The sequence below is a fragment of the Cytobacillus gottheilii genome, assembly GCF_001636345.1.
Lineage (GTDB): Bacteria > Bacillota > Bacilli > Bacillales > Cytobacillaceae > Cytobacillus > Cytobacillus gottheilii.
The window spans coordinates 2,467,371-2,582,713 of sequence record NZ_KV440945.1 but is presented as its reverse complement, the minus strand read 5'-3'; the positions used below and the strand labels follow the sequence as shown (position 1 = coordinate 2,582,713).

Below are 115,343 nucleotides of genomic sequence, written 5' to 3'. Positions count from 1 at the left end.
AGAGTTTGAGGAAATTCAGCGGTTCCTGCAAATGGTTCCGAGTCAGGTCAATGAAGAAGAGAGCCTCTACCAAATGCCTGTTTCGAAAGGGTTGCAGGTACTTGAAACGGATGAGAACGGACAGCTCTTTACAATGGAAGAGTCACTAAAAGGCTTTTTAGAAAAGCTGCAAAATCCTAATGAGGCCACATATCCTGTTCCTGATCAGTTAAAATCTATTTTAAGAGACTATCAAAAAGTTGGCTATTACTGGATGAAAACGCTGGCGGCTTACGGATTTGGCGGCATATTGGCGGATGATATGGGACTCGGGAAAACGCTGCAGAGCATTGCTTTTATTCTATCTGAATTAGATGCAGTGCGCGAACAGAGGAAACCGATCTTAATTATCTGTCCAGCATCCGTTACTTATAATTGGCTGCATGAGCTTATGAATTTTGCGCCAGAAATAGAGGCTGCTGTCATAGATGGTGAACAAAAAGAACGGGAAGCGATGATAAGCCGATTTTCAGAATTAGATGTTATGATTACTTCATATCCGCTGCTTTTAAAAGATAGTCGGAATTATGAGTCGTTATCTTTTCATACGGTTTTCTTTGACGAAGCACAAGCTTTTAAAAATCCAACAACCCAGACAGCCAAAGCAGTTAAAAAGATTCAGGCTGATCGCCGCATTGCTTTAACAGGAACACCAGTTGAAAATGCATTAGAAGAGCTGTGGTCGATTTTTCATGTTGTATTCCCGGAATTATTCGGCGGTATAAAAGAATACAGTCATTTAACCCGGGAGAAAATCTCCAAAAGAATTCGGCCATTTTTGCTGCGCAGACTAAAAAAAGATGTGCTTTTGGAGCTGCCTGAGAAGATAGAAATGATCGATTCATCCGAACTGCTTCCAGATCAGAAAAAGCTCTATGCTGCATACTTGGCAAAGCTTCGTCATGATACGCTCAAGCATCTGGATAAACAGACACTGAGGAAAAATCGCATCAAAATCCTCGCTGGCATCACCAGGCTGCGGCAGATTTGCTGTCATCCCGGCTTGTTTGTGGACGGATACAAGGGCGGCTCCGCTAAACTGGAGCAATTGATCCAAATCCTTCAAGAAGCACAGCATGCCGGCAGAAGGATACTGATTTTTTCTCAATTTACGAAAATGCTTGCCATAATTGGACAGGAAGCTGCAAAGTTGGGGATGGATTTTTTCTATTTGGATGGACAAACACCTTCTTCCGAAAGGGTAGAACTATGCACGCGTTTTAATGAGGGGGAACGCGATCTCTTTCTGATTTCGTTAAAAGCTGGTGGAACAGGTCTTAATTTAACAGGTGCAGATACTGTTATCCTATATGATTTATGGTGGAATCCAGCTGTTGAAGAACAAGCAGCAGACCGCGCCCATAGAATGGGGCAAAAACACCATGTGCAAGTGATAAAACTAATTTCAAGAGGCACCGTAGAGGAAAAAATTAATCTTCTTCAGGAGAAAAAGCGCGACTTAATAGATGAAGTATTAACATTTGATGCCAGTTTAACGGAAGAGGATATTGTAGAGCTATTACAATAGAGGACATGCTGCCTGGGGGTGTTTTTTAATAATTCCTGGGCAAGCCGTTTATCTTCATATATCTGTCAGCATATTTAGTGTTCATTACAATCTTTAAAAACACTTACTAAGCTAGCAAAAAAAGGAGGAGTAACAATGAATGCAACAGAAGGAATGATTGATGTAACAGGCGGTAAAGTATGGTATCAGAAGCATGTGGGAGAGGGGACCGGAACACCGGTCATTATTCTGCATGGCGGACCGGGTTCGTCTCATTACTCTATGCAGGATCTGAAAATACTCGCTAAGGACCGTCCAGTGATTTTTTATGATCAGCTTGGCTGCGGAAAATCCGAGCGGCCAAACGACAAATCACTTTGGCATATAGATCGTTTTGTAGAAGAGCTTGGGCAAGTCCGTGAAGCCCTAAAGTTAGATGAAGTACATATTCTTGGACACTCTTGGGGAACAACTCTTGCGGCAGCCTATTTATTAACAAAGCCAGCTGGCGTAAAAAGTGTGATTTTTTCAAGTCCATGCTTAAGTGCCCCTTTATGGGCAGAGGATCAGGAACGAAACCGCCAGCTTTTGCCGGAAGATGTCCAAGCTATCTTAAAAGAATGTGAAGCAAACGGAACAACCGATTCAGAAGCATATAAAGAGGCAACAGCTGAATTTAATAAAATGTTTGTCTGCAGATTGGATCCAATGCCTGCGTTTTTAAAGGAAGGCGCAAAATACAGAAGTCCTGAAGTATACAATATGATGTGGGGTCCTTCTGAGTTTCATGTAACTGGAAACTTAAAAAGCTTCGATTGTACACAGCAGCTGAAAGAAATCGAAATTCCATCTTTATATACATGCGGCCGCTATGATGAGGCAACACCACAGTCAACACAATCCTTTAGTGAGCTAACTCCTAATTCGGCATTTCATGTTTTCGAAAAAAGTGCCCATATGCCGTATATTGAAGAGCCTGAACAGTATGTAAATGTTATTTCTAATTTTCTTAACCAAAACGATTGAGTCACATATCGATGAGAAAAAATGTACTTGTAGCGAGTGTAGCAATATTTAATGAACAAGAAGAAGTTCTAATTATAAGAGAAGAAAAGAAGGGCTGGAATTTTCCATCCGGCCGTTTAGAAGATGGGGAAGATATTATTGCAGCAGCCACCCGAGAAGTGAGAGAAGAAACGGGACTGCAAGTATCGATTACAGGTACTACAGGTGTATATCAATTCATAAGTGATTCAAACGATCCTGTTATTCTTTTTCAATTTATTGCTTCACATAGCGGAGAGTCACTAAGAATGACAGAGGAAGATATAGTAGAAGCAAAGTGGATACGACTCTCAGATCTTATCCAAACAGAAGAAAGAATGCTGCGAAACGCTGCAAATATGAAGCGTATTGCGAAAAATTTGCTCAAAAATCCGCTATTTAACCTCTCTTTTTTTCATGAAGAGTAAAAAGCAAAAGGGACTGTACCCATCATTGGATACAGTCCCTATTAAAAAGGAGGAAAAGGGTATTGCTTGTCCTAGCTACATTTATAGAATAAAGGATAAATATGACGAGAGTATGAACAAAGAGTGTCAAACATCATAATTCCGTTAAACGATTTTATGACATTCCACCTTTCCGATTGAAAAATAGAATGGAGAAGGAAACGGCGGCCATTTTCCTTCTTTTAGTTTTGTAAAAGTAATACCTGCCCAATTTCTGCGTTCGTTTACTCCTGTGAAAAATATGTACAGAGTATTGCGGTCATGTTCGTTTTCACCATAATAGGCGCAGGGGGCGGCAATTCCGTGTTTATACCACTCTTCTCCAGCTTCACACTCAATCAGCTCATATGGATGAGATGACCAGTTGTTTCGGTCTCCATTTGGCTTCTTTCCTTCCAGCAGCCATAACCCTTGCGGAGGAAATGGCGTTCTTCCATATAAATTGGTGCTGCGGCATACCGTCATTTCAAAAGCTGAGGACGGTGTCTGATGAACAGAGGCATCATAATAGTTTTCATCCTCGTTAAATAGAGAGATAGGCTCAGACCAATCTTCTAAGCCGTTTTGACTTTCAATATATTGAATGGTATAGCGGGGTTCTCCGGTTTTTCCCGTTTCCTGAACAGTTGTCACATACCACATTCTCCATAAACCATTATAATAACGAACTTTTGGTTCAAGCACATTTGGACTGGCGGCAGTACCAGTTATTATTGGCTGCGGATAACGGACCCAGTTGTCCTCTTTCTTTTCGATGACACCAATTGAATATGGAGCTTGATTATCAAGGACTTTTTTTGAAGCCCTCCCAGTATAATAAACTCTCTCTACTCTGCCGCCTTTTTCATCGAATCCGCTTACAAAGCAAGGGGTATGATAGCCAAAATAATCCCAGCTGCCCTTAGCGGAATTAGCAATTAAAGGTTTTGCTTTCGTAGGATTATCTTTATCCGTCATGATTTTCCACTCATTACAATCAAGCCCTTCACCAGCAGGAAGGTAGGCAGAAAAAATATTATTTTTAAAATTAGACTGGAAACCGCCAAAAAACATCCACCATTGGTTTTGGATTTTTGTAACATGGGGGTCGCCAATCCCAAAAATGTTATGAATGGGTCCATACCGTTCTGTCTGATCAAATAGCTTCACAGGGTGTTTAAGTGTGAAATTCATGACTGGGAGTTCACATCTCCTTTTTCAACGAGCTTCTGGAAGCCATAATTGATAAAAGAATAGGCAAATGCTGTATAAAATAGATGCTTAGATTTAAATTTCTTAAGCTTATAGGCTCCAACTTTTTGGAAGAAGATGTTCAGTGGAAAAGCAAATATTAAATCCATTACTAAGTTTATAAGTGTATAGAGGAAAAATCTGCCGTTCGTAAAATGAAAGATCCACATATTGACGGCAAAGAAAGGGCCAAAAATAAAGGAAAGGGCATTAAAAATAGTATATTTAACCCCGCCTTGCGTCTTCCACCATTTATATCCAATAGCCATCATTGTTTCTGCCAATAAAACGCATGCCGAAAATAATGTAACCGTTAAGTATTTGCGAAATGAGGATTTGGGGAGAAATATAATGCTAAACCAAGATATAAGCACAATTGAAATTCTAAAAATTAGTGTCAATGGATCATCACCTCATATTTAAGCATTATGGAAAATGCAAAGTATTGTATTAACTTCCTTTTAGGATGGTTTAAAGTAGAAAAATTATACAACTGAGGTGATTCTAAAAATAAAAAAAGCCATCAGTTTGATATGGGACAAAACCAGACTGATGGCATAGTACTTATTGATTTTTTCTAAGAAAATGATCGCATAATATCCCTTCACGAATCGATTGATCAATAGGCATAAAATAAGGCGCTTGAATTTCCTCCATAAGAGCCAGGATAATCATAATCCCTGGAATAATGATATCTTTTCTTTTTTTAGAGAGCCCTTTTATTTTCCCACGATCTTGAACAGGGATGGAGGCAATCTCCATGAGAACACGATTAACTTCTGCATAGCTCATTACAGGCTGTTCAATCTTCTTAGTTGCTTGATGAACACGTCCTACGTTTCGCGCCGTTCCCCCAATTCCAATAATAGGAGCATTTTGATGGGTTAGCCAAGGATGCTTTTTAAACGTTTCAATTAAAAAGGAATGAATCTTTTCTAAATGAGCCACTGTCAATTCCTGATCACAAGGAAAGCGCCGATCCAAGGAGACTGCACCAAATGGGAAACTCACATATTCAATTAATTCTCGATCTTTAAATAGGGTAATCTCTGTGCTGCCTCCGCCAATATCGATCGTAAAGCCATCGTCTAAATCAATTGCATTCACAACACTGACATAGCCGTAATAGGCTTCTTCATATTCACTTAAGAGTCGGAACGGGCAATCTATATGTAATTTCATAGCATTTAAAATGGCTTCTTTATTTGAAGCCTGCCTAATGACAGCAGTAGCAAATCCCGTGACCTCTATTTCAGGGTAGGAGGTTAAGATTTCGTTAAATTGATTAAGGGTGGAAAGTAAGATTTGTATTCCTTCTTCTTTTAAATTGCCATCATCCTGAATATAATTGATCAGTCTTGCCGATACTTTTTCATTTTTGATTTCTGTGTAATTGTTGGTATTATCAATCTGATAAATGACCAGCCGAACCGAGTTGGAGCCAATATCTATAATACCGATCAGTCTTTCCTTCAATTCCTGTACACTTCCTTTGCTGGTTGTAGATCCTTTTATAAAGAAATCAGATAAATTTAATAGTAATCTATCGTAAAAAAAATGTAAATGCTATAATGACTTTGAAGACATTATAGTAAAAATATTAACGAAAATTTAACAATTCCTATTGTTTTGATTTACAAAACATTGGTAAAGTTTAAAGGATTTAAATGATTGAAGGAGTTGGAATGTAGTGGATTCAACAAAGAATGAAGCAGTGAACTTGGATGATCCTTCACTTTATAATAACAGAGAGCTAAGCTGGTTGGATTTTAATTACCGTGTTCTGGAAGAGTCACTGGATCCTCGCAATGCCTTGCTCGATCGCTATAAGTTTTTAGCTATTTTCAGTTCAAACCTTGATGAATTTTTCATGGTGCGAGTTGCAGGCTTGCTGGATCAGGTGAAAGCAGATTTCAATAAACCAGAGAACAAGGCGGGACTAACACCGAAAGAACAGCTGACAGCGATACATAAACGCACGCATGATCTTGTCAGAAAACAGGACTATGCTTTTTTACATGAATTATCCCCTTTACTTGAAAAAGAGAATGTGAAGTTTTTATCAATGGATGAGGCTTCTAAGGAGTTTTATTCGTTTTTAGAGAACTTCTTTGATGAAGAAGTGTTTCCTGTACTAACACCTATGGCAATAGATGCATACCGGCCATTTCCTATGCTTTTAAATAAATCCTTGAACCTTGCAGTTGTCGTAGAAGATAAATCAGCCGAAAGCAAGAAACTATTTCCCTTTGACGGCAATCTAGTACTCGTACAAGTCCCTGCAGTGATCAATCGATTTATTGAACTTCCTAAAAAGAATAATGTAAGACAGTTTATTTTATTAGAAGACGTCATCACTTTATTTACTCATAAACTGTTTGCCGGTTATCAGGTGAAGTCTGTAACTCCTTTCCGAATTACCCGTAATGCGGACTTAAATATCCATGAAGATGAAGCGGAAGATTTACTTCAGGAAATTGAAGAAGAATTAAAAAACCGCAAATGGGGAGCAGCTGTACGTTTGGAAATTAAGAAAGGCTGTTTTGATCAGCAGGTAATGGACTATTTACTATCTGAGCTGGAGATTCATACTGATGATATCTATACACTTGAAGCACCTCTTGATATGACGTTTCTGTTTGGTTTCTACCGGACAATTGAAGCAACACATGAACATCTGCGCTCGCAATCATTCATACCTCAGCCACCGATCGACCTTGAAGGCGACGGGGACATTTTTACAAAAATACGGCAAAACGACGTGCTTCTTCATCACCCTTACGAATCGTTTGAGCCAGTAATTGATTTTGTATCACAGGCAGCGGATTGTAAATCTGTTCTTGCAATCAAGCAAACTCTTTATCGAGTTAGCGGAGACTCTCCTATTATAAATAGTTTAAAGCGTGCTGCTGCTAATGGAAAACAAGTAACCGTTCTTGTTGAGTTAAAGGCGAGATTTGATGAAGAGAATAATGTTCAGTGGGCTAAAGAATTGGAAAGAGCAGGCTGCCATGTGATTTATGGACTGAATCATTTAAAAACACATAGTAAAATTACGCTTGTTGTCAGACGTGAAAAAGGAAGAATACAGCGTTATGTCCACTTAGGAACAGGCAATTATAACGATTCCACGGCTAAACTTTATACAGACATGGGCCTTTTAACATATAACGAAAAAATTGGCATAGATGCAACTAACTTTTTTAACTATCTCAGCGGTTATATGGACAAGCCCGATTATCATTACTTATCTGTTGCGCCGTTTGCGATCCGGGATACGTTTATAGAGCTGATTGATCAGGAAATTGCCTTTCATAAAGAGCATGGAAACGGAAAAATCGCTCTTAAGATGAATTCATTAACAGATAAGATTATTATTATGAAACTATATGAAGCTTCAATTGCTGGCATAAAAATTGATCTGATTATTCGAGGGATCTGCTGTTTGCGTCCTGGAATTACAGGGATCAGTGAAAATATAACAGTGCGCAGTATTGTTGGCACATTCTTGGAGCATACAAGAATCTATTGTTTCCATCATAATGGTGAAAACAAGGTTTTCTTGTCATCCGCAGACTTAATGACCAGAAATATGGAAAATCGAGTAGAAATCCTATTCCCGATTCTAAATATCGAATTGAAGAAACGAATCGACGAAACAATGAACATAATGCTTAGTGACAACTGCAAAGCGCGTGAACAAGCACCAGATGGATCTTATCATTATGTTAAAAAACAGCCAGGCGAAAGAGATATCAACAGCCAGCTCCTATTATGCGAAAAAGCTGCAACCAAAGTAATCCGCGAAAAGAAATACGAAGACCCGGTTGCACAGTTTAAGCTATTATTTTCAAAACGGAAGAACTAAGTAGAGAAACACCTCCAGGCTGGGGGTGTTTTTTTGTGCTATAAATTAATTTTAAGAAAATTTTAACTATTATGGTGATTTTTATATTATAATCTTAGCAATATATGAAAGGGGGAGTAATTGTGAGTGCCTGTTTTATTTGCAATAAACATGCTGGTGACTTGCCAGCTTCAAATCTTAAAATCTATGAAGATGAATATGTATATGCTGGGCATATTGATCGAGATGGACAGCCAAACTACCTTGGTCACATCATGATTGATTTAAAAAGACATGCAGCATCTCTAGCTGATATGACAATGGAAGAAGCCAGATCTTTTGGAATGATGATGACTAAATTGAGTAAGGCACTAAAAGATAGTGAGCAGGCTGAACATATTTATGCTTATGTAATGGGTGATGCAGTCCCGCATTTGCATATGCACCTTGTACCAAGATATCCTGGTACACCGAAGGAACATTGGGGTCCAAACGCCGTTTACGATTGGAATGCTGCTCCCATGGGAGAAGAAAATGAAGTTTACAATTTATGTGCCCGGATAAAACAGCACTTGGAAAATTATAATGAGTGATTTTGAAAATTTTATATGGATTGGAAGTCAGGAGACTTTTATTGATGCTCCGAATATACAACGATTTCATTCTATATCAGTGGGAAGATTCGGCGGTAATTCCAGTGCTGGTCAAAATAAGAATGAAGATGGATGTTTAATATGGTGTAATGAAAAAGAGGATTGGGAGTTTATGATCCTTTTGGATGCTCATCATACATCAGAAAGTGCCCAGTTGATTTTAGAGGTTTTTCAAAAAGAGCAAATTCAGATAAAGGACGTGTTATCTGAACCAATTCAAGATGCTTTTAAAAAGCTGGAAAAAAGGATTTTGCAATTGTTTCAATCTGAAGAGTTTTTAGCCTCTTGCCGAAAGGTTACAGGTGAAACAGCATGTTTGATCGTGTTCCGCAAAGGACAATATTTATGGTGGTTTTCCGTAGGTGACTGTGTATTATATCTGTTTCATGAAGAGTTAGCTGCCTTAGGTCAGTTGGAAGTTAATCAAAGACAATTTTATGAATGGATTGGACGAGTGAACACATTTGAACAGCAAGTCCCCTGCTACAGCAGAGGTGTCCGAGAGTTAAGAGAGGGAGAAAACCGGATATTCTTAACAACGGACGGCTTGCTGGAATGTCCTAATAAACCTTACTCAAACCCTACAAACATTTATAATTCTTTTCTCAATTCGGATAATGATAAAACGAATATAATGTCAATGTTAGAGGTCATTCAAAATAACGGTGTTAAAGATAGTACAACCATTATTTCATGGAATGTACATAATTCTATGGAAGCTGTAAGACCAAGCGAATAGGCACGTTAAATCAAGAAAGGATCATTATAAAATGAGAGCCGAAGAAGAAATGATGAACCTTATAACTGGTTACGCCATGAACGATAACCGTATCCGAGCAGTGTATATGAATGGTTCACGGACAAATCCCAATGCCCCAAAAGATCTCTTTCAGGATTTTGATATTGTTTATGTCGTGACAGAAACAGCGAGTTTTATACGTGATGAATCGTGGATCCTTCATTTTGGTGACTGATGATTCAGGAACCGGATAAAAATGATCAGGCATGCGGTGAACGGACAGATTTTGATACCTCCTATAGTTATTTAATGCTTTTTACAGATGGAAACCGAATCGACCTTCATATTGAAACAGAAGAAAGTATGAAAGAAAGATTTGTGTCTGAAAAATTAACATTGCCACTATTAGATAAAGATCAAATTTTACCAGCAATTGATCCGCCTTCAGATGTGGATTAGCACGTATGTAAACCGACAGAGGCTATGTATGCAGGCTGCTGTAATAATTTCTGGTGGTGTCTGCAAAACGTAGCAAAAGGGATCTGGCGTGATGAGCTGCCATATGCAAAGCAAATGTTCGAACAGGTCATAAGACAGGAATTAGATAAAATGGTTTCTTGGCGAATTGGCAGCGAACATAATTATAAGGTGTCGACAGGCAAAATGGGCAAATACTTCAAAATATATCTGCCAGCCTCTTATTGGGAACTTTATAAAGAAACATACTGTGACTCTGATAATTATTCATTTTGGGAATCTATTTTTAAGACATGTAAACTCTTTCATATGCTAGCACAAGATCTAGCTGATCATTTATCATTTACATACCTCATCGACGAAGAGCATAATATGATAAAGTATCTTTGTGCAGTAAGAAATTTACCTAAGGATGCCCAGAAGATATTCTAATCAAACTAAATTTTAATGAACCAGCAAGGATACAGGATGTATCCTTGTTTTTTTATATTGTGAAACATCGTGTGAAACAAGAAACTTCGAGTTTATTCGAGGTATTTCGGGGCGTCACTGTGACACATTAAAAAATTTAGTACTAAAGCATTAAATCTCTTCATATCTTATTTCTAGTAGTACAAGGATATAATGATTCCTTGTATTTTTTGTGTGAAACATTTTGTGAAACAAGAAAATCCGGGGCGTCACTGTGACGGTCCGAACGGCCCGAACGGCCCAAACCAAAAAATCCAAATAAATCTGAAAACGATAAGAATCACGAGAAATTTGAAGAAAATGGTATAAAAGGGTAATAATTTGGCGGAATTTCCTTTTTGTGTTCTTTTTATAATAGTTATATATTCTATATAACGAACAAAAAGGATGATGAGTGATCGTGATTAAGAATGGAAAATCGTTCAAATGCGTATTTTTATCTTTATTACTAATTTTGCTATCATGTTTTGAACAATCAGTTAAAGCAGATTCTGTTTCAGATTCAGATCTGCATGTTGTAATTGTGTATTCATCTGAAACAGGAAAGGTCACAGAAAACATCAAGCTCCTAGATATGCTGATCGGCCATTTTTCTCCTAATATGACATTTTTACCTAGCAGTGAGATTGAAGAAGCAGATCTTCAAGATGCAGACGTTCTTTTTTACTACGGAGAAGTGGTAGAAGTTCTGCCAGCTAAAGTCGGATCATTATTTGATTCTTTTACAAAAACTAAGGTCGCATTAGGCTATAATGTGGAGTATTTGGGAGATGATTATGATTTTATCCAGTTCGGTGACAATGTATTAATTAATGAATTAGTGCTGGTGGAAGGAAATAAGAAAAACGAGCTTGGGGATCGGCTTATTTTTCAAATGAAAGACTTAAAAGAAGCCGAGGTGCTAGTTAAAGGGGCAGGAAACGGAAAAGAGTATCCACTTTTTATAAAAAAGAATGAGCTTTACTATCATGCTTCCTATCAGATTGATTCCTTGTTTTCCACCTATTTAGGCGAGGTTTTTCATGAAGTGTTTAAAGCTGATCATCCAGAAGGACATCCTGCTTATCTTCGACTGGAAGATATCCATCCATTAACCGATCATACCATCATGAAGGAAATTGCCGATATATTCATAGAAAAAGAGATACCCTATATTATTTCTGTCATTCCGATTTATCGTAATCCAGAAACAGGTGATGAGTATCATTTCGGAGACTTTCCAAAGCTATTAGAAGTGCTGAAATATATGCAGGAAAATGGAGGGCGAATTATTCTGCATGGATACACACATCAATACAAAGCTGATGAGACAGGAGAGGGATTTGAATTTTGGGATGTGGATGCCAACATGCCAATAACGGTGCCTCCTGATGAAACGCCCGAAAAAAAACAAAGAAGTGACTTTCAGACAGAAGATGAATATTTAGCGTTTTTAGCGAAGCAAAAGGCATTTGAAGTTGACTATATTAAAACGAAAGTGACAAAGGGAATTCAGGATTTAGTCAGTTATGGGCTCATCCCATATGCCTTTGAAGCACCACATTATACGATGAGCCAAAGCGGATATGAAATCCTGTCTGAACACTTCTCGACCTATATAGGTCAGCTGCAGCTGGGAGATCGTGATTGGCAGATCATGGCACCAGCACCATACGCTACGAGTCCGACCTTTTTACATGGGATGAATCTTCTGCCTGAAACAATCGGCTATGTTGAGCCTGATAATCCTCATGCAATTGATGAAATGATGAAAAAGGCAGAGGAGATGACCGTGGTCAGAGATGGTTATATTGCTGGATTTTATCATCCGTATTTAGGGGTGGAAAAATTTAAAGAGCTGATCGGCCGGATGGAGCAGATTCCTAATTTGCAATGGATTGATCTGCAGCAAACAAGCAATGTGGTCCAAGTTGATAACATTACTGTAACTGCTGAAGAAACAGAGGAACTGAGTGTAAACGTAGAATATTTTGAGCTATTAAAAGACTCACCAGAGTTTTATAATCCAAAAGTGAAATCAACCGCTGACAATACAATGTGGTTATTTGCACTAAGTGCCGGCGGGATGGTTGTTCTGTTTGTGCTCTATGCAGTCATTATTAAGATACGGCGCATGCGGACCGAAAAGGGGAAATATTATGGTTAATTTTCTTTTTTATCTCAGCCTGTTTCTGATCTGGTTTATGCTTGTTTATCATATGTTTCTGATGCAAGGCGGATATATGCATTTCTTAAGATATCAGAAAAAAGCAGATTTATGGGAAAAACGGATGGCATATTACCCAAAGGTAAGTATTATCATTCCTGCCCATAATGAAGAAGTGGTGATTGAGAATACGATTGAGGCAATGATTCGTCTTAAATATCCGCGCAAGAGATTAGAGCTTATTATTGTGAATGACAACTCGACTGACAATACAGGCTCAATTATTAATAAGTATGCAAGAGCCTATTCCTTTATTAAAGCCATTCATACAAAGCCGCCCTATGCAGGCAGAGGTAAATCTGGTGCCTTAAATTCAGGGCTTGTGGCGGCAACCGGTGAATATATCGTTGTTTATGATGCTGATAATCAGCCGGAAGAGGATGCCGTTTATTATCTTGCACAAGCGTTGCAAAACGATCAAAAGGCTGGAGCAGTTGTTGGCAAATTTCGAGTTCTCAATGCAAATAAAAATATGCTGACATCCTTTATAAATATTGAGACCATTACGTTTCAGTGGCTCGCTCAGGCTGGAAGATGGTTTTGGTTTAAACTGACAACCATTCCTGGCACTAATTTTGCTATTCGGAGATCTATTTTAGAAGAATTAGGGGGATGGGATGAGCGAGCCTTGTCGGAAGATACAGAATTGAGTATTCGTGTTTACAACCTTGGCTATCATATTCGCTTTTTTCCAGCAGCAATTACGTGGGAACAGGAACCAGAAACCTTTAAGGTATGGTGGAAGCAGAGGACAAGGTGGGCAAGAGGCAACCAATATGTTATTTTGAAATTCCTAATTCAGTTTTTCCAGCTGAAAAACAAAAAAGTCTATCTCGATCTCTTTTATTTTCTCTTTACCTATATGCTGTTTCTAGCAGGAGTACTCGTTTCAAATTTATTGTTTGTGCTCAATCTATTTATGGATTTAGATATTTCAGCAGGCGGGATATCCTTAGTCTTACTAGTTCTGGCTTTCCTTTTGTATATGACTGAGATTATGCTGGCATTGAGTATTGAAAAAGAGCAAGCCACCTTTAAAAATATGCTAGCCGTCATCCTTATGTATTTCACTTATTCGCAAATCTGGCTTGCACTTGTTGTTTATTCTCTATATTTAGAAGCGAAAAGAGTGCTGCTAAAGCAGGATGTCGTTTGGTATAAAACGCAGCGGTATAAACAAACCTCATAAGGATTTGCACTTAAATATTTCTCGGGAAAGCGCAGGATTAGACGTTTTTCGGCTTTATCTGATGAAAAATATTGAAATAAAAAATGCAAGGCTACACAGCGGCAGCCTTGCATTTTTTCTATTATATGGCCAAGAATTTGGCGTGAAACATTTCTGTGAAACAAGATTTTCCGGGGCGTCACTGTGACGCATACAAAACCAGCGCCAAACTAATTCCGCCCATAATTGCAGAAGATACAAGGCCAACGAGGAGCGGACGCAGCCCAGCGGCTTTAATTTTTTTGATATCGGTGCCTAGTCCGACACTGGCCATGACCATGATAATGATAAATTTGGCCATGCTGCTCGTTTGATCTGTCCAGCTTTCAGGCAGTGAGATGAAGGAGTTTAGGGCAGCTGCTCCCGCAAAAAATAAAATAAAAACAGGAAACGATTTTTTTATTGCTGTCCATTTGGTTTCGGCACCGTCAATTTGTGCCGATTTCATTGAAATTAAAAATGATAAACCAATAGCTGCAGGAACAAGCAGCAATGTGCGCATCAGCTTTACAACAACAGAGGTATCACCTGCTTCATTGCTAAAGCTGTATCCAGCAGCAACGACAGAAGATGTATCATGAATCGCTGCTCCAGCCCAAACACCGAATTCATGATGGGACATGTTCAGCATGTTTCCAATTAAGGGATAAATAAAAACGGCCAGCACATTAAATGCAAAAATGGTATTTACCGCATATAATGTTTCTTCTTCTTTTGCTTTAATGATGGAACTGGATGTGACGATTGCTGTCGCTCCGCAAATTCCTGTTCCAAGACCAATTAATAGGGGAATATTGCCATGCAATCCTGCAAGCCTGCTAATGAAAAAGGTAAGGAAAACACCTGAAATGACGGCAATGATAACAATAACAAGGGCATCAACACCAACACTGGCAATTTCGGCGAAACTAAAGCTGAAGCCGAGGAGTATAATGGCCAGCTTCAGCAGTTTTTTTAACGTATAGCCAACCCCAGGTCCCAAAAAGCTGGGAACACCAAAAAATTGTCTGATCATAAAACCAATTAAAATACTAAAAATAGCTCCGCCAACAACTGGAAACATGCTGCCTAAATAGTTTGCCAGAAGAGCAATCAAAAGAACAAATAAAATACCAGGAAAAAATGTTTTCATCCATCCATAAAATTTAGCAACCATTCGATGTACCTCACTTCCAAAAATAAATCTAAGTAACAGTTTATCTTTTATTATAGAAAAAAACAGCCAAATCGCTGTTTTTTCTTTTGATTAATTGAATTTCCACTATGAAGATTGAATTATCTAAAAAACACAGCTACAATGATAGTGGAAAACAATGGTTGCGGCTAAGATTCTAGATTTTAAATCAAATAGTGAGGAGTGATTCCGATGGAACAGCAAACGGACATTTACCGCGCAGCAAAAGAAGGAACACTAGAGCGCGCTTTTTCTGATATGATCGCCGTTTTGCCAGGTGTAATCACACTTGAGCAAATGAAGGAGCGAATATTTGCATTAAACAGTGATGAACTAAACTGTCATATTGTACATGAAGACGAAGCGGGAATGATGATTGAATTACAGTACGGAGACATCATTCTTCCCTATGAAATTGAAGTAAACCAAGCACCAGAAGGCATCGAATATAAAGATTTTTTTCGTCAAGGCACGTTATTAGAAGAATCAGTTTATGAAGAAGCCAAAAATGGGACAGAAGTTTTTATCCGTACTCTTTTTCAAGGTGATGCACTAATTGCATATTATAACCAGCTGGAATTTATTTGGCGGGTAGCTCCAGATTTATTATTTGTATTAGATCATAGTGCAGCCATGAAGGTTATTACAAAAGAATATATTTCCTATTATGTGGGGAACGACTTGCTGCCAGATATACAAGATTTATATATTATTCATTCGATCTATGAAGATGGAGGCGAAGAAAGGGATTCACAGTACTGGTTCCACACACATGGCCTTCTTCGAACGGGTCTTACGGAAGTGGAACTGATTATTCCTAGCAGACTATCTTCTTATTATGGGATTCCTGACCTTTTTAGCACGTTTGTTCATAATTGTTTTGAGCATGGCTATGTGCCGTTAAATGAGCCAGCGATTATTGCACATAGCCAAGAAGGGGACATACGAGTGATTGCTGTACCCTGGGAAGAAGCTCTTTCGTACGTCGGAAAAAAAACGAAGGTTACAAACTTAAAAGACATCGAAAATGAAGAAATTCGATTACAGCCGCTGGATGCATCATTCGAATTTTTAGGTAATATGGACGATCGGGATGATATACACCAGCAGCCATCCTGCTTATTATTTCAATACGACGGAAATGATGACAGTATAGTCTGCTTTGATGTCGAATTTACATTAAATGAAGGTTTAATGTTTTTCAAAACGACAAGCGAAACGGAACGAATGGCATACAACGCCAAACAAAGCTTTGGTTATTTTGCTAATATTCGTGATACATATGGAGATGAAGATGAGTTTCAATTTCTAGTAAAAATCGGTATTCCATATGCAGAGGAAGAACATGAACATATGTGGTTTGAAGTTACACACATAACTGATCAAGAAGTATCAGGCATCTTATTGAATGAACCTTATTTTTTGCCTGATATGAAAAAAGACCATGAATATACACTGAATTTTAATCAATTAACAGATTGGGTCATATACAGAGAAGAAGATATGATTAATCCAACTAATTTATATCAATTTCTTAAATAATTTTATTCTATGAAAGGTGGCGTTTCCAATGACAGTACAAAACAAAGAGGTTCTAACCGTTTAAAGAAGCGGGAAATGATCTCATTTCTCGCTGACAAAAAGTGAGGAGAAATGCAGATGTTAACGTTAAAAGGAAAATACAATGAAGCAATTTGCTATACAGACATGGTGGATGACGCCACGATCGGGCAAATTATTACTCTATGTAACCAGGAATTTGCGAAGGAAAGCACCATTCGCATAATGCCTGATACGCATTCCGGAATAGGGAGCGTTATTGGAACAACCATGACGGTGTCCAATAAGGTTGTGCCTAGCCTAGTTGGCGTTGATATTGGCTGTGGTTTATATGTAGCTAAAATAAAAAAAGGCCGCATCAAAATGAATTTTGAAAAACTGGATCAATTGATCCGTGCAAGAATTCCGAGCGGGCATCAAACATTTGATCAGCCGCAAGCAGCCTTTGACCTAAGTGGTGTACATGCGTCCATTCATCAGGGGTGGGCACAGAGAAGCCTTGGCACACTTGGGGGAGGCAACCATTTTATCGAAATAAATGAAGGAAAAAACGCCATTTATCTTGTCATTCATAGCGGCAGCAGAATCTTAGGCAAAGAGATCGCCGAATATCACCAAGAGACAGCATATCAAAAACTATCTGATGAAAGAAAAGAGTTAAAAATTCAGATGAAAGATCTGAAAGAGCATGGTGATTTAGAAGCTGCTGAGCAAACAGAAGGCTTGCGTAATGACCGCAAAATTCCTTACGAGTTATCCTATGTACAGGGTGAGGACCTTCAGCATTATTTACACGATATGAATATTGCCCAAAACTTTGCAGCTGCCAACCGTGCGCAGATGGCAAATACCATTCTAAAAGGAATGAAATGGCATAAGGACATAATCGAAACTTTTGATTGTCCGCATAATTATATTGATTTGAATGAAATGATTCTGCGTAAAGGTGCTGCTTCTGCAAAAAGTAAGCAGCAGCTCATCATTCCACTAAATATGAGAGACGGCAGTATTTTAGCTGTCGGCAAAGGAAATGCCGCATGGAATTTTTCTGCTCCACATGGGGCTGGCAGAATGCTGAGCCGCTCAAAAGCAAAGGCGCAAATTAGTTTAGAGAGCTTTCAGAAATCAATGAAGAATGTATGGACTACATCTGTTTCAAAGAAGACATTGGATGAGGCACCTCAAGCCTATAAACCAGCAAAAGAAATTGAAAAAAGCATAGCTGATACGGCGGAAATCGTTGAAGTGATAAAACCCCTATATAATTTCAAAGGGTAGTGAATAAACTTTACATTAAAAGATAAAGCTAAAAATAGCTCTAACACGTTTACAAGTGTTAGAGCTATTTTTGTAGGTTTTAATGATAAGTGTCTTTACACCTGTATATTCTGATGTATAATGTAATAGGATTCATAAAAATAGGGGTGATCAAATGAAGTCGAGAGAATTAAAATGGGCATTAGCCGTCCTTGCCATTGTTTTATTAGGCTATTTGCTTCCTTTTACTGTATTAACAAACGTGGAAGCGTGGTACGGAAGCTTCTTATTATGGACCGTTTTAGCAGTTATTATTATTATGATTAATTACATATTATCAAAGAATTGGGGTGAGTAGCTTGAGTACAAACTTAGTGTGGTGGACGATCGCTATTTATATTATCGTATCTTTATTTATTGCATATTTATCACGGAGCGGCAAACAAACAAATATGACCAGCTATTTTCTAGGTGACCGCAAGCTGAACGGTTTTGTCTCGGCGTTAAGCTATAGTGCGACAACCTATAGTGCTTTTATGCTTGTTGGTTTGGCAGGTCTTACATATACGGGCGGCGTTGGAGCATACGGTTTTGAAATTATTTATTTTATGGGTGTATCATTAGTCGCTTTTTTTGGACCGCGATTTTGGCTCGTTGGAAAGAAATATGGATATGTCACTCCATCAGAGATGCTGGGAGATCGGTATAAAAGTAAAAAAGTAGCTTTTGTGGTCTCATTATTTAGTTGTTTATTTTTAATTCCATATAGTGCAGTCCAGCTTGCAGGAGTGGGGTATTTATTGCAGGGAATGACCAACAATGCCATTCCGTTCACAACCGGGGTTATTATTGCAACTGTGCTGGCAATCGTCTTTTCTTATATTGCAGGTATTCGTTCTGTTGCCTGGACAGATTCCCTGCAGGCCTTAATGATGATTATTACATCAACGGTGGTTGTATTGCTAATCATCCACGGCTTAGGCGGAGTAGGAGAATTCTTTGATACATTAAAAGCAAATGAGCCGCAGGCATTATCGGTTCCCGGTAATGGCTACTTCAGCTTCTTAACGTTTTTAGGATTGACCGTGCCTTGGTTTTTCTTTAGCCTGTCAAATCCGCAGGTCAGCCAAAGACTCTTTATGCCTGCCTCATTAAAAAGCTTAAGAACAATGCTAATGGGTTTTTTAATCTTCGGATTTATTTATACGATGGTGTCTGTTGTATGGGGCTTTTCTGCATCTGTTATGTTTCCGGATTTGGCAAATGCCGATTTGGCGACACCAAGAATACTTTCATCTGAATTAGTTCCGCCGATTTTAGGTGCGATCGTTATGGTTGGAATCATGGCTGCAGCGATTTCTACCATTGATTCCATTTTATTAACGTTATCCTCCCTTTTTGCCAGAGATGTCTATGGGAATATCAAGAAAAACAGTGATGACCGGCAGCAGTTATTAGTTGGGAAAATCGTGATCCCTGTGATTGCCATATTAGCGTATTTATTTGCACAGTCAAATGTTAGCTTAATTGCGGTCTTATCAGTTGCATCCTCTGCAGGCCTGCTGGTTGCCGTACCAGCGATTATCGGTGCATTCTTCTGGAAAAGAGGAACAGCTGCTGGGGTATTAACGAGTGTTACGGTGAGTGGAATAATTGTCATACTGTTTGAATTATTTAAAATCAAGCCATTGGGACTAGCATCAGGATTATGGGGCATTTCAATATCGACTGTTCTCTTTATAGCTGTCAGCTTGATCACCAAAGCACCAAAAGAAAAAGCAGATGAGTTCTTAACCTACTTAAAAACAGAATTGAAACGAAATAAAATTGTGTAATATCTTTTATCATTATGCCGCTTATTCAATTAGCGGCTTTTTTTATTTTTTAAACATTCTTGGAAAGATAGGGAAATCACGGTAAAATTTAATTTATAAGAGGAATTTGAAAGGAGGATGTTTATGAAAAGATTAACCAAAAAGATGGTTGTCATTTCGTTTGATTGTCTGGCTGCTGACGATTTCAGTCAATTTTCGGATCTGCCTAATTTCAAAAGAGTGCTAGAAAAAGGTTCATATGCAGAGAATGTTGAATCATTCTATCCGTCTGTAACATATCCTTGTCATACTACGATCGTGACGGGAAGGTTTCCAGCACGGCACGGTATAATGAATAATACGCTGATGCAGCCTGGCTGGATTTCGCCAGACTGGCATTGGTACCGAAAAGATATTAATGGGACAACCTTGTACGATGAAGCATACAAAGCGAACTTAAGCACTGCTGCTCTTCTTTGGCCTGTGACAGGAAGAGCGAAGAATATTCAATATAATTTACCCGAGATTTTTCCGAATCGTCCGTGGCAGAATCAAGTGCTTGTTTCGCTATTTAGCGGCAGTCCTCTCTATCAATTGGAGCTGAATAACCGTTTTGGTCATATTCGAAACGGATTAAATCAGCCAGAATTAGATGATTTTGTGCTGGAATCAGCTGTGTTTACTTTAAAAGAAAAAAAACCGGACATCATGCTCATTCATTTTACAGATTTAGATACACAGCGGCATGTTCATGGAGTACATTCAAAAGAAGCTGAAGCTGCCATTGAACGGCATGACCGCAGACTTGGCGCTCTATTGGATGCGATCAAAGAGTCCGGAGCAGAAGAAGAGACGACTATTATACTGCTCGGGGATCATAGTGCGATCGATGTAAATAGAAAAATACATCTAAATGTGCTTCTTCGTGAACATAACTTAATAGAAGTTGACAGCAAAGGGCGAATCGCAAATTGGAAAGCCTATTGTCACAGTTGTGATGGGTCTGCGTATATTTATTTGAGAGATGATCACGATCATAAAACAGCAAGCATAGTAAAAAAGATATTAGAAGAACAGCAGGAAGGTATTGAGTTTATTTTAACTGGAGAAGAAGCTGGAGAAAGAGGGGCTGATCCTCGCTGTACTTTTATGCTTGAAGCGCAAAAGGGATATTATTTTGCCGAAAGCATTAATGGTGATCATATTGAAGAAGTAACAGCAGAGAATTTACAAGATCATCCGAAGAATATGCTGGCATGTCATGGTTTTTCACCATCAAAACCAAATTATACGACCTTTTTCTTAGCAGCAGGAAAAGGAATCCTACCAAATCAGAGAATTCCATATATGCATCTCACTGACATTGGTCCCACTTTAGCACAGCTGCTTGGGTTGGACTTAGGTGATACAGATGGACAGGTTATAGATGCCCTGCTGACAGACTAAAAGCAAGTTTTTTATATTTTAATAAAATTTAAGAAACCTTTTCACATAATATTCGTATGTAAGAAGAGAGAATGATAGAAAAGGTGATAATATTGACAGCAGAAATACATAATCCGACGAATAAACTTTCGCCAGAAGCGAAGAAGGTGTGGAGAATCACAGGCCTAATAGAAGATGTAATTGGACTAGTGGTTATAGCAGTATTGCTTTTTTTAGATCATTATTTTAATTGGGTCGATTGGCTGGGCTGGATATTTATTGGATTGGCAGTTCTTACAATCCCTTCGGTGATTTGGACATTTGTTCGGCCGCATTTATTATATAAATCGTGGCGATATGATGCGGACGAAGAATTTCTTCATTTGAAATTTGGGACGATTACAGAGAAGCATGAGCTGATTCCTATGACGAAGATACAGGCTGTGACAACAAATAAAGGTCCAATCATGAAGAAGTTTGGGTTAATGACCATTTCAGTGGAAACGATGGGATCTTCTCATAGCATTCCTTGCCTGAAGGAAGAGGTAGCATTGCAATTAAGGAATGAAATCGCCCAATATGCGAAACTGAAGGAAGTGGAATAATGTCTCCTAAAAGATATCATCCGCTCATTATGGTTTTGGAATTATTTGGGCTCGTAAAAAGCTTTGGTTTTATAGCTATATATTTATTTGTTATTCGGTTTGGTTCAGATTCCGGGTTTACATATTATGCGAGAATTGGATTTGTTTTAGTATTGGCCCTAAGTATGGTATCCATTTTTCTTAAATGGCGAACAAACAAATATGAAATAGAGGATGAGTCCTTTCATTTGTACTCGGGAATTTTTACCAAATCTAAACAAACGATTCCATTTTCACGTATTCAAAACGTCAACCGCCGGACCTCATTTATTCATAAACTTCTTAGTATGACTTCATTGCAGTTCGAAACAAGCATGTCGGGAAATGACGCTTCCATTGAATTTAAAATGGTTACAAAAGAAGAGGCAGAGATGCTCGAGGAAATGGTGAAAAAGCAGCCATTAAATTCTGATGAACTAAGTTTAGCAAAAGACAATGAAGAATTGCCTGAAACAAAAGCAGAAGACAACCGTATTGTACATTTTACACCAACAAGGAAAGACTTAATACGTGCTTCATTTACATCTTTAAGTTTTCTTTTGCTGATCCCGGTAGTAGGTTCTTTGTTTTCTAACTTTAATGATGTGTTTTCAATTGAAGAAGAAGCACAGGGGCTGCTGTCTGCACTGCCGCAGACATGGTGGTTCTATGCCTTGGCTGCAGCCATCATTATAATTGCATCAGTTCTTTTTGGTGTTGTCAGGACTTTTTTGAAATATGGAAATTATGTTATAGCATCAGATGATAATCGTATTTATATTTCTAAAGGTGTACTGGATGAGACGGCCTTTTCAATATCCAAAAATAGAGTGCAGGCAATTGAAATAATCCAAACTCCTCTAAAAAGGATTTTAGGCTTGGCAGAGGTGAAGCTGACAAGTGCTGGCGGTGTTGGGATTGGGGAAGAAAATTTAGAAATTAATTCGTTATATCCATTTCTTCCCGTACAGCGCGCTTATGAAATAATTGAAGAATTGCTGCCTGCATATAGCGTGACAAATGATATGAAAAAGCTCCCACGAAGATCTTTTTGGATTAGACTCTTAAGGCCAAGCTGGATATGGATCATAGCAACAATCACGCTTTTTATTTTCAAACCAGAGCCATTCGACATAGAAATTGCTTGGTGGCTGATTTCAATTCTGTTATTATTGATCACGGTCATATTTAGAGTTTTGGATTATATAAATAGTCAATATGTGATCAATGAACATTTTATCCAAATGAAATCAGGAAGCTTAAGTACTACTTTATTTGTAACAAAACGAGATAAGATCATAGAAGTAAATGTTACGAGAGGGATTTTGCAGAGACAATTTGGGCTGGCTACGATTGGAACAGTCAATCGCTCTAAACCAGTACATCATTCTGGTATAGATGACATCCCGGATGAATTAGCTGCACTATTTGTGAGCTGGTATCGAGAAAGAAAACAAGAGATTACGATTAAATAAAATGAAAGCTGACTCTAACTTAGTGAGTCAGCTTTTGTGATTCTAACAATTCCCATTGCCTTCTTTCCAGCCTTTCTTTTGCATAATTATCGCTGCAATGGCGATTAGTAAGACAAACAGGAGGCTTACATACAGTCCTGGCCTTATGCTTTTTTCCAGCAATGTTCCGCTCACCGCTAATAAAATGAGCAGAATACCCATCCACGATAACAATTTTCCCCAAATTTTCAGCTCCAGATTTTTAAATGCAGAAATAATAATAAAAGCCCAGTTAAAAAGAATTAAAATTCCTGCTGCGGTTGTAATGTATTCGTATATTTTCCCAGGGAGCAATAGTGCAGTAATAATGGAAGCCGTGAGACCAATCGTAGCCAACCCAAGAGAAGGAAGAGGCAGGTCCTTCATTTTCTTTATCTTCTTCGAAAAGAAAGCTGGTGCATCTCCGCCTTGAGCCATTGTTACAAGCAGGGAAGTGACGCCAAAAAGCGAGGCAGTCATGGTTGAAAATCCTGCAATAATAATGGCAGCATTAAACACATGAGGGAAGAAGGCCAAATCGTAATCTTTTAAAGCAGTAACAAATGGACTTTCCTTTTCATGAAAATCTCCATGAGCTGCCATATATACAGCAAGTCCTAATGAAATAACATAAATGATGACAAGCAATAAAAGCATAATAATGCCGGCTTTTGGGGCATCCTCTTTTTTCTTTAATCTCATAGCCATTAAGCCGATGACTTCAATCCCGCCATAGGCATAAAATGCGTAAATTAACGAAGTCCAAAAGCCTTTATAGCCTTCAGGAAACAGTTCACCCATACCGTTTGGGAAACCAGGGTGTTTCACATCTCCGCCAATCCAGCCAAAAAGCGCTGCAAAGGCGATAATGATAAACATGATGATGGCGGCTGTTTTAATGATCGCAAAGAGATTTTCAGCTTTATCAAAACCTTTGTTTCCTGTTAGTACAACAATAATAGATAAACATGCATAACCAATGGCGAAAAGCCAAAGCGGCACATTTGGAAACCAAAAGCGCGAAAGGATGGATAATGCGGTTAACTGGCTTCCCATAATTAAAATATTTGAACTCCAGTAGTTCCAGCCACAGCTAAATCCAGCCCAGCGGCCATATGCTTGATCGGCATAATAACAAAAAGAGCCGTCATGCGGATCTTTTGCCGTCATTTTTGCTAATATGTTATATACGATGTATGTACCAAAAGCCGCTAATATAAATGAAAAAACAATAGAAGGGCCGGTAATCTTAATACCAATGGCTGAACCGAGAAAAAATCCTGTGCCAATCGTACACCCTACTCCAATGAGAGAAAGCTGCCACCAGCTCAAATCGCCTTTTTCACTGCTTTTTCCACTGCTTCCACTGCCAGGAACAAAAAAATCCATAGGTATCACTCCTCATCTCACCGTTATCATGCGGAGGAGAAGTGAATCTTATACGATTATAAAAAGGTAAAGATTGTCTAACCCATTCTTAGGTAAAGAATAGCAGCAGAATTGCCTGGTAGCCAAAGTAAAGACCAAAGCCTATCAGAGAAATGCCAGAGAAAATGGAAATGAGCGCTAATGTTTTTCCTGATAACGTTTTTCTAAAGCCGCTAGCAATCATCAAAATAAATAAATCCCAGATAATTAGGCCGATAAATATGGCAATGCTGTATAAAGCTAAGTGTACATGATCAAATTCTGTAACAGTCTTAGCCAGAACTGAACCATAAATACCCAGCCAGAACAGAATGGTCAGAGGATTGGAAATGGAAATGAAAAATCCGGAAAGAAAGGATTTGATCTTTGTATCATCATTGGTTCTTTTCGGAGAAATAATTTTGCCCGCTCCCATGATTGTTTCAATGCCTGTATAAACTAAAACGAAAAAGCCGAACGACCAGAGAAAAGCTTTAACAAATGGAAATTCTAAAAAATGAACAAGCCCCATAAAAACAGCAAACATATATACTACATCTGCAGTCATGGCACCGAGACCAACTAGCCAGCCATGAAAAAAGCCCTTTTTGATTCCTTTATCCAACACAGCGGCATTCACAGGGCCAATCGGAGCAGCAAGCGAGAGCCCTAATAGGATATAGCTAAAAAAAACAATCATTGTAAGATCAACTCCCTAAAAAGTAAATGAAAGAATAAAGACATCACAAATGAACATACTAAGGCTTACAAATTATGTATAGAGGTGAGCAATATGTCAGTGTATGTGTACCAAACATTCGAAATCAAACAAGGTAAATTTAAAGAAGCGGTTGAAAATTTGCAGGAAATGAAGAAATTTAGATCTGAGAATTATGAACATAAAGTAGAAATTCTCACGCCCATTACTGGCAAAGATCATACATATTCACTTTTAACTACTTATGATGGACTTGCTGAGTTGGAACTGCAAAATAAAAAGATGTTCGCTGATGAAGAATATCAAAAACTCGTTGAAGCTTTCTTTCTGGAAAATATTGAGCAGGGCAGTATGCAAACGGTGATGTACCGTTCAATAAGTGAGTGATATTAGGAGAATAGAGCCACAATTCCTTGGAAGCCAAAATACAGACCAAACCCAATAAGAGATAATCCTGAAGCGATCCCGATAAAACGCAGACTATTCTTGGTTAAAAACCGCCTTAAACCTGTTGTTAAGCCAGCAACAAGCACGTCCCATAGCATGAGGCCGAGGAAGATCATTGAACTGTAGACGATTAATGAACCGGTACCGTTCACTTGCACCGTTTTGGCGAGTACAGAGCCATAAATACCAAGCCAGAACAAAATAGTTAAGGGACTTGTAATGGACATAATAAAACCAGTTAGAAAACATTTAAATAATGATTCTGTTCCTCTCGATTCAGATAGTGTGATTTTACTGGAACTGATCATTCCTTCAACACCCGAATAAATTAGAATAAAGCCTCCAAACAGCCATAAAAAAATTTGGACTAGCGGAACTTGAATAAACTGCACCATACCGAGATAAACAATGAGCATGTAGACGCCGTCTGCAATCATGGAGCCTGCGCCAACTGCCCAGGCATGCCAAAATCCGTTTTTTATGCCTTTGTCTAATCGTGCAGAGTTCACAGGACCAATGGGAGCTGCAAGTGTAAAGCCGAGTATGATATAACTGAGTAAAATGGTTAAACTCATGTGATCACCACCTAATTAAATTGCCTTTTTAATCATCTATTACTAAAAAGTACTAGCTTTAAATATATGTAAGCATTCATGGCAGTATGTATTCTTGTCCATAAAAAAACAGTGAGCATAATGCTGCTCACTGTTTTTAATCTTATTTACCTAATTGGAAGCCTAACCTCAATTGTCGATCCTTCATTGAGCTTACTGTGTATTTGCATGCTTCCGAGATGATCTTCTATTATTTTTTTGCTGACCATAAGCCCTAATCCAGTTCCATTCTCTTTTGTAGTAAAGAAGGGCTGACCCAGTTTTTTAAGAATTGATTCAGGAATTCCTTTTCCTTCATCTATAAAGGACAAAAGAATTTCATTTGTCCTTTGTTCAACTTTAACTGTTAATACTCCGCCAGAATCCATCGCTTCTATCCCATTTTTAATAAAATTGATGCAAATCTGTTTGATTTGGTTAACATCACACTTTACATAAATCTCATCGTTGGTGCAAATCGTTTTAATTTGAACACTATTCATATTAGCTTGTGCATCAAGCAAAGTAATAACATCCTTAATGAGGGCAATTAAGTTATTTGATTTGAAATCGGTTGACTGCGGCTTTGCCAAAATCAGCAGTTCACTTAGTATTAGCTCAATTCTTTCAATTTCTGATGCCATCACAGAATAATAGGTCCTCACATTTTTTCCATCTGCATTTAAGAGCTGGAGGAAGCCTTTAATTGCGGTGACCGGATTACGAATTTCATGAGCAATCCCTGCAGCAAGCTCACCTGCAATCGAGAGCTTGTCTGACTGCAGAAGAAGATCTTGAGCTTGATATCTTTCGGTTTGGTCTCTAAGTATAACCACCCAGGCAAAGATCTGATCATCTTCATCTCGAAAGGGAAAACAGGTTTGCAGAACTTTAATAGATTTGCCGTCCTTAGTTTGTCGCGTGCATTCCACTTTATAAATAGAACCAGCTTCCTTAATGTTCTGAATGTTCTGGTCTTTTTGATCTCTTTTTTCTTTACTGAACGCAGTAGCAACCGGCAGCTCATAAACATTTAAACCTAAAATTTCATCTGCACTCCAGCCAAACGTTTCTTCAAAAATATGATTGATATAAAGGACTTTTTCATTTTGGCCAACAATCATTACAGAGTCTAGGTTTTGTTTCATAAATGCCTGCAGCTGCTCATTTTTTGCGTACAGTTGTCTTTCTACCTTTTTATCCCGCAAATCTTGATCAGACAATGAAGGAAAGATTGCATCATTTCCTCTGTAAAGATAGGAACGTACTAAAGCATCGTCCGTCATAAAATATTCGTGCCATTCCATTATTTTATTTTGCATAGAAGCTGACAGGCTGTTTCCATCGTAGGCGCATACGGATATAATTCCATGTTTATTAATTTCACGATCGGCGTTCTCTTCAAAATCCATGAGAACTTGCGATATATTTTCTACTTTTGGCCACTCAACATGTGCCCAAGTCCGTACAGATATATTCTGTTTCACTAATGGAACTAAAACTCTATTAAAGTTTTGAACAATTCTATCTATATGAAAATGATCGTTTGCTAAATAATAATCATAATTATTATAAAAATGAACTTTTCCCAGTTCATCTTCGCTTAGTATTCCTGTTAGCTTTTTCTGTATTTTTTTTGTAAGAATATCGTTTTCAATTATAATGACATGATGATTATTGGAAAGCCCGGTCATAATATAACTGTATGCATTATTTACATATTTTTCTTCAGATTGATACGTATAAAGAATGTGAGCTTTGTTTTTTATCTCTATTTCTTCAATTAAGAATGCTGTCTTCATGTCCACTGAACTACACCTCTCGATAGTGATCCAACCATTTATACTAGTATTATACAATATTATGAACAATTTGAATGAATCTCTTATTTATTTGTAAAACAAAAGTCCTGTTTGCTTGACATGTATTAAGGGAAGGAGTAAATTTATCTCATACATTTCAGAACTGTTCTGAATGGAACTGTTCATAAGGGTGATAAAAATGAAAAATCATTCAAGCCAAAGGGTTACGGACATCCTTAAGTCGGTTGAACGCGTTAATCGCGGGTTAAGAAAGTTATTTCAAAAAACGGCTGCCGACTTAGAGCTCACTGCTCCGCAATTGATGTTATTAACCATCATTGCTTCTAAGAAAGAAATAACACAAAAACAGCTCGGAATTGAAACCCAGTTTCCCAAGAGTACGCTCAGTCAGTCAATCGATGCACTTGTACAAAGAGAACTGCTTGAACGCTATCCAGTGGAAGGAAACCGCCGTGAAATGCAGCTTGTTTTGAGTGAAGAAGGCAAATCTGTAATGGATTCAATTCATGAGCAAAAAGGAAGCTACTATACTGTTTTAAAAGAAGCTGTTGATGGACTTTCAGAACAGCAGGCAAATCTGCTGCTGAATTCTCTTTCTCAAATCGCCTTATTTTTAGAAAAAGAAATGAAGGAATAAAGGAGTTAATACAGTATGTTAAAGCTAACCAAGCAGTTATCAGCATATAAATGGATGATTTTATCTGTTTTTGCTCTTATTTTTATACAAGTTTTATCTGATTTATATTTGCCCACATTAATGGCGGATATCATTGACAATGGTGTTGTTGTTGGGGATACAGGTGTTATTTGGCGAATCGGGGGATTAATGCTCGCCGTTTCAGCGCTTGGTGCACTGGCATCTGTAGGTGCAAGCTATTATGCATCTAAGTCTGCAATGGGCTTTGGCCGTGATTTGCGCCGTAAAGTTTTCAAGCATGTAGACGAATTTTCCATGCAGGATTTTGATTCGGTCGGCACCGCTTCTTTAATTACGCGTACAACCAATGACATTACGCAGATCCAGCAGGTAGTGATTATGATGCTTCGTATGGTTGTCAGTGCACCGATTATGTTTGTCGGCGGTTTGATCATGGCGGTATCAAAAGATGCAAAACTTTCGCTGATTATTCTTGTGACCATGCCGATTCTTGCAGTCTCCATCTATTTTATTATGAAAAAAGCATTGCCATTATTTAAGCTTGTTCAAGATAAATTAGATCGATTAAACCTTGTCATGCGTGAAAATCTAACCGGTATCCGCGTAATTCGTGCCTTTAACCGTGAAAAACAGGAAAAGACCCGCCTGCAAAAAGCAAATAGAGATCTAACAGATGTTTCAATAAAAGTAAACCGGATCATGGCGTTTTTAATGCCGGTTTTAATGCTGATTATGAATTTAACGGTTGTCGCTGTCATTTGGTTTGGCGGCATTCGGATTGATAATGGCGGCATGCAGGTCGGAGACTTAATGGCGTTTATTCAATATATCACACAAATGATGTTTGCTCTCATCATGGCATCGATGATGTTTATTATGATTCCAAGAGCATCTGTTTCGGCTCAGCGTGTAAATGAAGTTCTGGAAATGAAGCCAACGTTTGTGGATCAGGGATCAACACATGCGGACCAAGACAAAGGGACGTTATCATTTGAGGATGTTACCTTTCATTATCCAGGGGCAGAGGAACCGGCTCTATCGCATATCAGCTTTAAAGCGAACCCTGGTGAAGTGACAGCCATCATCGGAGGCACCGGCGCAGGGAAATCAACACTGGTCAATTTAATACCGAGGTTTTATGACATTACTTCAGGTGTAATCCGAATTAATGGCGTTGATGTGCGTAATGCTTCACAGGAAAGTGTTCGTTCTAAAATTGGACTTGTTCCGCAGAAGGCATTGTTATTTACAGGCAGCATTTCAGAGAACATCAAATATGGAAAAGAAGATGCATCAGAAGATGAAGTCGAACATGCCGCAAAGGTTGCTCAGGCGCATGAATTCATCAGCAAAATGGAACAAGGATACAATACCATGCTTGCTCAGGGCGGCTCAAATCTTTCAGGCGGCCAAAAGCAGCGCCTATCCATTGCCCGGGCATTAGTAAGAAAACCGGATGTGTATATATTTGATGATAGTTTTTCTGCTTTGGATTATAAGACAGATAAAAATCTTCGTGCAGCTTTAAAGGAAGAAACAAAAGATGCAACGGTTATTCTTGTTGCACAGCGGATCAGTACCGTGGTGGATGCAGACCGGATCATTGTTTTAGACAAAGGGAAAATGGCCGGCATCGGAACACATAAACAGTTAATGGAAGAAAATGAAGTGTATCGTGAAATTGTGAAGTCACAATCCTCAGAGGAGGAAACAGCATGAGCTCAGAAAATACCACTCAGCGAGGATCAGGAAGAAAACATCCAAATCCAAACATGATAGCTGGCGGCCAAAAAGTAAAAGACTTTAAAGGTACCTTGTTCAGACTGTTATCGTATTTAAAACCGCAGCGAAAACAGCTTCTGATTGTTTTTATAGCTGCGATTTTAAGTACGGTCTTTATGATTGTCGGACCGAAAATCATGGGGAATGCGATAACGGAGCTATTTGAAGGAATTTACGGCAAATTATCCGGCGTCCCTGGTGCAGCTGTTAATTTTGGCGCAATCGGTCAAATGCTCCTGCTACTTGCCGGTCTTTATGTTATTAGCTCGTTATTTACATTTGTTCAGCAGTACGTCATGTCCAGTGTTGCACAATTAACGGTGTATCGTCTGCGCGAGGACATTAATGAAAAGCTTGAAAAACTTCCTCTGCAGTATTTTGACAGCAGACCAAAGGGAGAAATATTGAGCAGAGTGACCAATGATATTGATACGATTGGAAGCACGCTGCAGCAAAGTGTGACGCAATTTATTACATCGATTGTTACGATTGTTGGAATCATTATCATGATGCTAACCATCAGTCCTTTGCTTACGCTGATCTCCATCGTTAGCTTGCCATTATCGATGTTTGTGATTACACCATTTTTGAAAAAGTCACAAGCGCACTTTGCAGCGCAACAGCGCACACTCGGTGAGCTCAATGGCCATATCGAAGAAACCTATACAGGACATCAAATCGTCAAAGCATTTGGCCGTGAAGAAAAAGCACTGAATCATTTTGATGAGGTCAACGAATCACTTTATAAAGCAGGCTATAAAGCACAATTTATTTCCGGCATTATGATGCCGATGATGATGTTTATCGGAAATTTAAGTTATGTCGTCATCAGTGTAGTGGGCGGAATTTTAGTTATTAATCGCTCGATATCAATCGGTGATATTCAAGCATTTATCACTTATTCAAAGCAGTTCACTCAGCCTGTCACCCAAACAGCTAATATTGCCAATATCGTTCAGGCTACTGTTGCAGCAGTTGAACGTGTATTTGAAGTGCTGGATGAAGAAGAAGAAAATGTTACAGAGAACAAAATGGACAAAATCCAAAATGGTGCTGTTTCATTTGAACATGTTGACTTTGGCTACGGAGAAGAATTGCTGATTCAAGATATGAATATAGAGGTTGCACCAGGACAGACAGTTGCCATTGTTGGACCTACAGGTGCGGGGAAAACAACCCTAATCAATCTTCTCATGCGTTTTTACGAGTTAAAAGGCGGAAAAATTATGATTGATCATCAAGATATTTCCAAAGTGAACAGAGGCAATCTTCGGCAGAATTTCGGCATGGTTCTTCAGGATACATGGTTATTTAATGGAACGATACGCGATAATATTGCTTACGGAAAAAATGGAGATATAACTGAAGAAGAAATTGTAAAAGCAGCGGTCGCTGCAAGAGCAGATCACTTTATCCGTACACTGCCAGATGGATATGATACTGTGTTAAATGAAGAGGTTTCGAATATCTCACAAGGACAAAAGCAGCTATTAACGATTGCTCGGGCCATTCTTGCCGACCCAGCCATTATGATTTTAGATGAAGCGACATCAAGTGTAGATACACGAACAGAGCGTCTGATTCAACAGGCAATGAACAACTTGATGGAAGGGCGAACAAGCTTTGTCATTGCCCACCGTTTATCTACGATTCAGGATGCAGACCTTATTCTCGTCATGAAAGATGGTCAAGTGATTGAGCAGGGAAATCATCATGAACTGTTAGAGCAAAATGGATTTTATGCTGACCTATACTATAGTCAGTTTTCAAGTGCAGAAGCAGGATGAGCAGGAGAGATGCTCTCCTGCTTTTTTTATATTCAGAAAGGAAATTTGTATCTCCACTAAAGTTTTTTTAAGCGTTAGACTTTATAAATTCCACTAATAGCGTTAAGTTTGATTATAATAGAAAAAAAGAAAATGAATGTAAAAGAGGGAAATACAATGAACGCTTTAATTTTAGTAAGAGATGCATTTGTTGCAGCCTATCCAGAATTAATTGAAGAAACAGAAAAGTTGTGCGCAAATGTAACGGTGATGAAAACCGACGATGGAGTAAGGAAGGAAGAGTTGCTTAAAGAAGCAGCGACTGCTGATATAATTGTAGTGGCTGTTGTGAAAATTGATCGTGATGTTATTGATGCAGCAACAAATCTAAAATATATCATTAAGTTTGGAGCCGGCTATGACAATATTGACGTAGCTTATGCTGAAGAAAAAGGGATTATCGTAAGTAATGCACCTGGTCAAAATGCAGAGTCTGCTGCAGATCTTGCTTTTGGTTTGATGCTTGCCAGTTCAAGAAGCATTCCGCAAAAGGATGCAGAAGTGAAATCGAGAGTTTGGAACAACTCGCTTGGAAATGAAGTACATAACAAAAAACTGGGGATTGTCGGTTTTGGATCCATTGGGCAGGCTATTGCCAAGCGTGCGAATGGGTTTTCAATGGAAGTGATGGCTTACGGGAATTATCAGAACGAAGAAGCAGCTGCTCTATTGAATGTGCGTTTTACTGATTTGGATACTTTATTAACTGAATCTGATTATGTGATCTTATCAACCTCATTAACTAGTAAAAATAAACATTTTATCAACCGAGATACTTTAAGGAAAATGAAATCCAGTGCCTTTTTGATCAATATCTCGCGTGGCGGACGATTCATGAAGGAGATTTAGTAGAAGCGCTGAAAAATGGCGGCATTCGGGGTGCAGCTTTAGATGTATTCGAAGTAGAGCCCCCGCAAAATGAGCTTTCCATGCTGCCTAACGTCATTGCAACCCCTCATATTGGCGGTGCAACCTACGAAGCAATCGTTAACATCAGCACAATTACGATTGACAATATTCAGCGTTTTATTGAAGAGGAAGAACTTCTTTTTGTCGTTCATTAAGTTATTCGTTTTGTGGAGGTCGATGCTCGTGTGAAAATGGGGATACTGATTACTGTTCTGCTATTTACAGCTGGAGGATTCATCTTTTCTAATTTAATGACACCTGCTCCGGGCAGCAGTTCTGGCAATGGAAATCCTGCTATTCTCTTTGTTCTATTGCTGCCGTTTATATTATTCTATCTGATTGTGTTTTGGAGAGGGATCTTTCGAGTGCTCCCTTTTAAGAAGAAATGGATAATTGCTGTCGCTGGTAGCGCCTATTGCGCAAGTGCGGTTATGTATCAGCGCTGGTCTTTTGTACGGTATGTTGATGAGATGAGACAGGGATATAAAGAGCAGTTTGGCTATGTTGATGAAGAGTATATCCAAGATATCGCAGTGTTTTTATCTATTCATGTGAATAACCAGTATTTTAATATTAATACCTTTATTGCATTTGTGGTTTTAACGATTGTGATAGGGGTGTTGGTTCCTTTTAGAGGAAAAACGGAGGGGTATTGAGGTAATGGGGTAATTTGAATCTAGTGATTTTGTTTGGATAGGGTAGGGAATTGGATGATGTATTTACGTTAAATACAGGGGCAAGATTGCCCCTGTATTAAGTTAACAACCTAACCTTGAGTCATTTACGTATTTCGGTCGTTAACCCAGGGTTTTAATGACCCAACTTAGTTTAATTCAAGCTATTCGGTCGTTAATCCAAGGTTTAAACAACCCAATTCAGACTAATTCAAGTTCTTCGGTTGTTAACCCAAGGTTTTAACAACTCAACTCAGACCAATCCAAGCACTTCGATCGTTAACGCAAGGTTTTAACGAGCCACCTCATACAGATCCGTGCCCTTCGGTCGTTAATCCGCAAACTCCCCAATCAAGCAGAATAAAACTCCAGATCCATCGCATATTCAACTGCAGCCATTGCATGCAGATATGTGGTATCCAAAAGAGGAAGGCTGCTGTGTTCCTGCTTTATGAGCAACGGTATTTCGGTGCAGCCCAAGATAACGCCTTGAGCTCCTTCTGCTTCCAATTTTGAAATTAATTCCTGGTACTTCACTCGAGAATCTTCTAAAAATCTGCCTTGGCAAAGCTCATCAAAAATCACGCTGTGTACCATTTGGCGATCAGCCTCATTTGGAATGATCGTTTCGATTCCGTGTTTGGAGAGGATGTCCTTGTAAAAAGGCTGTTCCATAGTAAATGCCGTTCCAAGCAGAGCTACCTTTTTTAAATTTTGCTGTTTTATGGCATGAGCTGTTGATTCTGCTATATGAATGAGGGGAACAGAAACAGCCTCTTGAACTTCCTTCGCCATTTTATGCATCGTATTCGTGCAAATGACGATGACTTCTGCACCAGCTTGTTCTAGCTTGACTGCCGCTTCCACCATACTTTCTGTTGCTTCCTTCCATTTTCCAGTTCTTTGCATATCTGCAATCTCTTCAAAATTGAAAGAGTGAATTAGACATTTTGCTGAATGCAAACCGCCGAGTTTATTTTTCACCGCTGTATTGATAATACGGTAGTATTCACTTGTTGATTCCCAGCTTAAGCCGCCAATTAACCCGATTGTTTTCATATTTAAACGCTCCTCTATTTTTTTCATCATCGTATCATGTTAATCTGGTATTATAATAGATCCAGAAAACGGTTAATTTTATAGTACCAGTTTAAAGGAGCATCAGTATGATACTAAAAGACTTGAATCGGCAAAGCAGCGTCACATTAACACAGCAGTTATATGAGCAAATTAGATCCCTTATTTTAAATGATGAGCTCCACGAGGGAGAACGCATTTTTTCAACACGAGAGGTTGCAGGCAGTTTGCATATTTCACGTAATATTGTTATTGAAGCATATGACCGCCTATTGTCAGAAGGGTATCTGGAAGTAATCCCAAAAAGCGGTACCTTTGTTGCAAAAGGGGCGTCCATTAAAGCTGCTAAAAAAGGAGGAAGCATAACGCCGCAAGGAATTATGTTTGAAAAACAGCCAACTTTTATTGATTTTAAAGGGGGCAACCCTGCAATTGACCATTTTCCAAGAAAGAAATGGGCTCAATTAACAAAAGATGTTTGTCTGGATGCTCCATCCTCCATATTTGGCTATGGAGATCCTTGTGGTGTTTTGTCCTTAAGAAAGGTGTTAGTCAACTATTTAAGTAGAGCCCGCGGTGTAATCTGTGATCACTCTCAAATCGTTATCACATCTGGTGCAACTCAGGCATTAAAGCTCATCACAGAGCTGCTAGTGAAAAAGGATGATTTTATTGCGGTGGAGGACCCCGTTACAGATGAAATGAGAAATATTTTTACAAATGCGGACGCCTCTATATATCCAGTAGCAGCCGATCATGAAGGAATTCAGCCGGCATTATTGCCTGAAAAGCGGCCAAGTTTTACATTTGTCATTCCCTCACACCAGTTCCCGCTAGGCGGAACATTAACGATTCAAAGAAGAGTTCAACTGCTAGAGTATGCCCGGAAAATGGACAGCTATATAGTCGAAGATGATTATGATAGTGAGTTTACCTATGAAGGTGGTTCTGTTCCATCCATACAGGGACTTGATCCAGACTCAGTTATTTATGTAGGAACTTTCAGCAAAATTTTATCACCTGCATTACGGATCGGATATGTGGTCCTGCCGAAGCCTCTAATTGAACCTTTTTACAGTTTAAAATGGTACTCTGACCGGCACACGTCCTCCATTGAACAATATGCACTCGCACGCTTTATTGATGAAGGGCATCTTGACAAACATGTACGGAAAATGAAAAAAATCTATATAGAACGAAGAAAGGTTCTGACAGATGCGCTGCATCAAGCCTTTCCATCTGTCCATGTCATTGGAAAAGCAGCAGGAATGCATGTCGTCGCTCAATTTCCAGGCATCACTTTTACGAAAGAATTATGTGAAAAGCTGATGGGTGAAGGCATTAAAATTTACCCTGTTGAACACTTTGCCCTGAACAAAGGCAGTCATGGAGATAAAATTGTCTTAGGCTATGGAGGAATAACAGTGGAAGAGCTGAAAAAAGGCGTAGAAATTTTAAAAAGGAATATTTAGGAATAGTAAGAAAAATCACACAAAAAATCATCAATAAAAAGGTACAATGGAAGGAGAGTTATAAGAGGAGGAGAAGACCGATGGCCAGACCGCAAAATAAAGAAGACCTAATCCAGGCGAGCAATGATCATTTCGCTGAACTATTTCAACGTATTCAGTCAATCCCAGAACCACTGAGAACAAACGAATTCGAATTTCCAGGATTAAATCGTTCGATTCGAGATCTGATCTGCCATCTGCATGAATGGCATTTGTTCTTAGAAAATTGGTATACAACCGGAATGAATGGGGAAAAACCCGCTATGCCCGCAGAAGGATATACATGGAGAAACACACCCGATTTGAACCGATCCATTCAGGAAAAATATTCGAGAACCGAATTATCTGTCGGGATCGACTTAGTAAAAGAAAGTCATGAACGAATGATGAAGCTCATTGAATCTCATACAAATGAAGAGCTTTTCACAAAGAAGTATTACAAATGGACAGGCACAAGCTCACTCGGAGCCTATTTTGTTGCGAACACCTCCAGTCACTATGCTTGGGCCAATAAAATCATTAAAAAATATGAAAATCATTTGAAAAGGAATAAAATTGGTTAAAAGAATTAGCGAAATTCCTGTTAATTAAAAGAATAAATCAGATAGTAAGATAGAAAGGTAGAGAGTACTTCCCGAAATGCCGGTCATCAAGAGAGTTGGGGAAGGAGACAGGCAGAGTACTTCCTGAAATGCCGGTCATCAAGAGAGTTGGGGAAGGAGAGAGGCAGAGTACTTCCCGAAATGCCGGTCATCGATAGAGTTGGGGAAGGAGAACGGGGAAGTACTTCCCGAAATGCCGGTCATCAAGAGAGTTGGGGAAGGAGAGAGGCAGAGTACTTCCTGAAATGACGGTCATCAAGAGAGTTGCGGAAGGAGAACGGGGAAGTACTTCCCGAAATGCCGGCCATCGATAGAGTTGGGGAAGGAGACAGGCAGAGTACTTCCTGAAATACCGGTCTTCAAAAGAGTTGGGGAAGGAGACAGGCAGAGTACTTCCCGAAATGCCGCCCATCAATAGAGTTGGGGAAGGAGAGAGGCAGAGTACTTCCCGAAATGCCGGTCATCAATAGAGTTGGAGAAGGAGAACGCCGAAGTAAATCCCGAAATACCGGTAATCAATAGAGTTGGGGAAGGAGAACGCCGAAGTAAATCCCGAAATACCGGTAATCAATAGAGTTGGGGAAGGAGAAACACAGAAACACACTATTTTCTAGTAAAGCCATTCATATGAAAATATGTGAATAATACAAGATCCATGCGACATAGGCATGAAATAAAGACACCGTTTCCCTTTAATGCAGGTTGCCTGCACTTTTCTGTATGAAAGGAGCTGGAGTGTTGAGGCGAAGGATGGATCATCGTATTCTTGTGGCTGTCTGCTTTGTTATTTTTGTCCTTTTAATCGTAAACGTAATCATGAACACAAAGGTGTATTTTGTATATAGTACTGGATTAGGAACAATTCTGCTGATGTGCACCTTGATTGCCGGTGTGATCTTATTAATCATACGAAGTATAAGATAATAATATTATGTAAACAAAAAGCGAAGAGCCCAAAAAACGAAAAGCTGTATTATTCACTTTACGCTATATAGCTCTTTGCTTTTACCCAGTTATTGTGCCAATGTTACCCCATTTAAAACATAATCCCAAATATCCTTATTTGTTGGCTCATTTGGTACCTCAACCACACAAACATGCTGCAGTCCCCAATCAACTTCTCTAATTTCAGTCAGTCCATTTACAGGGTAGAGGAGGAGGATTCTGAAATCGCCCGTCACAAAATCCTTTAATACTTTTTCAAGCTGTGCTGCTCCTTCATAATCACCAAACCAACGCACAAGCAGAATTCGATTTCCTGTATGAATTTTATGAAGATATCGTTCTACCCGTCTTTCTTTTTTTTCTTTAAAAGAATCATAGCCAAGTGTCCAGTCATTTTGGTCGTTGACAGGGAAATCATGAACAGATAAGACGTCATAAATTTCATCTTTTAGAAAGTAAGACTTCCTGAATTGATCTACACCATCTTCCATGTATCCGCCAACCTCATCCATTAACTTCATGTTGCTATGCTCCATAAATCCCCGGAAACGATGCTCAAATAACTTGCTTACATTTAAAAGCGAACTGGAAACACTCCAATCCAACGGCCCTGAAAATGATCTTAAACCTAGCCGCTTTAATTCCATAGCTGGATTACAAGCATTTCCAATACTCACAATAACATCATAAGTACCCTTTATATCCTGTAGCTTCATCCATCTCATCCTTTGTCGTCATTAATACTATAGTAAACGCTCGAAATCAATGGATGGTTTGGACAAACTGGAAAAAATAATTATTGATTTATAGCAATCTTTATTCGAGGTCGTGTTGATCTAAACCATTGCAAACAGAGAATGAAGATGATGAATACATCAATAATATCCCCGCCATAATACATCACCATGCCGCCGGTTTCTGCCTGATCAGCAGGCACTCCATTCGGCGGATTGGCATAAATGAACTTGGATAAAATACCATGACCAGCTAAGGCAGCAACAAAAATAATTGCCCGGAATATAAATGACGTTCGATGGAAAATCGGATCGATATAGATCATGGAAATGGTAAATAAATAGCCTGCTGCAAATACGTGAAAATGGATGATTAGATGCAAAAGAGTACTCTGGTGCATTAAGGAGTATAGATTGGTAGTGTATAGAATCCATAATCCTCCAACATTAAGAAGGGAGGCAATAACCGGATTCGTAAGCATCTGTGATGGCCAGCTTTTTAGCAGTTTTGAAAATTTCCTTGCCTGTGGTACGTTGAGTGTGCGCAATATCAATGTCATCGGCGCCGCTAATGCCATGAGTAAAGGCGCTAACATCCCTAATAATAAATGTCCAAACATGTGAGCTGTAAAATCGGTATGTGCCCGAATGGCTAAAGGACCTGCTACTGAAACGACAGCAAAAAGAACTCCTAAAATCCAGCAAACAGTACGATAAATGGGCCATTTTTTGTGCTTTTTGTTTGAAACCGCAACAGCAAGGATATACATCACCAAAACCACCACAAACGGCAATGCCAAGAGCAGCTGAGGTAATACTAAAACTGTATGTTCAATGTGAGCTGGATCTGAGTGATGAATGTGATTAAGAATGTTCATGTGAAACATCCTTACTATATCGTTGTCTGTTTCTCGTTCGAACAGCAAAAATTATACCAATTAAGATCAGTATAATTGCTATTATGTTCCAAATCAGATCATAAATAATGACATTTTCTACATAACGAATCTGGTGCAATCGCATTAATTTATGCTGTATGATTCCATCATATAACTGAAATCCACCGGCACCAATTAATACTCCTGCCCACCACCTCATAATCCATAACCCGTTCCTCCGCCGAAGATCAGCGAACATAAACAAGCTCCCAATGGTCGCGAACCAGCTAAACGCATGAAAAAAACCGTCTGAAATCAGGCCGATATCGGTTGTAGCCTTATCATAAAAATGATGCCAGCGCAGCAGCTGATGAAAAACGGTCTCATCAATAAAAGCGGCTAGTCCGATTCCAAATAGAATGCCAGACCAAAGATTTCGCTTTGCATAAGTAAATCGTTCTTTATTTTCGTTTTTAACCATCTTCTTCTCCTTAAAAATGTTTTGTTTAAATAAGTTAAGTGTTGCCTTCATATAGAACAGATAAACAAATGTTTATTTAAGTGTGAAAAAAGAAGGGAAAGGAGCGAAAGTGTAAGGTTCTCTGAAATATCTTCCTGTTATTCCCTTAATTTAAGAAGGATGTGTTATCCTTGATAAAAAGCTTTATTTTCCTGCATACAGCCAAGAGTCTAGAACTTAATTATTTGAATATTCCAATATAAAGTGATTAGGAGGAAAATAATGGAGAGATTTGATTTCAGTTTCAAAATAAATATGTAAGATGGTGGTTTATTATCGTGCTGCCACTTATCATTTTATCCGCCATTTTAATCTATATTTTACCAAATGAGCATAATTGGATGACTTCATTTCTTACACCAATTGGCGTCATTCTCTTTTTTGTATGGGTATGGTTTGATAAAAGGAAAAATAATAAAAGTCAATCACACTAAGGAAAGTGTGAGGCAGGGACCCCTTTTAGACTACTTTTTTGGATGATCAATTTCCAAATGAGCACAGTTGAGTCATGCTATATTGTTCGTGAACTTGAAAGAATGATATTTTTCTATATTAAATCTGTAGGTGGGCTGAAGAATGTTTTCAGATAATCAATTACGGGACCTGATAGCAGGTAAAATAATCGGAGACATTTTTCCTTATGTTACAAAAGATGAGAAGGAAATTAAGGAACATATAAGAAGATTATATTATCGAATCAAACGAATTCATCATGTAGAATGTGAAGCTGAGTGGGATCATTTTGGCAGCGGGTATGCATCGTTTGTTGAGTTTTTCTGTTACAGCAAAGATGAAGTTAAAACTATTCATGAAAGCAATGGTATTCGCGAGGAAGAAGTTAAGGGAATTATTATCGATATCAGCACCCTGGCACCAGTCGCCATAATGGGGGAAGATGTTCGATATAGAAACATCAGTACCGAGACAAATGAAAGGGTTGGCTGGAGCTGTGGAACTCTCCTTGATGGTCTTAATTCCTTTTCTGTGAACGAAGAATATCAATCGTTCGGCGCCCAATTAAAACAGGCACTAATAGAATATGATTATGAGATTTTACATGCCAGAGAGATGAAAAGATTTCTTCCTTTTCAAGCGAAAATTCCTACCATTTATCGTAATCGCGGGAATTATTTCGTCATGGATGCTATTTTTTATTGGGAGGATTAAGCTGTCATTTTTATACAATCAGTTGACATACAACCTTTAACAAAGTATTCTTACTATATAAATTGCAGCCCTTTTAAAGGAGATTATTTTATGAGTGTGAATGTTCTTAACTAACCGTTAACTGGATACGGCCTTGAATGCGTAAAAAAACAGGAGGATGCCTGTTTATTCAGTATGCGCTTTTTCAAGGAAGTTAAGAACACACTTCATAGCATAGAGAACGGGTAACGAAGCTATGGCGTGTTTGCTGTAGTTTTTTTGTGTGCATTTTTTGGAGGAATGTAGCATTTCTATCTCTTTCTGATGCATAAGATTACCGCAAACATTGCCAGATAAATTACCCCACATCATGCCGTCATGAACTTGTTGTTCATGGCGGCTTTTTTTATCTTTAGGGCTGCAATCAACACTTAAGGAGGAACAAAAATTGAATCAGCAAACATTTGATGTATTAGGATATAAAGAAATTCTTAAAGAGATCGCTTCATATGCGAAAACTACACTTGGGAAAAATACAGTCCGTGCAACTGTGCCAATGCACCATAAACGGCAAATTGAACAGCAGCTTCGTGAGGTGGAAGAAGGGGTCAGGATTTTGAATATTTCCAGCTCTGTTCCGATTCATACACTCGATGAAATGCAGCTTTATTTGGAACAGGCAAAGAAAGGTTTGTATATAAGAGCCGATCAGTTTACCTTTATTCTTTCGTTTTTACAGCATTGCACGAAGCTTAAACAGTTTATGAAGGATAAAGAATATGCCGCTCCTCATGTGAGTTTGTATGCGATGTCGATTCCAGAAGTGAAAGAATTGGAAGACGAAATACAGAGGGTGATTCGCCACTCGCAGGTGGATGATTATGCTTCAGGTGATTTGGCCTATTTGCGGAGGCAGCTAGCTATTCTGAAGGAAAAAATCAAGGATAAGGCACACCAGCTTGTTAAATCGAAGCGATTTGCGAACATGCTGCAGGATACCTTGATTGCAGAAAGAAATGGGAGGCTCGCGCTTTCGGTTAAAAGAGAATATCGCTCCAAAGTTCAAGGGCAGGTGCTGGATACATCAGCTTCAGGTGCTACTTTATTTATTGAGCCAGCTGAACTGGGCAGCATCCAATCAGAAATCGAACTTTTAGCCATCGCTGAAGAGCAGGAAACAGAACGAATTCTATATGAGCTGACCGAAAAATTGCTTTCCTATGAGCAGACAATACGAATGGCGATTGAAACGATGCACCATTATGATGTGTTATTTGCTAAAGCACAATATAGCCGCAAAATGAAATGTGCAGCACCGATTTTAACAGAAGACTTCACCATTGATCTTAAAGAAGCGCGTCACCCCATGCTTGGTGAAAAAGCCGTGTCCTTGTCGCTAACCTTTGGTGAAAAACATCATGCATTAGTCATTACAGGGCCAAATACTGGCGGTAAGACGGTAACATTGAAAACAATCGGTCTTTTAACTCTGATGGCACAAAGCGGTCTGCCAATCCCAGCAAATGAAGGAAGCAGGATCAGCATGTTTCAGCATATTTTCGTCGATATCGGCGACGGGCAGAGCATTGAGCAGAATCTAAGTACATTTAGTTCACGATTGGTTAACATTATTGAGATTTTACAAAATACAAATGATCGTTCACTTGTACTCCTTGACGAATTAGGTTCTGGTACAGATCCAGGTGAAGGCATGGCTCTGGCAATCGTGATTCTAGAGCAGCTCTACAAAAAAGGAGCAACCTTACTTGCAACGACACATTATAGTGAGATGAAGGAGTTTGCGGATGCTTCTGAAGGTTTTATAAATGCCACGATGGAGTTTGATCTTGAAACATTGCAGCCGACGTACCGCCTTTTATTGGGACAGAGCGGAAGAAGTCAGGCATTTCAAATCGCCAACAAGCTTGGACTCCATCCGCAGCTGATTGAAAAAGCACACCTTTTAACATACAAACAATCTCACAGTTATACCAATGATCAAAACTTAAAAGAAGCTCAATATGAAAAACAGATTGTCATCAATAAATATGCCCGGCAAACGTCTGAGTCACCTAAACCCCAAAAAGCACAAGTTCCAGCTTTTAAAATGGGTGATAATGTGAAACTAACAGAAACCGATGAACTCGGCATCATCTATAAGGGTCCAGATGCTGGGGGGCAGTATATTGTCCAGGTGCAAAAAGAAAAGCGTTCCATTAACCAGAAAAGGCTAAAGCTATATATAAGAGCTGAGGAGCTGTATCCTGAAGATTATGATTTTGATATTATTTTCAAATCAAAGGAGTACCGCAAAGTCAGCCATCAGCAGAAGAAAAAGCATGTGGAGGATGTGTGGCTGAAGGGGGAGGAATAAAAGCAAAAAAGTCTTGAAGTGCAGTCTATTACTAACGTCTGTTGATCCTTCGTGACGGCATCGGAAATTTTAAGCGGAAGAATTCCGGTTATTGTCCATTTAGAGGCAAAAAAGGCAAAAATAAGCGGAGAATTTCCGGTTATCAGCTGAATTTATAGCAAAATCTTAAGATTTAACACTAATAGTCGGAAAAAATCCTCTTATTTTGAAGGAAATAGTGTCATTTCCCAGAATAAAAGGAATTTTTCCGTTTATTTTTAGAATTAAGGGAGATCCATTTGCGCAATTACATTCTCAATTTAATTCTAAGACTTCATAATTGACCCAATAAGAACGCACAGGTATGAAAACAATATTCTAAATGTTACAATAAAAGCAGATAAGGAGGGAGAAGCGTTGAATCATAAAAAACGAAATCTTCTGATCGCCATTATCGGCAGTATCACCATTTTTACAGTAGCTGGAATACTGTTTACTAAAATTTATCAAAACCATCTAACAAATGAAGCCATTATTGAAGATTGTTTTGAGAACTTTGATGAGGTAGGAGAGGTTGTCTTAGAAAAAGATGGTTTCTTGTCTCAGGTTACATGTGAAAAAGGTGAAGATTGAAGACCTCTGTCAGAAGGTCTTTTTTTTGTTCATAATGATCTAATTTTGCTAAAGAGTTCACAATGTTTGAAATCTCAACTATAAAAAAGTAGTATGATGAATGTAGGGAGATTGTCCCTTTTAACTTCTAAGAATTTTTACATCATGATTAAGCTAAAAACCATTAGGAGGCTTATCAATGAGTAAGAGACTAGAAGGAAAAGTAACAGTAATTACTGGCGCTGCATCTGGATTCGGGAAAGCGATGGCTGAAGAGTTCAGCAAGGAAGGTGCAAGAATTCTTGCCGTTGACGTGAGTGATAAGGTAGAAGAGTTAAAAAGTACCGTTAGCGGGGAGCTTCATACGTTTAAAGCAGATGTAAGTGATCTAGAACAAGTGAATGCTATTTTTGAAGAATGCAAGAGAGTGTTTGGCCGCTTGGATGTTCTCTGCAATAATGCAGGAATCACGGGGCAAACGGAAACACCGCTCCATGAATATCCGCTTGATCAGTGGGACAAGGTGTTTGGCGTAAATGTGAGAGGTGCGTTTTTGGTCATGCAGGAAGGGATCAAAATGATGCTTGATAATGGAGGCGGCTCAATCGTCAATACAGGATCCATCGGCGGTTATCGTGTGACAAAAGGGTCTGGTGCTTATATCGTCTCTAAAGGGGCAATGGTCATGCTGACAAAGCAGGCTGCAATCGAGTATGTAGACAAAGGGATCCGCGTTAACTCTGTAAATCCAGGAATCTTTAATACTCCATTGTTAGATGGCTTATCTGAAGATATCATTGATTTCCTAAGCAACCAGGTGCCAATTGGCAGGCTGGGGGAACCAGAAGAGATGGCGAAGCTTGCGCTGTTCCTTGCATCCGATGAATCTTCTTATATTACAGGTCAAGACCATATTATCGATGGCGGCCGCTGGGCACTATAAAACTAAAATAACAAGGATGTTCCTCATACAGGAGCATCCTTTTCTTGTATACACGGGTAACAGTATGGCAGCTATTTCTGATTTAATAGAATCCTCTGTAATACTGTGGATAATAGTGCTGCTGATATGGCTGCTGGTGCATTTGTGCATGTGAGGTATGAGCAGGCTTCTGCACTGTTTCACGCTGGTTACAATGCTTAGGAGGACCAATAATGGTTGATTCCTTAATGGGAGCTACTGTGTTTTTCCATTGATTTTCATCTAAACAATAGGTGTGTGCCATAATATGAGCTGGTGTAAGTCTTAATAAATCAGATCCTAACACAAATTCAGGTGTCGGAGCGTCAAAAATGGCCAAGAGATGGGTATTGGCTGCTTCTGCTACTTCATAATGCCACCAGCCTTGCGGGACATTGGCGACTTTTCCAGGGGTAATTCTATAATTCTGAATTTGTTTTGAAAAAGGGTTCAGCATTGAAACGATCGCAGATCCAGAAATGCAATAAACGAGTTCGGCTGCGTTTTGATGAATATGAGGCTCAATGACGTTGTTTGGACTTAAGAAAATATCAAGTAAAGACATATTCTCCAATGTATTAAGCTGAGCTGTACCTAACACATTAATGTAATTGTTCCGATCCTTCGTAAACAGCCTGCTTTTATTCATATCAAAACTAAAATTTGTATTAGGAGACGTATAATCCATATTGCACCTGTCTTTCTTTCCCTATTTTTCGTGTTTAATGTATGAGCAAAGACGACTTTCTGTGCAAGTACCCAAATTTACGGTAAAATAAATGTAAAAATATTATGTCAATTGGAGGATATATGATGCATTTTTTAACGAGAGAAAATCATTTAATCTATGAATTTAATAAACAGAATACTCCTGTATTAACGGTAAAATCAGGAGAAACAGTAACGATTGAAACATATGATTGTTTTGAAGATCAAATCACCTCAGAGGATACACCCATCTCTGAACTGGATTGGGACCGCATCAATCCGGCAACTGGACCTATTTTTGTTGAAGGAGCACAGCCGGGAGATATGCTGAAGGTAAAGATCGACAAATTAGAAATCAGCAGCCAGGGAGTTATGCTGACAGGTCCAGATTTAGGAGTACTTGGACATCGGTTAGAAAAAATGGAAGCGAAAATTCTTCCCATTAAAGATAATCATGTGCAATTTGATGAAGTTCAAATTCCTTTAAATAAGATGATTGGCGTGATCGGCGTGGCTCCTGCTGAAGGTGGAGTGAACTGCGGAACACCTGGTGCTCACGGCGGCAATATGGATAATAAAATGATCACTGAGGGAGCGACTCTTTACTTTCCTGTGTTTACAGAAGGAGCATTATTCGCACTTGGAGATTTTCATGCGGCAATGGGAGATGGAGAGGTGAGCGTATCCGGAATTGAAGTCGCTGGTAAAGCAACCGTTACGTTAGAGGTTGTCAAAAATGCCAAATTCTCATTTCCTCTTTTAGAAAATGAAGATGTTTTTTCATTAATCGTATCAGCTAAAACGCTGGATGAAGCTGCAAAGCTCGGAACCGAAATGATGGCTGATGTCATTTCCTCACAATCTGGAAAAAGCATGAGTGAAACGGTTATGCTGTTAAGTGCAGCTGCACAAGTTGAGGTTTGTCAAATCGTTGATCCATTAATGACCATACGCATAAATGTGCCCAAATGGCTAGTGGAACAATTGAAAATCAGTTTGATTGATCATAATAATATTATGTAAACTAATGTTGTGGTTCGAATCAAGAATTCTTGCTTAAAACTGCAACATACTTTTAGTAAGGCAGTGAACGTAAAATGAATGTTTTGTGACAGATTATAAACAATTAAGAAACATAGAGAAGAAACCGCAGGAGAAGTAAGGGATATATCCAATATACTATACAAAAGCTTAGAGATTAAGGGGTCAGGATAATGGACGGTATATTCGGGAATCAATATGAGACATATCCTTTTATAGCTTATTCGGCATCACATATTTTTATGGTGATTTTTTTAGTAATTGGCATAGTAGCGTTATATTTTTTTCGTGCAAAATTGAGAGAGTTTGATAAAGGAATCAGGCTTTCTTTCTTTGTCATATTATTTACACTTGAAGCAGGTTATCATTTTTGGCTGTATTCGACAAATCAGTGGGAAAGCTCGATTGCCCTGCCGCTTCAGCTTTGTTCAATCAGTCTGATGCTTTGTTTAATTTTACATCTCACGAAATCTAAGATGATGTTTCAATTTGTCTATTTTCTTGGTGTAGCGGGAGCCTTAATGGCTGTATTAACGCCTGAACTGTTTTTAGGCTTTCCCCACTTTCGTTATTTTCAATTTTTCATCACCCATATATTTATTATCTTAACAAGCTTTTACTTTATCTTTGTTTTAAAATATAAGCCTACGGTAAAAGGCTTAGTACGTTCTTTTATCTTTTTAAATATTTGTGCAGCTCTCGCCTACTATGCGAACAAATTGACAGGCGGGAATTATATGTTTTTATCCTATAAGCCATCTAACGGATCCTTACTTGATTACTTTGGTCCATATCCGTGGTATATTCTAGTTTTAGAAGCAGCAGCATTCATATTCTTCGCTGTCATCCTGCTTCCTTTTTATGCATTACAACAAAAAGCGAGGGATAACTCATGAATAAGCTGGGAATCGATGCTGGTGCCACTTTTATTAAATTGGCCTATGAAGAGCATGGAAATTTTCATTATAAAAGATATCCTATTGAGGAAGCAGATTCTCTTTTTAACTGGATCAAGATGGTGTCTCCTCATGCAGATGTTGTTCTGACAGGGGGAGGAGCCGGTGGGCTTAAAAGGAACTATTTCCCGGATGCTGAAGTAATTGATGAGTTTTCTGCTGCAGCAGCAGGGGTAAAAATACTGCATCAAATACCGGAACCTTTTCTTTTGATTAGCATAGGCACAGGGACTTCTATTTTGCATGTAGAAAAAGGGACAGCCGAACGTGTTTCAGGTACGGCAATGGGTGGAGGAACCTTCCTTGGGCTAGGAAAGTTATTAACTGGGAAAACCGTTTATAAAGATCTTGTAGATCTTGCAGTTAAAGGGGATCGTAAAAAAGCTGACCTTTTAGTCAGTGATGTTTATGATGGACAGGATCAGGCACCGCTTTTAGGTGAGTTGTCTGCCAGTAATTTTGCAAAGGCATTTAACGATGAAATAAATGAAAGTGCTAAAATGGCAGCACTTGTTAATATGATCGCTGAAACGATCTATTTGCTTGTTATTGCTGGTTCAGCGCAGCAGAAGCTTCCCATGGCGTTTATTGGAGCCGGTGCTTCTAATCCTGCATTACGGAAACAGCTTGAAATGTATGCAGAAATGTTCGATTTTAAAAGTATATTCATTGAAAATGGAGAATACAGCGGTGCTGTTGGAGCGTTGTATTTTTAAATTTTACATATTGGTAAGCGGGTGGCAGCATTGAAGAGATTTTTTACAATTGGAATGGCAGGACATATTGATCATGGAAAAACAACGTTAACAAAAGCATTAACAAATGTGGACACGGACCGGCTAAAAGAAGAGAAAGAGAGACAAATTTCGATTGAGCTTGGATTTGCTCCTTTATATGAGGACGATGACCTGCAAATTTCTGTAATTGATGTTCCAGGTCATGAGCGTTTTATCCGGCAAATGATAGCCGGTGTAGCGGGCATTGATCTTGTTGTGCTCGTTGTTGCAGCAGATGAAGGCGTGATGCCGCAGACAAGAGAGCATCTTGAAATACTTGGTTTCCTTGGTATTAAGCAGGGGATTGTTGCGATTACGAAAATGGATCGCGTTGAGGAAGAGTTTATAGAGCTTGTACAGGATGATATTAGAGAAGAGCTGGTTGGAACTGTCTTTGAAGGTGCGCCTTTCATGTTAACGGATAGTCTCTCCTTAAAAGGTATTACAGAACTGAAAGAAAAGATTATTTGTACACTGAAAGATCACGACACACGTGATGTAAAAGGTGAATTTCGTCTTCCGATTGATCAGGTGTTTTCTGTTAAAGGGCAGGGAACCGTAGTACGAGGGACTGTTTATGAAGGAGCAGTAGAGGAAGGACGATCACTTACCATCTTGCCAAAGGGCTTAGAAGTACGCGCCCGCCAGCTTCAGGTTCATCATAAGCAAGCATCAGCAGCATTTGCTGGTCAGAGGGTGGCGATTAATCTGGCTGGAGCTGCAAAAGAAGAGATACAGCGCGGAGATGTTCTTGTTTCTTCAGAGCATTTTGCAGTGACACGCACGATTGATGTGAGTATGAAGGTTGTTGAAGATTTGGAGTATATGGTGAAACAGCGGATGCCAATTAAATGTCATATTGGCACTGCAGAAGTGATGGGCAGGATTGTCTTTTTTGATCGAAATGATCTAACAGAGGATCGTGAGGAGATTCTTTGTCAGCTTCGACTTGATGAAGAGATTGTGGCCAAAAGAGGAGATCGCTTTATTTTAAGAAGACCAAGTCCTCAAGAGACAATAGGGGGCGGATGGGTGATTGACCCTAATGGCCGTAAATATCGATTTGGTCTTGGCACCATTGAGGAACTGGATAGGAAAAAGATCGGCACACCAGAAGAGCGGATTATTGATGTATTAACAGAAGAGAAATGTTTGTCTGTGGGAGAGCTGGTTCTGAAAACTTCCTTAGATGAAGAAACGATAAAAGAAATACTGCAAAACGAGCCTTTTGTCCAGGTAAATAAAAGTGATTACACATTGAAAAAACTGCAGCTTTTCATTGAGGAAGAAGTCTATGATCAACTTAACGATTTTCATCAGGAGCATCCTTTAAAGCAAGGATTAAAAAAGGCAGAACTGCTGCAGTCATTTCAGAATCACTATCCGAAATCATTGGTTGAATTTGTTATAAATAAAGGGGAAGAAACAGGGGTTTTTATTCGCAATGGCCAGTTTATCCGTCATCAGCATTTTAATCCTCATGTGCCATCCAATTGGCAGAAGAGGACAGAGAACATGCTGCTGTCACTGCAAAAGGATGAATTGCAGGTTGCTTATTTTACTGACTATTACAATACTGCAGGATTGCCGGAACATTTGCAGGGAGACTTAAAGAAGTTCCTCCAGGATACAGGAGAAATTGTTCCATTGGATGATGTTTTTTACTTGCATGGAATTCACTTCAGAAATGCAGTTGAAAAGCTTAAACAACAAACAGCCGATGTGTTTGATGTTGGAGAGGCGAAAGAAATCCTGGGACTTTCCCGGAAATATATGATTCCTTTTTTAGAAAGACTAGATTCTTTAGGAATGACTTATCGGGAAGAAAATAAACGAGTCTGGAAGACGTAAGACTGAGCTGGGGAATATGTCTCCAGCTTTTTCTTTGTTGCTTAATTCCTATTTTTATCAAGGTTGTTCGGTCTGGATCTTCTTTTTTTATAAATTACATGCACAACGTTTATAAGTACGAGCAGCAATGAACCTGACAAGGCACCAAGTATATAGGCTAGGCTAGGACTAACGATTGAGCTTCCAATGATACTGCCGATCAGTACCATTAGCGCTGCTTGACTCATTCTCCATTGTGAAGTTTTCTTCTCCATTTTATGTGCTCCCTTCCTGTAATCCTTTCTATGTTAGTTAATCTTGATCTGTAAAGATCTTTAATGCTCCTACCAGGATGACGACTGGAAATATTACGTAAACGAATCTTAAAACGGGTATCTCTAAAATAGCACTAATAAATAAGAAAGGAAGACCAATCATTGTGGTCACTGATAAAAATCTCGTATAGCGAATCGCTGAATCTGATACTTCTGGATCTTCTTGATACATCCACCGTTTACCAACTAACATGCTTTCTTCAGGCTCCAAATACATCCAAATTAGAAAGCCGTATACTGGAATCGATATGACAACGGTGAAAAAAATGGTTGTAAACATAATATCCTCCTTCAATGAGATCTGTTCAATATCCTTATCTTACTTTACGTTTTACGAAATAAAAGGTTTCTAATTGTCTGAAAATGTTATTAAGATATTCAAGTTTATCCGGGTTTTTCTATTTCAAACAATATATTTTACAACTAATACCGTTTATTAGATGATATAAGAAAGAATAAAACAACTATGCACCAAATTAAAAAAATCTTTTTCCTGCCTTTATGGGGAAACTAGTATTTCAGCACACTGTTATCATCTTGGAAAAATTTATATATAAGAAGGTTTTTTTAACATAATCATCTTTTTACATTCATTTAAGAAAAGAGGAGAGGCATGAAGTTAAGTGTTTTGGATCAGTCAGTACTAAGCAGCGGCAATACCGCACAAGAAACATTGCAAAATACAACAGCATTAGCACAACTGACAGAACAGCTGGGGTTTGTGCGATTTTGGGTAGCGGAGCATCATAATTCAGACGGGATTGCAGGTACTTCACCTGAAATTCTGATTGCTCACCTTGCCGCACATACAAAAAAGATCAAGATAGGTTCTGGAGGAGTTTTACTGCCTCAATATAGTGCATTTAAAGTAGCAGAGAATTTTAAGGTTCTTGAGTCCTTATATCCGGGACGCATCGACCTGGGGATCGGCCGTTCACCCGGCGGAAATGCAGAAACGAGGCTCGCATTAACGGATGGTATACGAAAAAGCTTGAATGAATTTCCACGTCAAGTGAGGGATCTGCAGTATTATTTGCAGAAGCAGCAAAAGTTAAATAGTGAAGAAGTACTAGCATACCCACTTACCAAAACAGTGCCTGATCTGTGGCTGCTTGGTATTACCCATCGAGGAGCAAGACTCGCAGCAGAATATGGAACAGCCTTTACATTTGGTCATTTTATTTCACCAGTAAATGGAAAACGAGCCACAGAGTATTATTACAAACATTTTCAGCCATCCCCGCTTCTGGACAAACCTCAGGCAAACATATGTATTTTCGTTATTTGTGCCAATACCCAAGAGGAAGCTGAAGAAATGGCATTAAGTCAGGACATGTGGCTGTTATCGATTGCAAAAGGAGAAAGCACGAAAATTTTAAGTCCAGAAGAAGCAAGAAAAAAAGTGCTTACAGCTGAAGATTATTCGATCATAAAAGAAAACAGAAAACGAATGGTTATCGGGACAAAAGACAGGGTCCGACAACAACTCTTACGGCTTAGCGAACTGTATCAGACAGAAGAATTCATGATTATTTGCAATGTTTATTCCTTTGAAGACAAAGTGAAAAGCTACGAACTAACAGCAGAATTGTTTTAACAAAGCTGTTTTTGAGAGATGAAAATTCAATTACTTCTTTCATTGCGCTGCAACTCTCGCTTTTCGAGCGGAGGAAGCTGCGCCTATTCAGCAAGCCTTTGGGACTCACTCTTTCCTCTACTTCCCTCAAGAGTCGAGTGTACTCCGCTCCATCAAACCCGTTTTAAGATTAGGATCGATTTGATGTTTATTAGAATTAGCCAGGACAATTATTTACCAAAAGTTTCATGCGGAAATATTTCATAAATAATCATCCATTTGTCATTTGATTTTCCTCTGGTATTTTGTTTTATAGGTCTATTTACTTATCTATAATGGTATTTAGTAGATTAGTTAGATAAATATAGTTATTTATTCTATTTTTGCTAATCTAACCACATTTTTCTCATAGAGTTCAAGCTTGATTTTGAAATACCATAAAGCTAAGAAATAGGACTCTAGGAGGAAGCAGCATGAAGAAACATCTTTTAACCATGGCAGCAACAGCAGGTTTTGTGTTCGCTGGACTTAGCGGACAAGTTAGTGCAAGTGAAAATAACTATCAAGTTTCTGCAGGTGATACTCTTTGGAAGATTTCTGTTTCACAGCAAGTATCTGTGCAAAATTTAATTGCCTGGAATCAATTATCAAATGCAACTATTTATCCAGGACAAACTTTATCTTTGGTTGATCCAAATAGTCAGCAGAATATCGCTACAGAGTATACCGTAAAATCTGGAGACAGTCTTTGGTCCACTGCATCTAAGAATGGTCTAACTGTTCAGCAATTAATGAGTTATAACCAATTAACTTCTAATACTATTTATGTTGGTCAAAAATTAAAGCTTTCTGGCACATCATCCAGCCCAATTATAAATGCCGAGGGAACTACCTATACGGTCAAGTCAGGGGATACATTATGGAATGTTGCTACTCGTCATGGGATCACAGTTACTGCCCTTAAAGCAATGAACAATATGACAGCAGATACGATCTATGTCGGTCAAGTTCTGAATATTAAATCTTCTCCAGAAAGCACAGATGTTTCAAAAGTTTCACAAATCATTACAGAAGCAAAAAAACATATTGGTGTTCCATATGTTTGGGGAGGCACTTCACCTGCAGGATTTGACTGCAGCGGATTTATTCATTATTCCTTCTTAAAAGCTGGTGTAACTATTCCAAGAACGGTTGAAACCATTTGGGCTGCGGCAAAGACGGTAGCAGCCCCAAAGGCAGGGGATTTAGTTTTCTTTGAAACGTATAAAAAAGGTCCATCACATGCTGGGATTTATCTGGGCAATAACGAATTTATCCATGCAGGATCTTCAACAGGTGTAACGATCAGCAGCATGAATTCAACTTATTGGAAGCCGCGTTACTTGGGAGCTAAGACTCCATTTTAATGAAAAGAACTAGTTTAATAGCAATTTGAACATCCTTCATCATATTGACAAGCATTTTTGTTGGTTTGCTGCCGTGAAATCATAGTTTTCGATTTGGAGAGTTACTTTAAAGGATTTAAAGTTATTTTTTATGAGGAAATTGTAGAAGGAAATGTATTGAAAAAAGGATAGAGTTATTATAGGTGAATGATCATCTATCCTTTTTTCAGCTTTGTACATGGCATTTAAGTAAAGATACGCGAAAATTTATTTCCTCCATCTGCTTTTCCAGCAAACGGCTTCTAATATAAACTGTTTATCCTGATCACTTAATAACCTCCAGCTGCCAGCTCTAATTTTCATGAATATCATCCTTTCATGAGTAATGGATTGCTTGTACCAGTATAATACCTCCATTTAAAACGGCTGAAACAACAAAAATATCTGCATTTTCTGACTGTTTTCTTACTGAAATGTCGAATGGTGAACCAGTAACAGTAAAACAAAAACCTAAGACCCTCAAATGGTCTTAGGTTTTTGCAATCTGCTATATTATTATTTCTTATCTTTAAAAGCTTCCTTCGCGTCGCCCCAGGTTTCTTGAAGCTTTCCTTTTGCTTTATCCATGTTGCCCTCAGCTTCTTTTTTCTCATTGCCTGTTGCTTTACCGTATACACGTTTTAGTTCGCCTTTAAGTTGATCTTTATTGCCTTCCTGTTGATGATTATTCATGTCGAATACCTCCTAATAAGTTGTCTATTATTCTATTCCCATATCATTTCGTATTTAAACAGAACCTTTCTATACTTATGTGCGTCTATTGTTTGGTACAATTTAATTCAGCGATGATGACTTAGGAGGAATAACGAGTTTTGAAGATAGCAAAAACGTTTAGATTATTAGTGGTGCTGCTAATTTTATTTACTGTTGGCTTATTAATCTATCAATATAGTACCGTGCCGAAAGAGGATGTACCGCTTCCTGATGGTCTGCATCCAACTGTATCCTTAAAAAAAGATGAATTGGTGAGCTTAGCAGCAGATAAAGGTATTCAAGTTGTGATTACAGCAGATTTTCGAAGCTATGAAGAGCAGAATCGCCTTTATGAGCAAGGACGCTCAACATCAGGAAATATTGTTACAAATGCAAAGGGCGGTGAATCCTACCATAATTATGGATTGGCCATTGATTTCGCTCTTATGACAATAGATGGGCAAGTGGTTTGGGATATGGAGTATGATGGAAATGGCAACGGAACTCCAGATTGGGATGAGGTTGTATCCATTGCTAAGGATTTAGGTTTTTCCTGGGGCGGAGATTGGCGGAATTTCAAAGACTATCCTCATTTTCAGATGAACTTCGGATTGTCGATTTCTGAATTGCAGCGAGGGAATAGACCGCCAGAATAATTCAATTAAGAAAGGAGAGAGCGTATGATTTTAGGTGCTTATTTATTATTATTAGCTGCTATTGTATCTGAAGTGTTTGGTTCATCTATGCTAAAGTTATCAGAAGGCTTTAAACGTATTGGTCCTGTTGCAGGTGTCATTGGAGGATACGGAATTGCCTTTTATTTACTTTCACTTACATTGCAGTCCCTCCCGTTAGGACTGGTATATGCAACTTGGAGTGGTCTGGGAACGATTTTAACGGTGTTAATTGGTGTGCTTTTCTTTAAGGATCGTTTAAACAAAAAAGCAATAATGGGTATTGTCCTTCTTGTCGCAGGACTCGTGCTTATGAATGTATCAAAATAGGAGATGAAACGTATGAAGGGAATGTATTATTTAGCAGGTTCTATTATTTTTGAAGCTTTTGGAACGACGATGCTAAAGCTGTCTGATGGTTTTACCAACCTTCTGCCATCAATTGGTGTGGCAGCTGGGTTTCTTTTGGCGTTTCTGCTTTTAAGCTACGCCTTGAAGACAATGAGTTTATCTGTGGCTTATGCGACCTGGTCTGGTGTAGGAACAGCTTTAAGTGTCGTCATTGGCATTTTGCTGTTTGATGAAGGCATTAGTGTTATTAAAGCAGCAGGTGTTTGCCTAGTGATCGGAGGAATCGCCCTCTTAAATACAGCAACACAGGCTCAGCCGGCAGGAAAAGAAGTGGAATAAGACAACCGAGTTTGCTCATAATGTTAAGAAAAATGGCAAAGGATGCTGCAGAAAAAATGTTTAAAAATAGCAATGTACTATTTGTAGTAGTACCCTTTTCTGAAGTTAAACGCTTTCTGATTTTGGAAATGGGTGTGGGTACTGGAGTTTACTATGCCTTTGAAGCTGTTTTTTCAAGCATTCTTGTGAGTATGACTGGCACAATGGCCATTACGGAGGGTTTAAAAAGGGGAATTCCTTTTATGAGAAAAAAGTGTTATCAACTTCATTATAGGAAATTCTCACGTCAATGGGGGAATGTCTTTTGAAATCCATTAGTTTAAGCATGATTGTGAGAAATGAGGAAGCAGTTATTGAACGCTGTTTGCAATCTGTGTGTGACCTTGTTGATGAGATTATTATTGTTGATACTGGATCAACCGATCAGACTAAATCGATTTGTTCTAAGTATACAGATCAAATTTTTGATTTCAAATGGGTTGATGATTTTGCGGCGGCTAGGAATTATGCATTTGCTCATGCAAACTGTGATTATATCTTATGGCTCGATGCCGATGATGTTGTCAGAGAAGAAGATCAGCAGCGTTTTCAAAAGCTTCGTCAAACATTAAATACTGAAATTGATGCTGTATCTATGATCTATCACCTTGCCTTTGATTCAGAAAATCATCCAACCTCCAGTTTAAGACGGTATCGGCTTGTAAAGAGGGAAAAGGGCTTTAAGTGGGTGGGGGCAGTACATGAATATTTAGCCGTAAACGGGAATTTGTATGACAGTGAAATAGCTATTTGTCATTTGCCGCTATCTCATGATGCAGATCGAAATATAAGAATTTATGAAAGAATGCTAGATGAAAAGATTAATTTTACACCAAGGGATTTATTTTATTATGCAAATGAACTGGTTGACCATGGTCAGGCTGAAAAAGCGATTGAGTATTATCTGCAGTTCTTATTGACGAAAAATGGCTGGCTGGAGGATAATCTCCGTGCATGTCATAAGCTCGCAGATTGTTTTCATCAATTAGGGAAAACAGAGGAAGCAATTGGGGCCGTATTACATGCGCTCACCTATACATCACCTCGTCCGGAGACATGCTGCAGACTTGGCTTTTCTTTTATGGAAAAAGGAGATTTTCAATCGGCTGCTTATTGGTATGAACAAGCTTTAGCAAATATAGATGATCCTAGTGCTCCTTTTTATAACCCTTCCTTTTCTACATGGCTGCCGCTGCTGCAGCTGGCGGTTTGCTATGACAAGCTTGGTGATACTGAAAAAGCAAATGAATATAACGACCGCGGCTTAACCTTTCGTCCCAATGATGAACGGCTGCTCGCAAATCAGCGTTATTTCAAAGAACTCCTTCAGCCTAAAGAGGTGTGAGTGAAATGAAGAAAGTGTTATTGGCCAGTCCTGTTTGTCAAAAGCCCCAAATTCTGAATGAGTTTTTACAGTCTCTAAAAGAGTTAAATATGGTTGATATACAGTCTTTTTTTCTGTTTGTGGACGACAATCATAACATTGAATCCTCTCAAATTCTTCGTGAATTTTCTACTGAAAATAAACATAGCATGATTTATAAATCCAGTGGCGCAAGCGAGGCATTTATTTGTGATGAAATCACACATTATTGGCAGGATCATCATATATGGAAGGTTGCAGGATTTAAAAATATGATGATTAAAAGTGCAATTGAAAATAATTTTGATTATCTATTTCTGATTGACTCTGACCTAGTCCTCCATCCTCAGACTATTCAACAATTACTATCATCAAATAAAGATATTATTTCAGAAGTTTTTTGGACGAAATGGAAACCTCATTTACCCGAAATGCCTCAAGTATGGCTAAGAGATGAGTATGAATTGACCAAAATACAGGCAAAATTTTTGACTGAGAACGAAAAAAAGATTCAGGAACATCGATTTATTTCACAATTGCATCAGCCAGGCATATATGAAGTGGGCGGTTTAGGTGCATGCACGTTAATTAGTCGAGATGCACTGCTAAAAGGTGCTTCCTTTGCGGAAATTTCAAACCTATCTTATTGGGGAGAAGACCGTCATTTTTGCATTCGAGCAGCAGCCCTTGGTATTCCGTTGTTCGTTGATACTCATTTTCCAGCCTATCACATTTACAGAGAAGAAGATTTACAAGGAGTGGCAAGCTTTAAGAAAGCAAAAATGAAATTAATGAATGAGAAAAAAGAGGATTTGATCTTTACCTCTCGCTTCTTTAAAGAGAATGATAATAGCAGCGAAACCTTTGTGTTTAAATTGCCCGATAATTGGTGGAGCCGTTACTATGAATATGAATGGGCGACTCAGTTTATAAATGATCATGATGTTTGTTTGGATGCCGCTTGTGGCATTGAGCATCCATTAAAATTTTACATGAGTGAGAATTGCAAAGAAACATATGCGTGTGATATCGATGATCGGGTTTTAAATCATGATTTAATGATGCAAGAAATGCAAAGAGTATATGGTGAGGATCCCGGACTTGAAGCGATCCATTTTGATAAGATTCATTTTCAGCATGCAAATCTGATTCATCTTCCGTATGAGCAGAAAAAGTTTGATAAGATCTTTTGTATTTCAGTACTGGAGCATCTGCCTAAAGGCGATATTGCCAGAGCACTCAAAGAATTTAACACTACTTTAAAAGATGATGGACTTATTATTTTAACTTTTGATTTCCCAACGATAGAACTTGATTATTTAATGACTTGTATCAAGGAAGCAGGATTAGCTTTTGCCGGAGAGGTTGATACAAATTTATATGAATATAGTTTGCATACCACAGATTGGGGCGGATTATGCTGTTTCCGGGCGGTGTTGCGGAAAGAAAAGTCCATTGCAAGATTTCAGTACAAAGACTGGTGGGAAGCTAATTATGCAGAAGGCGGAACATCAGGTTTAGGATCATATGGGGAACTTGCAGAGTTTAAGGCAGATGTGGTGAACACTTTTATTGAGGAGCATGAGATTCAAAGTGTTATAGAATTTGGCTGTGGAGATGGAAATCAGCTGCAATATATGAATTATCCAGTATACCAAGGGTTTGATATTTCAGAATCAGCGGTTCATATGTGCAAAGAAAAATTTAAAGATGATGAAACAAAGAGTTTTATCCATTATAATCCCGAATTTTTTGATGCTAGGTCTGTTAGTGCCGACCTCGTTGTATGTTTGGACGTATTGTATCATATCATCGATGAAGAAGACTTTCAGCGGACGATAACACATATATTTAACTGCTCTAATTCTTATGTGATCCTCTATACGAGAATTACCAATGAAATTGAGGATGAAATTGCACCTACTATTAAAGACCGGGATATTCTTAAACGCCTTGAAGCGTTTGAAGCATTTACCGTAATTGGGGTAATAAAACAAAAGTATCCCAGTCTTTCATCGGCAGATTTTATTTTATTAGAAAAGAAATGTATGGATTAGTAACTACAAAAAAACAGGACACTGCCTTAGCAGTGACTGTTTTTTTATTCTCAATTTTTCTGGATTATTTCCCATTTAAAAAAACAATAAAATCTCTAACCAAGAAGTCAATTGAAATCAGTCGCTATGCCTATAGCAAATCATAAAAACAAGCATATTTTAATAATTAAGCGGACAAGAGTAGAAAACAAGTAAAAATGACAGATATGCAAGGAGTGAAAAGATTTGAAAATCATGACCATCTTAGGGACGAGACCGGAAATCATTCGTTTAAGTCTCATCATTAAAAAGCTTGATGTGCTTGCGGATCAGCATGTTCTTGTCCATACAGGTCAGAACTTCACAGAAAACTTAAGTGATGTCTTCTTTAAAGAATTGGGTATCCGTAAGCCAGATTATGTTTTCTTGAAGAATCAGCATTCTTTAGGCAATCAACTGGCTGTCATATATGAAAAGTTAGAAGAGGTTCTGATTGCCGAAAAGCCGGATAAGATTTTAGTGCTAGGCGATACGAACAGCGGTCTTAGCGCAATTCTGGCTGAAAGGATGGGGATTCCTGTTTACCATATGGAAGCTGGAAACCGATGCTTTGATCTCGAAGTACCGGAGGAAAAAAACCGCAGAGTAATTGATGCAATTTCATCTATTAATCTTCCATATACACCGCAAAGCAAGGAAAACTTAGTGCGTGAAGGTTTTCCGCGCCACAAAATTTATGTGACGGGAAATCCAATTTTTGAAGTGCTGAAATCTTACGAAAGTGTAATTGATTCTAGTGAAATTTTACAAGACCTTGGACTTGAGAAAAGTGACTATTTTCTCGTTACTACACATCGAGCTGAAAATGTAGATGATAAACATCGGTTATTTGAGATTTTAGAGAGCTTAAATATGATTGCTGAAGCATATCAAAAAAGAGTAATTTGCAGTATTCACCCTCGGACAAGATCTAAACTGGAAACACAGGAACACTTTAAACTTCACCATCTTGTTGAATTCCATGAGCCATTTGGATTCTTTGACTTTGTGAAGCTTGAAAAGAATGCCTATTGTGTCTTAACAGATAGCGGCACAGTACAAGAAGAGTGCTGCTTATTTCATGTGCCGGCAGTAACGGTGCGCAAGACAACAGAAAGGCCGGAAACGATTGCATGCGGAAGCAATATGCTATCTGGTCTGGAAGCATCGCAAATATTCAATTGTGTAAAAGTCATGACAAGTCAAAGTAAAACCTGGAGTTTTCCAGATGGATATAGTGATCGGAATGTATCAGATAAAGTAATTAAAATATTGCTAGGAGGATTCGACCGTGTACAAAGATAAAGTTATTTTAGTTACTGGAGGTACTGGCTCGTGGGGCTATGAGCTTGTTTCCCAGCTATTAACCTATGATCCCAAGGAAATTAGAATACTATCCAGAAATGAATCCAATCAATTTACAATGAAGCAGGAGTTTAATCATCATCCAAAACTTCATTTTATTATTGGGGATATAAAAGAGAAGGATTCTCTGATTTATGCCTGCCAGGGTGTGGAATATGTTTTTCATTTAGCAGCATTAAAGCATGTACCTGTCTGTGAAGATCAGCCGATGGAAGCATTGAAAACGAATGTGATTGGCACTCAAAATGTGATCGATGCTGCCATAGCCTGTCATGTGAAAAATGTCGTATATATATCAACTGACAAGGCATCAAATCCATCAAACTTTTATGGTCTATCAAAAGCGATGGGTGAGAAGCTGATCATTCATGCTAATACGTTGAATACGGAAACAAAGTTTGTTTGTATTCGCGGCGGAAATGTTTTAGGAACAAATGGAAGTGTAATTCATGTGTTTAAAAGACAAATTCAAGAGCAGAAAAAAATTGGGATCACCGATATGAAAATGACCCGTTTTTTCTTAACGGTTCAAGAAGCGATTCAGCTTGTGTTTAAAGCTGTTTCAGAAAGTGTTGGCGGCGAGATCTTTGTTATGAAAATGCCAGCATGTAAGATTATTGATCTTGCAGAAATCTTAATTGAGAAAAGCGGAGAGGACGTTGATATTGAAATTTTAGGTGTCCGTCCCGGTGAGAAAATTCATGAGCTGCTATTATCAGAATATGAAAGTACGATGACAGTTGTTTATGATGAAGAATATTTCGTCATTCTGCCTTCTATTTATATTGAAGGAGTCAAAGATCGCTACAAAACCTTCAGCAAGGTTAATCTTGAAGAATACAATTCTGGCACAACCTTAATGACGAAAGCTGAAATTAAGCAGATGCTTGAGGAAGGCGGGTTTATTGAATGAAGCTGTTAGTTTTTGGCGGAACAGGAATGGCTGGCCATATGATCATCCGCTATTTCCAGCAGCAACCAAAATATGAAGTATATTATACGACAAGAGATCAGACAGATTCTAAAGGAATATATGTGGATGTAACAGACTCAACGAGTGTCGAGAAAGTAATTGAGACGGTGAAACCTGATATTAGCATTAATTGTATTGGGATTCTCAATGCACATGCAGAACGGGAAACAAAGCTTGCTTTCCAGGTAAACAGCCTTTTGCCCCACCAGCTTGCCAAACTCATGGAAAGAAGTAATGGCAAACTGATTCATATCAGTACGGATTGCGTCTTTTCAGGCAGTAAAGGAGATTACACTGAAACAGATCCGACCGATGGAACATCCATCTACGCTCAATCCAAGCAGCTTGGAGAAGTGTTCAGTGACAGGCATTTAACGATCCGCACTTCTATTATTGGTCCAGAATTAAAAGAGGATGGCATTGGACTATTCCTCTGGTTTATGAAACAGCAGGGAACCATCAAAGGCTTTGAGAAGGTAATGTGGAATGGCGTTACCACACTTGAACTGGCCAAAGCCATTCATTATATGATTGAAAACAATGTCTCCGGACTCTATCATCTAGCTTCATCACATAAAATATCTAAACATGAACTCTTGACGATGATTCAGGAAATCTACCAAAAAACAGATGTAACGATTATACCGGATCAAAAAATGATTCAAGACCGATCCATTCGGAATACTAGAACAGATGTTGGTTATCAGATACAGGGGTACCGTGAGATGCTGGAAGAGATGAGAGGGTTTTAGGGGACAGGTTCCTTGACCCAAAATGGGTTTAAGAGACTTTGGCATATTGAGTCAATTCGAATGATTAGGATATGATCCATTCCTAATCATTCGTTTTTTGTTTTTAATCATAATTGTAAGTACCCGTGATTCCACGAAATATAGAGGAAAGGGAGAGAGCCTCAATGAGCGGCCAGTAAAAAAATAGTACTAGCTCTGTGATCCAGAGAAAGAGAAGGCTTGGAATGAAATGGAAACGCCTTATTTAATTGCTTAAGTATTACGATTTAAACGAGAAACTAGACACAAAAACTTAAATGTTTGGAGACAGTGAGTAAGCGAGTGATATCTTGCTGAGACAAAAACCTTCCTATAAACATGGATAAAGTGAAAAATTAATGAGCTTAACTATGTCGATCCATTTTTATTTGAAGGTTTTGAAACTTTAATTAACCAGTGTACAAACTCATATAAAACAACGAATAGCAAGACCGAAATAAAATTAAACGAGAATTGAGGACCTGCGCCTTTTAAAAGATCGAGGATAACAAATGCAGGCAACATTAAAACAAACAGGAGAATAGGACGTTTCCACATGTTCAAGCTCCTTTCAAGAGTAAAGATAATTCTGACAAATAATGTTATCATAATTAATTAGAAAATAGAATACTGAACCAGGAAATTGAGGAGTGAAGTATGTGGATCGAACGAAGATTAGGGTTTATTTCAAATTATATGCAGATGTTTTTTCAATAGAAACAGTCACAGAAAGGTTAGGGATAACTCTAACAAGCATCATCAAACAGAAACGATTAATGAGTTGAAAAGAGACCTTTGGATTAGAATGCAGATTTGCCATCTTGATCGAAATGAATGCTGGGTATACACCTGGTTTCCATTTGGATATTCCAGTTATTGAATTTGCCAATACAGTCGGGGCGGATTTTGACATTGGTTTATACGCCAATCCTTACCTGGATGAGTGTAATGGATAAATTTATACGGTATAAATGAGCTTTAAGTACTTATTAGCGTTATAGAGTGGTGTTCTAGCGTTTTATGTTCCGAAAAAAAGAAAACCGCCCTTAGCTGGACGGTTATTATTGTTAGAGGAATTATTCGTCACTTAATAAGAATGCTTGGAACTAACTCAAGGTAACTCCTTCAAAAAGCTCTGCCCAATGAGTATCATTTCCATCCCAAATCTCGTCATTAGGCATTTCGGCCACTGTGACATTTGGGATATTCCAAAACTGTTCGCTCATGGTTTGCACTGGTTTATGATTGACAACTAACAATTCAAAATCTCCGCTGCATTTCTGCGCAAGGATTTGCTGAAGAGCTTCAATTTCCTCTCTATTTCCTTCTGTTCGAATAAATAAGATTCGCTTGCTCGTTTTCAGCTTGTTGTTGAAACGAGCGATGCGGCGATCGTATTTTTCTTTCACTAGATCGTACCCGCCCAGCTGTTGCAGGGAGTTTAGATCAGTTTTAAAATCATGGTTAAAGCCAATATCATAATAGGAATCCCAAACATAAAGATCAGTAGAGGACAGGTATTTTACGGGCTGTAAATGCTGGAAATTTAAAAAATTCTTAAAATCATTGGCGATTAAAGAGTTGATGTTGGACAAGTTTGGCGACCCAACCCAATCAAGCACACCTGAAAAAGGCCGCAGCTGAAACTTGCGAAGCTGCATACTGGCAAGACAGAGATGACCTAAGCTAAATGTTGCATCATATTTGCCTTTTATTTGTTGAAAACGCATACGTAATCACCTTCTTTCCTGTGGAAATAAATTAAAATCATTCAATTTGCATAGACCTGTACGCTGCTTTTAATCCTGCTTTCATATTCACCTCTGGTTGCCATCCTAGTACGTGAATGGTCTGCTCATTGTTTAAACAGCTATGCTCAATATCGCCTGGGCGGCTATTTGTATAGATCAATTTTGCCTCTTCCGGATGGAGCTCTGTTAAAATGCCCGCAACCTCTTGAATGGATGTTGGTTTACCAGTGCTGACATGAAGGGTTTGTCCATTCCCGTTCACAACAGCCGCCAAATTGGCACTAACTACATCCTTTACAAAAATGAAATCTCTTGTTTGCTTTCCATTTCCATGAAGTGTTAAAGGCTGTCTATTTTTTAACTTATTTAAAAAAACAGCCACAACTCCGCCTTCTCCTTTTGGCGTTTGGCGCGGGCCGTAAACATTACCGTAACGCAGAATTGTAGTGGGTAATTGATAGAGTTCATGATAAATACGAATGTAATTTTCAGCAGCAAGCTTTGAAAGCCCATAGTAAGAAATAGGCAAGGCAGGATCTTCAATCGAAATCTTATCCTTGTCCAAATTGCCATAAACAGCAGATGTTGAGGAAAAAATTATTTTGCAGCCGCCAGCTTCACGGCAGGCTTCAAGCATATTGATTGTTCCAATAATATTGACTTCAGCATCATGCTGCGGGTTCTTAATTGAACGTGACACATCCGCTTGGGCTGCAAGGTGGAAAAGAACGGCAGGCTTTTCTTTTACAATAAGCTCCTTAGCTGAGGAACTGCAAATATCCAGATGATGAAATAGAGCACCGTCTGGAATGTATTTTCGATATCCTGAAGATAAATTATCAATTATATGGACTTCATAATCTAGCTTTAACAGTTCTTCTGCCAGCTGAGATCCAATAAAACCTGCACCACCTGTTACAAAAGCTTTCTTCAAATCAATCAGTCTCCCTCTTTTTTTCCAGTATATGTTTGCTCTCCTATACTGGAGTGGGAGAGAGACCTAGTAATGGGAAAAACAGGCTGCCTAAAAAATGAATATCTAGATATTCAAATTAGCTGTAATCGCTTCTGCATAAAGACCAAGCAAATCCTCTGCTTCAGCTTCAGGATCCCAATGCTGATAGGCCCAGTCACGTGCACGGACTCCCACATTATTTCTGTAGTCATCATGCTCTAATAGATAAGCGATATGTTCACATAATGCTTCTGCATTTGCTGGCGGCACCAATACTCCGGTCATGCCATGCTCCATCATTTCCGGCACACCGCCAACTTCGCTCGCGATGACCGCTGTTCCGCTTATTTGTGCCTCAATGATCGAAAGCGGCTGATTATCAAGAAGTGTAGGATGTATTAATAAATCTGCCTGTGACAAGAGGGAAGGTATATCCGATCTGTTTCCGATAAACTGAATGACATCATTTAAATTCATAGTGGATACTAGCTGTTTGTATTCTTCGCTCTGTGGTCCATCACCGGCTATCCAGCAAATCCAATCGTTTCGTATGGTATTTAATTTATTTAGTGATTCTATTAGATAAGGAACACCTTTGAAATCATTTAGCCTTCCGCTATATAAAATTAACTTTTTATCGGCTGGTTTACTTAATTGAGACGGGATTGCCTGCATTTCTATAAATTTTTGAATATCATAACCATAATGCCGTTTGGTTACTTGATTGACATCTACCCCGTATTCATTACAAAGTTTTGAAATCATCCATTGATTAGCAAGAATTGTTTTATAAGCAGCTGATGCCCCATTATGTTCTAACTGGTTAAGATATTGACTGGCAAGAATAGATACCCGATCCTGTTTGCCGTGATAGAAACTTTTTTTGATTTCATCGGCAACACAGCCATGTAAAGTAGCGATGTGGGCAGTACCCACAGGTTTGATTTGGCCAAATACATATGATGAAAGGACATCCTGGGTATGAATTAAATCATATTGTTCAAGATCCATTTGGCTCATTGCTTTTTTATAAAAATCAATTTGATTTTCATAAAATGCAACGATTGGATCGATATAATGATGGACGGGTTTTGGGATAAAACTCATTTGCGATTTTTTAATCTCTTTACCACTTGAAATAAAGCAAATGTGATTTGCTTTTTTGCCATATCCTCCAATTTCAACCTCATGACCCCTGTGTTCAAGCTTCTTTTTTAATTGATTCATATAATTCCAAACACCGCCCAGATGAGGAATTTCCCAGAAAGTAGCTAATAAAATCTTCAAGTTAATCACTCCTTTTAAAATTTATAATATGGTATGTTTTCTTTCGGCAGGAATGTCGGCTATGTAGCTTATAAAATAGAAGGAGCAAGCAAATATAGCTTACTCCTATATAACTATGGTTTAGTTTGAATATGCTGCAGCACTAAATGATTCAGGTCCTACTCTTGTCGGTGCAATTGCCACTCCGCCAGGGATGCTAATATATGCCTGGTAAACTAAGAAATTATCTGGTGCAGGCGGGTTAAAATCTGCTCCGCTTAATGAGATAACAGTTCTGGAAGCAACACCTAAACCAGCAACAGCCAGAGTTGGTGCAGCAGAGTACACAAGTGTACTTACTCCACCTGAAACGCGATAAATTTGTATTGTAATTGGCTGCAGTAAAGATAGTAAGGATGTTACTGTTGCCGTAAAAGCAAATTCCACACGAATGGGTCCTGCTGCTCCAGTTGTGTTTAATCCAAGTGAACCAAAAAGTGCTGGGGTTGTTGTAACTGGAATGGAAATAGAGTCACTAAAGCTAGCATTTTGTGAGGTTTGCGCATCTAAAAAAGTTCCCATTTCTATTCACCTCCTTTTGTACATGCTTTATCCTATGTTTAAAAAATCAAATGGTTTGGACAAGTGTAATATGCTATATTGCTTTTCAATTCCTTGCCGGTCAGCCCTCAACAAACAGAGGAAGATACATATTCTATTAAAAAATGTCATGAAAGGATATGTAGTATGCATAAGGAGCGAGGAATGACGAAAAGGGGAAAGGAAACCATCCTCATAACAGGAGGAAATGGGTTTACTGGGAGACATGCCTGTCGTTACTTTGCCGGCCAGGGATTTCACGTTGTTAGTGTGGCGAGAAGTGTAAGTGACGAAAATCATGAGATTCAGAGAGAAATTTGTGAGTTAACGAATGCAGAAGAGACGAGTAAATTAATTCAGAGAATTAAACCAGCGTATGTCTTGCATTTGGCTGGCCAGAGCAATGCTGGGGAATCATGGAGTCAGCCTGTTACCTATATGGAATCAAACGTGATGGCAACTTTATTTTTATTAGAAGCAATTCGTAAGCATTCGCCAAGCTGTAAGGTCGTAATAACGGGATCCATCTTGCAATATCCTATAAAAGAAGAAAGCCTGCCCCCGCATCCGTATAGCTTAAGTAAGACGCTGCAGGTTTTTGCTTCAAAATCATGGGCAAATTATTATGATTTGAATATTGTCATCGCAAAGCCGACCAATTTAATTGGACCAGGACCTTCTACAGGAGTTTGTTCCATACTTGCCAAGCGTGTTGCTGAATTTGAAAAAACAGGAAATAATGAGATTTTAACAAATATGGACCTGCAGGCCAAGCGGATATTTTTAGATGTAAGGGATGCTGTTCGGGCTTACCATCAGTTATTCATAATTGGAGGTCAGGGACGTGAATACGACGTTTCCTTTGGTACAGAAGCGTCAGTAGGTGAGGTTGCATTTATTTTATCTTCAATGTCTAATGTGGATTTTTATGTTCCTGATGAAAAGCAGGCAATAAAATTTCCATTGCAATTAATGAGTGGCAGTAAGGAACTTAATTGTACAAGCAGCATAACTTTAGAACAGTCACTTGCAGATACATTGGATTATTTCCGAAATTTATAGAAGGACTAAACCGTTGTCCCTTACAAAAAAACAACTATAGCATATGATCTATTATTAAAAAGGGATAAACGAAGATCACTTATATAGAGGAAGGAGAAGCAGATGGGACCAAAGGTGTCTATAATTATTCCATTTTACAATTGCTCATATATTGATCAAGCTATTCATAGTGCATTGAACCAAACTTATCAACATGTTGAAATTATTGTCGTAGATGATGGTTCAACTCAACATGTAGAAAAAATCATTCCATTTCTGGATCGTATTCGTTATTTTAGAAAAGAAAATGGCGGAACAGCAACAGCTTTAAACCATGGAATTGCCGAAGCTAGTGGAAGCTATGTAGCTTGGCTAAGCTCTGATGATTATTATCTCCCTGAAAAAATAGAGAAACAACTATCGTTTATGCTGGAACGAAATGCAAAAGCGAGCTTCACCAATTATGATTGTGTCGATGAAAATAATCAGGTGTTAACACAGTTTACGGGAATGAGCTTCCATAATACAAAACAAGTGGCTGAATCATATCTTAAATACAATACGATTAATGGATGTACAGTTCTTATAAATCGGAACGAGCTTATTACATTTGGAAGCTTTAATCCAGCTTTCCGATACACACATGATTACGAAATGTGGATCAAAATGCTCGCATACGGAGTCGATTTTCATTATCTGGATGAAAACTTAACAAAGTTCAGGCAGCATGAAGAATCTGGAACAGTTAAACATCAAGATCAGATGCGTGCAGAAATGCAGGTCATCGAACAAACATACCGCCCTATATTGTTGAATAGATTAAAAGATTTGTAGGTAAATCAGAGACAAACTTTTTATTCAAACGCTTGTATTGGTTTATATGTATATTGCAATCCTGTTTGCAGTCCAATTCATAACGGATTTGGGCTGCATTTTTTTATGTTATATTAGGGCTTCGTCTAATGACTTGAAGAAAGTGTTGTGTTGGTGCTGCTGGAAGTAGGGATGTGTGCCGATAAGCAGGTAGGTGGTTATTTGTAAAAAACTATATCTTATTCCATATTAGAATTATATATTTTTATATTTTCTTACTGAGTAAGGCAACTTTAGGTATATGGGGTAGGAATCAGAGTGAAATAAGCGGAGAAATTACTCTTAATCTATAAAAAATGGCTAAATAAGTAAATATAAGGGGAAAAATTCCGGTTATCACCTCTGTAAATAGCAAATTTTCAGGCTTATATTAAAATAAGCGTAAAAGCTCTGCTTATTTTGATGAAAATTCGGGTGATTTCACGAAATAAAAGGAATTACTCCCTTTAATTTTTAATCGGCTATATAATTTCTTAACTAATTATCTGCTTCTAAAAGTGTGCCAGGCTAAAAACGTAATAGTCACATAAAAATACAAATAAAAAGCAGACATTATGATGTCTGCTTCAACCTTACTCTCCAGTAAAAGATTAAACCTTAAGTCCAAGTGATGATAGCATTTGGCAGAAGTTTTCTGCATAAATCTTTCTGTTAAAGTTTTCTTTCACAAATTCAAAGCCATTCATGCGAATGCTGTCACGTAAAACGGTATTACTCATTAAATCTTTTGCTTCCCTTACAGCCTCAGCAATATTTCCGATTGTATAGTATTTGCCGGTAACATTGTGAAAAATGGATGTTCTGACCCCATCAGAATCAGTTGTAAGAACAGGACAGCAGCAGCTCAATGCTTCTAGCGGAGAAAATGGCGCTCCTTCTACTTTAGAAGTCATACAATAAAATCCTCCAGAATCACCAATCCTTGAAAAATGCTCCTTCATTTCTTGATTTGGTACATTTTCATAGATATGAAGTACTTCTTCTAGATGAAGACGCTTGACCATTTTTTCAAAAGCTCTTCGCTCATCAGGTGTGCTTAGAGATGGATCTTCATACATATTTACCTGAAGACTATTACCAATCAACCGATGAAGCTGAGAGGCAATTAATAAGAACTCACGCCAGTTTTTGTTGTCTTCGATTCTGCCAATCCAGGCGATGATGGGACCAGTACTCACTTGCCCAGGAACATACGAAAAATGCTCCGTATCAAAGCAATTATTAAAACTGAATTGTGGAATTTCAGGAAATATCTCATTCATCAAATCAACAATATGCGGAGTTTTGGGGTTTAGTAGTGCATCGCAATATTGACGGACATCGTCCTGATAACGCAAGAAAAATTCCCTAGCTCTTGTCTTTGGTCCATAACCTTGAATTTCAATAATTTTTTTGCCTTTAAAACCGAGTGAATCTAATCGCTGTAATGCTGTGAAATCAGAAACAATTACCGCTGCATCGTAATTTCCATTATCTAAGATTTTTTTGATTTCGTTGTTGTCGTCTGTGATATATACAGGTGCACCGTGGTCGTTTAAGTAGTGTCTTTTGTTTGTATAATATAGAAATTCGGCTTGTATGCCCCGTTCCTTCAATGCAACACTTCTTTGTCTGTTTAATGTATCAATTCCGCCGCTCGGCACATAAAACATAAATAAAACCTTCACAATAACCCTCCTACTCATTCACTTCTCCTTTATAAGTATGCAAAACGCTTAATTTTGTTTGGACAAATATACTCACTTTTGCAACATGCCATCATATGATAAAGCACGAACAATAAGAAAAGGGAGAAGGACATATGCCAGAGATTTCAGTGATTGTCCCGTTTTACAATTGTGCTTATATTCAATATGCGCTAGACTCACTTATCCATCAGACTGAACGTGACTTTGAAATCATTCTGATCGATGACGGTTCCACTGCCTATCAAGAACTGCTGGAGCCTTATGATAGACATATACGCTATATCAGAAAGGAGAATGGAGGAACAGCTACAGCATTAAACACAGGAATTCAGCATGCAACCGGAAAATATTTTACATGGCTGAGCTCAGATGATTTATACGCGCCAACAAAGCTTTCCAAACAAAAAGAATTCATGGAAAATAAGCAGGCTGATATTTGTTATACGTCAGCAGGTTTGATTGGTGAAACGCACACCATACAAAAGGATCTTTTTCAAAAACAATTTACAAATGAAAGGCAATTTCTAAAAGAATTAAGTCAGCGCTGCATCATTCATGGAAATGCAGTGATGATGGATATGGATGTCTTTTCAAAGATTGGCGTATTTAACGAGCAGTTCCGCTATACACATGACTATGAAATGTGGCTAAGAGCAGCACTTCAATATCCTTTTTATCAAGTGAACGAAGTCCTTGTTTACTACAGAATACATGAAAAGATGGGAACAAATCAGCATAAAGAAGAGATTATTCAAGAGTTAAAAAAGCTTCGTTGGGAGTATAAGGGGAAGTATCGGATGAAATTAAGAAGCATCTCAAAAGGATCAGATATACCAAAAGACCGTTCTGAACATTAATCAATCTTCAAAACGGTCATTTTTTCCTTACAGAATCATTTCAGATTGCACATAATGATACAGCAGTTTCGCTGTGTTTTCGATTGACTTTTCGTGTGTACGTTCAAAAGCATGTGAAGAATCAATTCCAGGACCTATAAGGCCGTGTACAATATCATGTCCTGATCGGATAGCTGCTGATGCATCTGATCCGTAAAAAGGATAGATATCTAGCTTATAACCAATGTTATGCTCCTGTGCAAGCTTAACCAGGTTTTTGCGAAGCTCGTAATGATATGGTCCGCTTGCATCTTTCACACAGATGGAGACCGTGTATTCATCAGTTGATTGGCCATCACCCATCGCACCCATATCCACAGCAAGGTATTCAGCTGTTTCTGGTGTAATGTTTGAGTTGCCTCCATATCCAATTTCTTCATTATTAGAGATGAGAAAATGAGTTGTGTATGGAAGTTCAATCTTTTCAGTTTGAATGTGTTTAATAAGCTGAAGCAAAATCGCCACACTTGCCTTATCATCAAGGTGTCTAGATTTAATATAGCCAGATGATGTCGTTTGCACGCGAGGATCAAACGAAACAAAATCCCCAACTTCAATTCCTAAAGCACGGACTTGATCAGCATTATGTACTTCCTCGTCAATTCGGACTTCCATATTATCCTGATTTCTTTCTGCTTTTCCCGCATCTTTATATACATGCACAGACGTTTGGTGCATAAGGATTGTTCCGGTATATTTTTTGCCTGAAGAAGTCTCTATTTCGCAATATTCACCTTCAATGGAGTTGTAGCGAAACCCGCCGATCAGATCTAGCTTTAAACGGCCGCTTGGCTTAATTTCCTTTACAATTGCACCAAGAGTATCAACATGCGCTGTCAGCATGCGATGGTTTTGATCATCTCTGCCAGGAAGCGTTGCAATTAAACCGCCTTTGCGATTTCTTTTGGTTTCAACCTTCAGCTCTTGTAAAAATTTTCCAACAAAGCCTATAACCTCATTTGTATTACCTGATGGACTTGGGATGGATACTAAGTCTACTAAAGTAGAAAGGGTATCTTTTACATTTGGATATGTCATAACAAATCTCCTCTCAAAAACATTATACACTTCATTATAAAGGAGAAAGGTGAAACTTGAAATGGTTAGGGACTCTAAGTATTTTAATTAATAAAAAAACAGTCATTATTACCCGTTAATTCATTAAACAGCAAATAGAACACAAAAAAAGAGCCAGTTCCCCAGCTCTTCTGTCTATAACTATTTGTTGATTAATGCTTTTACAGCAAGATATAGTAATGCGATGGAGAATACAATAATCGCAATTCCGCCTACGATTCCAAAAAATTGCGCAATCCCTGCCGTGATGACTGCTGAAGTTGGAAGATTGGTTAATGCAAAGCCAGCTAGAATTGCTGCCAAATACAAAAGGGCCAATTGATACATATGATCGCCTCCTTCCCCTATACCATATATATGTTAAGAAGATAGAAGACGATTGGACACGAGCCCGCATATGTGTGATGACCTCAAATTTAACAATTATCTTTTTACATCCTGCCACTTTTGAAGCAGATGTTCAAATCTTGGATAAAAGAATTGAACAACAAACCCTAATGTTAAGGTAACAACAATGGTACCGACCCCGATGGCACCTTTAAATAAAATCGCTAAAAGCAGCGCAAAGCTTTCACTTAAAATACGTGAATTGCGAAGATTAAAACCAAACCTTGATTGAATGGCTACCATTATAGTATCCATTGGACTTGCTGGGAACTTCGCCTGTAAGTATATGGATACACCAATTCCTGTCACGATGATTCCTGCAACAAGCACAAACCATTTTAAAAGAGTGGTTGCTGGAAGCAGATGTTCAAAGGCAATCAAAAGCCAAAAATCAATCATCATTCCGATTACTAAAATGGATAAGGCTGCAAGAATCTCAGGTTTTTTCTTCATTAAAAAGGCATTCAAAAAAATCAAGACTATTCCATTTATAAATACACAAGTACCTACAGTGATCTTAAAAAGATTCGACTGGCCGACAGCTAGAGCGTCCCATGGAGAAGCACCAAACTGAGATTTAATGATGAGTGAAACGCCCATTGTTAATAGTACTAGACCGATTACATAAAAAATAAAGCGAACTTTCATTTATGCTTAATCCCCTTGTCAGTGTTTTGTAGTGTAAGCGTTTATATTACCATCATTTCTGCTCGACTGCGATTTTTTTAAATAGTATAGGATATCTGACAAATCAAGATGACATCAGCTATAAGCCTCAATATGCAGCTGTGCTGCATGACCGATAGAATAATCTCTTATCACTACTTCTCTTAGCAGCTGAACTTCAGTAAATTCTTCGTTCCTAAGATCTATTAAGCTTTGAATTAATAAGTCTTTTCCATTTGCCTGTACAGCAAAATGATCCCCAAAATGAGCCATTTTAGCTTCTTCCCAGTTCTCAACTTTAACAGCACCAAAAAACCCTTTATTTCCTGCTGCAATCACTTTTTTTTCACAAAGCAATGCCTCTAAAGCTGTACGGCCAGTACCGATTATACAATCGCTCATGCCATAGTATGCCCGTAAGTTGGTCTGACTTCCAATTGTTCTAATAAAAGTTTCTTTTCTATTGAGATTATACTGCCTTGCCGCATCATTTAATTGATGAATTTTTTTTCCTTCACCAGCAATGACTAACTGCAGATCTGGCATTGTTGTATTTTTTAATTGATTGACAGCTTGAATAAGCTGCAGGCAAATATCAGCCTTAATCCACTCCAGGCGACTTGCATAAAAAATGACAAAATGATCCAGCGGGATTTCATGTACAGACTTAAATGATTCTGAATAATCCGGGAAGAATTCAGTTTCATCAATTCCATTGAGGATTAAGAGCAATTTTTCTGGATATTGACTTATTAGCTGTGAGTAAACATACGGACTAACTGCAATTAGTTTCTCCGAATAGCCTGCAATATGTTTCAATTCATGATCGTGAGAATACAAACCATGCACAGTATAAAGAAATCGGATATTAAGTGCAGCTGATATCCGAGCCGCAATCATACCTGAATAGACTTGGTGAGCATGTACCATCGTAATCCCTTCTGCTTGAATAATATCTTTAAGTTTCTGTTCTGTTTTGTGTTTCTGTCCAGCAGTCGGAGTAAAGGTAGCAGGAAAGTCTATTGGATAAAATGGAATGGCATATTGTTGCAGTGCAGACAGTTTTGATCCTTCCCGGCCAGCGATAATGATGTGATAACCTCTTGCCTGTAAAGCTTTCGAGAGACTTATTACATGAGTAATCGTTCCATTTGCGCCAAGATGGTCGACTACCATTAATATTTTTTCCATTATATATCACCTCTTACAACAGTATTATTCATAAACAGGGATAAAGTAGACTTGTTAATTTATCTTGTAGTGAATATGTGTAAAAAAGGCGAATTACACAGGAGACTCGTCCATTCTTTTTTTACAATCCTTCATACACTGATATAGACAAAAGAAGAAGGGAGTGCATTATATAATGCGAATTGATTTAGAAGATATCACTGCAATTCCTAGCCGTTTTGGTTTGGGATTTGTGACAGAGTTATTAAATTCTATGTTAGGAGTGAATCCTGGCAAAAAACACCATCATGATCATAAGAAGCCAGGGCACTGTGAAAATGGGGGAGGTCGACCAGGACCAGTATTCCCGCCAGCACCTATTTTGCCGCCTACACCTCGTCCAGGAATTGATGATGAGTTAGAAGAATTATTAGGCAGACAAGTTCAAGTCAATACAAATGGTGGTCAAGTTGGTGGAATTTTAGCCGTTGTACGCCGTGATTATCTTGTTTTAAACAATGGTACAGATTTTCTATTAGTGCCAACTGATAATATGCAAGGTGTCGTAACAATCGATTAAGGAGGGGTAAGAATGTTTAGCGCAAGTTTCATTGAACAGTTATCACGTTATGTGGGCAGAGAAGTTGAAATTGTTACTGGAGAATATGGTTACTACGAAGGAATTCTAGTTGAGATTGTTTCAGACGATTTTGTTAGAGTATCTGAAGTAGTACCTGGCTACGAGACTGCTGCTGCAACTCGCCAATCTATTATACCGGTAGATGCAATTGCTTATATCCGCGTTTCTTCATTACCAGTATAATGAATGGAAAAAAATAATTTATGTAAGAGATCCTTTAAATACCTCGCTTCTTAGAAGTGGGGTATTTATTTTGATTGAACTTCCCGGTAGTAATCTTATAAGCTTGTATAAAAAAAGCAGAATCTGGTTTATATCAATGACAGGTAAAAAAAGAATTTACAAAATAATCTTCGAAGATTCTCTTTTACGATTCATTATGATATATTATGTTCATATTTCTTTCGAACAGGGAAGTATCTGTATAAGAAACGTTATTCCATTTAAGCTTGCCGGTCCGGCAAGTTTCTTTATTGCTTATTTGTTGTTTGAATTTGAGAAATGGGGGAATAGAACCAAGTGATTTAGGCATCTCCCTATTACTCAGTAGACTTGAGGAGAATCATATGAAAACATATCTTAAACAGGGAAGCATATTCTTTTTCTTTACAATCGCAGTCTTACTTTGGCTGAAGACTTATGCGGCATACTTAATTGAATTCCGGCTTGGTATTGAAAATGGATTGCAGCAATTTTTGCTCTTTTTAAATCCATTAAGTTCGAGTTTATTTTTCTTAGGAATAGCCCTGTTTTTTAAAGGGAAAATACAACAAGTACTTCTAGTTGTCATTCAATTGTTAATGTCCATCCTGCTGTATGCTAATGTAGTATATTATCGCTTTTTTGATGATTTTATTACCATACCGGTTATTATGCAGACTAAAACAAATGCCGGCCAGCTTGGAAATAGTGCGTTTTCGTTAATGGCCCCGTATGATATTTTCTATTTTGCAGATACGATTTTATTAATTTTGTTTTTAGTAAAAAAGTGGTACAAACCATCTCAGGTTTCCAACAGAAAACCTGCACTGATTATCATGTCAGCAGCCATTGCTCTTTTTATGCTTAACTTAGGTTTAGCGGAAAAGGATCGGCCTGATCTTTTAACAAGATCATTTGACCGCAATTATTTAGTAAAGTATTTAGGCACTTATAATTATTCCATTTATGATGTTGTGCAAAATGTAAAATCAGCTGGCCAGCGCGCTATGGCAGATACGAATGATATTACAGAAATTGAAAACTATATTAAGGCCAATAAAGCCGCACCTAATCCTGAATATTTCGGTGCTGCCGAAGGGAAAAATGTCATCTATATTTCAATGGAATCGCTGCAGACCTTCCTTATTGATTATGAATTAAATGGGGAGGAAGTGACTCCATTTCTAAATTCTCTTGCAGATTCCGGGGAAGCGTTTTATTTTAATTATGTTTATAACCAGACTGGTCAAGGGAAAACCTCTGATGCTGAGTTTATAATGGATAATGCTCTTTACCCAATGGCTCAGGGAGCTGTTTATGTAAATAAAGCTCAAAATACGTTTCAATCGTCACCAGCAATATTGAAAGCAAACGGATATACGTCAGCGGTATTTCACGGGAATTATAAAACGTTCTGGAACCGTAATGAAATGTATAAAAGTATGGGCATTGATCGCTTTTATGATGCTGAATATTATAGTATGAATGAAGAAGATACCAAAAATTACGGACTGAAAGATAAACCATTCTTTAAAGAGTCAATGGCAATGCTAGAAGAACTCCCACAGCCGTTTTATACAAGATTTATTACCTTATCCAATCATTTTCCATTTGAAATGGATGAAGGGGACACTGATTTTCCCGCTGCAGAGACGGATGATAAGATTGTCAATCAGTACTTCCAATCTGCACATTATATGGATGCCGCATTAGAACAATTCTTTCAAGACTTAAAATCATCCGGATTATATGATGATACAGTTGTAGTATTATATGGCGATCATTACGGGATTTCTGAAAACCATAATGAGGCGATGGCTGAAATCATTGGAAAAGAAGTGACTCCGTTTGAGTATGCCCAGCTGCAGAGAGTACCGGTTTTCATCCATGTTCCTGGTGTGGAAGGTGGTGTGATTCAATCGTATGGCGGACAGCTCGATATTCGTTCAACCGTTCTTCACCTTTTAGGAATCAGCACAAAGGAATACTTAGACTTTGGTTCTGATTTATTATCGGAGGAGCATAATGAAATCATTCCATTGCGGAACGGAGATTTTGTCTCTCCAGACGTCACGATGATTGGTGAAAAAATGTATGATAGCCAAACAGGTGAGCTTGTCGAAGACCCAGATGTTTATGCCCATTTGGCTGCAAAAGCGCGCAAAGAGCTTGAAATGTCGGACCAGCTGCTGTATAAAGATCTACTGCGCTTTTATAAACCTGCAGGCTTTGAAGCCATCAATAGGGAAGACTATCAGTATGTAAAAGATGAGGATTAGAAAAGTTAAAAACAGGGTATCAACCGAAGAAGGAATAGATTGTCCGAATGGATCAAGGAGGAAGCAAAGATGAGTGAATGCAATGTTGATCATAGTGTTGAGGATGTAAAAGGGAAACTTCATCAGCAAAAACAGCATCTTCCAGAAGGCATGACGGAAAGACTTCTGCAATTTATGGAACAAGATCATACACAGGAAATTTTAAATGAAATCTTTCACCTTTTGAAAAAATATGATTTGGCTGATGAAAAGGAAAAAACAGCTAGAAACAAACGATTCCAAATTTTATTGGCTAATTTGTAACCACAGCAAAGCTGTGGTTTTTTTTATAATAATCCAAAGAAATCAGTTACATATAAGCTAACACATAACATGATAATAAGAAGAATTTGGCTGATTGTACTGATATATTGCCTTGGATGATGTGCATGCTTCTTCTCCATAACTGCTCTTGCTGTCTCGGTGGTTAATACTAATAAGAATAAGATGGTCCATGGTTCTATGTACCAAAGGCGATCATCAAAGCCTCTCATACTATTAATGATAAAACCTAAAATCATGCCCGCAATACCCAATCCGCGAATGGACCAGTCAATTTTTCTATGTGTTTCATTAACATAGGCAGCGCTTCTAAATAAGTTTCGCTTTTCGAGTTTGAACCATTTCCTCATAATTATTTCTATTAAAATCATGAATATCAAAAAGGCTGCCACAAGTAGTACTGTCTTTAACAGGAAAATGCCATCTAATCCGTACATGTAAGATCTCCTTTTTAAATGGTTTTTACAGTTATAGTACATTTTTACCTTATTATACCACCATTGGAATATGGCGTGTTAAATAAAAGGTAAATATTCATCACACAATGATAAGTTCCGATTAAAAATATATGAAGATGTTTCTTTTTGTGATAAGATGATTTAGGTGTGATACAGCAACAAAGAAAACGTTTTCAGAAAAACTGAGATTTATTCGTTTGCCAAGCTATTTATTACGATAAGTAAACATCTATATTTCATTCATTGCTATGCAGAATAACTGTTGAACATAAAACTTCAAAGGAAAATATATTATGATAAGCGTTTACAAAATGGTGCGGTACAGTTGAGGAGGGTTTTACATGAAATACAGATCAGCGTTTGATATAATCGGTCCGGTCATGATCGGTCCTTCCAGTTCTCATACAGCCGGAGCAGCAAGAATTGGCCGAGTGGCGCGGACTTTATTTGCTAGGCAGCCTAAAAAAGCAGAAATCCTTCTTTACGGCTCTTTTGCAAAAACCTATAAGGGGCATGGTACTGATGTGGCGATTGTTGGCGGAATTTTAGATTTTGATACATTTGATGAACGGATCCCCACGTCGCTTCAACTAGCAGAGGAAGCAGGGATGGAGGTCACTTTTTCCGTTGAAGAAGCTGTCCCAGAACATCCAAACACGGTACGGATTAAATTGTCTGATGATGAAAAGGATTTAGAGCTAGTTGGGATTTCAATTGGCGGAGGTACCATTGAAATTACGGAGCTGAATAGCTTCCAGCTTAAGCTATCTGGTGAACATCCAGCGATCTTAGTTGTGCACAACGACCAGTTTGGCGTTATTTCATCGGTTACTCATATTTTAGCTCAACACGAAATTAATATTGGGCATATGGAAGTTTCCCGTAAAGAAAAAGGCAAAATGGCTTTAATGGTTATAGAAGTCGATCAAAAAATCGCTCAGGATTTAATAGAGGATATCGAAAAGCTTCATCATGTGACACAGGTTATTCGAATGGTTGAATAGATGCAACATGCGGTCATAAAGGAGGAATTACATCATGTTATTTAAAAACGTAGCCGAGCTGGTTGAACTTGCTGAAAAAGAAGGGGTTAAAACAGCTGAAATAATGATCCGTCAGGAGATTGAAGTAACAGGTCTTTCAAGAGAGGACATTATCGCTAAAATGGATCGAAATTTAACGGTAATGGAGCAAGCGGTCGAGAGAGGGCTAAATGGTGTCACGTCAGTTTCCGGTTTAACAGGCGGAGACGCTGTGCTGCTGCAAAAATATATTAAATCAGGAAAAGCATTATCAGGGCATACGCTTTTAGACGCGGTCAGCAAAGCGGTTGCAACGAACGAAGTAAATGCGGCAATGGGCACAATCTGCGCTACACCGACTGCAGGCTCAGCAGGCGTTGTTCCAGGTACTCTTTTTGCTGTGAAAGAAGTGTTGAACCCTACACGAATGGAAATGATTGAGTACTTATTTACTTCCGCTGCCTTCGGTTTTGTTGTAGCTAATAATGCTTCGATTTCCGGTGCTGCTGGAGGATGTCAGGCTGAAGTTGGCTCAGCAAGCGGAATGGCTGCAGCCTCAATCGTTGAAATGGCTGGCGGCTCTCCAAAGCAAGCAGCCGAAGCAATGGCGATCACGTTAAAAAATATGCTCGGACTTGTATGTGATCCTGTTGCAGGCTTAGTTGAAGTTCCATGTGTTAAACGGAATGCAATGGGTGCATCCAATGCCATGACTGCTGCTGATATGGCATTAGCAGGCATTACTAGCCGTATCCCTTGTGATGAAGTGATTGGTGCCATGTTCCTCATTGGCCAATCCATGCCATCCGCTCTGAGAGAAACGGCAGAAGGCGGGCTGGCTGCAACGCCGACTGGCAAACGGCTGGAAGCTGAGATATTTGGAAAAAAACAATAAACCTTTAAAGTTCTCCTAATGAATGGAGAACTTTTTTTATTAAAACTATTTGAAAAAGATGTTAATAATGGTATGTTATTCAAAACAAAAAATGATTTGAGGGGAAATAATTGTATGATTACTTATCCAATGTTTCATAATCAGGCACAAATTGCGGTTACAGCACCCTCCTCAGGTGTACCTAAACCAATGCATCATTTGCTTCACAAATCAATCCAAAAGATGCAGGAAAAGGGTTATTATGTTCAAACGGGTGAAACTGTCTGGACACAAGAAAATGCCAAATCAGCTTCTGCAAAAAAACGGGCAGAAGAACTTAATCAGATGCTGAGCGATCCATCCATTCAGCTTATCTTTCCACCTTGGGGCGGGGAGCTTTTATTAGAAGTGATTGAACTTATTGATTATGAAAAGATCTCTCCTAAATGGATTCTTGGTTATTCTGATATAAGTTTGCTTTTGTTTGTCGTTACGGTAAAAACGGGGATCGCAACAGCACATGGCACCAATTTAATTGATTTAAGAGGGACTTCTACAGATGAAGTAACAGGTAAATGGGAAGAAGTACTTTTAACGAAAAAAGGAGAGCGGATTGATCAATTCTCCTCCCTTCATTATCAGAAAAGCTGGATGCATGATAATCCAAGTCCAGTAGTCTTTCATTTAACAGAAAAAACAGAATGGAAAACTGTTGACGATGAAAAAGAGTTTACATTGAAAGGAAGAATGCTAGGAGGCTGTATTGACGTAATTAGACATGTCATCGGCACTCCATATGGAGATATTAGACATTTCCAAAATCACTATTTACAAGATGAGAGTATTCTTTGGTACTTTGAAAACTGTGAAATGAATACCGTTGATTTAAGAAGAACATTTATCCAAATGAAGCTCGCAGGCTGGTTCAAAAATGCTTCAGGGATTGTTTTTGGTCGAAGCAGTGCGAATGAGACTGTAGACGGCTATACAATTGCAGACTTTTATAAGGACTTAAAAGAAGATGTTCAACTCCCAATCATCTATGATATAGATTGCGGACATGTTCCGCCACAGATGACTTTTGTTAACGGAGCAAGTGCAGAAATTACTTTGCAAAATGGAGAAGGGGAGTTATCTCAAGCTTTATTATAAACTTTTTATAGCTTTTCATATTCTTAACAGGGTTTCTTATGTTCAACGTAAATCCTTACATTTTTTTCTCATTATTATCATTTGTATCTGTTTTAAAGCAATAGTAGAAAAGCACACACCATACGATAAATAATAGGCCAACAATGCTTACGATAAAGTAGATCGTATTAATAATATGCTCATAAATCCAGCTCCACATTTAAGACACTCCGCTCATTGAAAAAGATAATGCTATTATCTCCAATGAGCGGAAAACTATCCTGTTTACTTCCAGTTTCCTGCATTGTTGACTAACTGTATAAATTGAGCTATCTCTAACTGATCTTGTTGTTGTTTACCGCGCACCCGGACTGTCAAATTGCCGCTGCTCTGTTCCTGAGCGCCTATAATCAGCATATATGGCACTTTTTCCAATGAGGCTTTGCGGATCTTCAAGCCCATTTTTTCTGAGCGGTTATCAAATTCTGCCCTTATGCCATTTTTCTTTAGAAGGTCATATATATATTTGGCATAAGGGAGATGAGCATCTGCAACATTTAATACTTTTACCTGTACAGGTGCAAGCCAAGCCGGAAAAGCACCATCATAATGCTCCACTAAAATACCGAGAAACCGTTCAAGTGAACCGTATATGGCGCGGTGAATGATAATCGGCCGATGCATTTTTTGATCATGGCCAATATACTGGCAATCAAACACTTCACCCATTTGAAAATCCAGCTGGACTGTTCCACATTGCCAGCTTCTGCCGCGGTTATCTAAAATATGAAAATCAATTTTCGGACCATAAAAGGCACCGTCGCCTTCATTATGAGCAAATGGAACACCATTTTGATGCAGAACATTTTTTAGAGCAGTCTCCGCATCATTCCAGCTTTCAAGTGAACCCATGTACTCATCTGGCCGTGTAGAAAGCTCAATTTTATAATCAAAGCCAAATCTCTTATAAAAGATTTCAATCATTATTAACACTTTGCGAATTTCATCTTCAATTTGATCCTCTCTTACAAATAAATGGGCATCATCTTGTGTAAATGAACGGACCCGCAGCAAGCCGTTTAAGCTCCCGGATCGCTCATGGCGATGAACAAGTCCGAGTTCGGCAAAGCGGATCGGCAGTTCTTTATAGCTGCGAAGTTTATGATTGAAGATTTTTATTGCTCCAGGGCAGTTCATTGGCTTTAACGCATAGCGTTGGTCATCTACTTCAGCGAAATACATATTTTCGTGATAGTGCTGCCAATGCCCGGAACGTTCCCATATTTGCTGCTTCATCAAAAGTGGTGTTTTAATTTCCTCATAGCCTCGAATTTCATGTTCTTCTCGCCAAAACCTTTCTAACTCATTGCGAATGGCCATTCCTTTTGGCAAATAGAATGGCATTCCAGGAGCTTCTTCATCGGTCATAAATAATTCAAGCATACTTCCTAATTTTTGATGATTTTCTTTTTCCATTTTGCTAGCCTCCATCTTTTATAATATAAAAAAGACCATACTCTCCTCTGCACAAGGGACGAGTATGGTCGTGGTTCCACCCAATTTTCACAGCAGAAAAGCTGTGCTTCATTTCATAACGGTTTCCCGGTTATGGTTTCATTTTTAAAAAATTCCCCATAACAGCTCAGCAGGCGGTAAATTCAATCCTTTTCTTCGAAGCTTCCAGCCAAGACTTCGTTCTCTTGTAAAGAAATGATCGATTGAATTCATGTCCTCATCAACGCATTTATATATAAATTTTTAATGCATATAAAAAGACCGTACTCTCCCTCCTAAAAGGGACGAGTACGGTCGTGGTTCCACCCAAATTCCACAGCAAAAGCGGCTGTGCTTCATTTCATAACGGTTACCCGGTTATGGTTTCACTATAATCTTGATTCCCCATAACAGCTCAGGAGGCGGTAAATCTTCTGTATTTTCTCGAGGCTTCCAGCCATTGACCTCGTTCTCTGTTTAAGAAAATTGAAAAAGATTCATGTCCTCATCAACGCTTTAATTATTGATTTTTTTTGTATTATATGATGAAGAGGAAAACTTTGTCAACAGTAGTTTTATGAAAACATTTATGTTTAAGATTAGTATATGATCATTAGATTAAGTCATTTAGGAAGGTGTAAAAATGGAAATCAAACAACTGGCCGTCAATGATGCGGCACCAATGGATTTACTGCTTCTTGCAGATCCATCAAAGGAAATGATTTTATCTTACTTGCGAAGAGGAATTTGCTATATAGCGAAATGGGAGCATGAAACAGTCGGTGTATATGTGCTGCTCGAAACGCGTCCGAATACGGCTGAAATTGTTAATATTGCCGTGGCTACAGCACATCAGGGGAAAGGAATAGGGAAAACGTTAATTTTACATGCTATAAGATTGGCAAAAAATCTTGGTTATCATACTTTAGAAATTGGCACAGGCAATTCAAGTATTCATCAGGTGGCACTCTATCAAAAGTGTGGATTTAGATTAAATTATATCGAGCATAATTATTTTAGTAAGCATTATAAAGAAAAGATTATGGAGAACGGTATTCACTGTGTTGATATGATTCGATTGACAATGGAACTTAATGAAATATCGTAATATATACCTTTAATGAAATATCATCCAAAGTAGGTTTTATTTTTTAAAAAGTATATTTTGGTTTATAATTTATGCCTTTCTTTTTGAGACGAATAGCATTTAAATTGTAAAGGGCCAATACGGCTCTTTTTTTCGTTTACCCCAAAAGCGGAGAGCTTGCACAAGTACTATTTACCAAAGTGTTACGTTTGGGTTAATATGGAAGAGGATAAGCGAGAGGATGTGTGATGAGTTGAAGACGATTATTCTATCAATTGTTTTTTCATTTGTTATTCATTTCATTTATATAATTGGTAATTTAATAGCGGGATATATCAAAACAAAATATTACAAACCAGATATTGAGAAACTGTGGAACAATCCTCAACCAATCCCCAATGAAGTAGCTTTCGGCGGAGCAGTTTCACCCTTCTTCTATGTATTTACCTTTATCGCGGCAGCATTTGTTTGCGGCTTAATAATCTTTTCTTACAATAAATTGTTGAGTTAAACAACTGGGAATGTTTTATGGTGTACCTTTCTGCTCGCTGCTATTTTTTTAGATTTTTATATATTCAAGTATCTATTTTTACATAAACGAAAATATAATAGTAGAAAGATTGGGGGGAAGATTTATGAACTTTAAATTTGATGAAGCCATTGAGATATTAGAAAGAACACCAAATATGTTAAGTGCTTTTTTAACTGGAATAAGCGCTCAATGGACGAATAGTAACGAAGGTCAAGACACATGGAGTGTAAAAGAAGTCATTCTTCATTTGATTGAAGGTGAGCAATCCAATTGGATTCCGCGGCTGCAGTTTATTATCAAGGAAGGAGATAAAAAGGCATTTCCGGCATTTGACCGCTTTGCTCATTTACACAACAAAAGCACTACAGTAGAACAAGCATTAATCTTTCTTAAAAGGCTGAGACAAGAAAATATAAAAATCTTAAAAGAACTGATTTCTTCTGAAGAACTGCTTGAACAAACAGGCTACCACCCTGCCTTCGGAACAGTAAAAGTACGTGAGCTTATTTCAACCTGGGCAGTTCATGATTTAACTCATATTACGCAAATAGCTAGAATTATGGCTGAAAGATATCGATTAGATGTAGGTCCATGGATCGAATACTTAGGCGTTTTAAATACGGATAAATAAAGGAGATGCTTATGAAAATTAGAAAAGCAGTCATAGACGATGCCCCGGCAATCGCCAGAGTTCATGTAGATAGCTGGCGTGAAACATATAGCGGAATTGTACCGAAAGCCTACCTGGAAGCTCTCTCTTATGAAAACAGAGAAAAGTTGTGGATTAATATGATTCCGAATACTGCAGTTTATGTTGCACAAAACGAGCTTGGGGAAATCGTTGGATTTGCTAACTGCGGAAACGAAAGGACAGGCAAGTATAAAGGATATCCTGGAGAAATATATACACTATATTTATTAAAAAAAGAACATGGAAAAGGAATTGGAAAGTCTCTATTTCAACACTGTACAAATGCATTGAGCCAAAAGGGCATAAATTCTTTCCTGCTTTTTGTTTTAGCCGATAATCCTACAGTAACCTTTTACGAAAAACTCGGTGGAGAGGAGTTGGATCGCGTAAACATAGAAATAGGAGGAGAAACTCTAGAAGAAATCGCATTTGGTTTTGATTTAATTAAGACAACAGACAAGTAAGTTATAAATCTAGTAGTATAAATCCTATTTCTATTGTTCAGAATTCTTAGATTACATAGTATAATACTCATATTGAACATATGAAAGCAGGTGCACCATGTTAAGAATCGGAATTATTGGAGTTGGAGCAATTGGAGAAAGGCTGCTAAATACATTTTTGCAGCATGAAGAGGTGGAAATAGCGGGTTTATGTGATCAAAACCAAGAAAGATTAAACTTGTTTAAAAGTCAGCTTCCAGATGTGTCAACATATACAGATTACAGAGAATTACTGAAGGATGATAAGATCACTCTTATTTATTTGGCTGTCCCGCCTAAGTATCACCACCAAATTGCGTTGGACATTATCAGTACAGGCAAGCACTTACTATGTGAAAAACCGCTTGCGAATTCGCTTGCTGAAGCAGAGGAAATGACCAGCGCTGCGAAGAAGGCAGGGATTGTACATGCAATCAATTTTCCAATGGTGTATAGCAATGTTTTTCATCTATATAAAGAAAAAATACAGAGTGGTTCAATAGGTGAATTGAAAAAAGTAGAAGTTAATTTTCAATTTACTGAATGGCCGCGTCAATGGCAGCAAAATGATTGGATAGCAGGCAGGGAACAAGGTGGCTTTATCCGTGAAGTTGCGCCCCATTACATACAAATGCTGCAGTATATCCTTGGCGACCTGCAGGTGACTGCCAGTTTCGCGGATTATCCTGAGGACCCGGCAAAATGTGAGACAGGCTTTATCAGCAGACTGGAAACAGCAAATGGGATACCTGTCCTTTTCAACGGCATTAGCGGGATTGGTCAAAAAGAACATTTATCATGCAAAGCATATGGAGAAAAAGGAACGATTGACATAGTCAATTGGAGCATCCTTTCAGAAAGCAAGAAGGATACAAATAGTGAAGTCCTGGATGTTAGTCGTGAAAAACAATTTGACCTTGTTCATGAATTGATAAATGGAACAAAAGGTGAAATTTCACTGTTAGTTGATTTTGATGAAGGAGTAAAAGTTCAAAGAGTATTAGAGGATTTACTGCATCAATAAATGAGCTGTGACATAAGTATTTAACACACCAATAAAACCGAATGGTTAGGAAGTCATCTTTCTAATCATTCGGTTTTTTTATTATGATTATAAAATATATTTTATTAACATGAGTGAAATGGAGCGGAGGATCCTCGACTCCAGTGGGCAATAGAGGAAAGGGTGAGACCCCGCAGCAGCTTTGCTGCGAGGAGGCTCAGCTTCCTCCCCACGGAAAGCGAGGGTCCGCAGCGCAATGGAACGGACTTGTTTAATTACACAAATCAAAATATTGAATATTCGTGTTTTAGAAAGATTAATTTCATTTTGTCCCAGCCTCGTTTTTTTATGTCTTTTCATTTTTACTATTAAACTTGAGTTTTCTTAACCATGAGATTATCTGTTTTTTATAATCTGAACCTGTTTCATTTTAAGAATTATAGGTTAATGATTCAAATACATAGCATTTTTGTCATATTTGTTGAAATAAAACGACCATGTATGTATAATTCTTCTCATAACTGTCTCGTGATGGTTAGGTGCGGTTTTTATAAAAAAGTATAATAATAGGAGCAGCGTTATAAAATGTATAACGTTATAGATACATAAATACGAGAACTTTAAGGAGGTGTGCCATTTGGGAAATCCTTGCTGAGAATAGGCCAAGTAGCAAAACTAAGCGGTTTAACAACAAGAACGATAGACTATTATACACAGAATAACTTATTGCCAGTGGAGCGTTCGAGTTCAAACTACCGCTTATATCCTGAAGAAGCACTTGTAACTCTTGAAAAAATCAAAAAGCTGAAAAAAGAGAAGATGTCCTTAGATCAAATAAAAAAGCTTATACAATCAGATCAGCAAACGAATCTGATCATTAAAGAAGTGGAAGATAAAATTCTTTCACTTAATGAAAAAATACATCTGCTTGAGGAATCACTTGATCAGCTTCCTGATAAAGAGAGAGAACAAGTTTGCTTAAATCTAAAGGAGCAAATGAAAAGAACATTAATGAAATTATCAGCGATTTACTAATATGGAGGTGAATCCCTCATACGAGGGAAATAATTGGACATAATTACCATTACAAACTTAATTCTACTTGTTATTTTAATTGCAGCGACAGCTTTTTTCGTTGCATCAGAATTTGCAGTCGTAAAAATTCGCATGTCGCGCATTGACCAGTTAATTGCTGAAGGAAATAAGAAAGCAATTATGGCAAAAAAAGTTGCAAGTGATCTTGATTATTACTTGTCAGCATGTCAATTAGGTATTACAGTTACTGCTTTAGGATTAGGGGCATTAGGAAAGCCGGCCGTTGAAAGCTTACTGTACCCAGTCTTTGATTGGATCAATTTAACCGAGCCTGCTTCTTCTGTTGCTTCCTATGCTATCGCTTTCTTGCTTGTTACCTTCTTGCATGTTGTTGTGGGGGAAATGGCACCTAAAACACTTGCCATTCAATTTGCCGAAAAAATGACGATGCTTCTTGCAGCACCGCTATATTGGTTCGGCAAGATCATGTACCCATTTATTTGGTCTCTGAATGGCACATCAAGATTATTATTAAAAGGTTTTGGCGTCCAGCCTGCTGGTCATGACCAGGCATATTCAGAAGATGAACTTAAGATTGTAATGGCCCAAAGCTTCCAGGGCGGAGAAATAGATGAAACTGAATTAGAGTACATGGAAAATGTTTTTGCTTTTGATGAGCGTATTGCTAAAGACATTATGGTGCCACGTATAGAACTAATCACACTCGATAAAGATATGACACAGCAAGAAATTGTGGCGGTTTTGGATGAACATAATTACACACGTTACCCTGTTATCGAGGGTGGCGATAAAGATAACATTATTGGTGTAGTCAACGTCAAAAAGATGTTAACGCTTATTGCAGCTGGTAAATCAATTAATATTGAAGATTTTGTTCGAGATCTGCCTTTTATTCCTGAAGCAGCAAGAATACAGGATGCATTATTAAAAATGCAAAAGGAACAAGTTCATATGGCTATTATCATTGATGAATATGGCGGAACTTCTGGTGTGATCACAATGGAGGATGTCCTAGAGGAAATCGTCGGTGAAATTCGTGATGAATTTGATGCAGATGAAGATGAAGAAATCGTTCAAAGTGGTGATAATCAGTACATGATCAATGGCCGTACGCTGCTTGTTGATCTTGAAGATCAATTTGGCTTGAAATTTGAAGAGAGTGATGATATTGCGACAATAGGAGGGTGGCTGCAGCATCAAAAGGTTGATCTGCTTGAATCTGGAGATACTTTTACACATGCTGAAAACACTTGGACTATCATTGAAATGGATCACTTTCAAGTGAAAGTAGTCATGCTCGAAACTTCAACTAATTAACCATAGCAATAAACGTAAACAACTTGGAGGTGAATCCCTCAGGGAGAGGGAAATAATTGGACGGATTAATAATGTTAAATTTATTTTTAGTGGCCGTATTTATCGGACTGACTGCCTTTTTCGTAGGAGCTGAATTTGCGATCCTTAAGGTTAGGATGTCCAGAATTGACCAGCTCATTGCTGAAGGGAATAAGAAAGCAGTTTTGGCAAAAAAAGTGGCACATGAGCTTGATTATTACTTATCTGCCTGTCAGCTTGGTATAACCATTACTGCACTTGTTCTTGGGGCTTTAGGTGAGCCGACCGTTGAAAGAATGCTTCATCCAGTGTTTGAGCACTTTGAAATATCAGAACCATTATCAACCTTTCTTTCTTACGCAATCTCTTTAGCTATTGTTACTTTTTTACATGTGGTTTTAGGAGAGCTGGCACCTAAAACCCTGGCTATTCAGTACGCAGAGAGAATGACACTTCTGCTTGCACCAGGATTATATTGGTTCGGAAGAATAACTAACCCATTCATTAAAGCATTAAATGGTTCAGCTACCTGGCTTCTTCGTTTGTTTGGTGTAAAGCCAGCTGGCCATGAAACGATCCATTCAGAGGAAGAATTAAGGCTAATTGTGACACAAAGCTATGAAAGCGGCGAGATTAACCAGACAGAACTGTCTTACTTGGAGAATATCTTTGCTTTTGATACACGAGCACTTTCAGACATCATGATACCAAAAGAGAAAATTGTGATGTTAAAAAAAGACATGGCTTTTACAGAAATGATCGAAGTTTTGGAAGCGAATGATTACACACGATATCCTGTTAAAGCAAATGATAAAATCATTGGCTTTATTCATACAAAAGAAATGATGACAAGCATTGCTGCTGGAAGAAATGGGGCCATTGAAGATTTTATTCATGACATTCCCCGATTCCTAGAGAGTATTTCATTAAAAGAAGTGCTCCTTAAAATGCAGCAGAACCACGTTCATATAGGCCTAGTCATCTCTGGAAAAGGTGAAACAACAGGTCTTGTTACCATGGAAGATATCTTAGAAGAAATTGTTGGAGAAATTAAAGACGAATATAATGGTGAGTAAAGGAAATGGTCATTCTTATGGATGACCTTTTTTCATTTGTTATGTTAAAGTTAGGGTAAAGGGGGTAAGGATCATGCACCTAAAGTTGTACTTGGCAACACTGTTTGAAATTCTTATTTTCATTCTTATTGGTTTTACTGGTGCCCATTATGGACTTAGGATGCTTTATGAGTTACTGGGAATAGAATATATAGGGAATATTGGAATCATCTCGTTTGCTTTAGCTTTTTTCCTGTTATGTTCATTTACCATCGTCCGTGTGTTACTTTTTAAAAGAAAAACTATCCTCTTAAATGAAAGAATGCATTCAATTACCTTTTGGTTGATTTATATTTTGTCTGTTAGTTCACTCATCTTACCCTTTATTTCTAGATCAATATAGGAAGTGATAATAATTCAGCAAAAAATTAAACTTGTTATCCTCATAACAGCCTCTATCGCTATGCTTATATTGCCACTTATTACGCCAATCTACTATTTGCCATTCTATTATCTTTTAGCTGTCTCCCTGCTGCCTCTATCCATTTATCGCGTAATGAGAGATGAACATTTTGAACAGAAATTTCTGCGCAGATGGAAAAAAGCAAGAGAAAAAGGGTATTGGATAAATGTGCTTATAGAAGGTGCTCGATCGATACTTCTATTAATAGCAGTGGCTATATTCACAACAGTGTTTGTTTATGGATTGACACCTGTAAGTTTATTTAAACAAGATTCTGGAGAAATAAATATTGCTTTCCTACTGTTCTTTATTATATTTTTGCTTTTATTTTATTTTATTGCCGGACTTATTCAGTATTATGAAAATGAAACAAGATATAATAAAGCAAATGAGTCAGAAGGTAAGAAATAGAATTAGTGAATAAGAATGGTTTTTGTAACACTAAAAGAAATCATAGGAAGGATAGAGGAGGCAAGCAAAAAAATGACTATTATTGATATTACAAGAACCCTGAAAAACGGAATGCCTGTTTGGCCAGGTGATACGCCTTTTTCATATGAACTCAGCTCTACAAAGGCTGAAAATGGTTCAGCGAATGTTGGCAGAGTTGTCATGAGCACGCATACTGGCACACATGTAGATGCGCCTTTTCATTTTGATGAAAAAGGGAAGAGAATTGAAGAGTTAGATTTATCCTTATACATAGGGAAAGCTCTTGTCATTGAGATAGTGAAAAAAGAATTTATAACCGTGGAGGATCTCCAAAAACATGACCTGCAAGGGTATGAGAGGCTGCTTATTAAAACTGGATCATGGCCGGATCCAGCCACATTCCCTGAAACCTATACATGTATAGCTCCTGAAGCGGCGAGCTATCTTGCCGTTTCAGGTGTCCGGCTAATCGGAGTAGAGTCTCCATCGGTTGATCCGCTTAACAGCAAGGAAATGCTTGCTCATCATGCATTAAATAATAAAGGCATTCACATTTTAGAATCAATTGATTTACATGAGGCTGAGCCAGGGGAGTATGAATTAATTGCGATGCCCCTCAAAGTAGAGAAGGCAGATGGAAGTCCAGTAAGAGCTGTACTTAGAAAAGAATAAAAAAGCGCCTGTTCATTTGAACAGGCGCTTTTAAATATGTAACGTTGAATACAAATCAACAATATGGTATGATAATAAACGGACTAAAGAATAAGTGGTTTCATTCATAAATATCTAATTATACTTTACTACAAAAACAAATGAATGTCAACCATCTTGCTTTAAAATTTTCATATTAGGAGCGGTAGCATGAGCGAAGAATTGAAAAAGAAGCAGGAAGAACAGCAAAGAGTCAATCTCGTAGTGAAGGAAATTAAGGAGAAAATAAAGCAGCAAGCAGGTTTAACAGATGTAATCGGTTCAGAGGCAAAGTATTTAAAGGAAACATTCTGGGAGGATGTTACTGTAAACTTAGATGAACCCGATGATGTTATTGAAACCTTTACAAGTATGAAGCAGCAGGCTGAACTTTTAGCTGAGCGTGAACGAAGCAAAGGCATTATTGATCAGCAATTAAACACATTACTGCGATTAGAAGATTCACCTTATTTTGCACGAATCGATTTTCATGAAGATGGTGAGAGTTCTCCTGAGCCGATCTATATCGGAATTGCATCCCTTATGGATCAAAATAATGAAGATTTTTTAATTTATGATTGGCGTGCACCGATTTCAAGCATGTATTATGATTTTTCACCAGGTGAAGCCGAATATAAAACACCATCTGGCATCATTCATGGCGAGATGACATTAAAGAGGCAATTTATGATTAAAAACGGTCTCATATCTGCTATGTTTGATACAGGTCTGACCATTGGTGACCAAATGCTTCAAGAAGTTCTTGGCAGCCAGGCAAATGCAAAAATGAAGAGCATTGTTGCGACTATACAAAAAGAACAAAATGCCTTAATTCGCAATGAAAAAAATCAAATCCTTGTAGTACAAGGAGCTGCCGGCAGCGGAAAAACCTCAGCAGCTTTGCAGAGAGCCGCATTTTTACTATATCGCCACCGTGATACATTGCAGGCAAGCAATATCTTGTTTTTATCACCTAACCCTTTGTTTAACAGCTATGTTGCAAGTGTTTTGCCTGAACTTGGAGAAGAAAACACGGAGCAAATGACTTATCAGGAATATTTAAAAAGGCGTTTATCGGGGAGTTTTGATATTGAAGATCCATTCAACCAGCTGGAAGAGCTTTTGATTTCTGCAGATTCACACGATCTTACACTAAGGCTGGAAGAAATTCAGTATAAGTCGCAAATAGCTTTTAAATCCTTTGTTGATGAATTTATCGCATCCTTATCCAGCAAAGGGCTTATCTTCAATGACTTGGTATTCCTGGGACGCAAGCTGATTGATGCCGAAGATATATACCAGCAGTTTTACCAATATGATCATTCGCTGCCGATACCAAATCGAATTCAGCTTTTACAGGAGTGGCTTTTAAAGGAAATTCGTCAATTGGAGAAAAAAGAACGTAAAGCTTCATGGGTTCAAGAAGAAATTGAGCTATTGGACCGAGAAGATTATTTAGAGGCATTTCAGCACCTCCAGAAAAAGGATGAAGAGTTCACTGAAGTTGAGCAAGAAGAGAAATATTTAATTAATAAGGTTGTTAGTCAAAGGTTTAAACCTTTAAAAAATCATGTGAAAAGACTTAAATTTATTGATTTAAAGAAACTTTACGAAGAACTTTTTTCAAGAGAGAATGACACGCTTTATTGGAAAGAGATAAGAGAAAAAACGATCAGAGAGATACAGCAGAATACTTTATCTTATGAGGATGCTACTGCATTTTTGTATTTAAAGGATCAAATTGAAGGCAGAAAAACCAATGGTTCCATTAAGCATCTCTTTATCGACGAGGCACAGGATTACTCGCCTTTTCAGTTTGCTTATTTGCGTTATTTATTTCCATACAGCAAGCTGACTTTACTGGGTGATATTAACCAAGCAATTTACTGGCATTCCTTAGATCGCAGCACGATTTTTGCTGGTGAAGAAGCTGAATTTTTAACACTGACAAAAAGTTATCGCTCGACAAAGCAAATCGGTCAATTTACGGCAAGTTTAATTCCGAATGGTCACTTAATTGAACCGTTTGATCGGGAAGGCGAATTGCCGCTTATCAAAACAGTAGAGGATGAGCATTTATACTCTTCCTTGAATGCAGACATTCATGACTTACAGCAAAAAGGCTTTAAAAACATTGCCATTATCAGTAAAACAGCGCATAAAAGCACTAGAGTTTATGAGAATTTAAAAGAGAATATCACTGTCAGTCTGATTGACAAAACCACACTAAAATATGAAGAAGGCGTTCAAGTCATTCCCGCCTATTTGGCAAAAGGTATTGAATTCGATGCCGTAATCGTTATAGATGCAGACGACTATCAAGTGGAACGTGAGCGAAAATTGTTTTACACTGCCTGTACTAGGGCAATGCATGAACTGCATCTCTATCAGACCAAAGGTACAAATTTATTTTTAAAAGAAGCTGATCCTTCAAGTTATCAACTTGAAGGAATTGAAAAAAATATATGAATAAAACAAAAGAGGCTGGGAAATAATTATTTAACACTCTTATAGAACCGAATGGTTAGGAAGTCATCTTTCTAATCATTCGGTTTTTTTGCGATTATAAAATATATTTTATTAGCATGAGTGAAATGGAGCGGAGGACACTCGACTCCTGTGGGCAATAGAGGAAAAGGTGAGACCCCGGAGGAGCTTGCTTCGAGGAGGCTCAGCTTCCTCCCCACGGAAAGCGAGGGTTCGCAGCGCAATGGAACGGACTTGTTTAAATACCAAACCAAGATATTGAAAGTTCGTGTTTTAGAAAGATTTATTTCGGTTTGTCCCAGCCTCTTTTTGAACGACATAAATAATAAGTACCACTTTTTATATACTAATGTTTTATAAAAATAATTCCAAAGACCTATTAAATGATTATATGGGAATATTTACATGTAATATCTTTCTATTTTATAATGACAATTAAAAAAAGCGTGTTACTATTATCCTAGTGTAAGAGAATGGGGGATTCCTTTGGTTTTTAAGAGAAAGAAACAGATCGTAAATCAAGTTACTCATAATGTTAATGTAACTATTAGTGTAAATAGAGGATGCAATAAACAAATTGAGATGATTGGTCTGACTGACGAGGATTTGCAGCAGCTTGTATCACTGCAGCCATTGGTGAAAGAGCAAATCACGAAAATTGTGGATGAATTTTATGAGAAGGTAGAAAAAGAGCCGCTGCTTGTGCAAATTATTCAGCAGCATAGTTCAATACAACGTTTAAAGGTTACGCTGCAGAGTCATATTTTCGAGATGTTTAATGGAATTGTTGACGATAATTATATAAATATGCGCAGAAGAATTGCCAATATGCATGTCAAAATCCAATTGCCAACAAAATGGTATTTAGGCGCATTTCAAAATTTACTTATATCCATATTGAATATTATAGAAGAAAATGTGGCTGTGAAAGAGGAAATCTTTTTAAAGATGAAAGCAGTCACGAAAATTTTCAACTTAGAACAACAAATTGTACTAGAAGCTTATGATGATGAAATTCGTCGAATTCAGGCAGAAGCTGACAAGGAAAAACAGATTCTTGTTGATAATGTGACAAACTCCTCACATAATCTCGCTGCGATATCACAAGAAACACAAGTATCTTTCCATTTGCTTCATCAGCAATCCGATCATATTGTTCAGGTAGCCCAGCGGGGAAGTGAATTATCGACAATCGCAGAAAACAGTGCAGAATTGGGCAGCAGCCAGCTTAAGCAGCAGAATGAAAATATGGTCAATATCGAAAATGCTGTTTCTAAAATTTCAAAGGATATTGATATTTTATTAGGCATATCCAAACAGATGCAAGGGATTGTAGGAATGGTTACCGGCATTGCCGATCAGACTAATTTATTATCATTAAATGCAGCTATTGAAGCGGCAAGGGCTGGACAGCATGGACTGGGATTCTCTGTTGTTGCTGGTGAAGTCCGAAAACTATCGGACGAGACGAAAAAATCGGTCTTAGAGGTTTCCAGTCTTATTAACACCATTAACTCACAAATGAATCTTCTAAACGATTCACTAGCAGAGATTCGCCATTCTGTTAAGGAAGGCCATCAGGGAATGGAACAGACAAAGGATCATTTTACTGAAATATTGACGACGATGAATGAAACAATGAAGCAAAATAATATGATTGAAAATGAAGTGTCTCAGTTTACGAAGGTGCTTGCAAATATCGGTACTGCTTTTGATGAAGTTGCCGCTTCCGCTGACAAACTTTCAACCATTGCTTCAGAAATCCATTAAAAGACAGGGAAAGATTCCTGTCTCTTTTTATATCTGCAGAAAAGAATTAACTGCAGATGAATGTCCTATTTGTTAAAAGGTGCCAAATTACCTATTTGTGATATTTTTCATCTGGGTTATTTTCTCATTTTTTTAATAGGAGTAAGATTGTCTTCTCTTTTTGCATATGGTTGAATGTCATTCGATCTTGAGAGGAGATGGAAAATGAGAAAGCCATTGTTTATTGTTGTTCTTTTTGCATTGCTTCTGTTTGCTGTTAGCCCGGCACGATCATCAGCAAGTACTATCCAGCCAATGGGGAAATTAAACCCGCCTGACGAAAGTTTTACTCCTGGTGAGTGGTTTCTTGGCAGTACACCGCCTAATGCTGAAAAGAATAAACCTCCTATCGTATTTGTTCAGGGCAGGAATGGAAGTGCAAGCAGCTGGTATGGAGAAACGGAGCATCATGGTGTGAACGATATGTACACAAAGGCATACGAAGCTGGCTATCGAACCGTATTCGTGCAGCTGCATGATGCAGCAGGAAATGGTTCGGCCACTCAATATGACAATGGAGAACTACTAGCCGAAATGTTAGCTGAAATTAGTGACCATTTCTCTGGACAAAAACTGAATATTGTCGCTCACAGCAAGGGTGGTCCAGATACACAGGCAGCGCTTGTTCATTTTGGTGCCCATCATTATGTTGGAAAAGTAATAACACTAGGATCTCCTCACCACGGGACACACCTTGCTGATTTAGCCAATAGCTGGTACGCAGGCTGGCTTAGTTCTCTATTAGGTCAAGATGATGAGGGCACAGTTTCATTGCAGACTGGGGAAATGGCTGAATTCCGTGCAAACACAGATGCACATGCCAATGTCAGGAAAAATGCTTATTATACTGTTGCAGGAACCAACCGCGGCCCTGCCTTTTCTGCTCTATGGATGGGCGGACAATATTTAGCCTCACACGGTGCAAATGATGGCCTTGTAAATGACTGGAGTACAAAACTGCCATATGCGACTCATTTATTTACAGACTCAAGTTTGGATCATGATCATATTCGTGTCGGCGGAAAAGTATTTTCCAGAATTGAACCTTATTTGCGCAATTCAGCTATTGCATCAGCACAGACTTTAAAACTGCAAAAACCATCTCCGATTACAGATCGTTCATCAGAATTCATTCATGGAGCACCTCTACAGAAGCAGAAAAAAGTAAAGGTTCCTTTTTATATGAACGGAAGTGCAAAACCATCCTTTCAATTGTATAGCCGCAGTAAAGATTTAAATGCAAGTCTTGTTTCACCCTCAGGAAAAATCCATAGGAAAAGCAATATACCTACCCAAGAATATTCCATTTTCCACGGTGCTCAGCAATCTGATTTTGCTGGTGTTGCTGCGGAAGAAGGAGAATGGACATTACAGATTACAACACAAGAAGATAATGATGCATACTTTTTTATAGCGAACCTTAATGAAAGAGATCAATATTCTTTAAGCCTACCCGGGAAAATGAAAAAAGGAGAGCATTCATTATCATTCCAATCCCCATCTGCATTAAAGAATGTTCATACCCATGTTAAAGTGATTGATGAAACAGGTAAACTAGTTACTGAAAAAACTACAAATGATGTACAAAAGCTGATCTCGAATATTCGCAAATCCGGTGTCTATAACATGACCATTGAAGTTACAGGCAAAAATACGCAAGGGAAAAAGATAACTAGAACCATAGTAAGATCCGTATATATTGAAAAAGAATAAACAACTGCTAAAACTAGTTTTAATTTATCCTGATCGGGAAAAGGAGGGATGAAGGGAGAGAGTGAGTACATGAAAACATTTAAAGTTATCTACACGTTTGAAAAAGATTTGGCTATAACGGAAGAAGTAGAAGCAGAAAACAAATCAGAAGTCATCGGTAAAACAAAGGATTTAGATGGTTTTGTAGAGGTTTATTGCATAGAAAACCATTTTCATCGCTTTAACATAGATGATGTAAAGCTTATAACGATTCAAGAGTAAAACTCGCCAATAGGCGGGTTTTTTTCTTGTTGAAAAAAATTTGCATTTAGTGTAATATTACACTAAATAAACCAAAAGGGGTTATACGATGAAAGATAGCATAACCAATATGGAGCAGCAAATTTTTCATAAAGAGTTAAAACTACTAAAAAAACATAATTATATTTCAGAAAAGATTTATGAAGTGGTAGATGCCGCATATTTAAATTTCTATGATGATCTACAAAAAATAGAAACGATCGTTCCTGAAAAGGTTCAGGAAGATACAATAGAAAGCGTTTCAAAGGAGAATGTTAAAGAGGCGGAATTGAGTAAACCATTAGTGAAAAAAACCCTTAAAAAGCGATCTCCAGAAGAAGTTAGGGAAAGGAATATTACATGGCTTCTCAATATCGGTGTTTTTCTTCTTTTAATTGGCGGCTTATTTGTTGCAACAAGTCAGTGGGATACTATGTCGGGACTGTTGCGCACCAGTTCAATTGGTGCAGTTTCGCTGCTGTTTTTTACATTAAGCTTTATCGCTCAGAAATTTTTGAAGATTAGCAGATCCGCGTTTGCTTTTCACGTGCTAGCTAGCCTCTTTCTGCCGATTATTCTTTTATCGGCAGGCTGGTTTGAACTTTTTGGGTCCTATTTTTCCGTTTTAGGCGAAGGTCGGTTCTGGTTTGGAAGCGGAGGAGCGCTTCTTCTATTCCCTGTATATATGTATTTTGCCAAATCACTTCAGTCTCGCTTTTATGTTTGGTTTTCCTATATAGCACTCTCTTTCTTTGCCAGCTTCTTTTTAGCAGCGTGCCAATTATCTCGTGACGCTTTTTTCTTAGGAATGCTTCTTTTTCAGCTTCTCTTAATCATTGCCTATCATCGTGTAAAGAAACAAGAGAAATATAAATTATTTACTGCAGAACTTGTTTATTATGTGCAAATTCAATTTATCGTTTCTTCATTATTTATGGCTTCACTAATTGAGAGCCACATATTTGCCGGCATAAACGGAATGATTGCTGCAGGTATGTATCTGGCCTTAATCTATGTTTCAGGACGGAAGGAATATCACTTTGTATTTACCATTTTTACGTTATACGGATTATTTCAAGTTATTGAATTTTCGATTTTAGATGCTTGGAGCCCAGTTTTGCTTGTAGTAGCTGCAGGAAGTTTTTTGTTCATTCCAAAGTTATTGCCAGAAAAACATTCATGGGACAATGTATTTAGAATTACAGCTGGTGCTGTGTCATTTCTGGGCTTTTTCTATAGCTTGGCTGAATTAGTTTTAGCTGGGCAAGGACAGCCTTCTATCATTTTGTCACTGTCATTTGTTATCCTCTTTGGGCTTCATGTCTATTTAGCAAATGCGTTTAACAAAATGCTGTACACATATATACCGCCATTATTCGCAATGACCGCTATGTTTGAAATGGTTAGAATAGGAGAACCAGCAAGCTATTTAGTTCCGATATTCTTAATAGGTGCAGTTATATGTTTACTATTTGGCTTCCTCAATAAGCATTCTTTTTTCAGAGTGATCCAAAATAGTTCACGTGATGCTGGATTTATCGTTATGTTTTATACGGCTATGATGGGGTTAACTTTTCAAGATCATTCCAAAGTAGCCTTGATGCTAATACTGTTAACAGTCATCCTCGGAATAAGCTACCGACAGGATGAAAGGAAGTTTTATCAACAGCTGACGCCTTGGGTGATTCCTGTTTCTTTTGGCATGGCAATCATTGCAGCTTGTGAAGCTATAAATTCAGCAAGCGAGTTGTATCATGATCATTTAGGGATTGCAGTCAGCTTTGCAATTGGCGGCGGGATGCTCCTTATTTTAAGCAAGACAGCTGAAAGATATCAGATCCAGGACATAGCAAAGATTGCTTATGCAGCAGCTGTTGTGATCTATAGTACTGCAATCCTTTTAAGTTATCTTGATTTTGTCTACAATCAGTTCGTACAGCCTGCTATTCTGTTAACGGGATTACTCATTTATTGGAAATATTATAAAAAGTGTTCATATAAGTGGATACCTTTTATCATTCCAATTGTTATGCTATTAAGTTATTTCTCCATGCTGAATATATTCGTTGAAGATTCACCGGTTATTTTAGCAAGAATGCAGTATACAATAGGTGGCGTTATTTTGCTGCTGGCTGCTGTGTTATTGAAAAAGGATCACTGTTTAGCAGCAGGTTTCGCTTGGATAGGACATCTGTTCTTGCCTTTTGCTTTGTCCCTAACTTATATAGCAGAAGGAAAGCTAGCAATTGACAGCTTTCTGCTAGCAGTCGCTATCTATTTTATGAGTTCAAGAATGACGCGTGAAAATTGGAAGGTAAAAGTATTTCTGTATAGCTGTTTTATATCATCATATGGAGCTCTTCTATTTGCAATGGACTTATTGAACAATGGACAGCATAAGGAGTTTTTACCATTTATTATAAGCATAGCTGTTTATCTATTATGGCAATTTGGAAGAACATCAGACCAAAAACATATTAACTGGTTCTTAATTCCGTGGTCTGTTTTTGGAATTCTAAACGTTCTCCTGGCATATCCAAATACGTTTCTGCACTATTCTGTCATTCTTGCTTATGCTGCAGCTTTCATTTTCTATTTGTTTAAAAGCCGTTTTTATTATTTGGCCAGCATACCGCTTTTCCTTTCGTGGGCAGGAACCTTGCAGTTCATTCTCCTGCACGTGTCAAATGCCGGTGTGAAGCAGGGTATTTTGGCTGCTTTTGCTGTATCACTTGCCTTGAGCGGCATGTGGGTGTATAAAAAATATAAGCAAAAAGCTGCAATATTTTCATATAGTGATCCATTTTTACTTGGTTCACTTCTGTTTGCGTTAAGTTTATATCTTTTCCAGAGTGATGCCATCATTTTCAAAATGGCACCCGGATTGCTAATTAGTAGTCTTATTATTTTGATGCGTACACGATTTAAGGGAGAATTGATGTGGATTCCTGCAGTCATTTCGCTTTTATGGCTGATTCAGCCTTATTACAGTTTTATAGGATATATCCATATTCCAACTGTATTCATGCGTGAAGTTCAAGTACTGCCACTCGTGCTGCTCGTCATTTTAGGCAAAATGATTTTAAAGGGAAGATACAGATCTAAAACAAATAAACTGCAATGGTTTGTGCTAATAGCTGTATCATTTTTACTGATTGAAGATGGATTGCAAAGTTCTACAGTGATGGATGCGATTATTCTCGGCACACTATCGCTGCTCTCCATTTTAGGAGGCTTTTATTTTAAAATTAAGGCATATTTCTTTGTCGGCTGCGGTGTTCTTTTGCTGAATGTGCTTCTTCAGACAAGACCATTTTGGGGCAATATGCCATGGTGGGCATACTTGTTGCTAGCAGGAACCATTTTAATCAGCGTTGCCAGCTATCATGAATGGCAGAAACAACAGAAGACTAAAGGAAAAGAGACAGTGTTCATTACGTTTAAAAATTGGATAATGCGGAAATTAAAAGAGTGGAATTAGGAGGGATATACATGTTTCATAATAAAACGGTCATTATTACAGGTGCAGCGAATGGAATTGGCAAAACATTGGCTGAAGCATACAGTCAAAAAGGAGCCAATGTGATTGCCGCTGATCTAGATGAAGAAGCCGGCAAGAAACTTGAGGAAACCGGTAATATTCATTTCGTGAAAACAGATGTAAGAAAAGAAGAAGAAATCATCAATCTTATGAAAACAGCAGCAGAGAAGTTTAGCAGAATTGATGTGTTAATTAATAATGCGGGCGTATCGAGATGGAAATCTCCCTACGATTTAGGTGCAGATGAATGGGATGATATCATCGGAACGAATTTGAGAAGTGTGTTTTTAGGTTCTAGAGAAGCAGCAAAATATATGAGGAAAAACGAAGATGGCGGTTCTATTATGAATCTTGCATCTACTAGAGCGACCATGTCAGAGCCTAATTCAGAAGCATACGCTGCCTCAAAGGGCGGGATTGTCGCACTGACACACGCATTAGCAGTCTCCCTTTCAGAAGACCGCATTACCGTTAATAGCATTTCACCTGGCTGGATTGAAACAGGAAATTATGAAGAATTGCGTGAAATCGATCATTTGCAGCATCCATCAAGAAGAGTCGGCAAACCGGAGGATATTACAAGAGCGTGTTTCTATTTATCTTCCTCCGAAAATGATTTTGTAACTGGGATTAACTTGGTTGTCGATGGCGGGATGACAAGAAAGATGATATATGAGGAATAGGACGCTCTAATTTTAACAGACAGAATGATTGTCCTCTTTATTGGTAAAAACTATGAGTAGTGATTCCGATAAGGAGGATTTTTATTATGACTGAGAAACATCCTGATTTTATGAATAGCTCCTATTTTGTTGACGAACCCGGGAATTGGCACATGAAGGCTGGAGCACCGAAAGAGCTGCGGGAACAATTGGAACTATATTTACAGTCACTTGAAGAACCGAATAATGAACCAGGCACCATTTATGGGATACATATTGATTATCCTTACTGAGCAAACGAAAATGCTTACTATAGGGCGAGTAATATTTAGAGAATTAGGGTAGTTTTGAACTAAGTGTAAAGTGGGTTCTTTTGTGAATTTAGCCTGCAGTTTTTGGGGTGTAGTCAGGCACTCTTGGGATCTTGACATCAAAATAGTGGAGAGCGGTGGCTTGATTGTGGATTTTTTGGGATACTGCTATTCAAGGCAAGGATAGCAAAGGGATGATTTGGTGCTTTTTACGACCTTAATATCCAAATACTGTATAACAGAGGGGTGATTAGGCGCTTATCACGACCCTAATATCCAAATACTGTATAACAGAGGGGTGATTAGGCGTTTATCACGACCTTAATATCCAAATACTGGATAACGGAGGGGTGTTTAGGCTCTTATCACGACCTTAATATCCAAATATTGTATAACAGAGGGATGATTAGGCGCTTATTGCGCCCTTGATATCCAAATACTGGATAACAGAGGGGTGTTTAGGCGCTTATTGCGCCACTAATATCCAAATACTGGATAACAAAGGAATGTTTAGGCGCTTATCACGACCCTAATATCCAAATGCTGGATAACAGAAGGGTGATTAGGCACTTATCACCACTTAGATATCATAATATTGGATAACTAGGTTATAGGTGTGCTTTTTTATAGCGAAACTTAGGAATTATTCCAACAAAAAATCCCCTGCAGCAACAGGGGATTTTCCATACTAACTCAATTGATTAGACCATTCTTCTACATCCCAAGTCTTCGTAATCCAGCCTTCATAAAAATCAGGTTCATGGCAGACAAGAACAACTGTTCCTTTGTATGCTTTAAGTGCACGCTGCAATTCTGCTTTGGCAGTTACATCAAGGTGGTTAGTTGGCTCATCAAATAGCAGCCAGTTACTCTCATGCATCATTAGCTTACATAAACGGACTTTCGCTTGCTCGCCACCGCTCAGTTGATTTAGCGGACGGGAGATATGCTCATTTTTCAATCCGCAGCGGGCAAGGGCAGCACGCACCTGATGCTGATCCATACCAGGAAATTCGTTCCAGACATCATCGATTGGTGTAATGTTATCTGCCTTTACTTCCTGTTCAAAATAAGAAGGGAAGAGGAAGTCACCGTGATGGATTTTTCCGCTGATCGGTTTAATTTTTCCAAGCATGGTTTTTAATAGCGTTGATTTACCAACACCATTGCAGCCAACGATCGCAATTTTTTCACCGCGTTCAATGGTCATGGACATTTTTGGCAGAAGTGCGTGTGTATAGCCGATTTCAAAATCTTCGCCTTCAAACACATAACGGCTGCTTCCGCGTGATTCTTTAAATTCAAAAGTCGGTTTTGCAGCAGTTTCCGGTCTGTCAATACGCTCCATTCGATCCAGCTGTTTTTGACGGCTTTTCGCACGGCCGGTTGTAGAGTAACGCGCCTTATTTTTCGCAATGAAATCTTCTTGTTTCTTAATAAATTCCTGCTGTTTTTCATAGGCGTTGATATGCTGATTTTTATTAATCTCAGCAAGTTCCAGGAATTTATCATAGCTCGCTGTATAACGGCTCAGCTTCGAAAATTCTAAATGGAAGATCGTGTTCGATACAGCGTTCATGAACTCTGTATCATGCGAAATCAGCATAAAAGCATGCGGATATTCTTTTAGATAGTTCGTAAGCCATTTAATATGTTCAACATCCAAGTAGTTTGTCGGCTCATCCAGCAGCAATACTTTAGGCTGTTCCAATAGTAATTTTGCCAGAAGTACTTTTGTACGCTGTCCGCCGCTCAAAGCTGCGACATCACGATCGATTCCAATTGCATCAAGCCCAAGACCTCTTGCTGCATCTTCGACTTTTAAGTCAAGTGTATAAAAGCCTCCTGCATCTAAGTGATCCTGAATTTCGCCCATTTGCTCTAGCAGTTCTTCCAGTTCTTCAGGAGTGGCATCTCCCATTTTAGCTATGATTTCATTTAACTCTTTTTCTTTTTCAAACAATGGAAGAAAAGCTTCATTTAATACATCTCGAATTGTTTTTCCTGCAGTTAGTGCTGTATGCTGATCTAAATAGCCATAATGAACAGTTGGCGTCCACTCAACCTTCCCGGAATCATGGATCAGCTGTTTCGTAATGATATTCATCAATGTCGATTTACCAACGCCGTTTGCACCGACAAGTCCGACATGGTCTTCTGCTAATAAACGAAATGAAACATCTTTAAATAATGTACGGTCACCAAAAGTGTGACTCAAATTTTCTACTGTTAATAAACTCATTTTTAGTTCCCCACTTTATTTGTCATCATCTCTACATCATACTAAAAAAAAACGATAAAAACTAGACCCTTTACTTGTCAATGATTTATACTAAATGGAAAATAATGCGGTCATATAGAAAAGCGGAAGCGCCTTGCTCAGCCCCGACAAGCTTAAGACCTCGAGGGGCTAGGTGCTGCAGCTAGACCAGGAAAGCGGCAGGCGTTTGTCATCTCTAGCGCTTGTAGCTAGACAAATTTCTTAATAGATTATTTTTTTATTCTTAATTCTAAAGGAAGTGAAATCATGCAGTTAACTCTTAACGCAAAGGGGCAAAATGCCAGTGTGATGTCTTATTTACTGGCTAAAAATCCAAATAATATATATGAACGAAAACAGAAGGGGCATTATGTTCGCCTTTTTTACAGCAGGTTTTCAGAAGAAGAGACAGAGGTCACCATTTTTGTGACACCTGATCCAATTGAGCTGACGAAAAATTCATCTAGTACATACGATATTACACATTATATTAATGACCGCGAATTTGCCGTAAGCAGCATTTTTTGTTCGTTTATTCGGACTGCACTTGGAACGGCTTTAAATGGCCAGCCTGCTGATGAATATAAAAAGTGGGTAGATGAGCCATTCGATTTTCAAGTTGATTTTGGACCTATTGCATCTAGCTTATCTGATAAAACACTGTACAAACTGTTTACACCAATAGGATTTGACGTGCTGATAGTAGAAGGAGAGGCCAATTATCAGTTTGAGCTTAAGAAACGCAGCACAGCACGTTTTGTCACTTTAACTGGAAAAACAACCTTGCAGAGAGTTTTAAGACAGCTTTTTGTACTCATTCCTGTCATCGATGATTATAAGCACTATTATATTGATGAAAAAGAGATAGAAAAGCTGGAGCGCTATGGAGAAGGCTGGCTGGATGATCATCCATTAAAAGAGATGATCTTAAAGCAATCCCTGCGTTTTGAGGAAGTGTATATGCTAATCGACCAGCCCGTCAAGGATAAACATAAAGCGGAAGAACCAGTCAAAAAGCGCTTAAATGACATGCGCTACGAAAAGATTATTGAAACAATTGAAAACCTTCTTAAAAAAGAAACCATCGTTGATTTAGGAAGCGGCGAAGGAAAATTATCGGTTCGCTTAGGTTTCATTGAAGGTGTCAAACAAATTCTAGCTGCAGAACCTTCACAAATAGCCACAAAAAAAGCATTGGAACGCTTTGAGAAAGCTGCTAAAAAAGAGAGTTTCCTTATGCCAGAAAGAATTTGGAGCTCTTTGTTCTATTACGATGAGAGACTTGTGGGGAAAGATGTCATGATTCTTTGTGAAGTTATCGAACATATCGATTATGAACGTTTGCCAAAAATAATGGATACGATCTTTTCAGAATATAAGCCAGAAAGCTTGATCATTACAACACCTAACGCAGAGTATAATCAGGTTTACGAATTAGGAGACTCCTACCGTCATACCGATCATCGCTTTGAATTAGATCGAAAGCAGTTTCAAGAGTGGTGTGCAGAAAGAAGTCAGGATTACCCTTATAGTTTTACCTTTGAGGGCATTGGGGAAAAGCACGAAACTTTAGGAGCTCCCACTCAGCTATGTTTATTTACAAGAAAGGAGGAACGTGTATGAATATTTCCTTTCCAGTTGGATGTATCGCTCTCTTAATTGGCCCTTCAGGCAGCGGTAAAACTACCCTGCTTTCAAATTGGATTGAAAAGGGATCTATAAAATCATCCGAAAAAGTAAGTTCAGATGATTTTCGTGTTTTAGTAGGTGATACAGAATATATCGATTACAACAATCGTCCTAAAGCAGAAAGTGATGGCTTATTTAACGAGTATCAAAAGATTTCCCAAGCTGCCTTTAAGCTCTTGGATCAGACGGTTGAAGCTCGTGCACGTTTAAATAAAGTCACTATTGTAGATGCCACCAACCTTTATAGCGATGACCGCAGAAGATATATTGAAATGGCGAGCCGGCAGCATGTTCCGATCATCGCTATTGTTCTTGATATAAAGGAAGACACACTGATTTCCAGGGATTCAGTAAGAAAAGATCCTCGTGGGAAAAAGCGAATTAAGCAGCAGTACAGTACTTTTAATCGCGAAAAAAGGTTTCTTAAAAACGAAGGCTATACACGCGTTTATTATATGAAGGAAGAAGATCAGCAAAACATCTCGATAACTAGGGAGCAAAATAAACTAACGCTCAATGTCGCTGCAGGTTTGGATATCATTGGTGATATTCACGGCTGTTATGATGAGATGATGCAGCTCTTGGAAAAACTGGATTACAAGCAAAATGAAGAAGGATACTATGTTCATGAAGAGGGAAGAAAGCTTCTTTCCATAGGAGATGTAATGAGCAGAGGACCAAAATCGCTTGTGACGATGGAATTTTGGCTGAGACATATACAAGCAGGATATGCCTATATGATTGACAGCAACCATGGCTGGAAAATCGCGCGCTGGCTCGATGGTCGTAAGGTTACGTTAAGCCATGGAGATGAAAAGGTAGAAGAAGAGTTCAATGCATATGCTGAGGAAAAGGGAACAGAAGCAGCTGAAAAATTAAAAGCTGAATTAAAGAACCTCTTACTTTATGCACCTTCACATTATGCGCTTCAGCAAAATGGTGTAAATGTAGCGGTGTGCACACATGCAGGCATTAAAGATCATTATATCGGCAAAAGCTCGAAGCGAATTAGTGATTTCTGCCGATATGGAGATACAGACGGAGTAGATGAAAAGGGCAAGCCGATCCGGAAGGACTGGTTTATCCATCATCACTCTAGTGAATTAATTATTTGGGGACATGATCCAAAGCCAAAACCGCTCATTGTTGGTAATACAATCAATATTGATCAGGGAGCTGTCTTTGGGGGTGAGCTGACCGCCCTGCGTTTTCCTGAAAGACAATTTCTATCTATTGAAGCTCAGCATGACTATTCTGGAACAGACCAAAATCCATTAATAGAATGGAAAAAGAAACGTTTTGCTCCGCCAAATATCAGTAAATATATCAATGGATATACGGTTTCTCCTGAACATATAAAGGAGATAATGGTTGGTAGTGAATATGTTAAGCCGGCGATCGATGATGTGTCGCATTTTACGATTCCGATTGAACAGTTAGTTTATATACCGCCAACAATGACACCGCCTCCAGCTGCATCTTCTTTGGAGAATTACTTAGAGCACCCTCGAGAAGCGATCCAATATTATCGCAAACATGGTGTTCAAAGAATGATTGCTGAGAAGAAACATATGGGTTCACGTGCCATCTTGCATATTTTCAAAAACGCAGATGCCGGTAAACTCGCTTTTGGATATCCTTCCTTAGGGGTAATATACTCTAGAGCTGGAAGACGTTTTTTCAATAAGGAAGCTGAAAATATGATACTAACTCAACTATCAGAAGAACTGCAGCCTTACTTTGAAAAATATGAAACTGATTATGTCCTATTAGATGCAGAAATCATGCCATGGAATTTAAAGGCGAAAGAACTGATCAGCAAACAGTATGCTCATGTTGCTGAGCATGCGATATTAGACAGAAAGATGCTTTTATCGCAACTAAAAAAAGCAGAACATCCAGAAACAAAGATCTGGCTGGAGCAATACGAGCAAAAGCTCGAAAATGCGCAAACCTTTCAAAATGTTTTTCAAAAGTATTGCTGGGATCTTCATGACCTTGCTGAAATCAGCATTGCTCCTTTTCATGTCCTTGCTCACAGTAGTGGTGAGTTCTTTGATCAATCACATGAATGGCATATGCAGCAAAATCAGGAGCTTGCCCAGTTATCAAATCTCTTTACCGTGACAGAATATAAAATAATTGATGATGAACAAAGTGAAGTGGAAGCTATCAGCTGGTGGGAAAGTATGACAGAGGATGGTCATGAAGGCATTGTCCTCAAACCTGAATACTTTATGGTGAAAGAAAAAGGAAAGCTGCTTCAGCCAGCCATTAAGGTAAGAGGGCAGAAGTATTTGCATATTATTTATGGCATTGATTACTTAGAGCCTGCCAATCTAAAAAGGTTGAAGGAAAGAAATACAAACAAAAAGCAGCGGAATGCATTGAAGGAGTTTGCACTTAGCATGGAAAGTGTTAAGCGATTCATAGCAGGGGAGTCTATTGAACGTGTTCATGAATGTGTGTTAGCCTCATTAGCATTAGAAGCTGAACAAATAGATCCTCGATTATAATCAGAAAAGTCATCTTATGATGGCTTTTTTTGTTGGCAGCATGGCAAAGAGAAGGAATAATCTAAGCAGACTGATCCTTCTCTCATGTAAAGAAGAGCCGATATCCCAACATATTAGGAAATCGCTTTTTTCGTTTTAATTTTTATACCACATGCACATAAGCTGCTATGCTTTAGCTGTTTAATTGGTGTACGGCAAATTGTACAAATGTTTCGATTGTTTTTCATTATAATCACCTTTCTACAAATGTTTACATTGTGAACATTGTCCATATACTTCCATTTTATGTGTATGAATTTGAAACCCTGTTACACTTGAAGCAAAATCTTCGACTACTTTTAAATCCGGTAAGTTTAAATCAGCTATTTTTCCGCAAGTTTCACAGATTACATGGTAATGATGAGCTTTAAACAACTCAAATCGGCTAACACCATTTCCATATGGAAGCTCTTCGACAATACCAAGCTTTACAAATAATTTTACGTTATTGTATATCGTAGCAAGACTGATAATGGGAATTTTACTCTGAATGTCTTCAGCAGTTGGATGTCCATCAAATTCCATCATGACTCCTATTATTTGGATACGCTGTGGTGTGATTCTTAGACCCTTTTCTTTTAAGAAGGGAACAAGCTCCGTTATTCGTTCATCTTCCATTACTAATCAGCCTCTTTTTATAAAATAGGAGGAGCCAGTTAATTTATAACAGCCCCTCCGAAAAGAATTTTGTCGTTAAATGAGAATTGAGAAGATAAAATGAGAATTTAAAACATAGATTGTTGCTTTTGTTATTTTACTTCTTCACCAATTGATAATCCTAATCCTTCTGCTATCTTTGTTCCATATTCTGGATCCGCTTTATAGAAGTGCTGAATTTGGCGCTGCTTGATTTCTTCAAGTTTTACTTCTTTCATTGATGCCACAATGTTTGCAATTAGACGTTCACGCTCATCAGCATCCATTATGCGATACAGATCACCCGCTTGTGTGTAATGGTCGTTATGATCATATGAAACGCTTTCTGCCACACCATTAACAGCAAATCCTGAAGTTTGGTTTTCAGGTGTTTCTGCAGGACCATTAAAGCTGTTTGGCTCGTAATAGACAGAGCCTCCGCCATTGTTGTCAAAACGCATCTGTCCATCGCGCTGGTAGTTGGCCTGCTCGTTTTTCGGACGGTTAATTGGCAGCATGTTGTGGTTAGCACCCACACGGTAACGATGAGCATCAGAGTATGCAAATAAACGTCCTTGAAGCATTTTATCAGGTGAAGGCTCAATACCTGGTACCATATTGCCTGGTGAAAGCGTAACCTGCTCCACTTCAGCAAAATAGTTTTCTGGGTTTCGATCTAAAACCATTTTCCCAACTTCAATTAATGGATAATCTTTGTGAGACCAAACCTTTGTCACATCAAATGGATCGAAGCGATACGTATCAGCATCCTCAACAGGCATGATTTGAACCTTTAATGTCCAAGAAGGGTAGTCGCCATTTTCGATCGCATTGAATAAATCTTCTGTATGGTAGTCAGGGTGCTCACCGGCAATTTTAGCTGCTAATTGCGGATCCATGTTTTTGACGCCCTGGTCTGCAATAAAGTGATATTTTACCCAAACAGCATCGCCTTCTTTATTGACCCATTTAAATGTATGACTGCCATAGCCATTCATTGTGCGAAGACTCGCTGGAATCCCGCGATCACCCATTAAGTATGTCACCTGATGTAATGATTCTGGTGAATGTGACCAGAAATCCCAAACTGCGGTAGGGTTTTTAAGATGTGTTTTAGGATCTCTTTTTTGCGTATGAATGAAATCAGGGAATTTAATCGCATCACGAATAAAGAAGATTGGTGTATTGTTTCCGACTAAATCATAGTTTCCATCTTCTGTGTAAAATTTCACTGCAAATCCGCGCGGGTCACGAACGGTGTCAGCTGAGCCAAGCTCACCGGCAACCGTTGAGAAGCGGATAAACATTGGTGTGCGTTTGCCAACCTCTGAAAGAAAATCAGCTTTTGTGTATTTTGATAAATCGTTTGTTACTTCAAAGTAACCGTGTGCGCCAGCACCTTTCGCATGAACAACACGCTCAGGAACTCGTTCTCTATTAAAATGTGCCAGTTTTTCAAGCAAATGCACATCTTGCAGTAAAGTAGGTCCGCGACCGCCTGCTGTCATTGAATTTTGGTTGTCTCCAACGGGTGAGCCCCAGCTTGTTGTTAATCGATTATTAGTTGTCATTCAAATATCACCTCAAAAAATAGTTTCGATTGCTTATGAACTAATGATAACACTTATTACTCAAAAATCAATACTTTTTTATAATAATTATAAATAAAAACTTTTTATAATGTAGAATTCTTTTATAATTATTATTACACGAGCATAAGTCTATCAGTTATTTAAGCACATATTCTATTTATATTTTTTGAAGTATAGGATAGAACGATCTTTTTAAAAGATCTAAAAAGGTGGATGAGTGTTTGCGGCAATTAGATCATTTAATCTAAGTAAGAAGGGTAGTGTTTAGAACAATGTTACTAACTCTTAAATCTGCTATTCGGAACAAATATTAAAAATAATCTCAGTTAATTGAAGAGAATTATATTTGGTCTGTATTTAATATGAATTCCTATTTATGTGTATTAACTCTCTTGGTATTTGTAAAATTTAGACTTTATGGTAAGGTTTCATAAAGGAGGGTGAGGGTATGTTGCGTTTTCAAATGTGAAGAGGCTAACTAAATGTACTTTTTATTTCTTGTCATTTAGGAGAAAAATTAAAAGAACATTTAGGAGGAACAAATAATGAAGAAAAGCGATTTATTAGAAAAAATAAATAAAACGGCCCATAAGATGAAATTTTCAGGAACATTTTATGTGAAATCCAAAGAACTTAATTTAACAGAGAGTTATGGATATGCTAATCGATCTGAAAAGATAAAAAACCAATCCAAGACTCGATATGGAATAGCTTCTGGCTGTAAAATCTTCACTGCTATCGCCATTTGTCAGCTTGTTGAAGAAGGGAAGATTTCATTTTCTTCTAAATTGAATGAGTGCATTGATATAGACTTCCCTTATTTTGATCAAAATGTGACCATACAACACTTGCTTACTCATACATCTGGTATCCCAGACTATTTTGATGAAGAAGAGATGGATGATTACGAAGAGCTATGGGTTACTACACCTATGTATCATATAAGAGACCTGCAGGATTTTTTGCCATTATTCCAAAACAAAAAAATGCAAGATGCTGCGGGAAGGACTTTTCATTACAATAATGCTGGCTATATTGTCTTAGGGCTAATTGTTGAAAAAGTAAGCGGATTGATTTTTAGTGATTATATTGAAAGATTTGTTTTTCAAAAGGCTGGAATGATGGAGTCTGGGTATTTTGAAATGGATGAATTGCCTGCGAAAGTGGCGTTAGGATACGTGAAGAAACCTGATGGCGGCTGGAAAACAAATACTTACTCACTTCCAGCTAAATCCGCATCTGATGGCGGGGCATATGTTACAGCAGAGGATATGATTCATTTTTGGGAAGCATTACTGAATGGTCAGCTTTTAACACCAGAAATGACACAGACATTATTGAAGTCAACGGCAGAGATAGATGAAGGTCTGTTTTACGGCTATGGAGTATATATTCTTAAGGAAGAAGAAGCCGTGGTAAAATATATTTTGATGGGGTATGACCCCGGGGTAAACTTTCGCAGTGTATATTATCCAGATAAACAGCTTAGCATTGTAGTGTGCTCAAATGAGTCAGAAGGTGCTTATGAAATACTGAAAGAGATTGAGGTCTCTATTTAGAGGACTGACTATATTTTTTCCTGATAAATTAATAGAATTTTAATTTGATTTTAGTATTAAAGCCTAATTTCTTAGTTTTTTAATTAAGAAATTAGGCTTTTCAATTAATTAGAAATTTAGTTATGAATTCGTTCATTAGACTATAATTCTAAAGTCTATTACGAATAAAAAATATTAAACAGTTTATCTGACGATATCCATTATAATGGCTGGGCCCAGTCTGGCATTTTCATCGAACATAAAAGCTCAAGTTCTGTTTTTCTTTTATCAACATATGAGCTCACAGTGCGAAGTTCATCATCAATTACAGCAGGGTGGGTCATGACTTCAATCGATTCATATGGCAAATCTTTTAAATTATTAAATAGTTGGCCGTCAACACCATCAGCATAAAAATCTGTCCAAAGTGCCTGAGTTAAGAGAATATCAGATTCATCCTTAATTGATTCAGCGAAACGTACAGGAACCTTATATTTTTTTGCGAGCCGGATGATGACTTCTTTTAAATCAGGCCAGCCATGAACATGGTGGTGACTGTCAATATGGTGAAGAGGAAGTCCAGTTTTTTGGAATGCTTCAATCTGGGATTGCCATTCTTTTTCTACCACCTGAAGATCCTCTTCAGTGATTGTAGTGTCAGAGTTTTTGAATTTGAAAAGCCCTTTTTCATTTGTCAAGGAATCACTATCAGCAGCAATCGGCTTTCCCCAGGTCAGTACAAGATGAATGCCAACTTGTAAGCTTGGGTACAGCCGCGCTTGTTCAACAGCATATGATGCAGCAAGTCCATTCATCATCAGTGTTGCTGACTGAACTATTCCATTAACATGTGATTGTATAATCCCATCTGTAACTCCTTTTGTAAGTCCGTAATCATCTGCATTTAAAAGTATTTTCATATGAACCCTCCGATTTCTTATTGTTCCTCCGTGTAGTTTCTCTCAATGATAAAGTTCGTTTTATCTCCTCTAAAATAAGAACGGGAAAATTCTACGCGCCGCCCTGATGTGTCCAAAGCAATCGTTTCAAGGTAAAAACAAGGAAGATCACGTTTGCATTTTAAATAATTGCTCGTGCGTTCGTCTGCAAGAGTAATTTCAACATTTTCCGTTGTTTTAGCAATACGGACGGAAAATTGCTGTTTTAAAGAAGTATATAGGGATGATTCAGCATGTTCTTTAGTGATGCCTGGTGCGACTTCCCATGGAATATAGGAGATTTGATATTGTGTTGGTTCACCGTTGGCACCTCGTGTACGCTCAATTCGCTGAATTGGCGCATTCGCGCTAACCTCCAATACATTTTGCAGAAACTCATTAGCAGGAATCACTTGAATGCTGATGAGATGGGTGGTTGCTTGTTTTCCTTGCATGGCCACTTGATCACTATATTTTTTGACTGTCTGTGTGAGCGATTGACTCACTTTTGGATCGGCTACAAATGTGCCTTTGCCTTGGTGACGGACAAGATAGCCTTCTTGAGTGAGCTGCTGCAGTGCAGCACGTATGGTTGTTCTGCTGACATCAAATTCTTTGCAGAGTTTATATTCAGTCGGAAACTGCTCTCCATGCTTGTATTTGTTTGATTTAATTTGATTCATCAGCTCTTCTTTTACAAAAGCATGCAGTGATTGATTTTTTTCCATTATGGACCCCTATCTATGTAACATTAAATATAAAACGCATCAGAAAGCGCTAACAATTATGTTTTAAATATAGTTTACAAGTTAATACATTATAAAACAATTATATATAAATGTTATGACAAATCCTATATGATTAAGAACAAATTTTTTTATATAGATCTATTTCTTAGGCTGGGAGGAGTATAATGTAGGATCACCTGATGAAGAACATTGTTTTTTAGGAAGAATGTTTGCAAAGTCACAGAATTAC

General features: G+C 38.2%; 109 protein-coding genes and 2 pseudogenes (1 of these 111 only partly in view). 78 read left to right on the top strand and 33 right to left on the bottom strand.

The annotated features are described in order from the left end of the window. The 3 genes from A6754_RS12450 to A6754_RS12440 all read left to right on the top strand — a co-directional run. A protein-coding gene (locus tag A6754_RS12450; RefSeq protein WP_066445966.1) for a DEAD/DEAH box helicase crosses the window boundary here: on the top strand, positions 1–1,567 show its end. It extends 1,568 nt beyond the left edge of the window; the window shows 1,567 of its 3,135 coding nt (coding positions 1,569–3,135); the start codon falls outside the window, past its left edge; it ends in the stop codon at positions 1,565–1,567. 135 nt (positions 1,568–1,702) lie between these two features. Then, positions 1,703–2,572: a proline iminopeptidase-family hydrolase gene (locus A6754_RS12445; RefSeq protein ID WP_066445964.1), complete on the top strand. Its 870-nt coding sequence runs from the start codon at positions 1,703–1,705 to the stop codon at positions 2,570–2,572. Positions 2,573–2,583: 11 nt separating this feature from the next. Next, positions 2,584–3,018, top strand: a complete 435-nt coding sequence (locus tag A6754_RS12440; protein ID WP_066445962.1) for an NUDIX hydrolase — start codon at positions 2,584–2,586, stop codon at positions 3,016–3,018. A 144-nt stretch (positions 3,019–3,162) separates the two neighbouring features. Here A6754_RS12440 and A6754_RS12435 read toward each other — a convergent pair whose 3' ends face one another. The 3 genes from A6754_RS12435 to A6754_RS12425 form a co-directional block, all read right to left on the bottom strand. Next, a complete protein-coding gene (locus A6754_RS12435; protein WP_066445960.1) occupies positions 3,163–4,230 on the bottom strand; it encodes a hypothetical protein in 1,068 nt (355 codons plus the stop codon). After that, positions 4,227–4,571, bottom strand: a complete 345-nt coding sequence (locus tag A6754_RS12430; RefSeq protein ID WP_257297576.1) for a hypothetical protein — start codon at positions 4,569–4,571, stop codon at positions 4,227–4,229. Before A6754_RS12430 ends, A6754_RS12435 begins: the two co-directional genes overlap by 4 nt. Positions 4,572–4,851: 280 nt before the next feature. Continuing rightward, positions 4,852–5,763 carry a Ppx/GppA phosphatase family protein gene (locus tag A6754_RS12425; protein ID WP_066445956.1) on the bottom strand — a complete coding sequence of 304 codons (912 nt, stop codon included), beginning with the start codon at positions 5,761–5,763 and terminating at the stop codon, positions 4,852–4,854. A 214-nt stretch (positions 5,764–5,977) separates the two neighbouring features. On the opposite strand from A6754_RS12425, the gene A6754_RS12420 reads away from it, so the two are divergent. The 6 genes and pseudogenes from A6754_RS12420 to A6754_RS12395 all read left to right on the top strand — a co-directional run bounded on the left by A6754_RS12420 (position 5,978) and on the right by A6754_RS12395 (position 13,869). Further along, positions 5,978–8,155: an RNA degradosome polyphosphate kinase gene (locus A6754_RS12420; RefSeq protein ID WP_066445953.1), complete on the top strand. Its 2,178-nt coding sequence runs from the start codon at positions 5,978–5,980 to the stop codon at positions 8,153–8,155. A 122-nt stretch (positions 8,156–8,277) separates the two neighbouring features. Continuing rightward, positions 8,278–8,727 (top strand): HIT family protein, encoded by a 450-nt coding sequence (locus tag A6754_RS12415; protein WP_156495783.1) that lies wholly within the window; start codon positions 8,278–8,280, stop codon positions 8,725–8,727. Beyond that, positions 8,720–9,526 carry a PP2C family serine/threonine-protein phosphatase gene (locus A6754_RS12410; RefSeq protein WP_066445948.1) on the top strand — a complete coding sequence of 269 codons (807 nt, stop codon included), beginning with the start codon at positions 8,720–8,722 and terminating at the stop codon, positions 9,524–9,526. Before A6754_RS12415 ends, A6754_RS12410 begins: the two co-directional genes overlap by 8 nt. 31 nt (positions 9,527–9,557) lie before the next feature. Beyond that, positions 9,558–10,435, top strand: a pseudogene (locus A6754_RS12405) (aminoglycoside 6-adenylyltransferase). A gap of 439 nt (positions 10,436–10,874) precedes the next feature. Next, a complete protein-coding gene (locus A6754_RS12400) occupies positions 10,875–12,620 on the top strand; it encodes a polysaccharide deacetylase family protein (protein ID WP_066445946.1) in 1,746 nt (581 codons plus the stop codon). Further along, positions 12,613–13,869: a glycosyltransferase family 2 protein gene (locus A6754_RS12395; RefSeq protein ID WP_066445943.1), complete on the top strand. Its 1,257-nt coding sequence runs from the start codon at positions 12,613–12,615 to the stop codon at positions 13,867–13,869. Before A6754_RS12400 ends, A6754_RS12395 begins: the two co-directional genes overlap by 8 nt. Positions 13,870–14,047: 178 nt before the next feature. Here the strand turns inward: A6754_RS12395 and A6754_RS12390 are convergent, their stop codons facing one another. Then, positions 14,048–15,064, bottom strand: coding sequence for a YeiH family protein (locus A6754_RS12390; protein ID WP_082851682.1), 1,017 nt, complete (start codon positions 15,062–15,064; stop codon positions 14,048–14,050). A 210-nt stretch (positions 15,065–15,274) separates the two neighbouring features. Between A6754_RS12390 and A6754_RS12385 the strand changes: the two genes are divergently transcribed. The 7 genes from A6754_RS12385 to A6754_RS12355 all read left to right on the top strand — a co-directional run bounded on the left by A6754_RS12385 (position 15,275) and on the right by A6754_RS12355 (position 23,236). Continuing rightward, the gene (locus A6754_RS12385) at positions 15,275–16,624 is read left to right on the top strand and encodes a DUF4026 domain-containing protein (protein WP_066445940.1); all 1,350 of its coding nucleotides are present in this window, start codon (positions 15,275–15,277) and stop codon (positions 16,622–16,624) included. Positions 16,625–16,741: 117 nt separating this feature from the next. After that, the gene (locus tag A6754_RS12380; protein ID WP_066445927.1) at positions 16,742–17,920 is read left to right on the top strand and encodes an RtcB family protein; all 1,179 of its coding nucleotides are present in this window, start codon (positions 16,742–16,744) and stop codon (positions 17,918–17,920) included. 154 nt (positions 17,921–18,074) lie between these two features. Then, positions 18,075–18,257, top strand: a complete 183-nt coding sequence (locus A6754_RS12375; protein ID WP_066445925.1) for a hypothetical protein — start codon at positions 18,075–18,077, stop codon at positions 18,255–18,257. Between the two features lies 1 nt (position 18,258). Then, positions 18,259–19,734, top strand: a complete 1,476-nt coding sequence (locus tag A6754_RS12370; RefSeq protein ID WP_066445923.1) for a sodium:solute symporter family protein — start codon at positions 18,259–18,261, stop codon at positions 19,732–19,734. 123 nt (positions 19,735–19,857) lie between these two features. Further along, complete coding sequence (locus A6754_RS12365) at positions 19,858–21,159, top strand: alkaline phosphatase family protein (RefSeq protein WP_066445920.1); 1,302 nt, start codon at positions 19,858–19,860, stop codon at positions 21,157–21,159. 92 nt (positions 21,160–21,251) lie between these two features. Then, complete coding sequence (locus A6754_RS12360) at positions 21,252–21,743, top strand: PH domain-containing protein (RefSeq protein ID WP_371806963.1); 492 nt, start codon at positions 21,252–21,254, stop codon at positions 21,741–21,743. Continuing rightward, complete coding sequence (locus A6754_RS12355) at positions 21,743–23,236, top strand: PH domain-containing protein (protein ID WP_066445912.1); 1,494 nt, start codon at positions 21,743–21,745, stop codon at positions 23,234–23,236. Before A6754_RS12360 ends, A6754_RS12355 begins: the two co-directional genes overlap by 1 nt. A 42-nt stretch (positions 23,237–23,278) precedes the next feature. Here A6754_RS12355 and A6754_RS12350 read toward each other — a convergent pair whose 3' ends face one another. Continuing rightward, positions 23,279–24,643: an amino acid permease gene (locus A6754_RS12350; RefSeq protein ID WP_066445910.1), complete on the bottom strand. Its 1,365-nt coding sequence runs from the start codon at positions 24,641–24,643 to the stop codon at positions 23,279–23,281. Positions 24,644–24,731: 88 nt separating this feature from the next. Continuing rightward, positions 24,732–25,361 carry a LysE family transporter gene (locus A6754_RS12345; protein ID WP_066445908.1) on the bottom strand — a complete coding sequence of 210 codons (630 nt, stop codon included), beginning with the start codon at positions 25,359–25,361 and terminating at the stop codon, positions 24,732–24,734. 93 nt (positions 25,362–25,454) lie between these two features. Between A6754_RS12345 and A6754_RS12340 the strand changes: the two genes are divergently transcribed. Then, the gene (locus A6754_RS12340; protein WP_066445905.1) at positions 25,455–25,766 is read left to right on the top strand and encodes a hypothetical protein; all 312 of its coding nucleotides are present in this window, start codon (positions 25,455–25,457) and stop codon (positions 25,764–25,766) included. Positions 25,767–25,768: 2 nt separating this feature from the next. Here the strand turns inward: A6754_RS12340 and A6754_RS12335 are convergent, their stop codons facing one another. Together A6754_RS12335 and A6754_RS12330 are read right to left on the bottom strand one after the other, a co-directional pair. After that, on the bottom strand, positions 25,769–26,401 hold the full coding sequence (locus A6754_RS12335) for a LysE family transporter (protein ID WP_066445902.1): 633 nt from the start codon (positions 26,399–26,401) through the stop codon (positions 25,769–25,771). Between the two features lie 146 nt (positions 26,402–26,547). Continuing rightward, complete coding sequence (locus tag A6754_RS12330; protein WP_257299173.1) at positions 26,548–28,221, bottom strand: MEDS domain-containing protein; 1,674 nt, start codon at positions 28,219–28,221, stop codon at positions 26,548–26,550. Between the two features lie 199 nt (positions 28,222–28,420). Between A6754_RS12330 and A6754_RS12325 the strand changes: the two genes are divergently transcribed. From A6754_RS12325 to A6754_RS12305, 7 genes and pseudogenes are all read left to right on the top strand, one after another. Beyond that, positions 28,421–28,879 (top strand): MarR family winged helix-turn-helix transcriptional regulator, encoded by a 459-nt coding sequence (locus A6754_RS12325; RefSeq protein WP_066445898.1) that lies wholly within the window; start codon positions 28,421–28,423, stop codon positions 28,877–28,879. A 15-nt stretch (positions 28,880–28,894) separates the two neighbouring features. Then, the gene (locus A6754_RS12320; protein ID WP_066445895.1) at positions 28,895–30,619 is read left to right on the top strand and encodes an ABC transporter ATP-binding protein; all 1,725 of its coding nucleotides are present in this window, start codon (positions 28,895–28,897) and stop codon (positions 30,617–30,619) included. After that, a complete protein-coding gene (locus A6754_RS12315) occupies positions 30,616–32,469 on the top strand; it encodes an ABC transporter ATP-binding protein (RefSeq protein ID WP_066445892.1) in 1,854 nt (617 codons plus the stop codon). The genes A6754_RS12320 and A6754_RS12315 overlap by 4 nt, the downstream gene beginning before the upstream one ends. A gap of 156 nt (positions 32,470–32,625) precedes the next feature. Then, entirely contained in the window at positions 32,626–33,357 is a 732-nt protein-coding gene (locus tag A6754_RS12310; protein WP_371806962.1) for an NAD(P)-dependent oxidoreductase, read from the top strand. Further along, positions 33,339–33,413 (top strand): annotated as a pseudogene (locus tag A6754_RS23400) (hypothetical protein); the annotation flags it as partial. The gene A6754_RS12310 and the pseudogene A6754_RS23400, both read left to right, overlap by 19 nt. Positions 33,414–33,437: 24 nt before the next feature. Then, a complete protein-coding gene (locus A6754_RS23350) occupies positions 33,438–33,572 on the top strand; it encodes a hypothetical protein (protein ID WP_306806942.1) in 135 nt (44 codons plus the stop codon). A gap of 30 nt (positions 33,573–33,602) precedes the next feature. Continuing rightward, complete coding sequence (locus tag A6754_RS12305; protein ID WP_066445889.1) at positions 33,603–34,073, top strand: hypothetical protein; 471 nt, start codon at positions 33,603–33,605, stop codon at positions 34,071–34,073. Between the two features lie 369 nt (positions 34,074–34,442). Here the strand turns inward: A6754_RS12305 and A6754_RS12300 are convergent, their stop codons facing one another. Beyond that, positions 34,443–35,150: an aspartate/glutamate racemase family protein gene (locus A6754_RS12300; RefSeq protein WP_066445886.1), complete on the bottom strand. Its 708-nt coding sequence runs from the start codon at positions 35,148–35,150 to the stop codon at positions 34,443–34,445. A gap of 107 nt (positions 35,151–35,257) precedes the next feature. On the opposite strand from A6754_RS12300, the gene pdxR reads away from it, so the two are divergent. The 3 genes from pdxR (at position 35,258) to A6754_RS22790 (ending at position 38,205) form a co-directional block, all read left to right on the top strand. Then, complete coding sequence (gene pdxR / locus A6754_RS12295; protein WP_066445883.1) at positions 35,258–36,640, top strand: MocR-like pyridoxine biosynthesis transcription factor PdxR; 1,383 nt, start codon at positions 35,258–35,260, stop codon at positions 36,638–36,640. An 80-nt stretch (positions 36,641–36,720) separates the two neighbouring features. Continuing rightward, the gene (locus A6754_RS12290; RefSeq protein WP_066445879.1) at positions 36,721–37,242 is read left to right on the top strand and encodes a ClbS/DfsB family four-helix bundle protein; all 522 of its coding nucleotides are present in this window, start codon (positions 36,721–36,723) and stop codon (positions 37,240–37,242) included. A gap of 789 nt (positions 37,243–38,031) precedes the next feature. Beyond that, the gene (locus A6754_RS22790) at positions 38,032–38,205 is read left to right on the top strand and encodes a hypothetical protein (protein ID WP_156495779.1); all 174 of its coding nucleotides are present in this window, start codon (positions 38,032–38,034) and stop codon (positions 38,203–38,205) included. A gap of 89 nt (positions 38,206–38,294) precedes the next feature. Here A6754_RS22790 and A6754_RS12285 read toward each other — a convergent pair whose 3' ends face one another. The 3 genes from A6754_RS12285 to A6754_RS12275 all read right to left on the bottom strand — a co-directional run bounded on the left by A6754_RS12285 (position 38,295) and on the right by A6754_RS12275 (position 40,319). After that, positions 38,295–38,942 (bottom strand): DUF1796 family putative cysteine peptidase, encoded by a 648-nt coding sequence (locus tag A6754_RS12285; RefSeq protein ID WP_066445873.1) that lies wholly within the window; start codon positions 38,940–38,942, stop codon positions 38,295–38,297. Positions 38,943–39,022: 80 nt separating this feature from the next. Continuing rightward, entirely contained in the window at positions 39,023–39,730 is a 708-nt protein-coding gene (locus A6754_RS12280; protein ID WP_257299169.1) for a cytochrome c oxidase assembly protein, read from the bottom strand. Between the two features lie 94 nt (positions 39,731–39,824). Then, positions 39,825–40,319: a DUF2243 domain-containing protein gene (locus A6754_RS12275; RefSeq protein ID WP_066445870.1), complete on the bottom strand. Its 495-nt coding sequence runs from the start codon at positions 40,317–40,319 to the stop codon at positions 39,825–39,827. Between the two features lie 317 nt (positions 40,320–40,636). Between A6754_RS12275 and A6754_RS22995 the strand changes: the two genes are divergently transcribed. The 5 genes from A6754_RS22995 to A6754_RS12255 all read left to right on the top strand — a co-directional run bounded on the left by A6754_RS22995 (position 40,637) and on the right by A6754_RS12255 (position 45,412). Further along, positions 40,637–40,792 (top strand): hypothetical protein, encoded by a 156-nt coding sequence (locus tag A6754_RS22995; protein ID WP_180320218.1) that lies wholly within the window; start codon positions 40,637–40,639, stop codon positions 40,790–40,792. Between the two features lie 142 nt (positions 40,793–40,934). Beyond that, positions 40,935–41,525 (top strand): hypothetical protein, encoded by a 591-nt coding sequence (locus A6754_RS12270; RefSeq protein ID WP_066445868.1) that lies wholly within the window; start codon positions 40,935–40,937, stop codon positions 41,523–41,525. A 427-nt stretch (positions 41,526–41,952) separates the two neighbouring features. Further along, complete coding sequence (locus tag A6754_RS12265; protein ID WP_066445865.1) at positions 41,953–43,878, top strand: endonuclease MutS2; 1,926 nt, start codon at positions 41,953–41,955, stop codon at positions 43,876–43,878. Between the two features lie 396 nt (positions 43,879–44,274). After that, positions 44,275–44,490, top strand: coding sequence for a hypothetical protein (locus A6754_RS12260; protein ID WP_066445862.1), 216 nt, complete (start codon positions 44,275–44,277; stop codon positions 44,488–44,490). A 178-nt stretch (positions 44,491–44,668) separates the two neighbouring features. Then, positions 44,669–45,412 carry an SDR family NAD(P)-dependent oxidoreductase gene (locus tag A6754_RS12255; protein ID WP_066445860.1) on the top strand — a complete coding sequence of 248 codons (744 nt, stop codon included), beginning with the start codon at positions 44,669–44,671 and terminating at the stop codon, positions 45,410–45,412. Between the two features lie 82 nt (positions 45,413–45,494). Here the strand turns inward: A6754_RS12255 and A6754_RS12250 are convergent, their stop codons facing one another. Further along, entirely contained in the window at positions 45,495–46,118 is a 624-nt protein-coding gene (locus tag A6754_RS12250) for a cupin domain-containing protein (RefSeq protein ID WP_066445854.1), read from the bottom strand. Positions 46,119–46,240: 122 nt separating this feature from the next. Here A6754_RS12250 and A6754_RS12245 point away from each other — a divergent pair, with 122 nt between their 5' ends. The 4 genes from A6754_RS12245 to selB all read left to right on the top strand — a co-directional run bounded on the left by A6754_RS12245 (position 46,241) and on the right by selB (position 50,762). Further along, entirely contained in the window at positions 46,241–47,161 is a 921-nt protein-coding gene (locus tag A6754_RS12245) for an acetamidase/formamidase family protein (protein ID WP_156495777.1), read from the top strand. A 191-nt stretch (positions 47,162–47,352) separates the two neighbouring features. Then, entirely contained in the window at positions 47,353–48,075 is a 723-nt protein-coding gene (locus A6754_RS12240) for a YwaF family protein (RefSeq protein ID WP_066445849.1), read from the top strand. After that, positions 48,072–48,851 carry an acetate and sugar kinases/Hsc70/actin family protein gene (locus A6754_RS12235; RefSeq protein WP_066445845.1) on the top strand — a complete coding sequence of 260 codons (780 nt, stop codon included), beginning with the start codon at positions 48,072–48,074 and terminating at the stop codon, positions 48,849–48,851. Before A6754_RS12240 ends, A6754_RS12235 begins: the two co-directional genes overlap by 4 nt. A 30-nt stretch (positions 48,852–48,881) precedes the next feature. Beyond that, positions 48,882–50,762 (top strand): selenocysteine-specific translation elongation factor, encoded by a 1,881-nt coding sequence (selB, locus tag A6754_RS12230; protein ID WP_082851678.1) that lies wholly within the window; start codon positions 48,882–48,884, stop codon positions 50,760–50,762. Between the two features lie 41 nt (positions 50,763–50,803). On the opposite strand, the gene A6754_RS12225 is transcribed toward selB, so the two are convergent. Both A6754_RS12225 and A6754_RS12220 read right to left on the bottom strand, forming a co-directional pair. After that, positions 50,804–51,016 (bottom strand): hypothetical protein, encoded by a 213-nt coding sequence (locus A6754_RS12225; protein WP_066445842.1) that lies wholly within the window; start codon positions 51,014–51,016, stop codon positions 50,804–50,806. Positions 51,017–51,053: 37 nt separating this feature from the next. Beyond that, on the bottom strand, positions 51,054–51,356 hold the full coding sequence (locus tag A6754_RS12220) for a DUF6199 family natural product biosynthesis protein (protein ID WP_066445839.1): 303 nt from the start codon (positions 51,354–51,356) through the stop codon (positions 51,054–51,056). Positions 51,357–51,689: 333 nt separating this feature from the next. Between A6754_RS12220 and A6754_RS12215 the strand changes: the two genes are divergently transcribed. Beyond that, positions 51,690–52,673, top strand: a complete 984-nt coding sequence (locus A6754_RS12215; RefSeq protein ID WP_066445837.1) for an LLM class flavin-dependent oxidoreductase — start codon at positions 51,690–51,692, stop codon at positions 52,671–52,673. Positions 52,674–53,125: 452 nt separating this feature from the next. After that, positions 53,126–54,058 carry a C40 family peptidase gene (locus tag A6754_RS12210; RefSeq protein WP_066445832.1) on the top strand — a complete coding sequence of 311 codons (933 nt, stop codon included), beginning with the start codon at positions 53,126–53,128 and terminating at the stop codon, positions 54,056–54,058. Between the two features lie 534 nt (positions 54,059–54,592). Here the strand turns inward: A6754_RS12210 and A6754_RS12205 are convergent. Further along, positions 54,593–54,769 carry a CsbD family protein gene (locus A6754_RS12205; RefSeq protein WP_066445829.1) on the bottom strand — a complete coding sequence of 59 codons (177 nt, stop codon included), beginning with the start codon at positions 54,767–54,769 and terminating at the stop codon, positions 54,593–54,595. Positions 54,770–54,909: 140 nt separating this feature from the next. Here A6754_RS12205 and A6754_RS12200 point away from each other — a divergent pair, with 140 nt between their 5' ends. From A6754_RS12200 to A6754_RS23210, 10 genes are all read left to right on the top strand, one after another. Then, positions 54,910–55,446: a M15 family metallopeptidase gene (locus A6754_RS12200; RefSeq protein ID WP_066445825.1), complete on the top strand. Its 537-nt coding sequence runs from the start codon at positions 54,910–54,912 to the stop codon at positions 55,444–55,446. 27 nt (positions 55,447–55,473) lie between these two features. Then, complete coding sequence (locus tag A6754_RS12195; RefSeq protein WP_306806939.1) at positions 55,474–55,794, top strand: DMT family transporter; 321 nt, start codon at positions 55,474–55,476, stop codon at positions 55,792–55,794. Between the two features lie 12 nt (positions 55,795–55,806). Beyond that, positions 55,807–56,154, top strand: coding sequence for a DMT family transporter (locus tag A6754_RS12190; RefSeq protein ID WP_066445819.1), 348 nt, complete (start codon positions 55,807–55,809; stop codon positions 56,152–56,154). Positions 56,155–56,174: 20 nt separating this feature from the next. After that, positions 56,175–56,462, top strand: a complete 288-nt coding sequence (locus A6754_RS12185; protein ID WP_066445817.1) for a hypothetical protein — start codon at positions 56,175–56,177, stop codon at positions 56,460–56,462. Beyond that, a complete protein-coding gene (locus tag A6754_RS12180; protein ID WP_066445814.1) occupies positions 56,459–57,538 on the top strand; it encodes a tetratricopeptide repeat-containing glycosyltransferase family 2 protein in 1,080 nt (359 codons plus the stop codon). Before A6754_RS12185 ends, A6754_RS12180 begins: the two co-directional genes overlap by 4 nt. A 5-nt stretch (positions 57,539–57,543) precedes the next feature. Then, positions 57,544–59,613 (top strand): methyltransferase domain-containing protein, encoded by a 2,070-nt coding sequence (locus A6754_RS23215; RefSeq protein WP_066445811.1) that lies wholly within the window; start codon positions 57,544–57,546, stop codon positions 59,611–59,613. Between the two features lie 225 nt (positions 59,614–59,838). Continuing rightward, positions 59,839–60,936, top strand: a complete 1,098-nt coding sequence (wecB, locus tag A6754_RS12170) for a non-hydrolyzing UDP-N-acetylglucosamine 2-epimerase (protein WP_066445803.1) — start codon at positions 59,839–59,841, stop codon at positions 60,934–60,936. Beyond that, positions 60,923–61,909: a polysaccharide biosynthesis protein gene (locus tag A6754_RS12165; protein WP_066445793.1), complete on the top strand. Its 987-nt coding sequence runs from the start codon at positions 60,923–60,925 to the stop codon at positions 61,907–61,909. The genes wecB and A6754_RS12165 overlap by 14 nt, the downstream gene beginning before the upstream one ends. Continuing rightward, positions 61,906–62,721, top strand: coding sequence for a dTDP-4-dehydrorhamnose reductase family protein (locus tag A6754_RS12160; protein WP_066445791.1), 816 nt, complete (start codon positions 61,906–61,908; stop codon positions 62,719–62,721). The genes A6754_RS12165 and A6754_RS12160 overlap by 4 nt, the downstream gene beginning before the upstream one ends. Before the next feature lie 848 nt (positions 62,722–63,569). Then, positions 63,570–63,695, top strand: coding sequence for a hypothetical protein (locus A6754_RS23210; protein ID WP_371806977.1), 126 nt, complete (start codon positions 63,570–63,572; stop codon positions 63,693–63,695). Between the two features lie 150 nt (positions 63,696–63,845). Here the strand turns inward: A6754_RS23210 and A6754_RS12150 are convergent, their stop codons facing one another. The 4 genes from A6754_RS12150 to A6754_RS12135 all read right to left on the bottom strand — a co-directional run bounded on the left by A6754_RS12150 (position 63,846) and on the right by A6754_RS12135 (position 67,293). Beyond that, positions 63,846–64,469 (bottom strand): DUF1796 family putative cysteine peptidase, encoded by a 624-nt coding sequence (locus tag A6754_RS12150; protein ID WP_066445785.1) that lies wholly within the window; start codon positions 64,467–64,469, stop codon positions 63,846–63,848. Between the two features lie 37 nt (positions 64,470–64,506). Next, on the bottom strand, positions 64,507–65,424 hold the full coding sequence (locus A6754_RS12145) for an NAD-dependent epimerase/dehydratase family protein (RefSeq protein ID WP_066445780.1): 918 nt from the start codon (positions 65,422–65,424) through the stop codon (positions 64,507–64,509). Between the two features lie 105 nt (positions 65,425–65,529). Continuing rightward, on the bottom strand, positions 65,530–66,732 hold the full coding sequence (locus A6754_RS12140; protein WP_066445778.1) for a glycosyltransferase family 4 protein: 1,203 nt from the start codon (positions 66,730–66,732) through the stop codon (positions 65,530–65,532). A gap of 120 nt (positions 66,733–66,852) precedes the next feature. Continuing rightward, on the bottom strand, positions 66,853–67,293 hold the full coding sequence (locus A6754_RS12135; protein WP_066445777.1) for a hypothetical protein: 441 nt from the start codon (positions 67,291–67,293) through the stop codon (positions 66,853–66,855). Positions 67,294–67,476: 183 nt separating this feature from the next. On the opposite strand from A6754_RS12135, the gene A6754_RS12130 reads away from it, so the two are divergent. Next, positions 67,477–68,373, top strand: coding sequence for an NAD-dependent epimerase/dehydratase family protein (locus tag A6754_RS12130; RefSeq protein WP_066445771.1), 897 nt, complete (start codon positions 67,477–67,479; stop codon positions 68,371–68,373). A gap of 102 nt (positions 68,374–68,475) precedes the next feature. Next, the gene (locus A6754_RS12125) at positions 68,476–69,186 is read left to right on the top strand and encodes a glycosyltransferase family 2 protein (RefSeq protein WP_066445768.1); all 711 of its coding nucleotides are present in this window, start codon (positions 68,476–68,478) and stop codon (positions 69,184–69,186) included. Positions 69,187–69,815: 629 nt separating this feature from the next. Here the strand turns inward: A6754_RS12125 and A6754_RS12120 are convergent. After that, a complete protein-coding gene (locus A6754_RS12120; protein WP_066445765.1) occupies positions 69,816–70,892 on the bottom strand; it encodes a glycosyltransferase family 4 protein in 1,077 nt (358 codons plus the stop codon). A 134-nt stretch (positions 70,893–71,026) separates the two neighbouring features. On the opposite strand from A6754_RS12120, the gene A6754_RS12115 reads away from it, so the two are divergent. Further along, the gene (locus tag A6754_RS12115) at positions 71,027–71,770 is read left to right on the top strand and encodes a glycosyltransferase family 2 protein (RefSeq protein WP_066445759.1); all 744 of its coding nucleotides are present in this window, start codon (positions 71,027–71,029) and stop codon (positions 71,768–71,770) included. Between the two features lie 27 nt (positions 71,771–71,797). Here A6754_RS12115 and A6754_RS12110 read toward each other — a convergent pair whose 3' ends face one another. The 4 genes from A6754_RS12110 to A6754_RS12095 all read right to left on the bottom strand — a co-directional run bounded on the left by A6754_RS12110 (position 71,798) and on the right by A6754_RS12095 (position 75,130). Continuing rightward, positions 71,798–72,847 (bottom strand): M42 family metallopeptidase, encoded by a 1,050-nt coding sequence (locus A6754_RS12110; protein ID WP_066445756.1) that lies wholly within the window; start codon positions 72,845–72,847, stop codon positions 71,798–71,800. A gap of 180 nt (positions 72,848–73,027) precedes the next feature. Then, the gene (locus tag A6754_RS12105) at positions 73,028–73,213 is read right to left on the bottom strand and encodes a hypothetical protein (protein ID WP_066445754.1); all 186 of its coding nucleotides are present in this window, start codon (positions 73,211–73,213) and stop codon (positions 73,028–73,030) included. A gap of 96 nt (positions 73,214–73,309) precedes the next feature. Continuing rightward, entirely contained in the window at positions 73,310–73,921 is a 612-nt protein-coding gene (locus A6754_RS12100; RefSeq protein WP_066445752.1) for a YczE/YyaS/YitT family protein, read from the bottom strand. 114 nt (positions 73,922–74,035) lie between these two features. Continuing rightward, entirely contained in the window at positions 74,036–75,130 is a 1,095-nt protein-coding gene (locus A6754_RS12095) for a glycosyltransferase (protein ID WP_066445745.1), read from the bottom strand. A gap of 175 nt (positions 75,131–75,305) precedes the next feature. On the opposite strand from A6754_RS12095, the gene A6754_RS12090 reads away from it, so the two are divergent. From A6754_RS12090 to A6754_RS12070, 4 genes are all read left to right on the top strand, one after another. Then, on the top strand, positions 75,306–75,689 hold the full coding sequence (locus A6754_RS12090) for a DUF2642 domain-containing protein (protein WP_066445743.1): 384 nt from the start codon (positions 75,306–75,308) through the stop codon (positions 75,687–75,689). Between the two features lie 12 nt (positions 75,690–75,701). Beyond that, complete coding sequence (locus tag A6754_RS12085) at positions 75,702–75,932, top strand: hypothetical protein (RefSeq protein WP_066445741.1); 231 nt, start codon at positions 75,702–75,704, stop codon at positions 75,930–75,932. A gap of 383 nt (positions 75,933–76,315) precedes the next feature. After that, positions 76,316–78,229 (top strand): lipoteichoic acid synthase, encoded by a 1,914-nt coding sequence (gene ltaS / locus A6754_RS12075; RefSeq protein WP_066445735.1) that lies wholly within the window; start codon positions 76,316–76,318, stop codon positions 78,227–78,229. Positions 78,230–78,298: 69 nt separating this feature from the next. Beyond that, the gene (locus tag A6754_RS12070) at positions 78,299–78,532 is read left to right on the top strand and encodes a group-specific protein (protein ID WP_066445726.1); all 234 of its coding nucleotides are present in this window, start codon (positions 78,299–78,301) and stop codon (positions 78,530–78,532) included. 23 nt (positions 78,533–78,555) lie between these two features. Here the strand turns inward: A6754_RS12070 and A6754_RS12065 are convergent, their stop codons facing one another. Beyond that, positions 78,556–78,987 (bottom strand): DUF4181 domain-containing protein, encoded by a 432-nt coding sequence (locus A6754_RS12065; RefSeq protein WP_066445724.1) that lies wholly within the window; start codon positions 78,985–78,987, stop codon positions 78,556–78,558. 362 nt (positions 78,988–79,349) lie between these two features. Between A6754_RS12065 and sdaAB the strand changes: the two genes are divergently transcribed. The 3 genes from sdaAB to A6754_RS12050 all read left to right on the top strand — a co-directional run bounded on the left by sdaAB (position 79,350) and on the right by A6754_RS12050 (position 82,056). After that, positions 79,350–80,012 carry an L-serine ammonia-lyase, iron-sulfur-dependent subunit beta gene (gene sdaAB / locus A6754_RS12060; protein WP_066445721.1) on the top strand — a complete coding sequence of 221 codons (663 nt, stop codon included), beginning with the start codon at positions 79,350–79,352 and terminating at the stop codon, positions 80,010–80,012. 34 nt (positions 80,013–80,046) lie between these two features. Further along, positions 80,047–80,925 carry an L-serine ammonia-lyase, iron-sulfur-dependent, subunit alpha gene (gene sdaAA, locus A6754_RS12055; RefSeq protein ID WP_066445719.1) on the top strand — a complete coding sequence of 293 codons (879 nt, stop codon included), beginning with the start codon at positions 80,047–80,049 and terminating at the stop codon, positions 80,923–80,925. A gap of 114 nt (positions 80,926–81,039) precedes the next feature. Further along, entirely contained in the window at positions 81,040–82,056 is a 1,017-nt protein-coding gene (locus A6754_RS12050; RefSeq protein ID WP_066445717.1) for a S66 family peptidase, read from the top strand. Positions 82,057–82,111: 55 nt separating this feature from the next. Here A6754_RS12050 and A6754_RS22985 read toward each other — a convergent pair whose 3' ends face one another. Further along, complete coding sequence (locus A6754_RS22985; protein ID WP_180320217.1) at positions 82,112–82,255, bottom strand: hypothetical protein; 144 nt, start codon at positions 82,253–82,255, stop codon at positions 82,112–82,114. Between the two features lie 65 nt (positions 82,256–82,320). Then, the gene (gene thrS, locus A6754_RS12045) at positions 82,321–83,511 is read right to left on the bottom strand and encodes a threonine--tRNA ligase (protein WP_066445712.1); all 1,191 of its coding nucleotides are present in this window, start codon (positions 83,509–83,511) and stop codon (positions 82,321–82,323) included. A gap of 661 nt (positions 83,512–84,172) precedes the next feature. Here thrS and A6754_RS12040 point away from each other — a divergent pair. From A6754_RS12040 to A6754_RS11955, 17 genes are all read left to right on the top strand, one after another. Then, entirely contained in the window at positions 84,173–84,637 is a 465-nt protein-coding gene (locus A6754_RS12040) for a GNAT family N-acetyltransferase (protein ID WP_066445708.1), read from the top strand. Positions 84,638–84,869: 232 nt separating this feature from the next. Beyond that, positions 84,870–85,127, top strand: coding sequence for a hypothetical protein (locus tag A6754_RS12035; protein ID WP_066451611.1), 258 nt, complete (start codon positions 84,870–84,872; stop codon positions 85,125–85,127). 124 nt (positions 85,128–85,251) lie between these two features. Next, positions 85,252–85,779 (top strand): DinB family protein, encoded by a 528-nt coding sequence (locus A6754_RS12030; protein ID WP_066445706.1) that lies wholly within the window; start codon positions 85,252–85,254, stop codon positions 85,777–85,779. A gap of 11 nt (positions 85,780–85,790) precedes the next feature. Further along, positions 85,791–86,303 carry a GNAT family N-acetyltransferase gene (locus A6754_RS12025; protein WP_066445703.1) on the top strand — a complete coding sequence of 171 codons (513 nt, stop codon included), beginning with the start codon at positions 85,791–85,793 and terminating at the stop codon, positions 86,301–86,303. Between the two features lie 97 nt (positions 86,304–86,400). Further along, positions 86,401–87,345: a Gfo/Idh/MocA family protein gene (locus A6754_RS12020; RefSeq protein ID WP_066445700.1), complete on the top strand. Its 945-nt coding sequence runs from the start codon at positions 86,401–86,403 to the stop codon at positions 87,343–87,345. A gap of 609 nt (positions 87,346–87,954) precedes the next feature. Beyond that, entirely contained in the window at positions 87,955–88,359 is a 405-nt protein-coding gene (locus A6754_RS12015; RefSeq protein WP_257297508.1) for a MerR family transcriptional regulator, read from the top strand. A 33-nt stretch (positions 88,360–88,392) separates the two neighbouring features. Then, positions 88,393–89,697 carry a hemolysin family protein gene (locus A6754_RS12010; protein WP_066445698.1) on the top strand — a complete coding sequence of 435 codons (1,305 nt, stop codon included), beginning with the start codon at positions 88,393–88,395 and terminating at the stop codon, positions 89,695–89,697. A 56-nt stretch (positions 89,698–89,753) separates the two neighbouring features. Continuing rightward, entirely contained in the window at positions 89,754–90,791 is a 1,038-nt protein-coding gene (locus A6754_RS12005) for a hemolysin family protein (RefSeq protein WP_066445690.1), read from the top strand. Between the two features lie 442 nt (positions 90,792–91,233). Beyond that, the gene (locus A6754_RS11995) at positions 91,234–91,644 is read left to right on the top strand and encodes a hypothetical protein (protein WP_156495775.1); all 411 of its coding nucleotides are present in this window, start codon (positions 91,234–91,236) and stop codon (positions 91,642–91,644) included. A 72-nt stretch (positions 91,645–91,716) separates the two neighbouring features. Next, complete coding sequence (kynB, locus tag A6754_RS11990; protein WP_066445682.1) at positions 91,717–92,337, top strand: arylformamidase; 621 nt, start codon at positions 91,717–91,719, stop codon at positions 92,335–92,337. Between the two features lie 189 nt (positions 92,338–92,526). Then, the gene (gene helD, locus A6754_RS11985; RefSeq protein ID WP_066445680.1) at positions 92,527–94,824 is read left to right on the top strand and encodes an RNA polymerase recycling motor HelD; all 2,298 of its coding nucleotides are present in this window, start codon (positions 92,527–92,529) and stop codon (positions 94,822–94,824) included. A gap of 504 nt (positions 94,825–95,328) precedes the next feature. Continuing rightward, positions 95,329–96,612: a globin-coupled sensor protein gene (locus tag A6754_RS11980; RefSeq protein ID WP_066445676.1), complete on the top strand. Its 1,284-nt coding sequence runs from the start codon at positions 95,329–95,331 to the stop codon at positions 96,610–96,612. Between the two features lie 204 nt (positions 96,613–96,816). After that, positions 96,817–98,364 (top strand): alpha/beta fold hydrolase, encoded by a 1,548-nt coding sequence (locus A6754_RS11975; protein WP_066445673.1) that lies wholly within the window; start codon positions 96,817–96,819, stop codon positions 98,362–98,364. A gap of 69 nt (positions 98,365–98,433) precedes the next feature. Beyond that, positions 98,434–98,625: a hypothetical protein gene (locus tag A6754_RS11970; RefSeq protein ID WP_066451609.1), complete on the top strand. Its 192-nt coding sequence runs from the start codon at positions 98,434–98,436 to the stop codon at positions 98,623–98,625. Between the two features lie 88 nt (positions 98,626–98,713). After that, positions 98,714–102,124, top strand: a complete 3,411-nt coding sequence (locus A6754_RS11965) for a hypothetical protein (RefSeq protein WP_066445672.1) — start codon at positions 98,714–98,716, stop codon at positions 102,122–102,124. Between the two features lie 11 nt (positions 102,125–102,135). Beyond that, positions 102,136–102,867: an SDR family NAD(P)-dependent oxidoreductase gene (locus A6754_RS11960; protein ID WP_066445671.1), complete on the top strand. Its 732-nt coding sequence runs from the start codon at positions 102,136–102,138 to the stop codon at positions 102,865–102,867. An 86-nt stretch (positions 102,868–102,953) separates the two neighbouring features. Beyond that, positions 102,954–103,139, top strand: coding sequence for a hypothetical protein (locus tag A6754_RS11955; RefSeq protein ID WP_066445667.1), 186 nt, complete (start codon positions 102,954–102,956; stop codon positions 103,137–103,139). Between the two features lie 706 nt (positions 103,140–103,845). Here A6754_RS11955 and A6754_RS11950 read toward each other — a convergent pair. Next, complete coding sequence (locus tag A6754_RS11950; RefSeq protein WP_066445664.1) at positions 103,846–105,399, bottom strand: ABC-F family ATP-binding cassette domain-containing protein; 1,554 nt, start codon at positions 105,397–105,399, stop codon at positions 103,846–103,848. Between the two features lie 285 nt (positions 105,400–105,684). Here A6754_RS11950 and A6754_RS11945 point away from each other — a divergent pair, with 285 nt between their 5' ends. Both A6754_RS11945 and A6754_RS11940 read left to right on the top strand, forming a co-directional pair. Next, on the top strand, positions 105,685–107,040 hold the full coding sequence (locus A6754_RS11945; RefSeq protein WP_066445661.1) for a 3' terminal RNA ribose 2'-O-methyltransferase Hen1: 1,356 nt from the start codon (positions 105,685–105,687) through the stop codon (positions 107,038–107,040). After that, the gene (locus A6754_RS11940; protein ID WP_066445658.1) at positions 107,037–109,622 is read left to right on the top strand and encodes an AAA family ATPase; all 2,586 of its coding nucleotides are present in this window, start codon (positions 107,037–107,039) and stop codon (positions 109,620–109,622) included. The genes A6754_RS11945 and A6754_RS11940 overlap by 4 nt, the downstream gene beginning before the upstream one ends. 240 nt (positions 109,623–109,862) lie before the next feature. Here the strand turns inward: A6754_RS11940 and A6754_RS11935 are convergent, their stop codons facing one another. Both A6754_RS11935 and katA read right to left on the bottom strand, forming a co-directional pair. Further along, the gene (locus A6754_RS11935) at positions 109,863–110,279 is read right to left on the bottom strand and encodes a Fur family transcriptional regulator (protein WP_066445656.1); all 417 of its coding nucleotides are present in this window, start codon (positions 110,277–110,279) and stop codon (positions 109,863–109,865) included. Positions 110,280–110,410: 131 nt separating this feature from the next. Continuing rightward, positions 110,411–111,868, bottom strand: coding sequence for a catalase KatA (gene katA / locus A6754_RS11930; protein ID WP_066445654.1), 1,458 nt, complete (start codon positions 111,866–111,868; stop codon positions 110,411–110,413). Between the two features lie 566 nt (positions 111,869–112,434). Here katA and A6754_RS11925 point away from each other — a divergent pair. Further along, on the top strand, positions 112,435–113,448 hold the full coding sequence (locus A6754_RS11925; RefSeq protein WP_066445653.1) for a serine hydrolase domain-containing protein: 1,014 nt from the start codon (positions 112,435–112,437) through the stop codon (positions 113,446–113,448). A 200-nt stretch (positions 113,449–113,648) separates the two neighbouring features. Here the strand turns inward: A6754_RS11925 and chbG are convergent, their stop codons facing one another. Beyond that, positions 113,649–114,347, bottom strand: a complete 699-nt coding sequence (gene chbG, locus A6754_RS11920; RefSeq protein WP_066445644.1) for a chitin disaccharide deacetylase — start codon at positions 114,345–114,347, stop codon at positions 113,649–113,651. Between the two features lie 17 nt (positions 114,348–114,364). Beyond that, positions 114,365–115,093, bottom strand: a complete 729-nt coding sequence (locus tag A6754_RS11915) for a GntR family transcriptional regulator (protein WP_066445638.1) — start codon at positions 115,091–115,093, stop codon at positions 114,365–114,367. Between the last annotated feature and the right edge of the window lie 250 nt (positions 115,094–115,343).

Coding starts and splice junctions, on each gene's coding strand:
- A6754_RS12320 (WP_066445895.1), top strand. CDS start 28,895: ATGTTAAAGCTAACCAAGCAGTTATCAGCATATAAATGGATGATTTTA.
- A6754_RS11935 (WP_066445656.1), bottom strand. CDS start 110,279: ATGGAAGATGAACGAATAACGGAGCTTGTTCCCTTCTTAAAAGAAAAG.
- A6754_RS12275 (WP_066445870.1), bottom strand. CDS start 40,319: ATGGTTAAAAACGAAAATAAAGAACGATTTACTTATGCAAAGCGAAAT.
- A6754_RS12435 (WP_066445960.1), bottom strand. CDS start 4,230: ATGAATTTCACACTTAAACACCCTGTGAAGCTATTTGATCAGACAGAA.
- sdaAB (WP_066445721.1), top strand. CDS start 79,350: ATGAAATACAGATCAGCGTTTGATATAATCGGTCCGGTCATGATCGGT.
- A6754_RS12110 (WP_066445756.1), bottom strand. CDS start 72,847: ATGACATATCCAAATGTAAAAGATACCCTTTCTACTTTAGTAGACTTA.
- A6754_RS12130 (WP_066445771.1), top strand. CDS start 67,477: ATGACGAAAAGGGGAAAGGAAACCATCCTCATAACAGGAGGAAATGGG.
- A6754_RS11955 (WP_066445667.1), top strand. CDS start 102,954: ATGACTGAGAAACATCCTGATTTTATGAATAGCTCCTATTTTGTTGAC.
- A6754_RS12440 (WP_066445962.1), top strand. CDS start 2,584: ATGAGAAAAAATGTACTTGTAGCGAGTGTAGCAATATTTAATGAACAA.
- A6754_RS12030 (WP_066445706.1), top strand. CDS start 85,252: ATGAACTTTAAATTTGATGAAGCCATTGAGATATTAGAAAGAACACCA.
- A6754_RS23350 (WP_306806942.1), top strand. CDS start 33,438: ATGCTGCCTAACGTCATTGCAACCCCTCATATTGGCGGTGCAACCTAC.
- helD (WP_066445680.1), top strand. CDS start 92,527: ATGAGCGAAGAATTGAAAAAGAAGCAGGAAGAACAGCAAAGAGTCAAT.
- A6754_RS22985 (WP_180320217.1), bottom strand. CDS start 82,255: ATGTGGAGCTGGATTTATGAGCATATTATTAATACGATCTACTTTATC.
- A6754_RS12395 (WP_066445943.1), top strand. CDS start 12,613: ATGGTTAATTTTCTTTTTTATCTCAGCCTGTTTCTGATCTGGTTTATG.
- A6754_RS12125 (WP_066445768.1), top strand. CDS start 68,476: ATGGGACCAAAGGTGTCTATAATTATTCCATTTTACAATTGCTCATAT.
- kynB (WP_066445682.1), top strand. CDS start 91,717: ATGACTATTATTGATATTACAAGAACCCTGAAAAACGGAATGCCTGTT.
- A6754_RS12290 (WP_066445879.1), top strand. CDS start 36,721: ATGGCCAGACCGCAAAATAAAGAAGACCTAATCCAGGCGAGCAATGAT.
- A6754_RS22790 (WP_156495779.1), top strand. CDS start 38,032: ATGGATCATCGTATTCTTGTGGCTGTCTGCTTTGTTATTTTTGTCCTT.
- A6754_RS12205 (WP_066445829.1), bottom strand. CDS start 54,769: ATGAATAATCATCAACAGGAAGGCAATAAAGATCAACTTAAAGGCGAA.
- A6754_RS12040 (WP_066445708.1), top strand. CDS start 84,173: ATGGAAATCAAACAACTGGCCGTCAATGATGCGGCACCAATGGATTTA.
- A6754_RS12350 (WP_066445910.1), bottom strand. CDS start 24,643: ATGGATTTTTTTGTTCCTGGCAGTGGAAGCAGTGGAAAAAGCAGTGAA.
- A6754_RS12315 (WP_066445892.1), top strand. CDS start 30,616: ATGAGCTCAGAAAATACCACTCAGCGAGGATCAGGAAGAAAACATCCA.
- A6754_RS12380 (WP_066445927.1), top strand. CDS start 16,742: ATGTTAACGTTAAAAGGAAAATACAATGAAGCAATTTGCTATACAGAC.
- A6754_RS12050 (WP_066445717.1), top strand. CDS start 81,040: ATGATTACTTATCCAATGTTTCATAATCAGGCACAAATTGCGGTTACA.
- A6754_RS11995 (WP_156495775.1), top strand. CDS start 91,234: ATGCTTATATTGCCACTTATTACGCCAATCTACTATTTGCCATTCTAT.
- A6754_RS11925 (WP_066445653.1), top strand. CDS start 112,435: ATGAAGAAAAGCGATTTATTAGAAAAAATAAATAAAACGGCCCATAAG.
- A6754_RS12210 (WP_066445832.1), top strand. CDS start 53,126: ATGAAGAAACATCTTTTAACCATGGCAGCAACAGCAGGTTTTGTGTTC.
- A6754_RS11915 (WP_066445638.1), bottom strand. CDS start 115,093: ATGGAAAAAAATCAATCACTGCATGCTTTTGTAAAAGAAGAGCTGATG.
- A6754_RS11970 (WP_066451609.1), top strand. CDS start 98,434: ATGAAAACATTTAAAGTTATCTACACGTTTGAAAAAGATTTGGCTATA.
- A6754_RS12160 (WP_066445791.1), top strand. CDS start 61,906: ATGAAGCTGTTAGTTTTTGGCGGAACAGGAATGGCTGGCCATATGATC.
- A6754_RS12085 (WP_066445741.1), top strand. CDS start 75,702: ATGTTTAGCGCAAGTTTCATTGAACAGTTATCACGTTATGTGGGCAGA.
- A6754_RS12185 (WP_066445817.1), top strand. CDS start 56,175: ATGTTAAGAAAAATGGCAAAGGATGCTGCAGAAAAAATGTTTAAAAAT.
- katA (WP_066445654.1), bottom strand. CDS start 111,868: ATGACAACTAATAATCGATTAACAACAAGCTGGGGCTCACCCGTTGGA.
- A6754_RS12025 (WP_066445703.1), top strand. CDS start 85,791: ATGAAAATTAGAAAAGCAGTCATAGACGATGCCCCGGCAATCGCCAGA.
- A6754_RS12095 (WP_066445745.1), bottom strand. CDS start 75,130: ATGGAAAAAATATTAATGGTAGTCGACCATCTTGGCGCAAATGGAACG.
- A6754_RS12300 (WP_066445886.1), bottom strand. CDS start 35,150: ATGAAAACAATCGGGTTAATTGGCGGCTTAAGCTGGGAATCAACAAGT.
- A6754_RS12410 (WP_066445948.1), top strand. CDS start 8,720: ATGAGTGATTTTGAAAATTTTATATGGATTGGAAGTCAGGAGACTTTT.
- A6754_RS12020 (WP_066445700.1), top strand. CDS start 86,401: ATGTTAAGAATCGGAATTATTGGAGTTGGAGCAATTGGAGAAAGGCTG.
- pdxR (WP_066445883.1), top strand. CDS start 35,258: ATGATACTAAAAGACTTGAATCGGCAAAGCAGCGTCACATTAACACAG.
- A6754_RS12245 (WP_156495777.1), top strand. CDS start 46,241: ATGATGCATTTTTTAACGAGAGAAAATCATTTAATCTATGAATTTAAT.
- A6754_RS11960 (WP_066445671.1), top strand. CDS start 102,136: ATGTTTCATAATAAAACGGTCATTATTACAGGTGCAGCGAATGGAATT.
- A6754_RS12240 (WP_066445849.1), top strand. CDS start 47,353: ATGGACGGTATATTCGGGAATCAATATGAGACATATCCTTTTATAGCT.
- A6754_RS12375 (WP_066445925.1), top strand. CDS start 18,075: ATGAAGTCGAGAGAATTAAAATGGGCATTAGCCGTCCTTGCCATTGTT.
- chbG (WP_066445644.1), bottom strand. CDS start 114,347: ATGAAAATACTTTTAAATGCAGATGATTACGGACTTACAAAAGGAGTT.
- thrS (WP_066445712.1), bottom strand. CDS start 83,511: ATGGAAAAAGAAAATCATCAAAAATTAGGAAGTATGCTTGAATTATTT.
- A6754_RS11945 (WP_066445661.1), top strand. CDS start 105,685: ATGCAGTTAACTCTTAACGCAAAGGGGCAAAATGCCAGTGTGATGTCT.
- A6754_RS12445 (WP_066445964.1), top strand. CDS start 1,703: ATGAATGCAACAGAAGGAATGATTGATGTAACAGGCGGTAAAGTATGG.
- A6754_RS12090 (WP_066445743.1), top strand. CDS start 75,306: ATGCGAATTGATTTAGAAGATATCACTGCAATTCCTAGCCGTTTTGGT.
- A6754_RS12215 (WP_066445837.1), top strand. CDS start 51,690: ATGAAGTTAAGTGTTTTGGATCAGTCAGTACTAAGCAGCGGCAATACC.
- A6754_RS11965 (WP_066445672.1), top strand. CDS start 98,714: ATGAAAGATAGCATAACCAATATGGAGCAGCAAATTTTTCATAAAGAG.
- A6754_RS12330 (WP_257299173.1), bottom strand. CDS start 28,221: ATGAAGACAGCATTCTTAATTGAAGAAATAGAGATAAAAAACAAAGCT.
- A6754_RS12105 (WP_066445754.1), bottom strand. CDS start 73,213: ATGTATCAATTGGCCCTTTTGTATTTGGCAGCAATTCTAGCTGGCTTT.
- A6754_RS12220 (WP_066445839.1), bottom strand. CDS start 51,356: ATGTTTACAACCATTTTTTTCACCGTTGTCATATCGATTCCAGTATAC.
- A6754_RS12150 (WP_066445785.1), bottom strand. CDS start 64,469: ATGCGTTTTCAACAAATAAAAGGCAAATATGATGCAACATTTAGCTTA.
- A6754_RS12280 (WP_257299169.1), bottom strand. CDS start 39,730: ATGTATATCCTTGCTGTTGCGGTTTCAAACAAAAAGCACAAAAAATGG.
- A6754_RS12270 (WP_066445868.1), top strand. CDS start 40,935: ATGTTTTCAGATAATCAATTACGGGACCTGATAGCAGGTAAAATAATC.
- A6754_RS23210 (WP_371806977.1), top strand. CDS start 63,570: ATGAATGCTGGGTATACACCTGGTTTCCATTTGGATATTCCAGTTATT.
- A6754_RS12365 (WP_066445920.1), top strand. CDS start 19,858: ATGAAAAGATTAACCAAAAAGATGGTTGTCATTTCGTTTGATTGTCTG.
- A6754_RS12235 (WP_066445845.1), top strand. CDS start 48,072: ATGAATAAGCTGGGAATCGATGCTGGTGCCACTTTTATTAAATTGGCC.
- A6754_RS12070 (WP_066445726.1), top strand. CDS start 78,299: ATGAGTGAATGCAATGTTGATCATAGTGTTGAGGATGTAAAAGGGAAA.
- A6754_RS12310 (WP_371806962.1), top strand. CDS start 32,626: ATGAACGCTTTAATTTTAGTAAGAGATGCATTTGTTGCAGCCTATCCA.
- A6754_RS12255 (WP_066445860.1), top strand. CDS start 44,669: ATGAGTAAGAGACTAGAAGGAAAAGTAACAGTAATTACTGGCGCTGCA.
- A6754_RS12135 (WP_066445777.1), bottom strand. CDS start 67,293: ATGGGAACTTTTTTAGATGCGCAAACCTCACAAAATGCTAGCTTTAGT.
- A6754_RS12115 (WP_066445759.1), top strand. CDS start 71,027: ATGCCAGAGATTTCAGTGATTGTCCCGTTTTACAATTGTGCTTATATT.
- ltaS (WP_066445735.1), top strand. CDS start 76,316: ATGAAAACATATCTTAAACAGGGAAGCATATTCTTTTTCTTTACAATC.
- A6754_RS12285 (WP_066445873.1), bottom strand. CDS start 38,942: ATGAAGCTACAGGATATAAAGGGTACTTATGATGTTATTGTGAGTATT.
- A6754_RS12390 (WP_082851682.1), bottom strand. CDS start 15,064: ATGGTTGCTAAATTTTATGGATGGATGAAAACATTTTTTCCTGGTATT.
- A6754_RS12345 (WP_066445908.1), bottom strand. CDS start 25,361: ATGATTGTTTTTTTTAGCTATATCCTATTAGGGCTCTCGCTTGCTGCT.
- A6754_RS12325 (WP_066445898.1), top strand. CDS start 28,421: ATGAAAAATCATTCAAGCCAAAGGGTTACGGACATCCTTAAGTCGGTT.
- A6754_RS11975 (WP_066445673.1), top strand. CDS start 96,817: ATGAGAAAGCCATTGTTTATTGTTGTTCTTTTTGCATTGCTTCTGTTT.
- A6754_RS12355 (WP_066445912.1), top strand. CDS start 21,743: ATGTCTCCTAAAAGATATCATCCGCTCATTATGGTTTTGGAATTATTT.
- A6754_RS12385 (WP_066445940.1), top strand. CDS start 15,275: ATGGAACAGCAAACGGACATTTACCGCGCAGCAAAAGAAGGAACACTA.
- A6754_RS12250 (WP_066445854.1), bottom strand. CDS start 46,118: ATGGATTATACGTCTCCTAATACAAATTTTAGTTTTGATATGAATAAA.
- A6754_RS11950 (WP_066445664.1), bottom strand. CDS start 105,399: ATGAGTTTATTAACAGTAGAAAATTTGAGTCACACTTTTGGTGACCGT.
- A6754_RS12190 (WP_066445819.1), top strand. CDS start 55,807: ATGAAGGGAATGTATTATTTAGCAGGTTCTATTATTTTTGAAGCTTTT.
- A6754_RS12225 (WP_066445842.1), bottom strand. CDS start 51,016: ATGGAGAAGAAAACTTCACAATGGAGAATGAGTCAAGCAGCGCTAATG.
- A6754_RS11940 (WP_066445658.1), top strand. CDS start 107,037: ATGAATATTTCCTTTCCAGTTGGATGTATCGCTCTCTTAATTGGCCCT.
- A6754_RS12065 (WP_066445724.1), bottom strand. CDS start 78,987: ATGTACGGATTAGATGGCATTTTCCTGTTAAAGACAGTACTACTTGTG.
- sdaAA (WP_066445719.1), top strand. CDS start 80,047: ATGTTATTTAAAAACGTAGCCGAGCTGGTTGAACTTGCTGAAAAAGAA.
- A6754_RS12335 (WP_066445902.1), bottom strand. CDS start 26,401: ATGAGTTTAACCATTTTACTCAGTTATATCATACTCGGCTTTACACTT.
- A6754_RS12100 (WP_066445752.1), bottom strand. CDS start 73,921: ATGAAAGTTCGCTTTATTTTTTATGTAATCGGTCTAGTACTATTAACA.
- A6754_RS12340 (WP_066445905.1), top strand. CDS start 25,455: ATGTCAGTGTATGTGTACCAAACATTCGAAATCAAACAAGGTAAATTT.
- A6754_RS23215 (WP_066445811.1), top strand. CDS start 57,544: ATGAAGAAAGTGTTATTGGCCAGTCCTGTTTGTCAAAAGCCCCAAATT.